The organism is Ciceribacter azotifigens (genome assembly GCF_048159625.1).
GTDB lineage: Bacteria > Pseudomonadota > Alphaproteobacteria > Rhizobiales > Rhizobiaceae > Allorhizobium > Allorhizobium azotifigens.
This window is the reverse complement of sequence record NZ_JBLQTA010000004.1, coordinates 1-111548: the sequence shown is the minus strand read 5'-3', so window position 1 is coordinate 111548 and position 111548 is coordinate 1. Positions and strand designations below refer to the sequence as shown.

General features: G+C 64.6%; 111 protein-coding genes and 1 tRNA gene (1 of these 112 running past the window's edge). 69 read left to right on the top strand and 43 right to left on the bottom strand.

Annotated features, from left to right (window positions below; all coding sequences use genetic code 11):
- The 9 genes from cbiE to ACM6UT_RS07845 form a co-directional block, all read left to right on the top strand.
- Positions 1-385 carry the 3' portion of a precorrin-6y C5,15-methyltransferase (decarboxylating) subunit CbiE gene (gene cbiE / locus ACM6UT_RS07885; protein ID WP_416796801.1) on the top strand. 845 nt of this gene lie to the left of the window's left edge, so the window shows 385 of its 1230 coding nt (coding positions 846-1230); its start codon lies off the left edge, out of view; it ends in the stop codon at positions 383-385.
- Positions 382-1125 carry a precorrin-2 C(20)-methyltransferase gene (gene cobI / locus ACM6UT_RS07880; RefSeq protein ID WP_416796800.1) on the top strand — a complete coding sequence of 248 codons (744 nt, stop codon included), beginning with the start codon at positions 382-384 and terminating at the stop codon, positions 1123-1125. The genes cbiE and cobI overlap by 4 nt, the downstream gene beginning before the upstream one ends.
- Before the next feature lie 5 nt (positions 1126-1130).
- Entirely contained in the window at positions 1131-3074 is a 1944-nt protein-coding gene (gene cobJ, locus ACM6UT_RS07875) for a precorrin-3B C(17)-methyltransferase (protein WP_416797079.1), read from the top strand.
- A 247-nt stretch (positions 3075-3321) separates the two neighbouring features.
- Positions 3322-4104, top strand: coding sequence for a precorrin-4 C(11)-methyltransferase (gene cobM / locus ACM6UT_RS07870; RefSeq protein WP_148161247.1), 783 nt, complete (start codon positions 3322-3324; stop codon positions 4102-4104).
- A 3-nt stretch (positions 4105-4107) separates the two neighbouring features.
- Positions 4108-4416 carry a DUF1905 domain-containing protein gene (locus ACM6UT_RS07865; RefSeq protein ID WP_416796799.1) on the top strand — a complete coding sequence of 103 codons (309 nt, stop codon included), beginning with the start codon at positions 4108-4110 and terminating at the stop codon, positions 4414-4416.
- Complete coding sequence (locus ACM6UT_RS07860; RefSeq protein ID WP_416796797.1) at positions 4413-4544, top strand: hypothetical protein; 132 nt, start codon at positions 4413-4415, stop codon at positions 4542-4544. Before ACM6UT_RS07865 ends, ACM6UT_RS07860 begins: the two co-directional genes overlap by 4 nt.
- A gap of 76 nt (positions 4545-4620) precedes the next feature.
- A complete protein-coding gene (locus ACM6UT_RS07855; protein ID WP_416796796.1) occupies positions 4621-5580 on the top strand; it encodes a nucleoside hydrolase in 960 nt (319 codons plus the stop codon).
- Between the two features lie 183 nt (positions 5581-5763).
- Positions 5764-6105, top strand: coding sequence for an ArsR/SmtB family transcription factor (locus ACM6UT_RS07850; RefSeq protein ID WP_148159906.1), 342 nt, complete (start codon positions 5764-5766; stop codon positions 6103-6105).
- Entirely contained in the window at positions 6092-6520 is a 429-nt protein-coding gene (locus ACM6UT_RS07845) for an SRPBCC family protein (protein WP_416796794.1), read from the top strand. Before ACM6UT_RS07850 ends, ACM6UT_RS07845 begins: the two co-directional genes overlap by 14 nt.
- Positions 6521-6544: 24 nt before the next feature.
- Here ACM6UT_RS07845 and ACM6UT_RS07840 read toward each other — a convergent pair whose 3' ends face one another.
- Both ACM6UT_RS07840 and ACM6UT_RS07835 read right to left on the bottom strand, forming a co-directional pair.
- Positions 6545-7237: a cobalt-precorrin-6A reductase gene (locus ACM6UT_RS07840; RefSeq protein ID WP_416796793.1), complete on the bottom strand. Its 693-nt coding sequence runs from the start codon at positions 7235-7237 to the stop codon at positions 6545-6547.
- Complete coding sequence (locus ACM6UT_RS07835) at positions 7221-8357, bottom strand: cobalt-precorrin-5B (C(1))-methyltransferase (RefSeq protein ID WP_416796792.1); 1137 nt, start codon at positions 8355-8357, stop codon at positions 7221-7223. Before ACM6UT_RS07835 ends, ACM6UT_RS07840 begins: the two co-directional genes overlap by 17 nt.
- A gap of 94 nt (positions 8358-8451) precedes the next feature.
- Here ACM6UT_RS07835 and cobA point away from each other — a divergent pair, with 94 nt between their 5' ends.
- From cobA to ACM6UT_RS07800, 7 genes are all read left to right on the top strand, one after another.
- Entirely contained in the window at positions 8452-9294 is an 843-nt protein-coding gene (gene cobA / locus ACM6UT_RS07830; RefSeq protein WP_416796791.1) for a uroporphyrinogen-III C-methyltransferase, read from the top strand.
- Positions 9291-10595 carry a cobyrinate a,c-diamide synthase gene (locus tag ACM6UT_RS07825; RefSeq protein ID WP_416796790.1) on the top strand — a complete coding sequence of 435 codons (1305 nt, stop codon included), beginning with the start codon at positions 9291-9293 and terminating at the stop codon, positions 10593-10595. Before cobA ends, ACM6UT_RS07825 begins: the two co-directional genes overlap by 4 nt.
- The gene (gene cobD, locus ACM6UT_RS07820; RefSeq protein WP_416796789.1) at positions 10592-11596 is read left to right on the top strand and encodes a threonine-phosphate decarboxylase CobD; all 1005 of its coding nucleotides are present in this window, start codon (positions 10592-10594) and stop codon (positions 11594-11596) included. Before ACM6UT_RS07825 ends, cobD begins: the two co-directional genes overlap by 4 nt.
- A complete protein-coding gene (gene cbiB / locus ACM6UT_RS07815) occupies positions 11593-12576 on the top strand; it encodes an adenosylcobinamide-phosphate synthase CbiB (protein ID WP_416796788.1) in 984 nt (327 codons plus the stop codon). Before cobD ends, cbiB begins: the two co-directional genes overlap by 4 nt.
- Positions 12577-12659: 83 nt before the next feature.
- Positions 12660-13088 (top strand): L,D-transpeptidase, encoded by a 429-nt coding sequence (locus ACM6UT_RS07810; RefSeq protein WP_416796787.1) that lies wholly within the window; start codon positions 12660-12662, stop codon positions 13086-13088.
- Between the two features lie 120 nt (positions 13089-13208).
- A complete protein-coding gene (locus tag ACM6UT_RS07805; protein ID WP_416796786.1) occupies positions 13209-14615 on the top strand; it encodes a cytochrome B6 in 1407 nt (468 codons plus the stop codon).
- Positions 14616-14632: 17 nt separating this feature from the next.
- The gene (locus ACM6UT_RS07800; RefSeq protein ID WP_416796785.1) at positions 14633-15256 is read left to right on the top strand and encodes a DUF4142 domain-containing protein; all 624 of its coding nucleotides are present in this window, start codon (positions 14633-14635) and stop codon (positions 15254-15256) included.
- A 43-nt stretch (positions 15257-15299) separates the two neighbouring features.
- Here ACM6UT_RS07800 and ACM6UT_RS07795 read toward each other — a convergent pair whose 3' ends face one another.
- Positions 15300-16025, bottom strand: coding sequence for a Crp/Fnr family transcriptional regulator (locus ACM6UT_RS07795; RefSeq protein ID WP_416797078.1), 726 nt, complete (start codon positions 16023-16025; stop codon positions 15300-15302).
- 206 nt (positions 16026-16231) lie between these two features.
- Here ACM6UT_RS07795 and hemN point away from each other — a divergent pair, with 206 nt between their 5' ends.
- From hemN to ACM6UT_RS07755, 8 genes are all read left to right on the top strand, one after another.
- Entirely contained in the window at positions 16232-17581 is a 1350-nt protein-coding gene (gene hemN / locus ACM6UT_RS07790; RefSeq protein WP_416796784.1) for an oxygen-independent coproporphyrinogen III oxidase, read from the top strand.
- Positions 17582-17686: 105 nt separating this feature from the next.
- Positions 17687-17965: an acyl carrier protein gene (locus ACM6UT_RS07785; RefSeq protein WP_112831921.1), complete on the top strand. Its 279-nt coding sequence runs from the start codon at positions 17687-17689 to the stop codon at positions 17963-17965.
- Between the two features lie 22 nt (positions 17966-17987).
- Positions 17988-18467, top strand: coding sequence for a 3-hydroxyacyl-ACP dehydratase FabZ family protein (locus ACM6UT_RS07780; RefSeq protein ID WP_416796783.1), 480 nt, complete (start codon positions 17988-17990; stop codon positions 18465-18467).
- Between the two features lie 135 nt (positions 18468-18602).
- Positions 18603-19805 (top strand): beta-ketoacyl-ACP synthase, encoded by a 1203-nt coding sequence (locus ACM6UT_RS07775; protein WP_416796782.1) that lies wholly within the window; start codon positions 18603-18605, stop codon positions 19803-19805.
- Between the two features lie 14 nt (positions 19806-19819).
- The gene (locus tag ACM6UT_RS07770; RefSeq protein WP_416796781.1) at positions 19820-21106 is read left to right on the top strand and encodes a beta-ketoacyl-ACP synthase; all 1287 of its coding nucleotides are present in this window, start codon (positions 19820-19822) and stop codon (positions 21104-21106) included.
- Between the two features lie 56 nt (positions 21107-21162).
- Positions 21163-22191, top strand: coding sequence for a zinc-binding dehydrogenase (locus ACM6UT_RS07765; RefSeq protein ID WP_416796780.1), 1029 nt, complete (start codon positions 21163-21165; stop codon positions 22189-22191).
- Between the two features lie 4 nt (positions 22192-22195).
- On the top strand, positions 22196-23134 hold the full coding sequence (locus ACM6UT_RS07760) for a lipid A biosynthesis lauroyl acyltransferase (RefSeq protein ID WP_416796779.1): 939 nt from the start codon (positions 22196-22198) through the stop codon (positions 23132-23134).
- 207 nt (positions 23135-23341) lie between these two features.
- Positions 23342-24070, top strand: coding sequence for a PAS domain-containing protein (locus tag ACM6UT_RS07755; RefSeq protein ID WP_416796778.1), 729 nt, complete (start codon positions 23342-23344; stop codon positions 24068-24070).
- Positions 24071-24112: 42 nt separating this feature from the next.
- Here ACM6UT_RS07755 and ACM6UT_RS07750 read toward each other — a convergent pair whose 3' ends face one another.
- On the bottom strand, positions 24113-24631 hold the full coding sequence (locus tag ACM6UT_RS07750) for a hemerythrin domain-containing protein (protein ID WP_416796777.1): 519 nt from the start codon (positions 24629-24631) through the stop codon (positions 24113-24115).
- Positions 24632-24921: 290 nt separating this feature from the next.
- Between ACM6UT_RS07750 and ccoN the strand changes: the two genes are divergently transcribed.
- The 9 genes from ccoN (at position 24922) to gndA (ending at position 34734) form a co-directional block, all read left to right on the top strand.
- On the top strand, positions 24922-26550 hold the full coding sequence (ccoN, locus tag ACM6UT_RS07745; protein WP_416796776.1) for a cytochrome-c oxidase, cbb3-type subunit I: 1629 nt from the start codon (positions 24922-24924) through the stop codon (positions 26548-26550).
- 14 nt (positions 26551-26564) lie between these two features.
- Entirely contained in the window at positions 26565-27296 is a 732-nt protein-coding gene (gene ccoO, locus ACM6UT_RS07740; RefSeq protein WP_416796775.1) for a cytochrome-c oxidase, cbb3-type subunit II, read from the top strand.
- Between the two features lie 10 nt (positions 27297-27306).
- Positions 27307-27459, top strand: a complete 153-nt coding sequence (locus tag ACM6UT_RS07735; protein ID WP_416796774.1) for a cbb3-type cytochrome c oxidase subunit 3 — start codon at positions 27307-27309, stop codon at positions 27457-27459.
- Between the two features lie 3 nt (positions 27460-27462).
- Complete coding sequence (gene ccoP / locus ACM6UT_RS07730; RefSeq protein ID WP_416796773.1) at positions 27463-28326, top strand: cytochrome-c oxidase, cbb3-type subunit III; 864 nt, start codon at positions 27463-27465, stop codon at positions 28324-28326.
- Between the two features lie 281 nt (positions 28327-28607).
- Positions 28608-30197 carry a cytochrome c oxidase accessory protein CcoG gene (gene ccoG, locus ACM6UT_RS07725; RefSeq protein WP_416796772.1) on the top strand — a complete coding sequence of 530 codons (1590 nt, stop codon included), beginning with the start codon at positions 28608-28610 and terminating at the stop codon, positions 30195-30197.
- Positions 30194-30739: a FixH family protein gene (locus tag ACM6UT_RS07720; protein ID WP_416796771.1), complete on the top strand. Its 546-nt coding sequence runs from the start codon at positions 30194-30196 to the stop codon at positions 30737-30739. Before ccoG ends, ACM6UT_RS07720 begins: the two co-directional genes overlap by 4 nt.
- Positions 30736-33036 carry a cation-translocating P-type ATPase gene (locus tag ACM6UT_RS07715; RefSeq protein ID WP_416796770.1) on the top strand — a complete coding sequence of 767 codons (2301 nt, stop codon included), beginning with the start codon at positions 30736-30738 and terminating at the stop codon, positions 33034-33036. The genes ACM6UT_RS07720 and ACM6UT_RS07715 overlap by 4 nt, the downstream gene beginning before the upstream one ends.
- On the top strand, positions 33033-33188 hold the full coding sequence (gene ccoS, locus ACM6UT_RS07710) for a cbb3-type cytochrome oxidase assembly protein CcoS (RefSeq protein ID WP_416796769.1): 156 nt from the start codon (positions 33033-33035) through the stop codon (positions 33186-33188). Before ACM6UT_RS07715 ends, ccoS begins: the two co-directional genes overlap by 4 nt.
- Before the next feature lie 124 nt (positions 33189-33312).
- Entirely contained in the window at positions 33313-34734 is a 1422-nt protein-coding gene (gndA, locus tag ACM6UT_RS07705; RefSeq protein WP_416796768.1) for an NADP-dependent phosphogluconate dehydrogenase, read from the top strand.
- A 34-nt stretch (positions 34735-34768) separates the two neighbouring features.
- Here gndA and ACM6UT_RS07700 read toward each other — a convergent pair whose 3' ends face one another.
- Positions 34769-35803, bottom strand: a complete 1035-nt coding sequence (locus ACM6UT_RS07700; RefSeq protein WP_416796767.1) for a LacI family transcriptional regulator — start codon at positions 35801-35803, stop codon at positions 34769-34771.
- 448 nt (positions 35804-36251) lie between these two features.
- On the opposite strand from ACM6UT_RS07700, the gene ACM6UT_RS07695 reads away from it, so the two are divergent.
- From ACM6UT_RS07695 to ACM6UT_RS07655, 9 genes are all read left to right on the top strand, one after another.
- A complete protein-coding gene (locus tag ACM6UT_RS07695) occupies positions 36252-37487 on the top strand; it encodes an ABC transporter substrate-binding protein (RefSeq protein ID WP_416796766.1) in 1236 nt (411 codons plus the stop codon).
- A 139-nt stretch (positions 37488-37626) separates the two neighbouring features.
- Positions 37627-38529, top strand: a complete 903-nt coding sequence (locus ACM6UT_RS07690; RefSeq protein ID WP_416796765.1) for a carbohydrate ABC transporter permease — start codon at positions 37627-37629, stop codon at positions 38527-38529.
- A complete protein-coding gene (locus ACM6UT_RS07685) occupies positions 38522-39463 on the top strand; it encodes a carbohydrate ABC transporter permease (protein WP_416796764.1) in 942 nt (313 codons plus the stop codon). Before ACM6UT_RS07690 ends, ACM6UT_RS07685 begins: the two co-directional genes overlap by 8 nt.
- 5 nt (positions 39464-39468) lie before the next feature.
- Complete coding sequence (locus tag ACM6UT_RS07680) at positions 39469-40560, top strand: ABC transporter ATP-binding protein (protein WP_416796763.1); 1092 nt, start codon at positions 39469-39471, stop codon at positions 40558-40560.
- 37 nt (positions 40561-40597) lie between these two features.
- Positions 40598-43054, top strand: a complete 2457-nt coding sequence (locus tag ACM6UT_RS07675) for a beta-mannosidase (protein ID WP_416796762.1) — start codon at positions 40598-40600, stop codon at positions 43052-43054.
- Between the two features lie 64 nt (positions 43055-43118).
- The gene (locus ACM6UT_RS07670; RefSeq protein WP_416796761.1) at positions 43119-43880 is read left to right on the top strand and encodes a sugar phosphate isomerase/epimerase family protein; all 762 of its coding nucleotides are present in this window, start codon (positions 43119-43121) and stop codon (positions 43878-43880) included.
- 28 nt (positions 43881-43908) lie between these two features.
- Positions 43909-45042 carry a Gfo/Idh/MocA family protein gene (locus ACM6UT_RS07665; protein ID WP_416796760.1) on the top strand — a complete coding sequence of 378 codons (1134 nt, stop codon included), beginning with the start codon at positions 43909-43911 and terminating at the stop codon, positions 45040-45042.
- 177 nt (positions 45043-45219) lie between these two features.
- Positions 45220-46272 carry an L-glyceraldehyde 3-phosphate reductase gene (gene mgrA / locus ACM6UT_RS07660; RefSeq protein WP_416796759.1) on the top strand — a complete coding sequence of 351 codons (1053 nt, stop codon included), beginning with the start codon at positions 45220-45222 and terminating at the stop codon, positions 46270-46272.
- Between the two features lie 224 nt (positions 46273-46496).
- Positions 46497-48110 (top strand): glycoside hydrolase family 43 protein, encoded by a 1614-nt coding sequence (locus ACM6UT_RS07655; protein ID WP_416796758.1) that lies wholly within the window; start codon positions 46497-46499, stop codon positions 48108-48110.
- Here the strand turns inward: ACM6UT_RS07655 and fghA are convergent.
- The 10 genes from fghA to lipB all read right to left on the bottom strand — a co-directional run bounded on the left by fghA (position 48107) and on the right by lipB (position 55098).
- On the bottom strand, positions 48107-48940 hold the full coding sequence (gene fghA, locus ACM6UT_RS07650; RefSeq protein ID WP_416796757.1) for an S-formylglutathione hydrolase: 834 nt from the start codon (positions 48938-48940) through the stop codon (positions 48107-48109). The two genes, ACM6UT_RS07655 and fghA, sit on opposite strands and share 4 nt — an antisense overlap.
- A gap of 23 nt (positions 48941-48963) precedes the next feature.
- Positions 48964-49626, bottom strand: a complete 663-nt coding sequence (locus ACM6UT_RS07645; protein WP_416796756.1) for a DUF1345 domain-containing protein — start codon at positions 49624-49626, stop codon at positions 48964-48966.
- 97 nt (positions 49627-49723) lie between these two features.
- A complete protein-coding gene (locus tag ACM6UT_RS07640; protein WP_416796755.1) occupies positions 49724-50170 on the bottom strand; it encodes a YaiI/YqxD family protein in 447 nt (148 codons plus the stop codon).
- 94 nt (positions 50171-50264) lie between these two features.
- Positions 50265-50471 (bottom strand): type II toxin-antitoxin system RelE/ParE family toxin, encoded by a 207-nt coding sequence (locus ACM6UT_RS07635; RefSeq protein WP_416796754.1) that lies wholly within the window; start codon positions 50469-50471, stop codon positions 50265-50267.
- A gap of 6 nt (positions 50472-50477) precedes the next feature.
- Positions 50478-50729 carry a ribbon-helix-helix domain-containing protein gene (locus tag ACM6UT_RS07630; protein ID WP_416796753.1) on the bottom strand — a complete coding sequence of 84 codons (252 nt, stop codon included), beginning with the start codon at positions 50727-50729 and terminating at the stop codon, positions 50478-50480.
- A gap of 76 nt (positions 50730-50805) precedes the next feature.
- Positions 50806-51264 carry a GNAT family N-acetyltransferase gene (locus ACM6UT_RS07625; protein ID WP_416796752.1) on the bottom strand — a complete coding sequence of 153 codons (459 nt, stop codon included), beginning with the start codon at positions 51262-51264 and terminating at the stop codon, positions 50806-50808.
- Entirely contained in the window at positions 51261-52388 is a 1128-nt protein-coding gene (locus ACM6UT_RS07620; RefSeq protein ID WP_416796751.1) for an S-(hydroxymethyl)glutathione dehydrogenase/class III alcohol dehydrogenase, read from the bottom strand. Before ACM6UT_RS07620 ends, ACM6UT_RS07625 begins: the two co-directional genes overlap by 4 nt.
- A 129-nt stretch (positions 52389-52517) precedes the next feature.
- Positions 52518-53234, bottom strand: coding sequence for a hypothetical protein (locus ACM6UT_RS07615; RefSeq protein WP_416796750.1), 717 nt, complete (start codon positions 53232-53234; stop codon positions 52518-52520).
- A gap of 97 nt (positions 53235-53331) precedes the next feature.
- Entirely contained in the window at positions 53332-54261 is a 930-nt protein-coding gene (locus ACM6UT_RS07610; RefSeq protein ID WP_416796749.1) for a DMT family transporter, read from the bottom strand.
- 78 nt (positions 54262-54339) lie between these two features.
- On the bottom strand, positions 54340-55098 hold the full coding sequence (gene lipB, locus ACM6UT_RS07605) for a lipoyl(octanoyl) transferase LipB (protein ID WP_416796748.1): 759 nt from the start codon (positions 55096-55098) through the stop codon (positions 54340-54342).
- 192 nt (positions 55099-55290) lie between these two features.
- On the opposite strand from lipB, the gene ACM6UT_RS07600 reads away from it, so the two are divergent.
- Positions 55291-55375, top strand: a tRNA-Leu gene (locus ACM6UT_RS07600).
- A 134-nt stretch (positions 55376-55509) separates the two neighbouring features.
- Here the strand turns inward: ACM6UT_RS07600 and ACM6UT_RS07595 are convergent.
- Positions 55510-56571, bottom strand: a complete 1062-nt coding sequence (locus ACM6UT_RS07595) for a DMT family transporter (RefSeq protein WP_416796747.1) — start codon at positions 56569-56571, stop codon at positions 55510-55512.
- Positions 56572-56653: 82 nt separating this feature from the next.
- Entirely contained in the window at positions 56654-57148 is a 495-nt protein-coding gene (locus tag ACM6UT_RS07590; RefSeq protein WP_416796746.1) for a peptide deformylase, read from the bottom strand.
- Between the two features lie 179 nt (positions 57149-57327).
- Between ACM6UT_RS07590 and mgtE the strand changes: the two genes are divergently transcribed.
- The gene (gene mgtE, locus ACM6UT_RS07585) at positions 57328-58746 is read left to right on the top strand and encodes a magnesium transporter (protein ID WP_416796745.1); all 1419 of its coding nucleotides are present in this window, start codon (positions 57328-57330) and stop codon (positions 58744-58746) included.
- Between the two features lie 66 nt (positions 58747-58812).
- Entirely contained in the window at positions 58813-59199 is a 387-nt protein-coding gene (locus tag ACM6UT_RS07580) for a MerR family transcriptional regulator (protein ID WP_416796744.1), read from the top strand.
- Positions 59200-59205: 6 nt separating this feature from the next.
- Here the strand turns inward: ACM6UT_RS07580 and ACM6UT_RS07575 are convergent, their stop codons facing one another.
- From ACM6UT_RS07575 to ACM6UT_RS07565, 3 genes are all read right to left on the bottom strand, one after another.
- Entirely contained in the window at positions 59206-59682 is a 477-nt protein-coding gene (locus ACM6UT_RS07575; protein ID WP_416796743.1) for a methyltransferase family protein, read from the bottom strand.
- A gap of 12 nt (positions 59683-59694) precedes the next feature.
- On the bottom strand, positions 59695-60663 hold the full coding sequence (locus ACM6UT_RS07570; RefSeq protein ID WP_416796742.1) for a heparan-alpha-glucosaminide N-acetyltransferase: 969 nt from the start codon (positions 60661-60663) through the stop codon (positions 59695-59697).
- An 80-nt stretch (positions 60664-60743) separates the two neighbouring features.
- Positions 60744-61436 (bottom strand): DUF599 domain-containing protein, encoded by a 693-nt coding sequence (locus ACM6UT_RS07565; RefSeq protein WP_416796741.1) that lies wholly within the window; start codon positions 61434-61436, stop codon positions 60744-60746.
- A gap of 582 nt (positions 61437-62018) precedes the next feature.
- Here ACM6UT_RS07565 and ACM6UT_RS07560 point away from each other — a divergent pair.
- The 5 genes from ACM6UT_RS07560 to dusA all read left to right on the top strand — a co-directional run bounded on the left by ACM6UT_RS07560 (position 62019) and on the right by dusA (position 66901).
- Entirely contained in the window at positions 62019-63419 is a 1401-nt protein-coding gene (locus ACM6UT_RS07560; RefSeq protein ID WP_416796740.1) for an L-serine ammonia-lyase, read from the top strand.
- A gap of 58 nt (positions 63420-63477) precedes the next feature.
- Positions 63478-63915 carry a DUF1489 family protein gene (locus tag ACM6UT_RS07555; RefSeq protein WP_416796739.1) on the top strand — a complete coding sequence of 146 codons (438 nt, stop codon included), beginning with the start codon at positions 63478-63480 and terminating at the stop codon, positions 63913-63915.
- Positions 63916-64026: 111 nt separating this feature from the next.
- Complete coding sequence (locus ACM6UT_RS07550) at positions 64027-65142, top strand: thioesterase domain-containing protein (protein ID WP_416796738.1); 1116 nt, start codon at positions 64027-64029, stop codon at positions 65140-65142.
- 137 nt (positions 65143-65279) lie between these two features.
- Entirely contained in the window at positions 65280-65675 is a 396-nt protein-coding gene (locus ACM6UT_RS07545; protein WP_416796737.1) for a (R)-mandelonitrile lyase, read from the top strand.
- Positions 65676-65872: 197 nt separating this feature from the next.
- Positions 65873-66901, top strand: coding sequence for a tRNA dihydrouridine(20/20a) synthase DusA (gene dusA / locus ACM6UT_RS07540; protein ID WP_416796736.1), 1029 nt, complete (start codon positions 65873-65875; stop codon positions 66899-66901).
- A 103-nt stretch (positions 66902-67004) separates the two neighbouring features.
- On the opposite strand, the gene ACM6UT_RS07535 is transcribed toward dusA, so the two are convergent.
- Entirely contained in the window at positions 67005-67217 is a 213-nt protein-coding gene (locus tag ACM6UT_RS07535; RefSeq protein WP_114361730.1) for a cold-shock protein, read from the bottom strand.
- Positions 67218-67677: 460 nt separating this feature from the next.
- Between ACM6UT_RS07535 and ACM6UT_RS07530 the strand changes: the two genes are divergently transcribed.
- A complete protein-coding gene (locus ACM6UT_RS07530) occupies positions 67678-68379 on the top strand; it encodes a J domain-containing protein (RefSeq protein WP_416796735.1) in 702 nt (233 codons plus the stop codon).
- Positions 68380-68410: 31 nt separating this feature from the next.
- On the opposite strand, the gene ACM6UT_RS07525 is transcribed toward ACM6UT_RS07530, so the two are convergent.
- Positions 68411-68914, bottom strand: a complete 504-nt coding sequence (locus ACM6UT_RS07525) for a hypothetical protein (protein WP_416796734.1) — start codon at positions 68912-68914, stop codon at positions 68411-68413.
- Positions 68915-70084: 1170 nt separating this feature from the next.
- Between ACM6UT_RS07525 and ACM6UT_RS07520 the strand changes: the two genes are divergently transcribed.
- Positions 70085-71716: an AIPR family protein gene (locus ACM6UT_RS07520; RefSeq protein WP_416796733.1), complete on the top strand. Its 1632-nt coding sequence runs from the start codon at positions 70085-70087 to the stop codon at positions 71714-71716.
- A gap of 412 nt (positions 71717-72128) precedes the next feature.
- On the opposite strand, the gene uvrB is transcribed toward ACM6UT_RS07520, so the two are convergent.
- A complete protein-coding gene (gene uvrB / locus ACM6UT_RS07515) occupies positions 72129-75377 on the bottom strand; it encodes an excinuclease ABC subunit UvrB (protein WP_416796732.1) in 3249 nt (1082 codons plus the stop codon).
- A 131-nt stretch (positions 75378-75508) separates the two neighbouring features.
- Entirely contained in the window at positions 75509-77506 is a 1998-nt protein-coding gene (locus tag ACM6UT_RS07510; RefSeq protein ID WP_416796731.1) for a putative bifunctional diguanylate cyclase/phosphodiesterase, read from the bottom strand.
- A 1211-nt stretch (positions 77507-78717) separates the two neighbouring features.
- Between ACM6UT_RS07510 and ACM6UT_RS07505 the strand changes: the two genes are divergently transcribed.
- Entirely contained in the window at positions 78718-79071 is a 354-nt protein-coding gene (locus ACM6UT_RS07505; protein WP_416796730.1) for a DMT family protein, read from the top strand.
- A 160-nt stretch (positions 79072-79231) separates the two neighbouring features.
- On the opposite strand, the gene ACM6UT_RS07500 is transcribed toward ACM6UT_RS07505, so the two are convergent.
- The gene (locus ACM6UT_RS07500; protein ID WP_416796729.1) at positions 79232-79618 is read right to left on the bottom strand and encodes an acyl-CoA thioesterase; all 387 of its coding nucleotides are present in this window, start codon (positions 79616-79618) and stop codon (positions 79232-79234) included.
- Between the two features lie 300 nt (positions 79619-79918).
- On the opposite strand from ACM6UT_RS07500, the gene ACM6UT_RS07495 reads away from it, so the two are divergent.
- Positions 79919-80515 carry a hypothetical protein gene (locus tag ACM6UT_RS07495; RefSeq protein WP_416796728.1) on the top strand — a complete coding sequence of 199 codons (597 nt, stop codon included), beginning with the start codon at positions 79919-79921 and terminating at the stop codon, positions 80513-80515.
- A 493-nt stretch (positions 80516-81008) separates the two neighbouring features.
- Positions 81009-81830, top strand: coding sequence for a sulfite exporter TauE/SafE family protein (locus tag ACM6UT_RS07490; RefSeq protein ID WP_416796727.1), 822 nt, complete (start codon positions 81009-81011; stop codon positions 81828-81830).
- A gap of 25 nt (positions 81831-81855) precedes the next feature.
- On the opposite strand, the gene ACM6UT_RS07485 is transcribed toward ACM6UT_RS07490, so the two are convergent.
- From ACM6UT_RS07485 to ACM6UT_RS07475, 3 genes are all read right to left on the bottom strand, one after another.
- Complete coding sequence (locus ACM6UT_RS07485; protein ID WP_416796726.1) at positions 81856-82887, bottom strand: GlxA family transcriptional regulator; 1032 nt, start codon at positions 82885-82887, stop codon at positions 81856-81858.
- A gap of 288 nt (positions 82888-83175) precedes the next feature.
- Positions 83176-83412 carry a hypothetical protein gene (locus ACM6UT_RS07480; RefSeq protein ID WP_416796725.1) on the bottom strand — a complete coding sequence of 79 codons (237 nt, stop codon included), beginning with the start codon at positions 83410-83412 and terminating at the stop codon, positions 83176-83178.
- A 96-nt stretch (positions 83413-83508) separates the two neighbouring features.
- Entirely contained in the window at positions 83509-83709 is a 201-nt protein-coding gene (locus ACM6UT_RS07475; protein WP_416796724.1) for a hypothetical protein, read from the bottom strand.
- A 121-nt stretch (positions 83710-83830) separates the two neighbouring features.
- On the opposite strand from ACM6UT_RS07475, the gene ACM6UT_RS07470 reads away from it, so the two are divergent.
- Positions 83831-84727 carry a LysR family transcriptional regulator gene (locus ACM6UT_RS07470; RefSeq protein ID WP_416796723.1) on the top strand — a complete coding sequence of 299 codons (897 nt, stop codon included), beginning with the start codon at positions 83831-83833 and terminating at the stop codon, positions 84725-84727.
- 4 nt (positions 84728-84731) lie between these two features.
- On the opposite strand, the gene ACM6UT_RS07465 is transcribed toward ACM6UT_RS07470, so the two are convergent.
- Entirely contained in the window at positions 84732-85466 is a 735-nt protein-coding gene (locus tag ACM6UT_RS07465; protein WP_416796722.1) for a pyridoxamine 5'-phosphate oxidase family protein, read from the bottom strand.
- A gap of 78 nt (positions 85467-85544) precedes the next feature.
- Here ACM6UT_RS07465 and pdxR point away from each other — a divergent pair, with 78 nt between their 5' ends.
- Together pdxR and ACM6UT_RS07455 are read left to right on the top strand one after the other, a co-directional pair.
- Positions 85545-86954, top strand: a complete 1410-nt coding sequence (gene pdxR / locus ACM6UT_RS07460) for a MocR-like pyridoxine biosynthesis transcription factor PdxR (RefSeq protein WP_416796721.1) — start codon at positions 85545-85547, stop codon at positions 86952-86954.
- A gap of 13 nt (positions 86955-86967) precedes the next feature.
- The gene (locus ACM6UT_RS07455; protein ID WP_416796720.1) at positions 86968-87339 is read left to right on the top strand and encodes an NAD(P)H-dependent oxidoreductase; all 372 of its coding nucleotides are present in this window, start codon (positions 86968-86970) and stop codon (positions 87337-87339) included.
- Between the two features lie 41 nt (positions 87340-87380).
- On the opposite strand, the gene ACM6UT_RS07450 is transcribed toward ACM6UT_RS07455, so the two are convergent.
- A complete protein-coding gene (locus tag ACM6UT_RS07450) occupies positions 87381-88367 on the bottom strand; it encodes an AraC family transcriptional regulator (RefSeq protein WP_416796719.1) in 987 nt (328 codons plus the stop codon).
- A 101-nt stretch (positions 88368-88468) separates the two neighbouring features.
- On the opposite strand from ACM6UT_RS07450, the gene ACM6UT_RS07445 reads away from it, so the two are divergent.
- Both ACM6UT_RS07445 and ACM6UT_RS07440 read left to right on the top strand, forming a co-directional pair.
- Positions 88469-89491, top strand: a complete 1023-nt coding sequence (locus ACM6UT_RS07445) for a zinc-dependent alcohol dehydrogenase family protein (protein ID WP_416796718.1) — start codon at positions 88469-88471, stop codon at positions 89489-89491.
- Between the two features lie 14 nt (positions 89492-89505).
- On the top strand, positions 89506-89877 hold the full coding sequence (locus ACM6UT_RS07440) for a hypothetical protein (RefSeq protein WP_416796717.1): 372 nt from the start codon (positions 89506-89508) through the stop codon (positions 89875-89877).
- A gap of 17 nt (positions 89878-89894) precedes the next feature.
- On the opposite strand, the gene ACM6UT_RS07435 is transcribed toward ACM6UT_RS07440, so the two are convergent.
- The 6 genes from ACM6UT_RS07435 to ACM6UT_RS07410 all read right to left on the bottom strand — a co-directional run bounded on the left by ACM6UT_RS07435 (position 89895) and on the right by ACM6UT_RS07410 (position 96250).
- Positions 89895-91934: an ASKHA domain-containing protein gene (locus ACM6UT_RS07435; protein WP_416796716.1), complete on the bottom strand. Its 2040-nt coding sequence runs from the start codon at positions 91932-91934 to the stop codon at positions 89895-89897.
- A 357-nt stretch (positions 91935-92291) separates the two neighbouring features.
- Positions 92292-93257: a methyltetrahydrofolate cobalamin methyltransferase gene (locus tag ACM6UT_RS07430; protein WP_416796715.1), complete on the bottom strand. Its 966-nt coding sequence runs from the start codon at positions 93255-93257 to the stop codon at positions 92292-92294.
- A 101-nt stretch (positions 93258-93358) separates the two neighbouring features.
- The gene (locus ACM6UT_RS07425) at positions 93359-94450 is read right to left on the bottom strand and encodes a methylenetetrahydrofolate reductase (RefSeq protein WP_416796714.1); all 1092 of its coding nucleotides are present in this window, start codon (positions 94448-94450) and stop codon (positions 93359-93361) included.
- Positions 94447-95031: a methylenetetrahydrofolate reductase C-terminal domain-containing protein gene (locus ACM6UT_RS07420; protein ID WP_416796713.1), complete on the bottom strand. Its 585-nt coding sequence runs from the start codon at positions 95029-95031 to the stop codon at positions 94447-94449. The genes ACM6UT_RS07425 and ACM6UT_RS07420 overlap by 4 nt, the downstream gene beginning before the upstream one ends.
- Positions 95024-95326, bottom strand: coding sequence for a virulence factor (locus tag ACM6UT_RS07415; RefSeq protein WP_416796712.1), 303 nt, complete (start codon positions 95324-95326; stop codon positions 95024-95026). The genes ACM6UT_RS07420 and ACM6UT_RS07415 overlap by 8 nt, the downstream gene beginning before the upstream one ends.
- A gap of 132 nt (positions 95327-95458) precedes the next feature.
- Positions 95459-96250, bottom strand: coding sequence for a formyl transferase (locus tag ACM6UT_RS07410; protein ID WP_416796711.1), 792 nt, complete (start codon positions 96248-96250; stop codon positions 95459-95461).
- A gap of 425 nt (positions 96251-96675) precedes the next feature.
- On the opposite strand from ACM6UT_RS07410, the gene ACM6UT_RS07405 reads away from it, so the two are divergent.
- The gene (locus tag ACM6UT_RS07405; RefSeq protein ID WP_416796710.1) at positions 96676-98046 is read left to right on the top strand and encodes a TIGR03808 family TAT-translocated repetitive protein; all 1371 of its coding nucleotides are present in this window, start codon (positions 96676-96678) and stop codon (positions 98044-98046) included.
- 174 nt (positions 98047-98220) lie between these two features.
- Entirely contained in the window at positions 98221-98364 is a 144-nt protein-coding gene (locus ACM6UT_RS07400) for an entericidin domain-containing protein (protein WP_449250279.1), read from the top strand.
- 32 nt (positions 98365-98396) lie between these two features.
- On the opposite strand, the gene ACM6UT_RS07395 is transcribed toward ACM6UT_RS07400, so the two are convergent.
- Entirely contained in the window at positions 98397-99065 is a 669-nt protein-coding gene (locus ACM6UT_RS07395) for a DUF1638 domain-containing protein (protein WP_416796709.1), read from the bottom strand.
- Between ACM6UT_RS07395 and ACM6UT_RS07390 the strand changes: the two genes are divergently transcribed.
- Positions 99064-99222: an entericidin domain-containing protein gene (locus tag ACM6UT_RS07390; protein WP_416796708.1), complete on the top strand. Its 159-nt coding sequence runs from the start codon at positions 99064-99066 to the stop codon at positions 99220-99222. The two genes, ACM6UT_RS07395 and ACM6UT_RS07390, sit on opposite strands and share 2 nt — an antisense overlap.
- A 220-nt stretch (positions 99223-99442) precedes the next feature.
- Here ACM6UT_RS07390 and ACM6UT_RS07385 read toward each other — a convergent pair whose 3' ends face one another.
- Positions 99443-100144, bottom strand: coding sequence for a corrinoid protein (locus ACM6UT_RS07385; protein ID WP_129330632.1), 702 nt, complete (start codon positions 100142-100144; stop codon positions 99443-99445).
- Between the two features lie 285 nt (positions 100145-100429).
- Here ACM6UT_RS07385 and ACM6UT_RS07380 point away from each other — a divergent pair, with 285 nt between their 5' ends.
- The 3 genes from ACM6UT_RS07380 (at position 100430) to ACM6UT_RS07370 (ending at position 103656) form a co-directional block, all read left to right on the top strand.
- Positions 100430-102001 (top strand): trimethylamine methyltransferase family protein, encoded by a 1572-nt coding sequence (locus ACM6UT_RS07380; protein ID WP_416796707.1) that lies wholly within the window; start codon positions 100430-100432, stop codon positions 101999-102001.
- Positions 102002-102150: 149 nt separating this feature from the next.
- On the top strand, positions 102151-102792 hold the full coding sequence (locus tag ACM6UT_RS07375; protein WP_416797077.1) for a ferredoxin: 642 nt from the start codon (positions 102151-102153) through the stop codon (positions 102790-102792).
- Positions 102793-102876: 84 nt separating this feature from the next.
- The gene (locus tag ACM6UT_RS07370; RefSeq protein ID WP_416796706.1) at positions 102877-103656 is read left to right on the top strand and encodes a phosphodiester glycosidase family protein; all 780 of its coding nucleotides are present in this window, start codon (positions 102877-102879) and stop codon (positions 103654-103656) included.
- Positions 103657-103681: 25 nt separating this feature from the next.
- Here the strand turns inward: ACM6UT_RS07370 and ACM6UT_RS07365 are convergent, their stop codons facing one another.
- From ACM6UT_RS07365 to ACM6UT_RS07345, 5 genes are all read right to left on the bottom strand, one after another.
- Positions 103682-104035, bottom strand: coding sequence for a hypothetical protein (locus ACM6UT_RS07365; RefSeq protein WP_416796705.1), 354 nt, complete (start codon positions 104033-104035; stop codon positions 103682-103684).
- 115 nt (positions 104036-104150) lie between these two features.
- Positions 104151-105170, bottom strand: a complete 1020-nt coding sequence (gene bmt, locus ACM6UT_RS07360; protein ID WP_416796704.1) for a betaine--homocysteine S-methyltransferase — start codon at positions 105168-105170, stop codon at positions 104151-104153.
- A 90-nt stretch (positions 105171-105260) separates the two neighbouring features.
- Positions 105261-106304, bottom strand: a complete 1044-nt coding sequence (locus ACM6UT_RS07355; RefSeq protein ID WP_416796703.1) for a quaternary amine ABC transporter ATP-binding protein — start codon at positions 106302-106304, stop codon at positions 105261-105263.
- A complete protein-coding gene (locus tag ACM6UT_RS07350; RefSeq protein WP_416796702.1) occupies positions 106297-107211 on the bottom strand; it encodes an ABC transporter permease in 915 nt (304 codons plus the stop codon). Before ACM6UT_RS07350 ends, ACM6UT_RS07355 begins: the two co-directional genes overlap by 8 nt.
- Before the next feature lie 105 nt (positions 107212-107316).
- Entirely contained in the window at positions 107317-108315 is a 999-nt protein-coding gene (locus ACM6UT_RS07345) for an ABC transporter substrate-binding protein (protein WP_416796701.1), read from the bottom strand.
- Positions 108316-108985: 670 nt separating this feature from the next.
- On the opposite strand from ACM6UT_RS07345, the gene ACM6UT_RS07340 reads away from it, so the two are divergent.
- The 3 genes from ACM6UT_RS07340 to ACM6UT_RS07330 form a co-directional block, all read left to right on the top strand.
- A complete protein-coding gene (locus ACM6UT_RS07340; protein WP_416796700.1) occupies positions 108986-110440 on the top strand; it encodes a cobyric acid synthase in 1455 nt (484 codons plus the stop codon).
- An 84-nt stretch (positions 110441-110524) separates the two neighbouring features.
- On the top strand, positions 110525-110794 hold the full coding sequence (locus ACM6UT_RS07335) for a DUF982 domain-containing protein (RefSeq protein WP_416796699.1): 270 nt from the start codon (positions 110525-110527) through the stop codon (positions 110792-110794).
- A 322-nt stretch (positions 110795-111116) separates the two neighbouring features.
- Positions 111117-111548 (top strand): hypothetical protein (locus ACM6UT_RS07330; RefSeq protein WP_416796698.1); only part of this gene is annotated, 432 nt, incomplete at its 3' end.

The window sequence follows — 111548 nt, the reverse complement described above, 5'->3', positions numbered from 1 at the left end:
GGCGATCGAGGCGCGGGCGGAGCGGGTGACGATGATCCGTACCAACGCTGATGCGCTCGGTGTCCCGGATCTGCAGGTGGTCGAGGCGCCGGCGCCGGAAGGTCTCGAAGGGCTCGAAGCGCCGGACCGCGTCTTCATCGGCGGCGGCCTGACGCACGACGGGATCTTCGACGATTGCTGGGCGGCGCTGAAACCAGGCGGCCGGCTGGTCGCCAATGCGGTGACGATCGAAGGCGAGGCGAGGCTTGCGGACCTCAGGGGCCTTCACGGCGGCGAACTCACCCGCATTTCGGTCTCGCGCGGCGCGCCGGTCGGGCGCTATTGCGGCTGGAAGCCGCTGATGCCGGTGACCATCTGGTCGGTGACGAAGGGGGATACTGCATGACCGGCAAGCTCTACGGCCTCGGCCTCGGCCCCGGCGATCCCGAACTGCTGACGCTGAAGGCGCACCGTATCCTGACCTCGGTTCCGGTGATCGCCTATCCGGCGCCGGATACCGGGCCGAGCTTCGCCCGCCAGATCGCCGCACCGCACCTTCCGGGAACGCAGGTGGAAATTCCGATCGTCGTGCCGATGCGCGTCGAGCGCTTCCCGGCGCAGGAGATTTACGACGAGGCGGCGGAAGCGATTGCCGGCCGTCTCGAGGCCGGACAGGACGTCGCGGTGCTGTGCGAGGGCGATCCCTTCTTTTTCGGTTCCTTCATGTATCTCTTCGAACGGCTCTCCGGCCGCTTCGCGACGGAGATCGTGCCGGGCGTTTCCTCGATGATGGCGGCGGCGGCAGCCCTTGGCCGACCACTTGCCGCCCGCAACGACGTACTGAGCGTCGTGCCGGGGCCACTCGACGACGATGCCATGCGCGCCCGCATCGAAGCGGCGGGTGCCGTGGCGATCATCAAGGTCGGCCGGCACTTTTCCCGCATCCGGGCCCTGATCCGCACCATGGGGCTCGAAGCTGCCGCCGGCTATGTCGAGCGCGTGAGCCTTGCCGAACAGCGCGTCCTGCCGCTCGCCGAAGTCGGCGGGGACGTGGCTCCATACTTTTCGATGATCCTGATCTACAAGGGCGGGGAGAGCTGGAATGCCGGCCTCTCGCCGCGCACCGCAAACGGAATGCCCTCATGAGCGAAATGAACAAACCGGCCGTCGTCATCCTGTCGGACAAGGCCCTCGATCTCGGCCGGCGCATCGCGCCGGCGATCCGGGGCGAGCTGCACGGCGCCCGTGCGCGCGTCTCGTCCGCCGACCACCTGTTCGACGATGTGAAGGCGCATCTGGCGGGGCTCTTCGCCGAGGGCCGGCCGATTGTCGCGGTCATGGCCTCCGGCGCCGTCATCCGTCTGCTTGCGCCGCTTCTCTCCGACAAGCAGGTCGAACCGCCGGTGCTCTCTGTCTCCGAGGATGGTGCTTCGGTCGTGCCCCTCCTCGGCGGCCACCACGGCGCCAACGCTCTGGCGCGGACGATAGCCGCCGCGCTCGATGCCCATGCGGCCGTGACCACTGCCGGCGACCTCCGGTTCGGAATCGCACTCGACGAACCGCCGGCCGGCTACGTGCTCGCCAATCCGGCGAACGCCAAGGCGGTGATGGCCGAACTGGTGGCAGGGGCAAAGGCGAGGCTCGCTGTCTCCTCTCCCCAGCGGGGAGAGGGTGGCGCGATAGCGCCGGGTGAGGGGGCGGCTCCCGACAAGTCCAGCCTTTCTGCCCCCTCATCCGGTCCTTCGGACCACCTTCTCCCCGTCGGGGAGAAGGGAACGTCGCCGCTCGCCGGCTGGCTTACCACTTCGCGCATCCCCTTCGCCGACGACGGGGCAGTGATGTTGACCGTCACCGACCGCCCGAAGGACGCCGGCCCGCTGGAACTCGTCTACCATCCGAAGACGCTGGTGCTCGGCGTCGGCTGCGAGCGGCATGCCTCCACCGACGAGGCGATCGCACTTGCCGAAAGGGCCCTTGCAGCGGGTGGGCTGGCGCGGGAGAGCCTCGCGGCGGTCGCCTCGATCGACGTCAAGGCGGACGAGGCGGCGGTGCATGCCGTCGCGGCGCATTTCGGCGTGCCGGCCCGTTTCTTCGACGCCGCCACGCTGGAGGCGGAAACGCCCCGGCTGAAGAACCCGTCCGATATCGTCTTCGCCGAGGTCGGCTGCCACGGTGTCGCCGAGGGTGCTGCGCTTGCGGCCGTCGGACCGGACGGGCAGCTCGTCGTCGAAAAGATCAAGTCGAAGGGCGCGACCGCGGCGATCGCCCGCGCGTCAGGGATCGTCGACCCCGCAACCACCGGCCGGGCGCGCGGAAAACTCTTCGTCGTCGGCATCGGTCCCGGTGCGGACCAGTGGCGCTCGCCCGAGGTCTCGGCAATGGTTTCCGCTTCGACCGATCTCGTCGGCTACTCGCTCTATCTCGACCTGCTCGGTCCGCTCGCGGACGGCAAGGCACGCCACGATTTCGATCTCGGCAAGGAAGAGGCGCGCGTCGTCCGGGCCATGGAGCTTGCCGGCGAGGGGCGGACGGTGGCGCTGGTCTGCTCCGGCGACGCCGGTATCTACGCCATGGCCACGCTGGTCTTCGAACTCTTCGACAAGGGCGGCATTTCGGACGCCGCACGGCGCATCGAAGTGCAGGTGTCGCCCGGCATTTCGGCGTTGCAGGCGGCTGCCGCGCGCATCGGGGCGCCGCTCGGCCACGATTTCTGCACCATCTCGCTCTCGGATCTGCTGACGCCGTGGGAGCATATCCAGCGGCGCGTAAGGGCGGCGGGCGAGGGTGATTTCGTCATCGCCTTCTACAATCCGGTGTCGATGAAGCGCCGCACCCAGCTTGCCTGGGCGCGCGAAAAACTGCTCGAATACCGTCCGGCTACCACGCCGGTGATCCTCGCCACCAATCTGGGGCGCCCTGGCGAACACGTCCGCACGGTCCCGCTCGGCGCACTGAACGTCGACGATGTCGACATGCTGACGGTCGTCGTCGTCGGTTCGTCGGAAAGCCGCACGGTCACGACCGGCGACGGCAGGACCTGGGTCTATACGCCGCGCGGCTATTCGGGGAAGGCGGACACGGGGATGGCGTCGTGAACTGGATGGCCGTGGCGCGTGCCATAGCCCCCTCTGGCCTGCCGGCCATCTCCCCCACGAGGGGGGAGATTGGACTGCGGTCAGCCGACATGTCCACGGCCACCTCCGAAATTGCTCCCGACTGCCTTCTCGGTCTGCGGCATGAGAAAGCGCCGAGCGGCTTCCGGGTTGTGATCTCCCCCCTTGTGGGGGAGATGGCCGGCAGGCCAGAGGGGGATGAACAGCAAGCACTGACGAGGAAAACAGCATGACCGTCTATTTCATCGGCGCCGGCCCGGGGGCTCCCGACCTCATCACCGTCCGGGGCCTCAGACTGATCGAGCGCTGCCCGGTCTGCCTCTATGCCGGCTCGCTGGTGCCGGAGGAAATCGTCAAGGCCGCGCCCGAAGGCGCGATCGTCAAGGATACCGCGCCCATGCATCTCGACGCGATCGTCGCCGAGATGGAGGCTGCGCATGCCCGCGGCGAGGATGTCGCGCGCGTCCATTCCGGCGATCCGTCGATCTACGGCGCCATCGCCGAGCAGATGCGCCGGCTCGATGCACTCGGCATCCCCTATGACGTCGTGCCCGGTGTACCGGCCTTTGCCGCGACCGCCGCCCGGCTCAAGACGGAACTCACGCTGCCGGAGATTGCCCAGACGATCATCATCACCCGTACCGAAATGAAGGCATCGTCGATGCCGGAATTCGAGACGCTGGAAATCCTCGGGAAGTCGCGGGCGACGCTCGCAATCCACCTGTCGATCCGCAACCTGCCGCATATTCGTGAGGTTCTCACGCCCTATTACGGCGAGGATTGCCCGGTGGTGGTCGCCTATCGCTCGACCTGGCCGGACGAGCAGTTCATCCGCACGACGCTGAAGGACATGCAGGCGGCGGTGCGCGAGGCGAAGATCACCCGCACGGCCCTCATCATGGTCGGCAAGGTCTTCGGCTCGGTCGAGTTCCGCGACAGCGATCTTTACAATTCGCAGTTCAGCCATGTGCTGCGGAACGTCGGCAAGAAGAAGAAGCAGGCGGCCGGCTGAGCCATGGAACGGGCGGAGGACGGTTGGGACTTCGAGGCCGAGCTCTGGGAGTACAAGGGCAAGGGTGCCTGGCACTTCGTCACCCTTCCGCCCGATGTCGGTTTCGCGATCCGCTGCGCCACGGAAGGCCGTCGCCCCAGCTGGGGCATGGTGGCGGTGACGGTGGAGATCGGCGACGTCGCCTTCCAGACCTCGGTCTTTCCCGACAAGGCGTCGGAAAGCTATCTCCTCCCGGTCAAGGCCGCGGTCCGCAAGGCGGCACGGGTGAAGGCCGGTGACATGCTGAAGGTCCGGATCGTTCTCCAGCAGTGAGAGTCGCACGATCGTGCGTTGGCAAGCTGTTGCGCTTCCAGACGCCGGCGAAGCACAGCTTCGAGAAATTCCCGCCGATGGAGGCCTTTGCCGGCCTGATCGCGGAATTCGCCGGTGCGGGCGCCTGACTGCTTGGCCTTCGCGTCCGAAATGCGATAAGACGGCTGCCTCATCTTTCGACAGCGACACACTCCCGGCGGTTTCATGCAAAAGGTCATCTTCGATACGGATCCGGGCGTCGACGACGCCATGGCGCTGCTCTTTCTCCATCATCATCCGGATGTCGACCTGCTCGGGGTCACGACGGTCTTCGGCAATGCCCGCATCGAGACGACCACGCGCAACGCACTCTTCCTGAAGCGTGAGTGGAAGATCGATGCACCGGTGGCGAGAGGCGCCGGCGAGACCTTCATACCTCACCGCATCAGCCACGAGCCGCCGACCTTCATCCATGGCGACGACGGTCTTGGCAATATCGGCGTGCCGGACGTCGTGGACGTGCCGCTCGATCCGCGTCCGGCCCATCGGTTCATCGTCGAGATTATCCGCGAGAACCCCGGTGAGGTGACGATCGTCGCCGTCGGACGCATGACCAACCTTGCCAATGCGCTGAAGGAAGATCCGGAGATCGTCGATCTCGTGAAGGAAATCGTCGTCATGGGCGGTGCCTTCGAGGTCAACGGCAACGTAACGCCGGCGGCCGAGGCCAATATCCACGGCGATCCGGAAGCCGCCGACATCGTTTTCACGGCCGAATGGCCGGTGGTGATCGTCGGGCTCGACGTTACGCTACAGACCGTGATGACACGGAAGGCGCTCGCCGACATCCGCGACGCCGCCGGCACCCGCGCCAAACTCCTCTTCGATCTCTCGCAGTTCTACATCAAGTTCTACGAGGGGCGGGTTCCGGACGGCATGGTGGTGCACGACAGCTGCGCCTGCGCATACGTCGTGGCACCGCAGCTCTTCGAGACCCGTGCCGGCACGGTCCGCGTCGTCTGCGGCGGCATCGCCGACGGCATGACGATCCAGAAGCCGGATGGCCGCACCTTCGGCCCGAGCGACTGGGACGGGCTTCCCTCGCAGCGCATCTGCACCGGGATCGACGCGCCGGCCGTGCTGCAGCTCATCCACGACACCATCGTGTCGGTTCGGGAAGATTGAGAAGAGGGCGGCTGTCGCTCACCGCGTCGTTCGCGCGTCCACGCTCGCTATCATTCAGATTTGGTCAGTTCGCCCGGATGCCGAGCGGTTTTCGGGGAAGAGCGGAATTTTCGCTTTCGAAATATTCACCCATATGGTTGACTATTGGGTGGATCTCCTATATTCAACCATATGGGTGAACAAATGGACGAAGATGCTCTGTCGCGCATTCTGAAAGCCGCCGGTGACACCACACGGCGGCAGATCTTGACGCTCCTCGTTCAGGAAGGGGCGTTGAGAGTGACCGCGCTCGCCGCCCATTTCGACATGTCGCTGAATTCCGTCTCGAAGCATATCAAGGTGCTGGAGGAGGCGGGACTGGTCACCCGCCGGACGATGGGCCGCGAGCATTTCATCGCGGCCGAGCTCGAACCGCTCAAGCTCACCGAGAGCTGGTTCGCGCAACTGAAGTCCATCTGGGAGTTGCGCCTGACGGCGCTGGAAAATGCACTCGTTTCAGAGGAACACGACCATGAGCGAACTTGAACTGACGGTAAGCCGCACGATCGCCGCCTCGCGCGACAAGGTCTTCAATGCCTGGCTGTCGCCGGCCATACTCTCGAAAGTCATGCGCCCGCCGGGCACTGCAAGCGAGGCGGCGAAGGTGACGAACGATCCGGTCAAGGGCGGCCGCTTCTCGATAGTCATGAAGACGCCGGAGAAGGAAATCCCGCACGCCGGCACCTATCTCGAAATCGATCCTTACTCGCGCCTCTCCTTCACTTGGGAGTCGCCATTCTCGCAGGACGACAGTGTCGTCACGATCGACTTTTCCGAGCCGGAGCCCGGCATGACGGACATCACCCTCAAACAGGTGAAGTTCCGCAGCGAAGAGGCGCGCCTCGGTCACATCCAGGGCTGGACCGCGATCCTGGGTGGTCTTGCTGAGACGCTCGCCTGATACGGAGGCTCCGACGGGCGGCATTCAGGCCGCCCGGCCCACAATGACGACCGGCAGCTGGAGCTTCCTTGCCGCAGCGATCTTTCCGTAGCCGGCTTCACCGCCCGAATTGCGGCAGACGAGGTGGGTGATCCGGTGCGCACGGAAGAGGTCTGCCTCCTCCTCGGGATCGGCCGAGGGCTTTCCCAAAATCAGGTCGTAGCCGGCGAAGCCGAGAGGCTTCTCCGGCGGATCGACCATGCGAACCACGAAATGGCAATCCGGCCGCGATTCGAAAGCGGCAAGATGCTGCCGGCCGAGCGCCAGAAAGACGCGGGCACCTGAGGGCAGGACGGCTGCGGCCTCGTCGAGGCTCTCTACTTCGATCCAGTGGTCGCCGGGCTGCCTCTCCCAGACGGGCCGTTCCGGCCGTTCCAGCGGTATCCCTGCCACCGCACAGGCCAGCCGGGCATTCTGCGATATCCGGTTCGCGAAGGGATGGGTCGCGTCGATCACTTTTGTGATGCCGTTTTCGGCGATGTAGCGGGCGAGACCTTCCGCTCCGCCGAAGCCGCCGATGCGGGTGCGGCCGGGAAGGGGCGCGGGATTGCTCGTGCGCCCGGCGAGCGAGGTGACGACATCCGCGCCGGCATCGACCAGCCGGCGGGCGATCGCCGCCGCTTCCGCGGTTCCGCCGAGGATCAGGATCGTCTCCCGTCGGTCAGCCGGCGCGGCCAAGGATATTGCCTTCCCTGTCGGTGACAATGACGTCGACCTCGACCGGCGCGCCGCGCAGCACGTCGAGAGCTGCCTTTCGGGCGTCGGCGGCGACGACGGCCGCGATGTCGATACCCTCGTTCCGGAGGATCTCGCGGACCTCGAGAGCCGTGTTGGAGTCTTCTATTTTCTTCCTGACAGATGGATTCAGGTTTTCCGCGCAAGGCAGTGAAAGAAAATAGCTATTGTCGATCTGGCTGCGGGACGAATGGAGGTCGAGCGCGCCTTGTGCGAGCTTGGCCATCTTGGCGAAACCGCCGGCAATCGTCAGCCGCGGCACCGGGTGGACGCGGAGATATTTGAGGAGGCCGCCGGCGAAATCGCCCATGTCGAGCAATGCCCCTTCAGGCAGGCCGTAGAGCTCCTGTGCCGTCTTCTCAGATGTCGAGCCGGTGGCGCCGAGCACGTGGGTGATGCCTTCGGCGCGCGCGACATCGATGCCGCGATGGATCGAATGGATCCAGGCGGCGCAGGAAAACGGATGCACGATGCCGGTCGTTCCCAGGACGGAAAGCCCGCCGAGAATGCCGAGGCGCGGGTTCCAGGTCTGTTTCGCGATCTCCTCGCCGCCGGGGATGGAGACGGTGATCTCGACATCGGCAGGCAGGCCGTATTCGGCGCAGAGCGTCTCCACTTCGCGGGTCATCATCTGCCGCGGGACCGGGTTGATCGCCGCCTCGCCGACGCCGAGAGGCAGGCCGGGCTTGGTGACGGTCCCGACGCCGTCGCCGGCGACAAAGCGGATACCGCTTCCGGGCGGCAACGGCCGCACGGTCGCGATTACGGTGGCGCCATGGGTGACATCGGGATCGTCGCCAGCATCCTTCACGATGCCGGCCGTGGCATAACCTTCTCCGAGACTTTCGAAGGCGAGCGCGAAGGCCGGCTCCTCGCCGCGCGGCAGGCGGATGCTGACGGGGTCCGGGAAATCGCCGGTGATGAGCGCGGTCAGCGCCGCCTTCGTCGACGCGGTGGCGCAGGCACCGGTCGTCCAGCCCGGGCGCAGCGGTCCCTTGGGCTTCTCCCGGCTTTCGCTGGGGCTTCCCGCGGTCGTCTTCGCTGCTTCGGTCGTCTCGTTCATGGCTCTCTTATAGGCCAGCGTTTCGGCCTTCGAAAGCACGCAGATGGTGTGTCACGTGATTGCAATTTTGGGACTGCGGGCATAGAGCAAGACCATGACTGAATTTCCGTTTTCCGATCTTCCGGCGATCGAGCCCGGTCATGTCTGGCTGGCGGGCGCTGGCCCCGGTGATCCGGGGCTTCTGACGCTGCTTGCGGCCAAGGCGCTCGGCGAGGCCGACGTGATCGTCCACGACGCGCTGGTCAACGAGGAGTGCCTAAAGCTCGCACGTCCCGGCGCCGCCCTCGAATATGCCGGCAAGCGCGGCGGAAAGCCCTCCTCCAAACAGCGCGACATCTCGCTGCGGCTGGTGGAGCTTGCGAAATCGGGCCTCAAGGTCCTGCGCCTGAAGGGCGGCGATCCCTTCGTCTTCGGCCGCGGCGGGGAGGAGGCGCTGACGCTGATCGAAAACGGCGTTCCGTTCCGCATCGTGCCCGGCATCACCGCCGGGATCGGCGGGCTTGCCTATGCCGGCATTCCGGTCACGCACCGGGAGATCAATCACGCCGTCACTTTCCTGACGGGCCATGATTCCTCCGGCCTCGTTCCGGACCGGATCGACTGGGAGTCGATCGCCAGGGGCTCCCCGGTGATCGTGATGTACATGGCGATGAAGCACATCGGCCGCATCTCCGAACAGCTGATCGCCGGTGGCCGCAGCGCGTCTGAGCCCGTCGCCTTCGTCTGCGACGCCGCGACGGCCTCGCAGAAGGTGCTGGAAACGACGCTCGGCGAGGCGGAGCAGGCGGTCGCTGCCTCCGGTTTCGAGCCGCCGGCGATCGTCGTCGTCGGCGAGGTCGTGCGCCTGAGACCGTCGCTCGACTGGCTCGGGGCGCTCGCCGGCCGCAAGCTCGTCGGTGATCCTTTTGCCGGCGATAATCGGAAGGATACGGCATGAGCGGGTTGATGATCGCCGCGCCGGCGACCGGATCGGGAAAGACCACCGTTACGCTCGGCCTCCTGCGTGCGCTGAAGCGCCTCGGCCACCCCGTCGCGCCGGGCAAGGCAGGACCGGACTATATCGACCCGGCGTTCCATGCTGCTGCCAGCGGTGAGGTCTGTCTCAACTTCGATCCCTGGGCAATGCGGCGCGAGCTGCTGCTTGCCAATGCCGCCCTTCACAGGTCCGGCGGCAAGGACCTCGTCGTCGAGGCGATGATGGGGCTATTCGACGGAGCCGCCGACGGCCGGGGTTCTGCCGCCGATCTCGCGGCGATCCTCGGGCTTTCCGTGCTGCTGGTCGTCGATTGCGCGCGCTCCTCCCATTCGACCGCCGCACTCGTCAGCGGTTTTGCCAACTACCGGATCGACACCCGCATCGTCGGCGTGATCCTGAACCGCGTCAGCGGCGACCGCCACGAGGCGATGCTGCGCGATGCCATGGCTGCCATCCGCATGCCGGTGTTCGGGGTCATTCGCACGAACAAGTCGCTGGAACTGCCGGCACGCCATCTCGGACTGGTGCAGGCCGGCGAGCACGGCGAACTCGAAACCTTCATCGACCGCGCGGCCGACCTCGTCGCCTCGTCCTGCGACGTCAAGGCGCTGATCCGCACCGCGCGGCACATCCCCGACCGCACGTCCGATGCCAACATCGCCCGGCTGATGCCGTTCGGCCAGAAGATCGCGGTGGCGCGGGACAACGCCTTCGCCTTTTCCTACGAGCATATGCTGATGGGCTGGCGTCGCCGCGGCGCGGAAATTTCCTTCTTCTCGCCGCTCGCCGACGAGGGACCGGGGGACGATTGCGATGCGGTCTACCTGCCGGGCGGCTATCCAGAGCTTTCGGCCGGTCAGATCGCGGCAGCCGGAACCTTCCGTGCCGGTGTCGTGGCCGCGCAGGCGCGCGGCGCCCGCATCTTCGGCGAATGCGGCGGTTACATGGTCCTCGGCGAGGCGCTGATCGACGAAGCGGGCGAGAGCCACCGGATGCTCGGCTTGTTGCCGCTGGTGACGAGTTTCGCCAAGCGCAAGCGCCAGCTCGGCTATCGCCGCTTGCGGCCGCTTGCCGGGTCCTTTTTCACGACGGAGATGACGGCGCACGAATTCCACTACGCGACGATCGTTTCGGAAGGCGAGGGCGAGCGGCTCTTCGCCGCCGAGGACGCGCTCGGCACGTCGCTCGGCGAGGTCGGCCTCAGGCGCGGTTCGGTCGCCGGTTCCTTCATGCATCTCATCGATATCTGCGAGACCCGATGAGCGGTGTCATCGTGCATGGCGGCGGTATCGGTGCGGCGGCGGCGCTCTATGGCGGACACGCCGAGGACTGGCTCGATCTTTCGACCGGCCTCAACCCGTGCCCGCCCGCCGTTCCGGATGTCACCGCTTCGGCCTGGCAGCGCCTGCCGGACCAGCATCGTCTTGACGCGGTGACGGCCGCGGCGCGTGATTTCTATCGCTCCGGCGAGATTTTGCCGCTTGCCGTTCCGGGAACCCAGGCGGCGATCCAGATGCTGCCGCGCCTCGTTCCCGCCGGCGCGCGGGTTGCGATCCTCTCGCCGACCTATGGCGAATACGCGCGGGTTTTCGCGCTCGCCGGAATTGCGGTCGATGCCATCGCCGGCCCGGACGATGTGCGTGCCGACCATGCCGTCGTGGTCGCCGTCAATCCCAACAACCCAGATGGTCGCTTGTTGTCACGTGACGTCCTGAAGGGTCTCGCCGCCGATCTTGCGAGCCGCGGCGGTTATCTCGTCGTCGATGAGGCCTTCGCTGATTGCACGCCGGAGACGAGCGTCGTCGACTTTGTGCCCAGTACCCCGAACCTCATCGTCTTCCGCTCCTTCGGAAAGTTCTTCGGCATGGCCGGCATTCGGCTCGGATTCGTGATCGCCGTGCCGGCGATTCGGGAGCGGATGGCGACATGGCTCGGGCCGTGGGCCGTCTCTGGGCCGGCGCTTTCGGTCGCGGCTGCGCTCTTCCGCGGCGATGTGGAGGCGATCCGCCGGCAGCTCGCCGAGCGGCGACAGGCGCTGCAGCGGGTGCTCGCCGCGGCGAGCCTTCACGTCTCCGGCGGCACGGCGCTCTTCGCCCTCGTCGAGGACCCGCGCGCGGAGCAACTCCATACCCATCTTTGCCGGGCGCACATCCTGACCCGCAAGTTCGACTACGCGCCGACATGGCTGCGCGTCGGCCTTGCGCCGGACGAGGAGGCGGATGCGCGTCTCGCCGCAGCCCTTTCGATCTGGAGCGGCCGATGAGCGCCGCGACGCTTGCGATTCTCTTCCTGGCGCTGGTGCTCGACCGTGTCGTCGGCGATCCCGCATGGCTCTGGCAGCGCGTCCGCCATCCGGTGGTGGTCTTCGGCGCGGCGATCGATGCGCTCGACAGGCGGATGAACCGCGAGTCGTTGACCGGCGCGGTTCGCCGCCGTAACGGGGTTGTGGCAATCGTGCTGCTTCTCACCGGCGCCGCGCTCGCCGGCTGCCTGCTGCATGGCCTCTTCGCCGCGCTCGGCCTTGTCGGTTTTCTGCTGGAGGTCGCGGTCGTCGCGATCCTCTTGGCACAGAAGAGCCTGAAGGACCATGTCGTCGCGGTCGCCGACGGACTGCGCCGAGAAGGACTGGCCGGCGGGCGCCGTGCCGTTTCGATGATCGTCGGGCGTGATCCTGAGACGCTCGACGGGGCAGGCGTCGTGCGTGCCGCCATCGAAAGCCTTGCCGAAAACTTCGCCGACGGCACGGTCGCGCCGGCCTTCTGGTACGCGGTCGCGGGTCTACCGGGAATCTTCGCCTACAAGATGCTGAACACGGCCGATTCGATGATCGGCCACAAGAGCCCGAAATATCTCGACTTCGGCTGGGCGTCGGCCCGCCTCGACGATCTCGCCAACTGGCCGGCGGCGCGGCTTTCAAGTCTGCTGATCGCTGCCGGTGCGGCGATACGGCAGGGGGTCGCCGCCGCCCGTCGTTCGCTCTCCGTCGCCTTTCGCGACAGCGGCCTTCATCGTTCTCCCAATTCCGGCTGGCCGGAGGCGGCGATGGCGGGAGCGCTCGACATCCGTCTTGCCGGTCCGCGCATCTACGGTGGCCGGCTGGTCAGCGAGCCGATGATCAACGGCGCCGGCCGGGCCACGGCCGAGGCTGGTGACATCGGCGCGGCTATCGGCATCTTCGACGCAGCCTGCTCGTCGCTCGCCGTGCTGGCGCTCAGCCTGATGGTGTTCGCCATCCTGCTCTGACGGGCATACCGGCTATTGATGCTTGTTTACGCTTTTTGCGCTAATATCAGCCGGTTCTCACGCTCAACGGGAGTGTTTGAGGGATGCGCCGGCTTTTCATCCTGTTCCTGATCGCCGTCTTCTCGGCTGCCGGTCCTGCCGCGGCCCTCGCCGATACCGTTATTGCCCGGATCAGCCTCTCGGCGCAGACGATGCGCGTCTCGGTGAACGGCGATCCCAAATACACCTGGAAAGTCTCGACCGCACGCCCCGGTTACCGGACGCCGACAGGTATCTTCACGGCCCGCTGGGCATCGCGCTATCATCGGTCGCGCAAGTACGACAACGCGCCGATGCCCTATTCGATCTTCTTCAAGGGCGGCTATGCCATCCATGGCACATACGAAGTGAGGAGTCTCGGACGGCCGGTCTCGCACGGCTGTGTCCGGCTCCATCCGGACAACGCGGCGGTCTTCTTCAAGCTCGCAACCAGTAACGGCCTCACCAACACCAAGATCATCGTCTCACGCTAGGCGCTTTCCGCGCCTCGGCGGACAACGGGTGTTATTTCGCGCTCCCTCACAATTTGCGGGAACTCTTCTCCCGTTCGTCCGTTCGGGCGGCTGACGCATCGGTGAGCCGAGGAGAGGGATATGCGGAGACAGTCTGCGTTGCTTGCGTTTTGCGGGTCGGCTTTTGCCGGCGCGACTGTGCTCGGGTTCGGAGCTCTCTCCGATCCGCTTCCTCCGGACGTGACATATCGGCCGCTGCCGACGATGCCCTTCTCGGAGGTCCGCAAGATCGACGAGGCGCAGAAGGACGCGGTCATGCGGCGGCAGCGCTCGCTCCTCGAGCGCCGGTACGATCTCTCCGACAAGCCCATGGACAATGTCATGATGTCCGGTGGCATGAAGCCCGTGCAGGACGGCGTCCGCGTCAAGCTTCCGGAAGGAACCACGTGGGAGGATCTCGCGGCCATGACGCCGGCCGAGATCAAGGACCGCAATCTGTTGCCGGAGGGTTTTCTGCCGCTGCCGCACGTCAAGCAGGCGACTGGCGGGCAGGTCTTTCCGGCTCATCAGATCGATGAAATCCACGCCCGCGAGGCGCGCGATCTCCGCCGTTTCGACGTCGACTTCGACCTTCCCGACAACCTGACGCCGGAATTTCCCCCGCCGATCTTCCTGACGACCCATCCGGAGCTCGGCGACGTCTCGCGCGGACAGTTGCTGACGATCAAGAATTTCTACGAGCTGATGAATGGCATCATCACGCCCGTCCAGATGGAGGGGCTGCGGCTGCTGCTCACGCCATTCCCGCAGGAGGAATTCAACCAGACGGAGGACCGCAAGGTCGCCGACCAGAGCACGGGCGTCGCCTGCCTCGACTGTCATGCGAACTTCCACACCAACGCGGCCTTCCACCTGACGCCGGACGTCCGGCCGCAGGCCGACCGCTTCCGCCTCGACACCACCAGTCTCAGGGGCCTGTTCAACCAGCAGATCCACGGCTCGAAACGGTCCTTGCGCTCGGTCGAGGATTTCACCGAGTTCGAGCAGCGCACCGCCTATTTCAACGGCGACCATGTCAGCGCCACCCGCAAGGGCGTCAACCTTCCCGACCGGCCGAACCAGGTGGCGATGATGGCGCAGATGCAGAACATCATCGACTTTCCGCCGGCCCCGAAGCTCGATCCGTTCGGCAGGCTCGATCCGGCGCGCGCCACGCCGCAGGAACTCGCCGGAGAGAAGGTTTTCATGGGCAAGGGGCGCTGTGCCGAATGTCACGTTCCGCAGACCGAATTCATGGACAACAACATGCACGACCTGAAGCTCGAGCGCTTCTACAGGATTGGTCAGGTCTTCAACGACTTCGCCGCGATGCCCGACGGGCCGATCAAGACGTTCACGCTGCGCGGGATCAAGGATTCTCCGCCGTACATGCATGACGGTCGCCTGATGACGCTCGCCGACACCGTCGAGTTCTTCAACCTCGTGCTCGGCGTCAAGCTGACCGGGCAGGAGAAGAAGGATCTCGTCTCCTATCTGCTGACCCTGTGAGAAGGAAGGAACGGATCATGTCTCGCTTCCCAATCGCCTTTACGGCCGGACTCCTGCTCCTCGGCGGCACCGCTGCGGCGCAGATCGGCAATCCCGCCGGCATGGGCGTCGACACGAAGATGTCGGAGCCGGGCGTTCCGGCGCCGCATCAGACCAACAATCAGGACCGGCTTTTTGCGCAACTCGTGGCCGCGGGCGGACTGGCCGAAGTGGAACTCGGCAGGATGGCGGACGGCAAGGCGAAGGCCGATTCGGTCAAGGACTTCGCTGCGACGCTGGTTCGCGACCATTCCGATGCCGACGACAAGCTGAGAGAGCTTGCGGACGCGGCGAAGATACCGCTGCCGAAGGAGCTGCACCCGGACCACCAGGTGGTCCGAGACCGGCTGGAAAAGCTCGATGGCGAGGCCTTCGATGTCGCCTACATCAAGGCGCAGATCGTCGATCACCAGAAGACGGCGCAGCTGTTGGCGTGGGAGATAGACGCCGGCGAGGACGCAGACATGCAGAGGTTCGCCGCCTCCACCCTGCCGGTCGTTCTCGATCACCTGCGCAAGGCGCAGGAAATTCATGCGGCGTTGACCGGGGCGGCAGTGCGAATCCTGGCGGAAGAAATGGCGGAGACCAAGAGGAAACCTTAGGGCTGGCGCGGCGGATGCGCCCCCCCGCCGCAGCGGCGTATAATCAGTCGTTGCCGGCGATGCAGCGCAGCCGTTCGAGGCTCGGCACCGTGACGTGGCGGTTGTTCTCGATGACGATGATGCCTTCCTTGCGCAGCTTCGTCATCTGCCGGCTCACGGTCTCGATCGTCAGCCCGAGGAAGTCGGCGATGTCGGCACGCGAGAGCGGCAGGTCGAAAGTGCGCGGGCGAGCATTCTCCGGATCGATGTGAGTCGCGATCAGGTAGAGGAAGCTCGCGACCTTCTCCTGCGCGGTCTTGCGACCGAGGGTCAGCATCCAGTCGCGCGCCTCGTCGAGTTCCTTCAGCGACTGTTCGTAAAGCATGCGCTCGAAATCCGGAGCCTCATTGACGATCCGGTCAATGAGCGCCCGCGGGAAGGTGCAGATTTCGGTATCGGTCGCTGCTTCAGCGGTGACGGTGCTCTCTTGCTGGTGCGGTCGTCCGAGAAAGTCCGGCGCAAACTGCAAGCCGACGATCTGCTGGCGGCCGTCTGCCATCATCTTGGAGAGCTTTACCACGCCGTTCAGGATGTTGCTGTAGGTCGAGACGGACTCACCCTGGCCGATCACCTCGTTGCCCGCTTCCACCTTGCGGCGGGAGGAGTGCTTGTTGAGTTCCACCAGCTGCGGAACGCTGAGGCTCGCGCAGACACCACCATGACGTGCTTCGCAGGCCTTGCACACTGCAGGGCCTTCACACTCCAGGACGTTTCTCTTGAGGGCATCCATAATGTCGATCGGTCTCATCTGCCCGCCCATCCTTTACGCTATCGCGCTTACAAGGAACGCCCTGTTTCGACCGCGAAAGGTGCCGCGCACCCTCCGGTTTTCCTATGCTGCAATTTTAACAGCAAATTGATCGAAGTCAAAGGCTGCGGGCCCTTCTACGGTTAATAATTAAGCAATTGCTTATTCCGACAATTGCGGTGAAGTTCATGCGAGAAGGCCTTCTGGGCAAGTATTCCGGCGCGGTGCCACGTTACACGAGTTATCCGACCGCGCCACATTTTCACGATGGCGTCGGCTGCGACATATATGCGCAATGGCTACAGAATCTTGGAAAAGGGCAAGACATCTCGCTCTATATCCACATTCCTTATTGCGATCGGCTGTGCTGGTTCTGTGCCTGTCATACGAAGCACACGCTGAAATATGATCCGATTACGGCCTATCTGGAGGCGCTTCATAGCGAGATCGTCCATGTCGGCCGCCTGGTCGATCGTGCCGCAAAGGTAAGTGCCGTGCATTTCGGCGGCGGCTCGCCGACCATGCTGAAGCCGGAAGACATGGTCGCCCTGATGGGTGCGCTGCGCGCGCACTTCTCTTTCCGCGACGACGCCGAGATCAGCGTCGAAATGGACCCGAACGATCTCGATGACGCTCGCTACGACGCCTTGGCGGCGATTGGCATGACACGCGCGAGCCTCGGCGTTCAGGATTTCAACCCGAACGTGCAGAAGGCTATCAATCGGATCCAGACCTTCGAACACACGAAAGGCGTCGTCGAGGCGGTCAGGGCGCGCGGCGTGCACTCGGTCAACTGCGACATCCTCTATGGTCTGCCGTACCAGACGCTCGAGACGCTGGAAGCAACGGTCAGTGACATCCTCTCGCTGGCGCCGGACCGCATCGCGCTCTTCGGCTATGCTCATGTGCCGTGGATGAAGAAGCATCAGACGATGATTCCGGAAGAGGCTCTTCCCGGTGTCGAGATGCGCTTCAGTCAGATGAACCGCGCGGCCGAGATGCTAGTGGAGGCGGGTTACGAAGCGGTCGGCATCGACCACTTCGCCCGGCCCGGCGACAAGCTGGCGATCGCGAGCCGCGAGGGGCGGCTCCACCGCAACTTCCAGGGCTATACCGACGATGCGGCCGATGCGCTGATCGGCCTCGGTGCCTCGTCTATCGGCCAATTGCCGGAAGGCTATGTCCAGAACATGCCGGCGACCGGTGAGTACCAGAAGATGGCGCTGGGGCAGGGGCTGACGGTCGTGCGCGGCATCGAGCTCGCCGACGACGACCGGATGCGCGCCAAGGTTATCGAGGACCTGATGTGCCGCTTCGCCTTCTCCTTCGACGAGTTGCGGAACCGGTTCCCCGAGATTGCCGAGGCGGTCATCGCCGAAGCACGACAGTATGTCGCAAGCAATGGCGACGGCGTCTGCGAGATCGCAAACGACCAGTTCCGCATCACCGAGACCGGCAAGCCCTTCACCCGCAGCATCGCTGCGGTCTTCGACAGTTACCTCTCGACCGGCAAGGGACGCCACTCGATTGCTGTTTGAGCAACACTGCAACGGCAAATTTTCCGGCCGGTGAAACAGGGCATTGGCTTTTAGGCGAGTTTTCCCTATGTGGAACTCGAACTTAGGACATATGAGGATATTGGCGTGAGCGCTACATTCGACAAAGTTGCCGACATCATCGCTGAAACCAGCGAGATCGACCGCGAAACCATTACGCCCGAAAGCCATACGATCGACGATCTCGGCATCGACAGCCTGGATTTCCTCGACATCGTCTTTGCGATCGACAAGGAATTCGGCATCAAGATCCCGCTCGAGCAGTGGACGCAGGAAGTCAACGAGGGCAAGGTTTCCACCGAGGAATACTTCGTTCTCAAGAATCTCTGCGCGAAGATCGACGAACTGCGCGCCGCCAAGGGCTGATCGGCCCGGCGGACGAAGCACGATGCTGCTCGAATACTTCCAGATGATCGACAGGGTGGAGGCTGTGAGCCTCCGCGACGGCACGCTCCGGGCACGCTCGGTCGTGCCGGAGAAGAGCCCTGTCTTCGAAGGTCACTTCCCCGGAATGCCGCTCGTCCCCGGCGTGCTGCTGATCGAGACGATGGCGCAGGCCTCGGGCTTCCTCGTGCTCGCCGTCAGCGGCTTCTCGGCGATGCCCTTCCTGATGTCTGTCGACGGCGCCAAGATGCGCAGTTTCGTCGAGCCGGGCGCCGTGCTCGACATCGAAGCCCATCTCGAACACGACGGTTCGGGTTTTGCCGTCACCAAGGCGAAGATTGCATCGGGCGGCAAGAAGATTTGCGACGCCCAGCTCAAGCTTCGCACCATGCCGTTCAGCGAGGTGCCCCTCGCGGAGATCGTGCGCAACCGGGCGGTCGAGGTCGGGCTGATGGCTGCCCTCGAGGCGGACGGCGCCGCCTGAGCGACGGGGCCGCATCCTGCGGATTTTTCGATAAGCCCTGTCGTGAAGCGAAAGCTATTGCCAGTGCCGCCGCGCAGGGCGTAGGGATGCGCCGGATGGAACGCCGGTCGAAGGATTCCGGCTGAAGGATAGAGAATGAGCAAGAAGCCGAACGACGTGGTGATCACCGGTATTGGCATCGTCACGTGCCATGGAACCGGCAAGGAGCCGCACATCGCCCTGCTGTCCGCTCCGGCCGCGCCCGTGCCGGCGGTGGAGACGGACAAGTTCAAGCCGTACCCGGTCCACCGCCTTCCGGAGATCGACTGGTCGACACAGATCCCCAAGCGCGGCGACCAGCGCCAGATGGAGAACTGGCAGCGGCTCGGCGTCTATGCGGCCGGGCTTGCTCTCGACGATGCCGGGCTGAAGGACAATGCCGAACTCTGCGGCACGATGGACCTGATCGTCGCGGCCGGCGGCGGCGAGCGCGACGTCAACGTCGACACGCTCATCGTCAACGAGGCGCTGCGCCGCAATGATCGCGACAGGCTGCTCGTCGAGAAGCTGACGACCGAGCTTCGCCCGACGCTGTTCCTGGCGCAGCTTTCCAATCTCATGGCTGGCAATATTTCGATCGTGCACAAGGTCACTGGTTCCTCCCGCACCTTCATGGGCGAGGAATCGGCCGGCATTTCCGCGATCGAAACGGCCTTCGCGCGCCTGCGTTGCGGCCAGTCCACCCACACCCTCGTCGGCGGCGCCTTCATCGGCGAACGTCCCGACATCCTGCTGCTCGTTGAAGGCATCCGGGCCCATGCGACCGGCGAATGGCGGCCCCTGTGGTCGCGCTCCGAGGATGCCGGTGGCGGCATGATGCTCGGTTCGGTCGGTGCCTTCCTCGTCCTCGAACGCCGGGAACATGCCGAGGCGCGGGGCGCCCATGTCTACGCCGTTCTCGACGCCGTCGAAGGTGATCGCGGCAACCGCGACGGCGACCGGTTCGAAACCCGCATCGAGCGGTTGCTCTCCGGTCTGGGCGACGCAGCATCCGACACGGTCGTCTTTTCCGGTTCGAGCGGCCTGCACGATCTGGCACGCCGCGAAAAGGCCGTGCTCGACCGCCACTTTCCGGCGGCACCGGTTCGCGGTTACGGCGGCAGCACGGGGCACGGCATGGAAGCGCAGTTCCCGCTCGGGCTTGCGCTCGCCGCTCTTGCTCTCGACAGCCATGCGAAAGTGCCGCCCTTCGATCCGGCCCATGAGGCGGCGATGGCCGCACCCGCCCGCCATGCCGTCGTGACGACGGTCGGCTATGTCCACGGCGAGGGCGTCGCCCTCGTTTCGTCCGACGCGTGAGAAGGAACGGATCCATGACCGACAACCGCTTCAAGGATCATCTCGGGCGCCCGATCGTCGTCGTAACCGGCATGGGCGTGATCACCTCGCTCGGCCAGGGGATCGAGGACAACTGGAACGCGCTGACCGCCGGCAAGTCCGGCATCCATGCGATCAAGCGCTTCCCGACCGAGGGCATGCCGACGCGGATCGGCGGCACCGTCGATTTCATCGAAATACCCGCGGGCAACGCGGTCGAGAGGTCCTACGCGCTCGCCCGTGAGACCACCATCGAGGCGCTGACCCAGGCTCGCCTCTCGGGCGACTTCAACGGTCCGCTCTTCCTCGCAGCCCCGCCCGTCGAGCCGGAGTGGTCGGACCGTTTCGCGCTCGCCGAGCGTGCTCCGCCGCCGGATCACGACGGCGACGTCTACGAGCGGTTCCTCGCCGCGATGCGCGCGAAGCCCGATCCGGTCTTCCTCGAGGCGGTTCAGTTCGGCTCGATCTCGGAGCGGCTGGCCGACCGCTTCGGCACGCGCGGACTGCCGGTCACGCTCTCGACCGCCTGCGCGTCGGGCGCGACCGCGATCCAGCTCGGCGTCGAGGCGATCCGCCAGGGCCGCACGGAGCGCGCGCTGACGGTTGCGACCGATGGCTCGATCAGCGTCGAGGCGGTGATCCGCTTCTCGCTGCTGTCTGCGCTCTCCACCCAGAACGATGCGCCCGAAAAGGCGTCCAAGCCGTTCAGCAAGGATCGCGACGGTTTCGTTATCGCCGAAGGCGCCGCGACCCTCGTCCTCGAATCGATGGAATCGGCCGTTGCCCGCGGCGCGAAGATCCTCGGCGTGATGAAGGGATGCGGCGAGAAGGCCGACCATTTCCACCGCACGCGGTCCTCTCCGGACGGCGGCCCGGCGATCGCCACGATGCGTGCGGCGCTCGCCGATGCGGGGATCGGTGAAGCGGACATCGACTATGTCAACGCCCACGGCACCTCGACGCCGGAAAACGACAAGATGGAATACGGCGCGATGCTCGCTGTCTTCGGCGAGCGGCTGAAGCAGATCCCGGTGTCGTCGAACAAGTCGATGATCGGCCATACGCTGACGGCGGCGGGCGCGGTCGAGGCCGTCTTTTCGTTCCAGACCATGCTGACGGGCACGATTCCGCCGACCATCAACTACGTCAATCCCGATCCGGCGATGGAGCTCGACGTGGTTCCCAACGTCAAGCGCACGGCCGACGTTTCCGCGGTGCTGTCGAATTCGTTCGGCTTCGGCGGCCAGAACGCCAGCCTTGTCATGACGCGTGAACCGGCTTAATCGGAACGCCACGAAAAAGAGTGTATCGGAACGCCGAAGGGCGAAGGACGGGATTCATGCGCGCATTGCAGCTGGTCGATGACCGCAAGCTCGAAATTGTCGATCTGCCGGAGCCGGATGCACCGGGTCCGGGCGAGGTGACGCTTCGGGTCAAGGCCGTAGCGCTCAACCATATCGATGTCTGGGGCTGGCGCGGTATGGCGTTTGCCAAGCGCAAGATGCCGCTGACGATCGGTGCGGAGGCTTCCGGGGTTGTCGAGGCGATTGGACCGGGCGTCGGCAACATCCTGCCGGGCCAGCTCGCCGCGGTTTACGGCGCGCGCACCTGCGGCCTCTGCAAGCCCTGCCGCGAGGGCCGCGACAATCTCTGCGAACATGTTGGCGGCGTACACGGCTTCCATCTCGACGGCTTCGCCCAGGAGAAGATCAACCTGCCGGCCCGTCTGTTGGTTCCGGCACCGCCCGGCATCGATGCTGTCGGTGCGGCGCTTGCCCCGGTGACCTTCGGCACCGTCGAGCACATGCTGTTCGACAACGCGAAACTCGAGCCGGGCGAGACGATCCTCGTCCATGCCGGCGGCTCAGGCATCGGCACGGCGGCGATCCAGCTCGCCAAGAAGATCGGCTGCACCGTGATCACGACTGTCGGCTGGGACGACAAGATCGAGCCGGCAAAGGCGCTCGGCGCCGACCACGTTATCAACTACCGTACCGACCGCTTCGAAGGCGTGGTGCGGAAACTGACAAAGAAGAAAGGCGTCGACGTCGTCTTCGAACATGTCGGCAAAGACACTTGGGCCGGCTCCATGCTGTGCCTGAAGCGTGGCGGACGGCTGGTCACCTGCGGCTCGACCTCCGGTGTCTCGACCGACATGAACCTGATGATGCTCTTCCAGCAGCAGCTGAAGCTTCTCGGCTCCTTCGGTTGCCGGATGGAGAACATGGCGAACGCCATGCAGAAGATGGCCCGCGGCATCGTTCATCCGGTCATCGACACAGAAGTGCGGCTCGAGGACATCGACATGGCGCTGACGCGTATGGAGACCCGGCAGGTGTTCGGCAAGATCATCCTCAGGATGGACTGACGCGTTGAAGCTCTTCGTCACCCGGATCGTGCTCGCATTGCGCCACTTCCAGCAATGGCTGGTGGCGCAGCTTGCTTTCGGATTCCTGACGATGCTCAAGATTCTTCCGGCCGATCCGGCGATCAACTTTGCTGACTGGTTGATGCGCAAGGTGGGGCCGCGGACCCGTCGTCACGGGCTGATGCTCACCAACCTGCGCAATGCCTTCCCGGAAAAGTCCGAGGCCGAGCGGGAAGAAATCGCCGTCGCGAGCTGGGGGCACATGGGCCGGCTCGCTGCCGAATATGTCTTCCTCGACCAGCTTTTCGACTTCGATCCCGAAAGACAAGGCGAGGGGAGGATCGAGGTGAGCGGCATTCCGCTCTTCCTGGAACTGCGCGACAATCCGCGCCCCTTCATCGTCTTCACCGCGCATACGGCGAATTTCGAGCTGCTGCCGGTCGCAGGCGCCGCCTTCGGCCTCTATGTGAGCGTGCTCTTCCGGCCACCGAACAACCCGTATATTGCCCAGAAGGTCTTCGACTTCCGCAGGAAGCGCATGGGCAAGCTGGTGCCGTCCCATGCCGGCTCGTCCTTTGCGCTCGCCCGCCAGCTCGAGGCCGGAGGAGGGGTTGGCGTGCTCGTCGACCAGAAGTTCAAGAAGGGCGTCACCACGTCCTTCTTCGGCCGGCCGGTGAAGACCAATCCGCTGCTCGCCAAGCTTGCACGGCAGTTCGATTGCGACGTCTATCCGGCACGCTGCGTTCGGCTTCCGGGCAACCGGTTCCGTCTCGAAATCGAACCGAAGATCGAACTGCCACGCACGGCGGCAGGCCAGCTCGACGTGAACGCGACGGCTCAGCTCCTCAACGACAAGGTCGAATCATGGGTACGGGAATACCCTGAGCAGTGGCTTTGGTATCACGACCGCTGGGATATCAAGCGAAGCATCGATCTCGGGTGACGGGTGGTCCTAGTGCGCCATCCGACTCTCGCCGGAATGGAACGTTCCTTGCCTGTGCAGAGTGGCATTTACCCCTAAACTTGATGTGTTGAGCCAGTTGGCCATTCATGTTACCCGACTCTTGATCGCATGATGGGAAATCTGTTCCGAATGCGACACCGTCGCGCGGTCCCACCCGCCGATGCCGGCCCAGTGTGGAGTGCCCCGATGCCCGAAACGACACGGAAAGACAATCTGGACGCGCTGTTCGAGGCCGTTGCCTTGAAGGACACGCAGCTTCGGCAAGCGATCCGAGTCGGCGACGACCGACTGGTCCGTTTGCTGGACAGGGAACTCGACCGCCTGATCGCGGCGGCGATGGACTATCGTGCCTCCTGCACCCACGAAATATACCAGCAGTTACGTTTCGTCAGTGGCCTTATCCGCGAGGACGCGGACGATCGCTCGTGCGTCACGCGCCATTCCGCTGTCCTGTCGTCGCTTCTCGACCGGTATTTCGGCGACGAGGGGGAGCGATCGACGACGGGATGCATCAGGCTGTCGACAACGACGGCGCTGGACCGTGACGATGACCTCTTCAACGAATCGATTCTCAACACGCTGTCGGAGCAGGTTGCAGTCGTGACCGCCGACTATCGCTATCTCTACGCCAACCCTGCCCACGCCTCGATCTTGAAGTGCCGGCAGATCGATGTCGTCGGCCGTCATGTCGCGGAGTTCCTGCCCGGCAGCCATTTCGAGGATTTTACCCGCGCGAGGCTCGACCGCTGCTTTGCCGGGGAGACGCTGAGCTTCAACTTCTCCTATCGCCCATGGGGGCGCGACGAGTGGGCCTGCTGCACGATGACGCCGTTTGCGGGCAATGACGGCCGGGTGGTCGGCGCGGTGGTTCTCATTCGCCTAAAGCAGGATACCTGTCGCAAGATCGCTGCGTAGGCAGGAGACCGGAGGCGGCGCGGGGCGTCGCCGCCCGCAGGCTCAGTGCTGGCCTTCCGGAGCAGAATCCGGCGGCAGATGCGTCAGCAGGCAATCGCGTTCGAAGGCGATGTGCCGGCGCATCCCTTCGAAGAAACCGCGCAACATGTATCCCACGGCCTCCATGTTGACGACATCGCCCGTGCCGAGCTTCAGCAGGACATCCGTGAGTTCCTCGGCGAAGCATTCGTCCTCGCAGTGCTCGAACTTCAATCGTTCGATGGTCTCACGAAGCTGCGGGCCTCGTTGCGATTCGATCCAGGGAAACAGCACCGTCTCCTCGTATTCGTGGACGTTCTGGACGAGGGGGCCGAGCATCTTTGCGGCGTAGAGGCACTTCTGGCGGTCGACATTGGAGGGAAGGGAGTCGGCGACCTCCTCAAGTTCGTTGCAGAGGGCGAGTTGCTCGTCATGAGCCCGGCGCAGCCACGCAATCGTCCGCTGATTGTCGTTGAGTGCTGCGGACGGAATCGGCGCGCCTGCTGTGGCATCGCAGCCCGCTCCGGTGGTTTTTGCTTTCATTACCGTCATCTCCGGTACCTCGACCGCGTCATCGGTTCGCAAACATGCCCGTCGTCCTCCGCGCCCGCGAGGACGATCTGGCTCTCCCACCGCTCCGAGGCTCCCTGCGGCACCATTTCAGGCTGGCTGCGACAATATTCACTTTTCCCTTAAGCACTGTTTTCCTGCATTGATTTAAATCAAGGTGCCTTGAGGCACTCGATGTCAATTCTGCACACAGCGCAGGAGGATTCTTTGCCCTATCAAGGGTCGTCCTGTGGTTGATCAGCAAGCCGTTGGGGGTTCCAACAATGAATTACACACTAGAAACTATGGTGATGGCGGTCCTCGCCTTTGCCGCGCTGCTCGGGGTGGCCTTCGCCCAGGACAGCCTGTTCGCTGTCCACATGACGATCGCCTTCATCGTGCTGCTCGGCGGTACGGTCGTCATGCTGCGCCAGATGAAGTTCGCACCCGCGAACGCAAAGTCCGCCGCACAGATAAAATCCGAATATTTCGACGAGGTCATAAAATACGGCGTCATCGCGACCGTCTTTTGGGGAGTCGTCGGCTTTCTGGTCGGCGTGGTCGTCGCCTTGCAGCTCGCATTTCCGGACCTGAACATTGAACCCTGGTTCAATTTCGGCCGCATGCGTCCGCTGCATACGTCTGCCGTCATCTTCGCCTTCGGCGGCAACGCTCTGATCGCAAGCTCCTTCTATGTCGTCCAGCGCACCTCGCGCCAGCGTCTTTTCGGCGGCTCGCTCGGCTGGTTCGTCTTCTGGGGCTACCAGCTCTTCATCGTGATGGCCGCGACGGGCTACCTGCTCGGCATCACCGAGGGCCGCGAATATGCGGAACCTGAATGGTATGTTGACCTCTGGCTCACCGTCGTCTGGGTCGCCTACCTGCTGGCCTTCCTCGGCACGGTCATGACCCGCAAGGAATCGCACATCTATGTGGCGAACTGGTTCTACCTGTCGTTCATCATCACGATTGCGATGCTGCACATCGTCAACAACCTTGCAGTCCCGGTCTCTTTCCTCGGCGTCAAGAGCTACTCTGCCTTCTCGGGTGTGCAGGATGCCCTGACCCAGTGGTGGTACGGCCACAACGCCGTCGGCTTCTTCCTGACCGCAGGCTTCCTCGGCATGATGTACTACTTCGTTCCGAAGCAGGCCGGTCGCCCGGTCTACTCGTACCGCCTGTCGATCATCCACTTCTGGGCCCTGATCTTCCTCTACATCTGGGCCGGCCCGCACCACCTGCACTACACGGCTCTGCCGGATTGGGCACAGACGCTCGGCATGGTGTTCTCGATCATGCTGTGGATGCCCTCGTGGGGTGGCATGATCAACGGTCTGATGACGCTCTCGGGCGCATGGGACAAGATCCGCACCGATCCGATCATCCGCATGATGGTTATCGCCATTGCCTTCTACGGCATGTCGACCTTCGAAGGCCCGATGATGTCGATCAAGGCGGTCAACTCGCTCAGCCACTACACCGACTGGACCATCGGTCACGTTCACTCGGGCGCTCTCGGCTGGGTCGGCATGATCTCCTTCGGCATGGTCTACTACCTGACGCCGAAGCTGTGGAACCGCAACCGCCTCTACTCGCTGCGGCTCGTCAACTGGCACTTCTGGCTGGCCACGCTCGGCATCGTTCTCTACGCCGCCGTCATGTGGGTTGCCGGTATCCAGCAGGGCCTGATGTGGCGCGAATACGATGCACAGGGCTTCCTGGTCTACTCGTTCGCCGAGTCGGTCGCCGCCATGTTCCCCTACTACGTACTGCGTGCCGTCGGCGGCGCGATGTACCTCACCGGAGGCATCATCATGGCCTACAACGTCGTGATGACCATCCTCGGCTACGAACGGCAGGAAGCACCGATCCCCGGTTCGGTCGTCCCCGCCGCTGTCCAGCCGGCTGAATAAGAAGGAAGGCTCTCATGTCCATTCTTGATAAACACCAAATCCTCGAGAAGAACGCGAGCCTTCTCTTTGTCGGGTCGCTGCTGGTCGTGACCGTCGGGGGTATCGTTGAAATCGTTCCGCTCTTCTACCTCGAGAATACCATCGAGAAGGTAGAGGGAATGCGGCCGTACTCGCCGCTCGAACTGGCCGGCCGCGACATCTACATCCGCGAAGGCTGCTATGTCTGTCACAGCCAGATGATCCGTCCGTTCCGCGACGAAGTGGAACGCTACGGTCACTACTCGCTGGCCGCGGAATCGATGTACGACCATCCGTTCCAGTGGGGATCGAAGCGCACCGGGCCCGACCTGGCGCGCGTCGGCGACCGCTATTCCAACGAATGGCACGTTCAGCACCTGACCGAACCCCGGGACGTCGTTCCGGAGTCGGTGATGCCGAGCTACTCGTTCCTGAAGACGACGCCGCTCAAGGTCGCGAACATCACCGCGAATCTTGAGACCAGCAAGGTCGTGGGCGTCCCCTATACGGACGACATGATTGCGAATGCGGATGCGGATCTCGCCGCCCAGGCCGATCCGAATGCAGACACCTCGGGACTGCTGGCGCGCTATCCCAAGGCCAAGGTGGGTGATTTCGACGGCGATCCGGCCAAGCTGACGGAGATGGATGCACTCGTTGCCTATCTCCAGATGCTCGGCACGCTGGTGGACTTCACCACCTATGACGACGCGACCGGATATCGTTGAGGAGGGGCACATGGAAACCTATACGGCCATGCGCCATTTCGCCGACAGCTGGGGCCTGCTTGGCATGACCCTGTTCTTCGTCGGTGTGATCCTCTTCACCTTCCGGCCCGGCGGCAAGAAACTTGCCGACGAGATCGCGCGCATCCCTCTCAAGGAGGACTAAGAGATGTCTGAGAAACATATTGACGAAATCAGTGGCGTCGAAACCACTGGCCATGAGTGGGACGGCATTCGTGAACTCAACAACCCGCTGCCGCGCTGGTGGGTCTGGTTCTTCTACGCGACCATCGTATGGGCGATCGGCTACACCATCGCCTATCCGGCCTGGCCGCTGCTGAAAGAGAACACCAAGGGCATGCTGAACTACACCAACCGCGCGGCGCTGACCGAAGAAATGACGGCGGCGAAGGCGGCACAGGCGGTCTATCTCGACAAGATCGCCGCCTTGCCACTCGACCAGATTGTCGCCGACAAGGAACTGGCGCAGTTCGCCATGTCCGGCGGTGCGGCGGCCTTCAAGGTCAACTGCGCGCCTTGCCACGGCTCGGGTGCCGCGGGTTCGCCGGGCTATCCGAACCTCAACGACAACGACTGGCTGTGGGGTGGCGATTTGCAGACGATCCAGACGACGCTCACCCACGGCATCCGCTATGATGCCGATGCGGATACCCGCGTGTCGCAGATGCCGGCCTTCGTTGACATCCTGCAGCCGGAGCAGATCCAGCAGGTTGCCGCCTATGTGTGGAGCCTGACCAATACGCCGTCGGATCCGGCGCTTGTCGAGCCGGGCAAGCAGGTCTTTACCGACAACTGCGCATCGTGCCATGGCCCCGACGCCAAGGGCATGCGGGAGTTCGGGGCGCCGAACCTGACCGACGCGATCTGGCTGCGCGTGCAGGGTGAGCAGGGTATCGCCCAGCAGGTCGCCCAGCCGAAGCACGGTGTGATGCCGGCCTGGGGCGTTCGCCTCGGCGACACCACCATCAAGGAACTTGCCGTCTACGTCCATTCGCTGGGCGGCGGCGAGTAAGCAGTGCCTGCCGGCGGCCGGAAACGGCCGCCGGACCACGTGAATGCAATCAGGTCCACTTTTCAGACCACGCCTGGGCGTGGTCTCTTTTTTGAAACGAATAGGCGTCTCACGTCGCCTGCCGGCAGGCCCTCGGGCTCGAGAGTTCCGGGCGCGTGACCTTATGCCGCTGGCGGCGGTGTTCACCTTTCGTTGCGGCGCTTCGCCGCCCCTTGATATAAGTCAAGGCGGCCATCCCGACGAAGTGGGAAAAGAATGGCCAGAATACGAGGTCCGAAGTCATGAATCTTCACGTCGACAAGAACAATCCGGCCAGCTCCGACGAGGTCGAGCGCCTTGAGGCGGAGCCGGTGATGTCCGCCAAACGGCGGGAACCCCTCTACAAGGCGCGGAAGAAGATTTTCCCGAAGCGAGCCGAGGGGCGATTCCGGCAGTTCAAGTGGCTGGTGATGCTCGTGACGCTCGGCATCTACTACCTGACGCCGTGGCTCAGATGGGATCGCGGCGAGTTCGCGCCTGACCAGGCCGTGCTCATCGATCTCGCCCATCGCCGCTTCTACTTCTTCTTTATCGAGATCTGGCCGCAGGAATTCTTCTTCGTCGCGGGTCTTCTCGTCATGGCGGGCTTCGGCCTGTTCCTGCTGACCTCCGCGGTCGGCCGCGCCTGGTGCGGCTATACCTGTCCGCAGACGGTGTGGGTCGACCTCTTCCTCGTCGTCGAGCGGGCGATCGAGGGTGATCGAAACGCGCGCATGAAGCTCGAAACGGCGCCCTGGACCTTTGAGAAGATCTGGAAGCGGGTGACCAAGCACACGATCTGGCTGGCGATCGCGGTCGCCACCGGCGGCGCCTGGATCTTCTACTTCGCCGATGCACCGATGCTCGCGATGGATTTCATCGAGGGGCAGGCGGCTCCTGTCGCCTACATGACTGTCGCCGTGCTGACCGCCACCACCTACCTCTTCGGCGGCCTGATGCGCGAACAGGTCTGCATCTACATGTGTCCCTGGCCGCGCATCCAGGCGGCGATGCTCGACGAGAGCTCGCTGGTCGTCACCTATAATGACTGGCGCGGCGAACCGCGCACCCGTGGCACGAAGAAGGCCGCGGCCGAGGGCAAGGTCGCCGGCGACTGCGTCGATTGTAACGCTTGCGTCGCCGTCTGTCCCATGGGGATCGACATCCGCGACGGGCAGCAGCTCGAATGCATCACCTGCGCGCTCTGCATCGACGCCTGCGATGCGGTCATGGACAAGATCGGCAGGCCTCGCGGCTTGATCGCCTATGCGACGCTCGACGAATACCAGTCCAACATGGCGCTTGCGACCGACAACGGCACCACTGAGATCCAGCCGAACCGTGTACGCAACGCCGACGGCAGCTTCAGCGACAAGGTCCGCCACTTCAACTGGCGCATCATCTTCCGCCCGCGGACGCTTCTCTATATGGGTGTCTGGACGGCCGTTGGTATCGGGCTCCTCGTCGCGCTGCTCGGCCGTGACCGGCTGGAGATCAACGTATTGCATGACCGCAATCCGCAATATGTGCTCGAATCTGACGGGTCGATCCGCAACGGCTACACCGTTCGCCTCTTGAACATGGTGCCGCAACCGCGCAACATGGAAGTGACACTGGACGGCCTGTCGGGCGCGACCATGCGGGTGAACGGCATGTCGGAAGTGGATGTCCGGTCCTTCACGGTCAATGTCGAGCCCGACGAGGCGACGACGTTGAAGGTCTTCGTCACCGTGCCGGCGGACCAGATCGAATCCAAGGTCGAGAACTTCCGGTTCAACGTCAGGGACGTCGATAGCAAGGAAGCCGACAGCTACAAGGCAGTGTTCAACGCACCCGGAGAGAAACACAAATGAGCGTGCGTGGCGAAAAGGCCGGCTTCGTCTTTACCGGCAGGCATATGGTGGGCGTCTTGGTGCTGTTCTTCGGAACGATCATCTCGGTCAACCTCGTGATGGCCTATTATGCCTCTTCCACGTGGAGCGGCCTGGTGGTCCAGAACACCTATGTCGCAAGCCAGCAGTTCAACGCCAAGGCGTCGGCGATCCGCGAGATGATGGCCACCGGCATCAAGGGCGAACTGGATGTTTCCGGCGAGGCGATCCGCTACCGGCTGACCCTTCCCGAGAACCAGCCCGTCCTGGCCGACAAGGTGACTGCCCACTTCAAGCGACCGGTCGGCGAGCATCAGGACTTCGTCGCCGAGCTTTCGACGCTCGGCGGCGGTCTCTATGGCGTAAGCCATGAGGTTCTGCCGGGCGAGTGGATCGTCGAGATGATCGCGGTCAAGGACGGCAAGACGATCATGCACGAGGCGCCGCGCATCGCGCTTGCCGACGGCAGGATGACGCTGCTCGACGAGCGGCACGAGCACCCCGGCGAGGGAGGCAGGAAATGAGCTGCTGTGCGGCCGGAACCGAAGGGGCACTCGACATCGAGCGGGCGGGCCATGCGCTGCCGACGGCCGAGGAGCTGCGGCTCGCGAGCCGCGATCTTGGAGACGGTTTGCGGCAGGTCGACCTCGCGGTGCCCGCCGTTCATTGCGGCGCCTGCATCACCACCATCGAGACAGCCCTGCGGAAGCTTCCCGAGGTCGAGCGTGCCCGCGTCAACCTGACGTCGAAGCGGGTATCGATCGTCTGGCGGGAAGAGCAGGGCGGCTGTCAGACCGACCCGTCTGTGCTGCCGCGGGCGATTGCCGCGACCGGCTACGAAGCCCATCTCTCCACAACGGCGGCGGAAGCGTCCGACGAGGTGCGCAACAAGTTGATCCGGGCCGTTGCACTTTCCGGCTTCGCGGCGAGCAACATCATGCTGCTGTCGGTCTCGATCTGGTCGGGCGCGGACGCCGCGACGCGCGATCTCTTCCACTGGATCTCGGCGATGATCGCCGCGCCCGCGCTGATTATCGCCGGCCGGTTCTTCTATCAGTCCGCCTGGAACGCCTTGAAGCACGGGCGTACCAACATGGACGTGCCGATCGCGCTTGCGATCACGCTCTCCTATGTCGTCTCCCTGTGGGAGACCCTCCATCACGGTGAACATGCCTGGTTCGACGCCACAGTCTCGCTGCTCTTCTTCCTCCTGATCGGCCGCACGCTCGACCACGTCATGCGTGACCGGGCGCGTTCGGCGATTACCGGGCTTGCGCGGCTCAGCCCCCGCGGTGCCATGGTGCTCGGCGAGAACGGCGCTCGCGACTACCGGCCCGTCGAGGAGATCCGCGTCGGAGACCGTATCGCGATCGCCGCCGGCGACCGCGTGCCGGTGGACGGCGAGATCGTCGCCGGTTCGAGCGACATGGACGTGTCGATCGTCAACGGCGAGAGCGCACCGCTTGCGGTGACCGCCGGCGACAGCGTGCAGGCGGGAACGCTGAGCCTCACCGGTTCGCTGGTCATCCGGGCGACTGCGACGGCACGCGATTCCTTCCTTGCCGAAATCATCGGCCTGATGGAAGCCGCCGAGGGGGGCAGGGCGCGCTACCGGCGCATCGCCGATCGTGCCGCGCAGATCTATGCGCCGGCGGTTCACCTTCTCGCGCTTCTCACTTTCCTTGGCTGGGGCGTTTTCGGCGGCGACTGGAAGCAGGCGATGCTGATCGCGATCTCCGTCCTGATCATCACCTGCCCCTGCGCGCTCGGCCTTGCCGTTCCGGTGGTGCAGGTCGTCGCTGCCGGTCGGCTCTTCCGCAACGGCATCATGGTGAAGGATGGTTCCGCCATGGAGCGGCTCGCGGAGATCGATACGATCGCCTTCGACAAGACGGGCACGCTGACGCTCGGACGCCCGCGCTTCGTCAACCGCTCGGAGGTTGATCCGAAGCATCTCGCGCTTGCCGCGGGCCTCGCGGCCCATTCGCGCCACCCGTTGTCGAGCGCGCTCCATGCGGCGGGCGACAGCCCTTCGACGGAGCTCGACACGGTCCGCGAAATTCCGGGCGCCGGCATCGAGGCGGTGACGCCTGAAGGCACCTATCGGCTCGGCAGCCGCAAGTTTGCCTGCCAGGCCGCCGACGGCGGTGCGAACGAGAGCGACGCGACATCCGAAGTCGTGCTGTCGTTCGACGGTCGTGCGCTGGAACGCTTCCGCTTCGAGGATGCGGTGCGTCCGGGTGCGGAAGGTGCGATCGACAGGTTGAAGTCGCAGGGCTACGCCGTGGGCATCCTCTCGGGAGACCGTCAAGGCGTGGTCGCCTCGCTTGCGTCCCGCCTTGGCATCGAGAACTGGCGTGCCGGCCTTTCTCCGCGCGAGAAGGCGGAACTGTGCGCGGCTGCTGGGGCCAAGGGACAAAAGCTGCTGATGGTCGGGGACGGCATCAACGACGCGCCGGCGCTTGCCGCGGCCCATGTCTCGATCGCGCCGGCGACCGCCGCCGACGTCGGTCGTCAGGCTGCCGATTTCGTCTTCATGCGCGAGAGCCTCGACGCGGTTCCGTTCGCCATCGAGGCGTCCCGCCGTGCTGGCCGGCTGATCCGCGAGAACTTTGCGCTCGCGATCGGCTATAACGCTCTGGCGGTTCCGATCGCGATCCTCGGCTATGCGACGCCGTTGATCGCGGCAATCGCCATGTCCTCCTCGTCGATCATCGTGGTCCTCAATGCGTTGCGGCTCAACCGGCTCCAAATGGCTGATCAGCCTGCCGCCGACGCGAAGCCGTCTTTTGCCGATCCGGAGGCTTCGTTCGCGTCATGAACATGCTGATCTTCCTGATCCCGATCGCGCTCTTCCTCGGCGGCCTCGGCCTCTTCGCCTTCCTCTGGTCGCTGAAGAGCGGCCAGTACGACGATCTCGAAGGCGCTTCCTGGCGCGTCCTCGACGACGGCGACGACCGCCCGGCGCGCTGAACGACAAGAGCAGCTCGAGCCGCCATATGCCGGCGGGACCTGATGGTGCGCGGCAGATGACGGCTTGCCGCCCATCACGATGAGTGCCACATATGCCTCCACTCGAAACGAAGGAGGCTTGCGCATGCAGACGGCTGAAATCGGCTTGATCGGTCTCGGGGTGATGGGGTCCAACCTCGCCCTCAATATCGCGGAGAAAGGCAACCGGATCGCGGTGTTCAACCGTACGGCTGCGCGCACCGGCGAGTTCCTTGAGGAAGCGGGCGACCTCGGCGCCAACATCGTCGGTTGCCGCACCATCGAGGAATTCGTTGCCGCCATCCGTCCTCCGCGCCCCATCATCATCATGATCAAGGCCGGCGACGCCGTCGATGCGCAGATAGACGCGCTGATGCCGTATCTCGCAAACGGCGACATCATGATCGACGCAGGCAACGCCAATTTCCGCGACACGATGGCCCGTTTCGACCGTTTGAAAGACACCGGCTTCACCTTCATCGGCATGGGCGTCTCGGGCGGTGAGGAGGGCGCGCGGCACGGTCCGTCGATCATGGTCGGCGGTACGCCGGACTCCTACGCCCGCGTCGAGAACGTCCTGACCTCCATCGCCGCAAAATACGACGGCGATCCCTGCTGCGCCTGGCTCGGGCCGAACGGTGCGGGCCACTTCGTCAAGACGATTCACAACGGCATCGAATATGCTGACATGCAGATGATTGCCGAGATCTACGGCATCCTGCGCGACGGTCTCGGAAGGCAGGCCCCCGAGATCGCCGAAGTCTTCGGCGCCTGGAACCGCGGCCGGCTCAATTCGTACCTGATCGAGATCACCGAGAAGGTGCTGCAGGCGAAGGACACGGTGACGGGCGCTGCGATCGTCGACATGATCCTCGATCGTGCCGGCCAGAAGGGGACCGGCAAATGGTCGGTCATCGAGGCGCAGCAGATGGGCGTGCCGGCAACCGCGATCGAGGCGGCGGTCGCCGCCCGCAGCCTCTCGGCGATGAAGGACGAGCGCGTCGCGGCGGAGGTCGTCTTCCCCGGCGGGCGTTCGCGCTTCGAACTGCCGGCGGGCCGCGCGCTCGAAACCGAGCTCGAACTGGCGCTCTTCGCCGCCAAGATCGCCGCCTATGCGCAGGGGTTCGCCGTGCTTTCCTCCGCCAGCCGCGAATATGACTGGTCGCTGCCAATGCCGACCATCGCGCGGATCTGGCGGGCCGGCTGCATCATCCGCTCGCAGTTCCTCGACGAGATCACCCGCGCCTTCACCGCCAACCCGGAAGCGGCTAACCTCATCGTCACGCCGGCCTTCTCCGCGATGGTGCGCGAGAGCCTGCCGTCGTTGCGCCGGGTCGTCGCAGCCGCCGTCACGGCGGGACTTCCGGTTCCGGCGCTCGCCTCGGCACTCTCGTACTTCGATTCCTACCGGCAGGCGCGCGGAACCGCGAACCTCATCCAGGCGCAGCGTGACTTCTTCGGCGCACACGGTTTCGAGCGCACTGACGGGCTCGACTGGCCACATGGTCCCTGGGGCGGCGGCGCCTGACGAGCCATCGAAGCGCTGGCGAAGCCCGTCGCGGTCAGTCGGACCAGACGGGCTCGCTCATGCTCTGGAGGTGTTCCGGGGCGATGCCGTCGATGCGGGCGATCACGGATTTCGCGAGTTCGCGACCGGCGTGGCGCACGTCTTCGAAGGCAGTGATGATTTCCGGGCGGATCCATTTGAGGATCGGCGCCGATTCCTTCGAAACGAGGTCGATGTCGCGGCCGACGCGCTTTCCCGCCGCCTCGATGCCGGCATTGACGGCGATGGTGGCGCTGCCAGACGAGGAGACGATGCCGTCCGGCGCGTCGTCGGAACGCATCAGGGCCTCGATCGCATCGCGGATGTCCTGCAGCGGCGCGTCGATGTTGAGGCCGAGCGGGACTTCCTTCGCGCCGTGCTCGCGCAGCCCCTTCACGAAGCCGGCCCGGGTGTGCGTGTAATAGGAGAGCTTGCTCGGCGGCTGTAGCAGCGCGATGCGCCTGCGTCCGCGACGGACGAGCCGCGCGACCGCTTGGTGGGCGAAGGCCTCGTTGTCGAAGTCGTGATAGGGGTGGACGAGCCCGGCATCCGTGCGCCCGTGGGTGGCGAACGGCATGCTCTGCTCGGAAAGAAGCCGCACGCGCGCGTCGTCCGGTTCGATCCGCGAGATGATGACGCCGTCTGCCGAGCCGGTGTCGAGAATGTAGCGCACCGGCAGCATCGGGTCCTTGCTGTGGGAATGCGGCGTCACCACGATGTGGTAGGGCGTTCCCGTCAGCACCTCGGAAATGCCGAAGACCATCTGGCTCGAGAAGCCCATGATCTCCTCGTCTATGCTGAGCACCAGCGCAATGACGTTGGTCTTGCCGGTGCGCAGGCGCACACCGGCGCGGTTCGGCTGATAGCCGAGCTGCCGGGCGACCATACGCACCCGTTCCTTCGTATCGGCGCCGATATCCGGAGCATCCTTCAATGCCCTGGAAATCGTGGTGATGCCCAAGCCCGTCATATAGGCGATGGTCTTGAGTGTCGGCCGTTCGGCTGTCGTGCCAGCCGGCCTGCGGACTTCGATCGCCTTACCCTTTTTCATATGTTCCCCGCCGCTTACGATGATCCGCATTATAGACACCGTCGAAGACGTCGCAATCAATCCGGACCGGTCATTCAGAACAAGCGTAAGGTGATCAATCTGAAACGTTGCAGTGAATTTGTCGAGTGCCCAGGTGATAAAATTTTGACGGGAACAACCATCAGTATTTATCCACTGTGAATGTGGTCCATTTTGCGCCTGCGAGAGAGCGGCGTGGTGCTGTGGGCGCGAACATGCCCGGAAATTGTGCTAAATTTCTGGTCAAAATACAGAAAATCGCCGTCGCCGCGTGCAGCGGCGGGGCAGAACTTGGGAGGAAATCGTGCCGATTGATTTCTCGTGTAGATTGAAAATAATGTTAAGAAAAGATTGTCGCCTCTTCCCGGTTGCGCGCGCCAACTGTTTCGCATAGATTTTTACGGCAACGTTTCAGTGAGGGAGGACACTCATGAATTTTCGTCGTATTGCAATTTTGCTCGCCGCCGGCGTAGCCCTGCCGTTCGGAGCGGCCCAGGCGACCGATCTTGAAGTAACGCATTGGTGGACGTCGGGAGGCGAGGCGGCGGCGGTCGCCGAACTCGCCAAGGCTTTCGACGCGACCGGCAACAAATGGGTCGACGGCGCAATCGCCGGCGCCGGCAGCACTGCCCGCCCGATCATGATCAGCCGCATCACCGGCGGCGATCCGATGGGTGCGACCCAGTTCAACCATGGACGTCAGGCGCAGGAACTGGTCGAGGCCGGTCTGATGCGCGATATGACCGCGGTCGCCGAAGCCGGCAAGTGGAAGGAGGTCATCAAGCCTTCGTCCCTGCTCGACAGCTGCACCATCGACGGTAAGATCTACTGTGCGCCGATCAACATCCATTCCTGGCAGTGGCTGTGGCTGTCCAACGCCGCCTTCGAGAAGGCCGGCGTGCCGGTGCCGAAGGACTGGAACGAATTCGTGGCCGCAGCGCCGAAGCTGCGCGAGGCCGGTCTCCAGCCGCTCGCCCTCGGCGGCCAGGCCTGGCAGTCGGGCGGCCTGTTCGACACGCTCGTGCTCAGCCTCGGCGGCAAGGATCTCTTCGAGGCGGTCTATGTGAAGAAGGATGCCGAGGCTGCGGCCGGTCCGGAGATGGCCAAGGTCTTCCAGGCTGCCGCCCAGGCCCGAGAAATGGCGGCCGGCAGCAATGTCCAGGACTGGAACCAGGCAACCAATCTCGTGATCACCGGCAAGGCCGGCGGCCAGGTCATGGGCGACTGGGCACAGGGCGAATTCCAGATCGCCGGGCAGGTTGCCGGCAAGGACTACAGCTGCCTGCCGGGGCTTGGCCTCAGCCCCTACATCACCACCGGCGGTGACGCCTTCTACTTCCCCGTGCTGAAGGACGAAGAGAAGTCGAAGGCGCAGGACGTTCTGGCGCAGACCATGCTGGATCCGAAGACGCAGGTGGCGTTCAACCTCAAGAAGGGCTCGCTGCCGGTGCGCGGCGACGTCGACCTGTCGGCTGCCAACGACTGCATGAAGAAGGGGCTGGACATCGTCGCCAAGGGCAATGCGCTGACCAGCACCGACCAGGCGTTGTCGGCCGACAGCCAGAAGCAGAAGGAAGATCTGTTGATCGAGTTCTTCGCAGGCACGTCGATGAGTCCGGAAGACGCACAGAAGCGCTTCGTCGACATCATCTCCTCGGCTGACTGAGACAGTCGACCGCGTCCGGCCGGCACCGGTTTCCGGTGTCGGCCGGATGTTGCGATGTCCTGGCCCCGCAAGGTCCGCCGGCATCGGCGCAGAGCCTTTGCCTGTTTTCCTGCGATGATGCGCTCGAGGAGGAACCGAAATGACAGGTTACGCGCCTGCCAAACGCCCCAATCAGCTTTTCCGCAATCTGAACTCCAAGATTGCGTCCATCCCGATGATCCTGATCGCCGTCGGCATCTTCCTCGGAGGCTCGATCTGGACCGTCGTCTATTCCTTCACCAATTCCAAGCTCCTGCCGCGCCTGTCCTTTGTCGGGCTCGATCAGTATGAGCGGTTGTGGAACACGTCGCGCTGGATCATTTCGATCGAGAATCTGGCGATCTACGGCGTCCTGAATTTGATCTTCAGCCTGGTGGTCGGCTTTCTGCTGGCCGCGCTGATGGACCAGAAAATCCGGTTCGAAAACGTCTTTCGCACCATCTTTCTCTATCCGTTTGCGCTGTCCTTCATCGTTACCGGGCTTGTGTGGCAGTGGATCCTCAATCCGGAATTCGGCATTCAGGCCATCATCCGCTCGCTCGGCTGGGAGAGCTTCCACTTCGATCCGCTCTACAACCCCGACATCGTCATCTACGGCATCCTGATTGCTGGTCTCTGGCAGGGAACGGGTCTCGTGATGTGCCTCATGCTTGCCGGCCTGCGCGGCATCGACGATGACATCTGGAAGGCCGCGCGCGTCGACGGCATCCCGATGTGGCAGACCTATCTCTTCATCGTCATCCCGATGATGCGTCCGGTCTTCATCACGACCCTGGTCATCATCGCAAGCGGCATCGTCAAGGTCTACGACCTGGTGGTCGCCCAGACGAGCGGCGGCCCCGGCAATGCCTCGGAAGTGCCGGCGAAATATGTCTACGACTACATGTTCCAGGCCCAGAACCTCGGCCAGGGCTTCGCCGCCTCGACGATGATGCTGGTCACCGTCGCCATCATCATCATTCCGTGGGCCTATCTCGAATTCGGAGGGAAGAAGCGTGGCTAACGTCTCGACGCTCAATACCGTCGGTGCCGGCTTCGATGCCGTCGCGCCCGAAGTGTCCGGTCCGCGTGGCCGTCGTCCGCGGCGCGCTCTGTCCCGGCGCAACATCATCCTCTACGGCACGCTGTTCGTCGCCGCGCTCTACTATCTCCTGCCGCTCTACGTGATGGTGGTCACCTCGCTCAAGGGCATGCCGGAAGTGCGCATGGGCAATATCTTCTCGCCGCCGATGGAGATTACCTTCGAGCCCTGGGTCAAGGCCTGGTCGACCGCCTGCACGGGGCTCAACTGCGACGGGCTTTCGCGCGGCTTCTGGAACTCGGTGCGCATCCTCGTGCCCTCGGTGATCGTGTCGATCTTCGTCGCCTCGGTCAGCGGCTACTCCCTCGCCAACTGGCGGTTCAAGGGATCGGAGCTGTTCTTCTCGATCCTCATCATCGGCGCCTTCATTCCCTATCAGGTGATGATCTATCCGGTGGTCATCGCGCTGCGCGAACTCGGCGTCTACGGCACGCTGACGGGGCTCGTGATCGTCCACACCATCTTCGGCATGCCGATCCTCACGCTTCTGTTCCGCAACTATTTCTCCGCGCTTCCGGCAGAACTTTTCAAGGCGGCGCGCATCGACGGGGCCGGCTTCTGGCAGATCTATCTCCGGATCATGCTGCCGATGTCGCTGCCGATCTTCGTCGTCGCCATGATCATCCAGATCACCGGCATCTGGAACGACTTCCTGTTCGGCGTCGTCTTCACCCGGCCCGACACCTATCCGATGACGGTACAGCTCAACAACATCGTCAATTCCGTCCAGGGCGTGAAGGAATACAACGTCAACATGGCCGCGACGCTGCTGACCGGCGCGGTCCCGCTCATCGTCTACTTCATCTCCGGTCGCCTTTTCGTCCGGGGCATCGCCGCCGGCGCAGTCAAGGGTTAAGCAAGATGTCGCATTCTGTTTCCATCAAGGATCTGTCTTTGAGCTTCGGCGCCGTGAAGGTGCTCGAAAACCTCGATCTCGATATCCGTGACGGCGAGTTCCTCGTCCTGCTCGGCTCGTCCGGCTGCGGAAAGTCGACGCTCCTCAACTGCATTGCAGGCCTCCTGGAGCCGACGGACGGACAGATATTCATCAAGAACCGCAACGTCACCTGGGAGGAGCCGAAGGACCGCGGCATCGGCATGGTGTTCCAGTCCTACGCGCTCTATCCGCAGATGTCGGTGGAAAAGAACCTCTCCTTCGGGCTGCAGGTCGCCAAGGTGCCGAAGCCGGAGATCGAAAAGCGCGTGGCGCGGGCCGCTGAAATCCTGCAGATCGGGCCACTCCTGAAACGCAAGCCGGCCGAGCTTTCCGGCGGGCAGCGGCAGCGTGTGGCGATCGGCCGTGCGCTGGTACGGGATGTCGACGTCTTCCTCTTCGACGAGCCGCTCTCGAACCTCGATGCCAAGCTGCGCTCGGAACTGCGCGTCGAGATCAAGCGGCTGCACCAGTCGCTCAAGAACACGATGATCTACGTCACCCACGACCAGATCGAGGCGCTGACGCTCGCCGACCGTATCGCCATCATGAAGAGCGGCGTCATCCAGCAGCTCGATGACCCGATGACGATCTACAACCGCCCGCGCAATCTCTTCGTCGCCGGCTTCATAGGTTCGCCGTCGATGAACTTCATCCGCGGCGAAATCGCCGAACGCGGCGGGCGCCGGGTCTTCCACACCGATGGTGTCGACTTCTCGCTCGACGGCTATGACGCGAACGGCACGCTCGTCCCCGGTCGCAAAGTCGTACTCGGCGTGCGTCCCGAACATGTCCTCGTCGACGAGGATATCGTCGGTGCGAACGAAATCCATGAAGCGGTGGTGGACATCGAGGAGCCGATGGGCGCTGACAATCTCCTGTGGCTGAAGCACGCCGGCCATGTACTCGGCGTTCGCACCGCCGGCACCCGCCGCTACCGGCCGGGCACGAAGGTGCGTCTCGGCTTCGACATGTCCGTCGCCTCGCTCTTCGATGCCACGACGGAGGACCGGATTTGAACGCTGGCGTCGTGCCTCCGACACACGGACCAAGACCATGACATCACCCGCATCGTCGACCATCATCGATCTTTCCGGCGAGTGGCAGCTCTCCTCGCGCGACGGCGAGCACCGCTGCGCGATCGTGCTGCCGGGCGACGTGCACTCGGCCCTGCAGGTGGCCGGCGTCATTCCGGACCCATATGTCGGCCGCAACGAGGAGCGCGTGCAGTGGGTCGCCGAGCGCGACTGGGTGCTGGAAAAGACCTTCTTTCTCGATCATGCCGATGGCCTCTTCTATCTCGACCTCGACTATGTCGATACGGTCGCCGTCGTCTTCGTCAACGACATCCCGGTGCTTTCCTCGGACAACTGCTTCCGGCGCTACCGACCGGACGTGTCGGAGGCGCTGGAGCCGGGTGAAAACCGCATCCGGATCCTCCTGCATTCGTCGGTCGCGGCCGGCGCCGAGCGACAGGCTCGCCAGCCGTTCTATGTTCCCTATTCGACCACCAATTCGCCAATCCCGAACGGCAACATGCTGCGCAAGCCGCAATGCCATTTCGGCTGGGACTGGAATATCGCGCTGGCGCCCCTCGGCCTTTACGGCACGGTCGCGCTGAAGACCCTCGATCCGGCGCGCGTCGAGCACCTCGTCACCCGGCAAGTGCACAACGAGGACGGCAGCGTCGATCTCCACGTCGCGCTGACGCTCTATACCGCCGAGCCGGCCGTCGTGCCGGTACATTTCGATCTCGACGGGGAGCGGGTGCTGCTCGATTGCGGCATCGACGCCGGCGAAACGACGATCCCCTACATCTTCCATATCGAAGCGCCGCGGCTCTGGTGGCCGGCGGGCAGCGGCGAGCAGGCGCTCTACCGTCTGACCGTCGAAATCCCCGGCGAGACGGTCACACGGCAGATCGGCCTCAGGACCGTCGAGCTCGTGACCGATCCGGACGAGACGGGCAGTCGCTTCGCCTTCCGCGTGAACGGCCGGGAAATCTTCTGCCGCGGCGCCAACTGGATTCCGGCGGATGCGCTCTTTTCGCGGACCTCACGGGAGAAGACCGAGGACCTCTTGCGCTCGGCGGTCGAGGCCAACATGAACATGATCCGCATCTGGGGTGGCGGGTTCTACGAGCACGACTGGTTCTACGATCTCTGCGACCGGCTCGGCCTGATGGTCTGGCAGGACTTCATGTTCGCCTGCAATCTCTATCCCTGTACCGAGGATTTTCTCGCGAACGTCGCCGAGGAAGTCGACTACCAGGTCAAGCGTCTCTCCTCGCACGCCGCCATCGTGGCCTGGTGCGGCGACAACGAGCTCGTCGGCGCGCTTACCTGGTTCCCGGAATCGCGCGACAACCGCGACCGCTATCTCGTCGCCTACGACCGCCTTAATCGCACGATCGAGCAGGGGCTGAAGAAGGCGGCGCCGGAGGCGATCTGGTGGCCGTCGAGCCCGGCGTCCGGCTATCTCGACTACGGCGACGCCTGGCATGCCGACGGCTCGGGCGACATGCATTACTGGTCGGTCTGGCACGAAAACAAGAGTTTCGATAATTACCGAACCGTCAAACCGCGCTTCTGCTCGGAATTCGGCTTCCAGTCCTACACCTCGCTGCCGGTGATCCGCGGCTTCGCCGAGGCGAAGGACATGAACATCGCCTCGCCGGTGATCGAGCTGCACCAGAAGAACGCCGGCGGCAACGAGCGAATTGCCGGCACCATGTTCCGCTATTTCCGTTTCCCGAAGGATTTCGCCAACTTCGTCTATCTCTCGCAGATCCAGCAGGGGCTGGCGATCAGGACGGCGGTCGACTACTGGCGGTCGCTGAAGCCCCATTGCATGGGAACCCTCTACTGGCAGCTCAACGACACCTGGCCGGTCGCCTCCTGGGCGAGCCTCGATTACGGCGGTGGGTGGAAGGCGCTGCACTACATGGCGCGCCGCTTCTTCCAGCCGGTCACGGTCGCGGCAATCCCGTCCGGGGACGGCAAAGAGGTTCGTTTCTCGATGGTCAACGACACGCCGGAGCCGGCGGTGGTCGACATGAACCTCTTCGCGGTAACACTCGGTGGCGAGAAGATCCCCTTGCGGACGGCGAGCGGGACCTGCCGGCCCGACCGGGCCGAAACGCTGCTCGCCCTCGCGGCGGACGACATACCGCCCGGTTCTATCCTCGCCTGGAGCTTCATCGCCAACGGCACGAGCGGCGAGGGCCATTACGTCCACGGCACCTATAAGGCGCTCGATCTCGCACCGTCGGGGTTGACGCTGCAGGCGGCACCGGGGCAGGGCGGCACGGTCGATCTCACCGTCTCCGCGCGCGGTCTCGCGCTCTTAGTGATGATCGAGTGCGATGTCGCCGGCCGCTATTCCGACAACGCCTTCGACCTTGCCGCCGGCGAAAGCCGCACCGTGACCTTCACGCCGGCCGCGCCGCCTGCGCCGGGCAGCGTGCCGGCCTTCACCCATTACGACCTCTATTCCTGCCAGGCCGCGACCTGACCTTGACGCGGCCCGACGACCAGAGCCCCCGGGGCACCACCCGAACCCTACGAGGAGACCACAAATGACGAAACTCGGCTTCCAGCTCTACAGCGCCCGCAATTTCCAACCTTTCTCCGAGGTTTTTCCGAAGCTCTCCGCCGCCGGCTACACGGAGGTCGAGGGCTATGGCGCCATGTATGCCTCGCTCGACGATGCCGGCGTTGCGGCGCTGCGGGCGGATCTCGACCGCAACGGGCTCGCCATGCCGACCGCCCATTTTGGCCTCGACATGCTGGAGGAAGACCCGAAGCGCGCTCTGAAGATCGCCGAGACGCTCGGCATCGAGGCGATCTATTGCCCATACCTCATGCCGGACAAGCGCCCGAGCGATGCCCGCGGCTGGTTCGCCTTCGGCCAGCGGCTGCAGGAGGCCGGCAAGCCGGTCCGCGATGCGGGCCTGGTCTTCGGTTGGCACAACCACGACTTCGAGTTCGTCACCCTCGATGACGGCTCGACACCGCAGGAGCAGATTTTCGCCGGTGGCCCGGACCTCTCCTGGGAAGCCGATATCGCCTGGGTGATCCGCGGCGGCGCCGACCCGCTGGCCTGGATCGAAAGCTACGGCAAGCGCATCAGCGCCGTCCACGTCAAGGACATAGCGCCGGCGGGACAGAATGCCGACGAGGACGGTTGGGCAGATGTCGGTCACGGTACCGTCGACTGGAAGGGCATCGTCGACGCCCTGAAGGCGCATCCGGTCCGCCATTACATTGTCGAGCACGACAATCCCAACGATCTCGGCCGGCTGATTACCCGATCGATCGCCTCCTTCAACAGCTACTGATCGTCACAGAAACATTCGGAACGTCCCCATGACACGTGAACTCGGCGTCGGCATCATCGGATGCGGCAATATCTCCACGACCTACTTTTCCCTTGCCCCGCTCTTCAAGGGGCTGAAGGTGCTCGCCTGCACCGACCTCAACATGAACGCCGCCGAGCTTCGGGCGGAGGAATACGGCGTCAGGGCACAGACGGTCGATGAACTGCTCGCCAATGACGAGCTCGACATCATCGTCAACCTCACCATTCCGGATGCGCATTACGCCGTCTCGAAGCGCATTCTCGAGGCCGGCAAGCACGTTTACTCGGAAAAGCCGCTGGTGCTGAGCCTCGAAGCCGGCGAGGACCTCCGCCGGATCGCGAAGGAAAAGAAGCTCAGCGTCGGCTGCGCTCCGGACACCTTCCTTGGCGGTGCGCACCAGCTTGCCCGCAAATATATCGACGAGGGCGGGATCGGCCGCATCACCTCCGGCACTTGCCACGTGATGAGCCCGGGCATGGAGATGTGGCACCCCAATCCGGACTTCTTCTTCCTGCCGGGCGGCGGGCCGGTGCTCGATCTCGGGCCGTACTATATCGCCAACCTCATCAACCTCATCGGCCCGGTGAAGCGGGTGGCCGCGCTCACCTCCATGGCGTCGGAGACGCGCACCATCACCAGCCAGCCGCGCGCCGGCGAGGTGATCCCGGTCCGGACGCCGACCAACATCCACGCGCTCCTCGAATTCGAGAACGGTGCGACGGTTACGCTGTCGGCGAGCTGGGATGTCTGGTCGCATCGCCACGGCAACATGGAGCTCTACGGAACCGACGGCTCGCTCTTCGTACCCGATCCGAATTTCTTCGGCGGCATGGTGGAGGCGAGCGGCCGCAACAAGGAGATCAAGCCGCTCGAAGGCTGGGATCATCCATTCGGGATCGACAACCAGGAACATGCGAATGGCCCGCGCGCCAATTACCGCACGGCCGGCCTCGCTGACATGGCAGTCGCGATCCTCGACGGCCGCGACGCCCGCTGCTCGCTCGACCGCGCGCTCCACGGCGTCGACGTCATGACCTCCATCCTGCAATCAGGGGCGGAGGGCCGCTTCGTCGATCTCTCCACAACCTGCACGCAGCCTCAGGCGCTCGGCATCGATGAGGCGCTGGCGCTGCTGAGGTGACGGAAGGCGATGGGCAAGCGAAGGGCCGGTCAGGTGGCGCGGAGCGCCGGATGAGGGGGCTTCCGGGGGCATCGCCCCCTCATCGCCTCGCTTCGCCCGGCATCGAAGCCGGTGGTCGATTGCGGGCTGTGTTGCTATGACAGCTGTCATAGCCCGAGACTCTAGTTGGAGACTTTCATGACCTGGCAACCATCCGAGAGCCGCTACGAGCGGATGACCTACAATCGCTGCGGACGAAGCGGCCTGAAGCTGCCGGCGATCTCGCTCGGCCTCTGGCACAATTTCGGCAACGACACGCCGCACGCGACGAAGCAGGCGATCTGCCGCACCGCCTTCGATCTCGGCATCACCCATTTCGACCTCGCCAACAATTACGGTCCGCCGCCCGGTTCGGCGGAGCTGGCGTTCGGCGAGATCCTGCGGACCGATTTCGCCGGTTACCGCGACGAGCTCATCATCTCGTCCAAGGCGGGCTACGGCATGTGGGCCGGTCCCTACGGCGAGTGGGGCAGCCGCAAATACGTGATCGCGTCGTGCGACCAGAGCCTGAAGCGGCTCGGTCTCGATTATGTCGACATCTTCTATTCGCACCGCTTCGATCCGGATACGCCGCTCGAAGAAACCTGCGGAGCACTCGACCACATCGTCCGGTCGGGCAGGGCGCTCTATGTCGGGATTTCCTCCTACAATTCGAAGCGCACCCGCGAGGCGGTGGCGATCCTGAAGGAACTCGGCACGCCCGTCCTCATCCATCAGCCGAGCTATTCGATGATCAACCGCTGGATCGAAGAGGACGGCCTCGTCGATACGCTGGAAGAACTCGGTATCGGCTCGATCGTCTTCTCGCCGCTGGCGCAGGGCATGCTGACGTCGAAATACCTGAACGGCATTCCGGCCGGCAGCCGCGCCTCGCAGGACAAGTCGCTCGATCCGGGCTTCCTCAACGAGAAGAACCTTGAGAACATCCGCGCGCTCGGCCGGATTGCCGAGCGGCGCGGCCAGACGCTCGCGCAGATGGCGCTCGCCTGGGTGCTGCGCGGCGGGCGGATCACCTCGGCGCTCATTGGCGCGAGCCGTCCCGAGCAGGTCGAGGACTGTGTGAAGGCGCTGGAGAAGCCCGATTTCACGGCGGAGGAACTCGCCGAGATCGACACCTATGCCAGGGAAGCCGACATCAATCTCTGGGCGGCATCGGCCGAGCGGAAGGGGCCGCCACGGAAGAAGAAGTAAGGTTTGAGATCGAAATACCCCCTCTGGCCTGCCGGCCATCTCCCCCACAAGGGGGGAGAGCGGATTCGGCAGCCCGCCCGATTGCCGTTGGCCGGGAGTCCTGCGTCTCAGACGCCGGGCCCGGGAGGGCGCGACGGTAGCGGCTCGTCTCCCCCCTTGTGGGGGAGATGTCGGCGTAGCCGACAGAGGGGGTGTTTTCCGAGAAAAAGGAGGAGAAACGCGACATGATCATCAATCCCATCCTGCCGGGCTTCAATCCGGATCCGTCGATCTGCCGGGTCGGCGAGGACTATTTTATCGCGACCTCCACCTTCGAATGGTATCCCGGCGTCCAGATCCACCACTCGCGGGATCTGGTCAACTGGCGCCTCGTCTGCCGGCCGCTCAATCGCGCAAGCCAGCTCGACATGCGCGGCAACCCGGACAGTTGCGGGATCTGGGCGCCCTGTCTCTCCTACAGCGACGGCCTGTTCTGGCTCGTCTATACCGACGTCAAGCGCTTCGACGGCAACTTCAAGGACGCGCACAACTACATCGTCACCACTCCCTCCGCCATGGGTGAGTGGTCCGACCCGGTCTATGTGAATTCCTCCGGCTTCGATCCCTCGCTCTTCCACGACGACGACGGGCGGAAATGGTTCGTCAACATGCAGTGGAACCACCGGACCGAGAGCTATGGCGGTGCGCCGAAGCATCCGGCCTTCGACGGCATCCTGCTGCAGGAATGGGATGCGGAGAAGAAGCGGCTCGTCGGACCGGTGAAGAACATCTTTCCCGGCAGCTCGCTCGGCCTCGTCGAGGGACCGCATCTCTTCAAGCGCAACGGCTGGTACTACCTGACGACCGCCGAGGGCGGCACCGGCTACGACCATGCCGTGACCATGGCCCGGGCGCGGACCATCGACGGCCCTTACGAGTTCCATCCGGACACCCATCTCATCACCTCCAAGGATCACCCAGAGGCGGTGTTGCAGCGCGCCGGCCACGGGCAATATGTCGAGACGCCCGACGGCACGCCCTACCATACCCATCTCTGCGGCCGGCCGTTGCCGCCCAAGCGCCGCTGTACGCTGGGCCGCGAGACGGCGATCCAGAAATGCGTCTGGCGCGACGACGGCTGGCTCTATCTCGAAGATGGCGGCCCGGTGCCCTCGGTCGAAGTGCCGGCGCCGGGCGGCGATGTCGCCCGCGTGGAAGCTCCGGCCATCATTGCACATGATTTCAACGGACCGGAACTGCCGCTCGAATTCCAGTGGCTGCGCTCGCCGATGCCGGAGCGGCTGTTCAGCCTCTCCGCTCGGCCGGGGTTCCTGCGCCTCTTCGGGCGGGAAAGCATCGGTTCATGGTTCGAGCAGTCGCTGGTCGCGCGGAGGCAGGAGCATCATCGCTTCCGCGCCGAGACATCGCTCGAGTTTTCACCGGACACCTACCAGCAGGTCGCGGGCCTCACCCACTACTACAACCGCTACAAGTTTCACGCCCTCGGGGTTACGCTGCACGAGCAGCGCGGGCGGGTGATCACGATCCTGAGCTGCGCAGGCGATTATCCGAACGGCCGCCTGAGTTTTCCGCTCGACAGCGGAATTGCCGTTCCCGAAGGCCGGCTCGACCTCGCGATGGAAATCCGCGACAACGACCTGCAGTTCTTCTGGCGGCCGGCCGGTGCCGTCGACTGGAAGCCGGTCGGCCCGGTGCTCGATGCCGGCGTCGTCTCCGACGAGGGCGGCCGCGGCGAGCACGGTTCCTTCACCGGAGCCTTCGCCGGCATGTTCGCCTTCGACACCAGCGGGCGGGCGGAGCCCGCCGATTTCAGCCGGTTCGTTTACGAGCGGCTCTAGCCGAGCCGCTCTGCGTGCCAGCGCAGGTGGTCGTCCATGAAGGTCGAGATGAAGTAGTAGGAGTGGTCGTAGCGCTCGTGCATGCGCAGCCGGAGCCCGATCTCGGTGTCCTTGATCGCGTCCTCGAAGAGCCACGGGCGCAGACCGTTTTCCAGGAAGCTGTCGGCGCTGCCCTGGTCGATCAGGAATTCCGGGAAGCGGGCACCGTCGGCGACCAGCGCGCACGCGTCGTACTCGCGCCACTTCGCCTTGTCGGGGCCCAGGTATTTCTCGAAGGCATCGACCGTCCAGTCGGCCGTCGACGGCTCAACGATCGGCGCGAAGGCGGAGCAGCTCTTGAAGCGTTCAGGGTTCTTCAGCGCGATCGTCATCGCACCGTGGCCGCCCATCGAATGGCCGAAGATGCCCTGCCGGTCCATGTCGACGCGGAAATGCTGGGCGACGAGTGCCGGGAGTTCCTCGGTGATGTAGGTATACATCCGGTAGTTCTCGGCCCACGGTGCTTCCGTGGCGTCGAGATACATGCCCGCACCCTTGCCCATCTTCCAGTTGGTGAGTTCGTCCGGCACGTCGTTGCCGCGCGGGCTCGTGTCGGGGCAGACGATGATCAGCCCGAGCTCGGCGGCCATGCGGCGATACTCGCCCTTTTCCATCACGTTCTGGTGGGTGCAGGTGAGCCCGGAAAGATACCAGAGGACCGGCCGGCGCTCGAGCACGGCCTGCGGCGGCACGAAGACCGCAAACGTCATCTCGCATTTGCAGGCGTCCGAATCGTGGGCGAACACGCCCTGCATCCCGCCGAAGGCGGTGTTTTGCGACAGGATCTTCATCGTATCGTTGTTCCTTTTGCTGTTCAGCCGGCGAGCGAGACCGCGGCGTTCACCGCGGCGGCCAGCAGGACCGTATTGAAGAAATAGGAGACGACGGCATGCAGCAGGTTCAGCTTGCGCATGGCGGTCGTGGTCACGGCGGTATCCGAGGTCTGGGCGGTCATCCCGATGACGAAGGAGAAATAGAGAAAGTCATAGCCGCCGGGATCGGTGGTGCCGGGAAAGTCGAGGCCCCCCCTGTGGAGGCCGCTTTCGTGGGGCAAGACCGTCTGGGGTCGCCAGTAGGCGTGGGCATAGTGTATCGCGGCCATGGTGTGGATGGTGAACCAGCCGGAGACGACGGCGCCGAAGGCGAGGACGAGCTTCAGCGCGCGGCCTTCCGCGCCGTTCAGCACGAAGAAGAGCGAAACGACCGAGATGACGACCGCGGCGAGTGTGACCGTCAGGATCACCCAGGCCGGTTCGTCGGCCGTTTCGGCGTGCCGCCTGAGAAAGGCGGCCGTCAGCCGCGGCAGCCGCAGCCACGTCAGCAGCAGGTAGCCGGCGAAGAAGGCGATCGGTATGAGCTCCAGCGCAAGCTGCGGAGCGAACGCCGTCGCGGCCGGCGTCACCACGAGCGCGAAGACGAGCGCGCCCAGAAAGGGACCGTGTCGATGCCCGATCAGGCGTTCGGAGAATTGCGGCATGCTGGTCTCGTTCCGTCTTTCGTCTGCCTGCGGCAAGGCTGCGACCGCGTGGATGCGGCGCCTGTTGCTGCAGGTTGCAGGTCTCCGTGCCCGGCCGTTACTTTTTCACGCGACGGCAAAGCCTGTCAAAGGTTTCGAGAAATTGCGACCGGTCGCGCGGTGTGAAGGCGGCATTGTAGCCCTTGCTCTCGCCGGTCTCCCTGAGGTGTGCGCCGAGATTGCGCATCGCCGTCGCCATGCCGATGTTGGTGGTATCGAAGACCCGCCCTGTCGGCCCGGTCACCAGGGCTCCGGCGGCAACGCAGCGCCCCGCGAGCGGCACGTCCGCCGTCACCACGACGTCGCCGGGTCCGGCGCGTTCGGCGATCCAGTCGTCGGCGGCATCGAAGGCACCGGAGACGATGACGTTCTTCACCATCGCATCGCGGGACGGGCGCAGGCCCGAATTGGCGACGAAGGTCACCGGCAGCGCATGACGCTCCGCGACCTTCAGAATTTCCGCCTTCACGGGACAGGCATCGGCATCGACGTAGATTTCGGGCATGATCAGTCGTCAAAAAATCTCTTATAGTCTCTTGCCGCGTGCAGGAGACGGATGAGTTCTATCCCATCGCCCTCGGAGAGAGGCTGGTAGATGATCAGATAGCGGCGGAACGAAAAAGCCTCGTGTTTGGATGGTTTGGAAAGCGCCTTGTGCCGAGCAGCGGGTTTGATGCAAGCATCGTGTAGCGCTGTTCGAGCGCCCTTACAAACTTGTCTGCCTCTTCAAGGCTGTCTGCCGCTATGAAGGTCCAGACGGAGCGAACGTCGTCGACGAAGAGCGGGCGGCGCAGGATCCTGCCCAAGGCGACTTACCTTTGCCGCCGAAACGTGGCCAGCATCGCCTCGGCGCTCTCCATGGCTTCAGGCGGTCCGCTCGCCAGTCCGGCGTCGACTTCCCGTTCGAGCTCGGAGATGAATGCGTCCGCCTGCGCTTCGCGCTCCGCGAGCAGTTCGAGACCGCGCGTGACAACGTCGTTGGGTCCGGTGAAACGGCCTGACCGGATCAGGCGCTCGATCAACGCGTGCTGCTTCTCGCTCAGTGAAATCCGTGATGGCTGCATGAAAATACTCCACAGGTCCTCGGTGAACCTACCAGATCGGCGGCGGCGGGACCAGAAAACCTTGTCGGTACCGCAGCTAGACTCTTCGCACCATGTCGACATGCGGGATGCCGTCTTCGAGATATTCCTCGGAAATCGGAACGAAGCCGAAGCCCGCGTAGAATCTTTGTAGATGGCTCTGCGCCGATATCTCGATGGCCTCGCCGGGATAGGCCTTTTCGCAGGCGGTGATCGCCTCGTGCATCAGGGCTTCGCCGAGGCGCTTGCCGCGGTGGGCGGGTGACACCGCGACGCGACCGATGCGCGGCAGGTGGTTCGGCGTCGGTTGCCAGAGGCGCGCGCAGGCGATGAGGCCGGTGCCGTCCGTGAGCCGCAGATGCAGGCAATCGGCGTCGTTGCCGTCGAGTTCCGGGTAGGCACAGGCCTGCTCGACGACGAAGACATCGACGCGCAGTTTCAGCAGTTCATAGAGTTCGACGGCGGAGAGCTCGGCGAGCCTCCGCACGTCCACGTCATAGGCGCGTTGAGCGCTCAATAGAGCACCACGCTGCGGATCGATTCACCCTTGTGCATCAGCTCGAAGCCCTTGTTGATGTCCTCGAGCGGCATGGTGTGGGTGATCATCGAGTCGATTTCGATCTTGCCGTCCATGTACCAGTCGACGATCTTCGGCACGTCGGTGCGCCCGCGTGCGCCGCCGAAGGCCGTACCCATCCAGGTGCGGCCGGTGACGAGCTGGAACGGACGGGTGGAGATTTCCTGACCCGCGCCGGCGACACCGATGACGACCGACTTGCCCCAGCCTCGGTGCGAGGCTTCGAGCGCCTGGCGCATCACCTTCGTGTTGCCCGTGCAGTCGAAGGTGTAGTCGGCCCCGCCGATCTGGTCGGCGCCGCGCTTGGTCATGTTGACGAGATAGGGCACGATGTCGTCACCGACTTCCTTCGGGTTGACAAAGTGTGTCATTCCAAAGCGTTCGCCCCATTCCTTCTTGTCGTTGTTCAAGTCGACGCCGATGATCATGTCGGCACCGGCGAGCCGCAGGCCCTGGATGACGTTGAGGCCGATGCCGCCGAGCCCGAAGACGATCGCCGTCGAACCGAGCTCGACCTTGGCCGTGTTGATGACGGCGCCGATGCCGGTCGTGACACCGCAGCCGATATAGCAGATCTTGTCGAAGGGCGCGTCCGGGTTGACCTTGGCGACCGCGATCTCCGGCAGAACGGTGTAGTTCGCGAACGTCGAGCAGCCCATGTAGTGGTGGATCTTGTCCTTGCCGATCGAGAAGCGCGAGGTGCCGTCCGGCATCACGCCCTGGCCCTGTGTCGAGCGGATCGCAGTGCAGAGATTGGTCTTGCGCGACAGGCAGGAGGGGCATTCCCGGCATTCCGGCGTGTAGAGCGGGATGACGTGATCGCCCTTCTTGACGCTCGTGACGCCCGGGCCGACGTCGACGACGATGCCCGCGCCCTCGTGGCCGAGGATCGCCGGGAACAGACCTTCCGGGTCGGCGCCGGAGAGCGTGAAGTCGTCGGTGTGGCAAATCCCGGTCGCCTTGATCTCGACCAGCACCTCACCGGCCTTGGGCCCCTCGAGCTGGACGGTCATGACTTCGAGCGGCTTTCCGGCCTGGATTGCGACGGCGGCGCGTACGTCCATGTGCGTTCTCCCTGACAATGTGAATCGGGTGTGAGCTTGGCACGGGAGCCCTGTCCGGCTCAAGGCCGACGAGCGTCAGAAGCTGCTCCGTTCGGCCTCCCGTTGCCGCCGTCGGTGCCGCGAAAGAGTTCAGGCGACGAGCTGGTCGTCGAGGAAGAAGGAGTCCGGAACCTGCAGCCAGCGTGCCGGGGCGGCGGGTTCCTCCGGCGACGGGCTTTTAGCCGCGATCCCCGCCTCCTTGAGGATGTCGAGCCACGCCGGCACGCGGGTGCCCTTCACCGAACCGTCTATCCGCAGCAGCGCCTCTCTCTCCCGTTCTTCGAGGGCGAGGCGCCCGTTGTCGCAGGCATGTTTCAGCACCCGCCGGACATAGGCGATGTCGGACGGCGAAAGGTGTGCATGTTCGGCCGCCCGGCCTGTCTGCATGGGACCGCGCCCGTCCGCGCGTGCGATGGCAAGCTGGTCGAGGGCGAGGGCGGTCAGGGTTGCCGGCGCCGGCGGTGCGAGGTCGATCAGGTGGAGCAGAAGGTCGAGTTCGTGTCGCGAACGCACAATGCCGTCCTCGGCGAAGACCTGCTCGAACCAGACGGCGTTCATCGTGTCGAGCGAGCCCGCCGGAGGGCAGCGGTTGACGATGTAGTCGGCCAGCGATTCGACGAAGTAGTCGTGCCACTCGGCACACTTTTCCGGACAGAGCATATCGAGCGCCAGCATGACGACGACATCGTCCGGGGAACGGATGCCGTCCGGAAAGCTATACTTGCGCAGCAGCAGGAGGTCGTCGGCCGTAAGGCTGTTCTTCCCGGCGATGACACATGCCGGAAAAGAGAGACGAAATTCGCTCATCTTTTTTCCCGTTTCATCATGAAACTGGAGGCGAGCCTATGCGCGCCGGGTTTCCAGATGGTGAACGGACGCGGTTAGGCGGTGATGAACGTCATCGTTAAATTGCCGCGCTTTTTGCGCGCTTCTGCTCGCGCCAGAGGATGAACAGGCCCGAGCCGACGATGATGGCGACGCCGGCCCATTTGGAGGCGTCGGGGAATTCGCCGAAGAGCGCGTAGCCGAGCACGGTCGCGGCGATGATCTCGAAATACTGGAAGGGCGCGAGCACCGAGAGCGGCGCGAGCCGGAAGGCGCGCACGATCAGCAGGTGGATATAGCCGGAGATCGAGCCGAGCAGGACGAGCAGACCGAGGCCGAGCCAGGAGGAGGGGAGCGACGGGGCGAGATCGCTTTCGCCCATGCCGGTGCCGGCAAGCAGCGCGGCCCCCATGATGAGCGTGCCGCCGATCCCCGACATCGTCTGCATAGTCATCGGCGAGTCAGCCTCGCCGATCGCGCGATTGAGGAACATGTAGAGCGCGAAGAGAAAGGCGCAGGCGACCGGCAGCAGCGCCGTCAGCCCGAAGATCGCGTAGCTCGGCTGGATGACGATCATGGCGCCGCCGAAGCCGACGACGATCGCAAGCCAGCGCCGCCAGCCCACCCGCTCTCCGAGAAAGAGTGCCGAAAGGGCTGTGAGAATGAAGGGTTCGACGAAGTAGATGGCGAAGACGTCGGCGAGCGGCATATACTTGACCGCAGCGAAGAACATCAGGCTCGCGGCTCCGTGCAGGCAACCGCGCAGGAGGTTCATGTAGGGGCGTTTGGCCGCAAGCGCGTCACGCCCGCGCAGGAGAAAAAGCACCGGCAGCGTGCAGGCCAGCTGAAAGAAGAAGCGGTAGAAGGTCACCTGGCCCGGAGACATGCCCTCGACGGTCGCCATGTACTTGGCAATCGCATCCATCACCGGCAGCACGAGCATGCAGGCCGCCATCAGGGCCATGCCTTCGACGGGGTTCTGTCGGGTGAGGGACGTCGGGACTGTCATCGACTCGTGCTCTTCGGGGGCGGGCGTCCATGAAGCACGCGCCTTGGCACGAGATCAAGCGCCGAGGAGCCCGTTCCGTCAGGCGCCGGCGACGGCAGCCTTTCCTTCGCCCGACGGCAGAGATGTCTCCGCGACTGTCGGGCCGAAGACTTCCTCGAAGGCCGTGCGCAGCCGGATGTCGACATCCGGCATCATCACCGGCAGGCCGAGATCGACGAGGCTCGTCACGCCATAGGCGGTGATTCCGCAGGGCACGATGCCGCTGAAGTGGGACAGGTCCGGATCGACGTTGAGCGAGAAGCCGTGGAAGCTGACCCAGCGGCGCAGCCGGATGCCGAGCGCCGCGACCTTGTCCTCCGCCATCGAGCCGTCAGCAAGCCGCGGCCTTTCCGGTCGGCGGACCCAGACGCCGACGCGGTCTTCGCGGCGTTCGCCGCGCACGTTCATTTGTTCGAGCGTGCGGATGATGACTTCTTCCAGCGCGGCCACGTAGGCGCGGACGTCCTGGCGCCGCCGCTTCAGGTCGAGCATGACGTAGCCGACCCGCTGGCCGGGGCCGTGATAGGTGTATTCGCCGCCCCGTCCCGTCGCATGCACCGGGAAACGGTCGGGCTCCTTGAGGTCGGCAGGGTCGGCGCTGGTCCCTGCGGTATAGAGCGGCGGATGCTCCAGCAGCCAGACGAGTTCGTCGGCGCGGCCGTCTGCGATCGCGGCGACTTCCGCCTCCATGGTGGCCAGCGCTTCCTCGTAGGGAACGAGGCCGTCGGAGATTCGCCAGCGCACCGGCGGCGAGCCCGGCAGGGGAAACATTTTCGCTTCGATTTCTGTACGTTGCATGGGAGCGTCCGTCCTTTTCCCCTACTTGGCAAGAAAGCGCACCGACTTCAAGAGCCCGGAATTCCGGGCCTTGCCGAGGGCCTCCACAGGGCCCCCGGAGGAATTATCAAAAAACTGTCACAGCGCCCTTGTGCACCCCGAATGCTTTTGCTACATGCAGCCCCGCCGGAGCAATTCGGCACCTACCACGATGCGGTCGTGGCGGAATTGGTAGACGCGCAGCGTTGAGGTCGCTGTGGGGCAACCCGTGGAAGTTCGAGTCTTCTCGACCGCACCAAAAACCCGGCTTCGGCCGGGTTTTTTGTTATTTTATCGAGGTTTGCGCAGGACAGCGCCCGTCCCGAAACGCAGGCTATTTCTCCGAATGGCTTTTGAGATGTGACGCGATCCGGTGAGGGCGCGCCCGGCCCCTCAGTCATGCGTATGCCGGTGGTGAAGGTCCGGATAATGTGGATGCTTGTGGGTCAGCGGCTCGTGCCGGTGCCGGTGTGAATGGGGCTCGGTGGCGGGGCCATCGTGATGGTGCTGGTGGTGCGCGTCGTGAACATGGGCGTGTTCGTGTTCGAAGGCTTCGTGAACATGAAGATGCTCATGGCGCTCCGTCAGGTGCAGCCAAAGTCCTGTGCCCATCAGCAGGCCGGCAAACGCGATCTGCAACGTGAGTGGCTCCCTAAGGAGAATGATGCTGAGCGTCGCCCCGATGAAGGGTGCCAGGGAGAAATAGGCCCCGGTCCTGGCCGTCCCGAGATGCCGTAAAGCGAGCATGAACAGAACCAAGCTGACGCCGACGCTGAGAAAGCCGAGGATTGCGCCGGCTCCGATCGCGGCGGCCGAAGGAACAGGTGTTCCCAGCCCGAGCGCGAGTATCAGGTTCGTCGCCCCGGCGACCAGCCCCTTGATCATCGCGATCTGCACCGGGTCGGCCGAGGACAGCTTGCGCGTCAGGTTGTTGTCGATGCCCCATGCGAGGCAGGCAAGGGCGACCAGAAGGCTGCCGTTGTCGAGTGCGATGCCCTGTCCGGTCCAGGACAGAAGTGTGGCACCGGCCAATATCGCCATCGCGCCGAGCAGCAAGCGACGGTCGACGTTCTCGCGGAAGACGATCCAGGCGATCGCCATGGTCGCGAGGCCTTCGAGGTTGAGCAGCAGCGACCCCGAGGCGGCCGTCGTCAGGGAGAGGCCGAACATCAGGAGCAGCGGTCCAATAAGACCGCCGAAGACCACTACCGCAAGCAGCCATGGAAGATCGGAGATCCGAATCGGCGCCTCGACACCTTCGAGCCCGATCCATCGTCGCCCGAGGTGAACAAGCACGAGCCCGACTCCGGCCCCGAGATAAAGGATGCCGGCCAGCAGCCAGGGATCGATGCTGTCCATCAGAAGCTTCGACAACGGCGGCGATGCTCCGAACAGCAGGGCTGAGCCGAGTGCGAGCGGAATACCGGGAAACTGGTGTGTGCGGGCGACGGACATGGTGGCAGGCTATCATTCAACGGCCGGCCGACCAATGGCCTGTCTCGTCGAGAGTCGCTTGGCGCGACGGGCGGCGGTGCGCTCAGCCTCGCCCTTTCTCCCATTTCTTCGTCAGCCGGTCGCGCTTCAGCTTCGACAGCTGCTGCAGCCAGAAGATGCCGTCGAGCTGGTCGACTTCGTGCTGCATGCAGATTGCCGGGAAGCCGTCGAGTTCCTCCTCGTAAACCGTCCCGTCGAGATCCTGATAACGGAGCTTGACGGCGCGGGGGCGGGTCACGGTCTCCGTCGCGCCGGGCATCGAGACGCTGCCTTCGGTATGGCTCATCTGTTCGCCGGAGGACCAGAGGATTTCCGGATTGACGTAGGTGCGCCGCCCGCCGATCTCCGGCAGGTCGAGCACCACGAGCCTCTGCATGACCCCGACATGGGCGGCAGTGATTCCGACGCCGGGCGCCGCCTTCATCGTGTCGTAGAGGTCGTTCGCCAGGGTAGCGAGATCGGGGCCGAAATCGGTGACGGGAGCGCAGACGGCCTTTAGCGCCGGGTGCGGATAGGTGACCAGGGGGAGGACCGCCACGATATGCCTTTCTGTGCTGCGACTGCGTCGGATCAACAGGTTAGCAGGCCTACTTCGCATTTGCACATGGCGGTGCCGGGATATCCTCACTCACGGTTGACAATGCGGTTTTTACCGCCATTCTCCAAGGCTGCCGGGATACGCAATGACGAGTTGATGACAAGGGCGAGGGCGCAGGCATGACGGATACCGGCGACGAATTCCTTGTTCGGCCCCCGCAGGACGATATTCCCGACGACATCTATTCCGAGGACGGGTCCGTCCGGTCCGATTTCCTCGCTCTGGTCGGCGCGGCGATTGCCGACCGCGACACGCTCTTCCTGCGCCAGCGCGTCGCCCGGCTGCACGAATCGGAACTCGGCGACCTCATTGAGGCGATCCAGCCGGAACAGCGGCTCGCCCTCGTGCGCCTCCTCGGCGACGACTTCGACCTGACCGCACTCACCGAGGTCGACGAGGCCATCCGCCTGCAGATCGTCGACCAGATGTCGAACGAGCAGATCGCCGCCGCGATCGGCGATCTCGACTCCGACGACGCCGTCTACATTCTCGAAGACCTCGATCACGAGGACCGCGAGGAAATCCTCGCCAAGCTTCCGTTTACCGAGCGGGTGCGCCTGCGCCGGGCGCTCGATTATCCGGAAAGCTCGGCCGGCCGGCGCATGCAGACCGAGTTCGTCGCCGTGCCGCCCTTCTGGACGGTCGGCCAGACGATCGACTACATGCGAGACGAGGACGACCTGCCGGAGAGCTTTACGCAGATCTTCGTCATCGATCCGACCTTCAAGCTGCTCGGCACCGTCGACCTCGATCGCATCCTGCGCACCAAGCGCCAGATGAAGATCGAGACGATCATGCGTGAGACCAGCCACGCGGTGCCGGCCGAGATGGACCAGGAAGAGGCGGCGCAGGTCTTCGAGCAATACGACCTTCTCTCGGCCGCCGTCGTCGACGAGAACGACCGGCTGGTGGGCGTCCTCACCATCGACGACGTCGTCGACGTCATCCAGGAAGAGGCTGAAGAGGATCTGCTGCGCCTCGGCGGCGTCGGCGACGAAGAACTCTCGGACAGCGTCGTCGAAACCTCGCGCTCGCGCGTGCCGTGGCTCGCCGTCAATCTCGTCACCGCCTTCATCTCGGCCTCGGTGATCTCGCTATTCGAGGGGACGATCGAGCAGGTGGTGGCGCTGGCGATCCTGATGCCGATCGTCGCCGGCATGGGCGGCAATGCCGGCTCGCAGACGATGACCGTCACCGTGCGGGCGCTCGCGACCCGCAACCTCGACATCCACAATGCATGGCGGGTCGCGCGCCGCGAGGCCGGCGTCGGTCTCATCAACGGTGCGCTCTTCGGAACGCTCGTCGGTGTCGTTGCCGCCATCTGGTTCCGCGACGTCTCGATCGGCGGCATCATCACGACCGCCATGCTGATCAACATGTTCGCGGCCGCGATGGCGGGCATTACCATCCCGCTGCTGCTTCACCGCTCGGGCACGGACCCGGCGGTTTCCTCCGCGGTTTTCGTGACCGCGATCACCGATACGACCGGCTTCCTGAGCTTTCTCGGGCTTGCGACCTGGTGGTTCATGTCCGCATGAAGGAGAAAATTGACTTGCACGTAAAAGTCAATAATATGACTGTTTCCAGATGAATCGGAACAGGCAGTGAAAAAGTATTACAGCATAACGGAACTGACGCGAGAATTCGGCGTCTCGACCCGGACCTTGAGGTTCTACGAAGACGAAGGCCTGTTGCATCCCGAGCGTCGCGGCCGAACGCGTCTCTATCGCGCAGCCGACCGCCGGCTGCTGCAGGAGATTCTGCGTGGCCGGCGCATCGGGTTCACCGTAGCCGAGATCCGGGAAATCGTCCAGGTTTACAAGGCGCCGCCGGGAGAGATCGGTCAGCTCAAGCTGATGATGAAGAAGATCGACGAGAAGCGCGAAGAACTGCGCCAGAAGCGCAAGGATATCGACGAAACGCTCGCCGAACTCGACAACGCCGAGGAGGCCTGCCTCACGCGGCTCGTCGAGATCGGCGTCGGGACCTGACGCTTCTCAGATCCAGCGGCGGGTCCGCTGGCAGTATCGCTCGAATTCGATGCCGAAGCGGGCCAGCAGATGCATTTCCTCAGAGCGGATCGCGACCAGCGTCGTGACCACGGCCGCGGTGACGGCGGCGACGAAGAACCAGCTATTGCCCGTCAACAGCCCGAAGGCGATCGTCATCAGCGTATAGCCGAGATAGATCGGATTGCGGGTGAAGCGGAACGGACCGTTCGTCACCAGGCGCTGTGCACAGCGGTTCGGAAGCACCGCCGTGTGGCATTCGAGGAGCGTCTTCACCGCCCATATGTCGAGGGTGAGCGCGATCAGCGCGAGCACCCCTCCGAACGTCCAGAGAAGATAGCCCTCACGCGGTAGGGGCGGCAGAAGGCCGACATAGCGATCGAGCAGCAGCGCCGCGACGATCGCGACGCCGTAGAGCACGGGTGGCCAAGGATATTTCAGCGGTTTCAGGCGGTAGGCGTTCATGATCATGTCCTGTCATTGGCTGACTGCGGTACATTCACGGGCTAGCTGCAACACACGTTCATCCTGATCCGGCTGGATTGCGCCAGACTGGAGAGGTTCGAAGAGGGACTGTTGCATCAGTTTGTCCAGCGTGCATGCGCAGAAGCGGCTGCACACCTCCGCCTGGCTGCCTTCGGTTCGGCAGCTGGTTTCGCAGCTGCGCAGATAGGACTGCATAGGATCAGGTTTCTGCGGCGGGATGATGATCGAGATCAAGTAGACGGTCGCGATCAACAGGGGCTGATGCAAAAGGTAGACGATGAGGCTGTGGCGGCCGGCGAAGCGCAGCGCCGCCGGGCCTTGCGGCGCGTCGGCCAGCGTGTCGAGCCAGCCGCCGGCACGCGCGAAGCGGGCTGTGGCGATCCCCATCAGGAAGGCGCCGATCCATGGGAGCAGCGGCACGTAATCGTTCGAATGCGGCAGATGCTCGGAGAGGCCGATCCAGAGCAGGTAAGGCGCATCGAAAGCCTCCGAGCGGAGATAGGCCGGCGCGGCGAGGGCGGCAAGCGCGGCAACGACCGTGAGTACGGGCGGCAGCCGGAGAAACAGCAGTCCGATCACGCTCGCCGCGGCGATATGGTGCAGGATGCCGAAGAAGATCATGCCGTCCGGCATGGCGATCGCCGTCGCGACGGTGATCGCGATTGCAGCACCGGCCACCATCGCGAGCCGCTTCAGGAACGATTGCGGCTTCAGTGTCGGGTAGTGGGCGAGCACCAGGCTGACGCCCGCCATGAAGATGAAGCTCGAGGCGATGGCGCGGGCATAGAGTTTCCACAGGCCGTGTGTGGCCGTGCCGGGTTCGAGGTAGCCGAAGAATTCCAGATCCCAGGTGAAGTGGTAGGAGGCCATCGCGACGAGCGCGATCCCCCTTGCAGCATCGAGCAGGCCGATCCGCCTCGAGATTGCTGGGCGATTGTCAGTGTCTGGGACTGCGGCCACGATCGATCCTTCGCATGCGAGAATTCTGCCCCGCGCACCGGCGCGGAGGGGTCATGCCACAGCGTCCAATCTGGTCGTTTTCAAGGCGCCGTGTCGGTCATCAACGCAAGACGCGCATCGGAGAAAAACTGTCGGCGTACCAGTACGAAGAAGATGATAAGCGATGTTCCCACGAAGACGTAAGGGCTGACGAACCACCCTAGGTAGCCTATCGACAGAAAAATCGCGCGAAGGCCGGCATTGAACTGCTTTGCAGCGATGATGTTCATGCGGATGACCCGCTCCGCCATGCGTTCGGTCTCCTGCGGGTTCTTCTTGGCGTTCTCCGTCATCGGCAGCGTGCCGAAGAGAATCGTGCAGTAGTTGAAGAGGCGGTAGGACCAGCCGAACTTGAAGAAGGCGTAGCCGAAGATCGTGGTGAGTCCGATGACCTTGAACTCGAAACCGGAACGGCCGCCATAGCTGATGAAGGGAAGGTCGCGGAACACGGTGTCGACTTGTTCGGTCGCGCCCAGCAGCGCGAAGCACCCGCCGATTGCGAAAATCGACGTCGAGGCGAAGAAGGCCGTGCCATTCTGCAGGCCCGCGAGGATCTGCGTGTCTATCATTCTCAGCTCGCGGGTGAGCGAATTGTGAATCCATTCCCGCCGCCGCTCGGCCATCGCCTGGGTCAGGCTCGGGCGATCGAGGATCTTCGCCCCGCCCGTCAGCCAGGAGAAGACGAGCCAGAGCACCAGGAAAAGCGCGAGGGCGAAAAAGTCGATGAATGTCATGGCGATTCCCGTGGTTGCTCGCGGCGAGATTATGCCGTCGGCCGGGCACCGGACAAGTATCCACAGCTTTGTAAGACTTTGGCAGGGATTGTGGCTCGCGCCGGCCATATAAGAACTATGCAAAATTTTATCTAACCGTTTGAAATTGCATAGATCCATGCGTTTTTGGAATAGCTACCCTACGGAACGTGCCACTGTTTTGCCATTTTTGCAGTTGCGAGAGCCCGTGAATTTGAATAGACCGGTGCCGGAAAGGCGGTCGGGGGACGGCTTTTCGCCATAGGCGAACAATCGGAGTGATAATGGAAGATAGCATCCAGAAGTCTTGCTGGGGCGTTACCCTGCGGGCGTTGACGGGATTTGCAGGCGTTTTGTTCCTGGCCTATCTTTTCGGAACCATCTGAAGCTCGTTTTTGACGAGAATTCCGCAGCGCGGTCCGAAAGGGCCGCGCTGTTGTCGTTTGTGGCGCCCTCTCGATGTCGCGCCGATTAAAGCGGATGTCGGTTGCCCGCCGCGCCGGCTTCTGGTCATAGTCTAGCCTCACGATTCAAGTTTTCGGATGTCCTGAGGCGCGCCCGCACATGTTTCTTTCTGTTTTCGACGTATTCAAGATCGGGATCGGCCCGTCGAGCTCCCACACGATGGGTCCGATGACGGCCGCCAAGCGTTTTCTCGACCTCATCCTCTCAGATGACTGGCCACGGCCGAGCGGTGCGGCCGTCGCCGCGCTGAAGGTCAGCCTGCACGGATCACTCGCCTATACCGGTATCGGTCACGGCACCGGCCGTGCGGTCATCATCGGCCTGACGGGCGAGGAACCGGACCGCGTCGATCCGGACCGGATGGACGACATCATCGCCGGCGTCGAGCGGGAAGGGCAGGTGGCGCCGCCCGGCCATCCCGCCTACCGCTTCGTGCCGAAGGACGATCTGGTCTACGACAAGAAGGTGCCCTTGCCTGGGCACGCGAACGGCATGCGCTTTACCGCCCTTGACCGCGACGGTCGTGTGCTGCTCACCACCGTCTACTATTCGATCGGCGGCGGCTTCGTCGTCACCGACACAGAGCTTGCCGCCATGCAGAAGCAGAAGAAGCAGGCTGCAACCCAGAAGGTGCCCTATCCCTTCGCCACGGCGAAGGAAATGCTCGAGATGGCGCGGCGTTCCGGTCTCACCGTCGCCCAGATGAAGCGGGCGAACGAGGAGGCGGTGATGGATCGCGCCGCGCTCGACGCCGGCCTCGACCGCATCTGGGAGGCCATGAGCGGCTGCATCGATCGCGGGCTCAAGCAGGAGGGCCGTCTGCCGGGCGGGCTCAACGTCAAGCGCCGGGCGCGGGCGATCCATGACAAGCTCGAGGAGGAGTGGCGGTCGAACCGTCAGAACCCGCTGCTCGCCAATGACTGGCTCTCGGTTTACGCGATGGCGGTCAACGAGGAGAATGCCGCCGGCGGACGGGTCGTCACCGCACCGACCAACGGAGCGGCCGGCGTCGTGCCGGCGACGATCCGCTACTACCTGCATTTCCATCCGGATGCCGACCAGGAAGGCATCCGCGACTACCTGCTGACGGCGGCTGCGATCGGCGGCATCATCAAGCACAATGCCTCGATTTCGGGTGCCGAAGTCGGCTGCCAGGGCGAGGTGGGGTCCGCCTCGGCGATGGCGGCGGCAGGCCTCGCGGCCGTCATGGGCGGTTCGCCCGAGCAGATCGAGAACGCCGCCGAAATCGCGCTGGAGCATCATCTCGGCATGACCTGCGACCCCGTCGCGGGCCTCGTGCAGGTACCGTGCATCGAGCGCAATGCTCTCGGCGCGGTCAAGGCGGTGACGGCGGCCTCGCTTGCGCTCAAGGGGACGGGCGAGCATTTCGTGCCGCTCGACGCCTGCGTCGAAACCATGCGCCAGACCGGCCACGACATGAGCGAGAAATACAAGGAAACCTCGCTCGGCGGGCTTGCGGTCAACGTCGTCGAGTGCTGACGGCTCCGTCTGTCCGGCGGGGCTTGACCGTCCCGCCTAAAGGCGTATCACCGTCCCCATGACACTGCATCTGATCAAGCTCTGCGTCGGCGCGGAGTCGCTCGAGGATCTAAGGCAATGGGTCGCCGAGCGCTCGCTGACGGCCATTGCTGCGGGCCTCGAACCGCATAGCTCCCACGTGACCCGCATGGTGCCCAAGCGTGCGGAAGAACTGCTCGACGGCGGCTCGCTCTACTGGATCATCAAGGGGCAGGTCGCCGCGCGCCAGCGGCTTCTCGACATAAAGACCTTCACCGGCGGCGACGGTATCACCCGTTGCGAGCTGATCCTCGGACCGGAGGTCATAGAGGTGGCGCCAGCGCCGCGCCGTCCCTTCCAGGGCTGGCGCTATCTGGAGGCGGATGCCGCGCCGAGGGACCTCAACGCCTCCGGCGCCGATATCGAGGACATGCCGGACGACCTGCGCCGGGAACTCGCCGAGCTCGGCCTGCTTTAGTACGGAAACGTCCGGGCGCGTCGCTTTAACGGAAGCGAAACGTCCTTCCCCGATCCTACCCCGCAACACATGTGACGGGGGCGTAGGACGGTCGGCGACGAGGTAGCAAAGATGGAGGGGCATCGTGCCACGCGGGTGATGCGGAATGACGCGGCTGCGTTTGAACGCCTTCTCGTGGAGGTCGCCCGCATCGTGCAGCGTCGGGAGGTTTCCGTCGATGCAAGGCTCGTCGACGTCTTCAACATCAACCGCTCGCTGAAATTCATCGACGCCGTCTGGCAGGCGAGCGGCATCGAGCTCGACGTCAACAGCTTCTACCTGTGGCCGACGCTTCGCGAACTCGCGCGTGCCATGGCCGACGGCTCCTGCCGGAACGTGCCGAAACGGATCCGGATTCGCGAGGGCACCTCGCCGGAGGTGCTCATCGTCTTCGCCGGGGGCGCGAGCTGCTTTCTCGAGATGAAGGATTTCGTCAACGCGCTCGCCTTCGACGGGACCGTTTACGGCATGGCGCTCACGCCGTTCGGCCGCCCTGCCGCAACGCCCGCGGTGATCGCCGACGAGGTCGCTGCCTCCCTCGCCGAGCTCGACGCATCGGGCATAGCACCGCCCTACCGTTTCGTCGGCTATTCCTTCGGTGGCCTCGTCGCGCTCGAACTCTCCCGCGCGCTCACCGCCCGCGGTATCGCGGTGGATTTCTTGGGCCTCATCGACAGCCCGCAGAGCGAGCATGCCTGGCCGTTGCGCACATGGCTCGCCTTCGCCGCCGGGCGTCTTCTGTCGGAACGGGGCCGAACCCCGCCCGCGGTCGCCGACGAGGCGTCCGGGGAGGCGTCACCGGCGCGCCGCGGCGGCAGGCTCGCAAAGTGTCGGCGTACGCTGCAGCGTTTCGCCTTTCGCTTCCTTAGCCCCAGAGCTGAATCCTACCCTACCTTCGTGCCGCAATGGCAGGGCGGCTATCCGCCGGCCTATGATGTCGCGGCCCGACAGCTCCTGCGGATGAAGGGGCTCTTCCGCCCATCGCGCTACGAAGGGTCTCTGGTCTTCTACCGGACGGAGGGCGGCTCGCCGGTCGACTGCGATCCCAGGCTCATCTGGGAGGGCCACCTGCCGGCGGCGGAATGGGTCGACGTCTCCGGCAACCACCAGACCATCATGATCGGGCGGCACGCCCGCGCGCTTGCCGCCGACGTCAGCCGCCGGCTCGCCGCGACACTGCAAGCATAGGCCAGGCCGCCGTCATTCGAGGCTCTCGTCCTTGCCGAACCGAGGCCATGTGGAAAAGCGAGCTTTCGGTGAAGCGGCATCTGTGAGAACCTGACCTCCCTGAAGGCGTCCTGACACACGAACCGGGAGCGACAAGCGTGGAAATTCACAGAGCAGGCAGCAGGCCGTCCGCCAGAGGCCCGTCCGAATGGTTTACCGGTACCGTGAGGATCGATCCTCTCTTTGCGGCGAAGGATCCCGCGAGGGCCGCCGGTAACACGGTCACCTTCGAGGCCGGTGCACGAACCGCCTGGCACACCCATCCCCTGGGGCAGGTCATCATCGTGACCTCCGGGGTGGGCCGGGTCCAGCGCTTCGGCGGGCCGGTCGAAGAAATCCGGCCGGGCGACGTCGTATGGTTCGAACCGGGAGAGAAGCACTGGCACGGTGCAGGGCCGACCACGGCGATGACGCACATCGCCATCCAGGAGGCCCTCGGCGGCAGGGCCGTGGACTGGCTTGAGCACGTAACCGACGAAGAATACGGCGCCTGAGCCGTCACCGGTCAGGTTTGCCGGTCGCCACCGACGCGGCCTGCTGCTCGACGGCGGCGCGTTCAACGCGACGTTCCGACCACCCCTCTTTGACGGCCCGTGAAGTTTGTTCTCGCATAGTTGATCCGCCGGCATTACATAGGCGCACGGGCGGATGTTGCTCCGGAACAAGCCTGAACGAAACGGGAAAGAAAGCGTTGCAAGAGCCTGTAAAGAAGGAAAGAACGAGATATTTCAAGGCTCCCGTCTTTGCCGTTGCGCCGATGATCGACTGGACGGATACCCATTGCCGCGTCTTCCACCGGCAGCTCACCCGGCGCGCGCTGCTCTATACCGAGATGATCGTGGCGGACGCGGTGATCCACGGCGATCGCGACCGGCTGCTCGGATACAATCCCGAAGAACATCCGCTCGCGCTGCAGCTCGGCGGCTCGGACCCGGGCAAACTCGCCGAGGCGGTGAGGATCGCCGCCGACTACGGCTATGACGAGATCAACCTCAATGTCGGCTGCCCGTCTGACCGGGTGCAGTCAGGCACCTTCGGCGCCTGCCTGATGCGCACGCCGGAGACGGTGGAACGCTGCGTCGCGGCGATGAAGGCGGCGTCTCCGGTGCCGGTGACGGTGAAGTGCCGGATCGGCGTCGACGATCAGGACCCGCAGGCGGTGCTGCCGGATTTTCTCGCGCGCATGGCGGCGGCGGGGGCGGATGCCATCTGGGTCCACGCCCGCAAGGCGTGGCTGCAGGGATTGTCGCCGAAGGAGAACCGCGACATCCCGCCGCTCGATTATGAACTGGTGCACCGGCTCAAGCGGGAGAACCCCGATCTCTTCCTTGGCATAAACGGCGGCATCCAGACCATCGAGGCGGCGGTCGCTCATCTTCAAGTGATGGACGGGGTGATGCTCGGGCGCGCCGCCTACAACAATGCGACGCTGCTGACGGAGGTTGACGCGGCGATCTACGGCGAGGAAGAGCGGCGCCCGGACTGGCAGGCGGTCTGTGACGCGATGATGGAACACGCGGCCCGGCACATCGCGGGCGGCGGGCGGCTGATCCACGTCACCCGCCACATGGTCGGCCTGTTCCAGGGCTTTGCCGGCGCCAGGCGCTACCGGCAGATTCTCTCCGCCGAGGCGGCACGGCCGGGCGCGGGGCCGGAGGTGATCGCTGCCGCCTTTGCCGCGGTCGACACCGAAGCGGGGCCGAAGCGGGCGGCCGGCTGACGGCGAATCTTTCTCCCGAAACGGAAAACGGCGCCCCGTATGGAGCGCCGCGGTCCGGCCGATAAGGCCGGGAATCATTGCCGGAAACCGGCTGCCGGAGAAATCAGGCGAGCTGGATGTTGACCGCCTTCGGGCCCTTGCCCATGCGGTCGGGCTCCGTGTCGAACGTCACCTGCTGGCCATCCTGCAGGCCCTGCATGCCCGAAGCGTGCAGCGCGGTGATGTGGACGAACACGTCCTTGCTGCCGCCGTCCGGCGTGATGAAGCCGAAGCCCTTGTCCTGGTTGAAGAATTTTACGGTGCCCTTGGTGGCCATGGGATATTCCTTTTCCCTGGTTCGATGGTGTTTCCCGTCTCCGCTGCCGGAGCCGGGGCATTTCGGTCCTCCCGGGAAGGTGAGGACCCGTCGGAAGGCGCGATATCGGGAATGAACGTCTTTCGGCGGGAGAAGGCCCCCAAGGAAGCAACCACGCAGGCGGTCCAAAACGATCGGTTCAGTCTCCGGGATATGTAGCCCGAGCGGCGCACCCTACAGAGGACGCCGCCGAAGGCAAGTGAGAAAAAACTAAAACGGCATCAACACATTTGCAAGCCCCTGAATCCCTTGAGAATTCGGGGGAGGTAGTTACTTTTTTCCGCCTGTCTGCCGCAATCCGGCACCAAAGTGGCACCGGTGCGGCGTCCGCGAATCGTCCGGCGTGCTTGATGCCGCCCCAATCCGGCGGTAGGAAAGCGGGCACGAGAAAACCATCCCGCCACGAAGACAGGTGCCGCCCTTGATCGACCCTTACGCGACGCTCGGACTGGACCGCGACGCCGACGCGGCCGCCATCAAACGGGCCTATCGCCGGCTCGCCAAGACCGCCCATCCGGACGGCGGCGGCGACACTTCCGCCTTCGAGACGGTGACCGCCGCCTACGACCTCCTGCGCGACCCGGTGCGCCGCAAGGTCTACGACGACACCGGCTACGACCCGCAGATGGCCGACGCCCTCGACCTCAAGGGCCTGATGGTGCTCGAAACGCTGGTCAACGACATCATCCTCGACGAGCGCGAGCCCGGCAGCTTCGATCCGGTTGCCGCACTGCGCCGCAAGCTCACCGACGACATCCTGAAGAACCGCTTCCACATCCTCGAACTCGAACGCCACCGCAACCGGGTGCGCCAGCACATGGACCGGCTCGCCCGCCGCCCCGGCGCCGACGTGCTCGGCTCGATGCTGCGCGCCCGCAGCCAATCGATCGCCGAGGCGATCCGCAGCGCCGAGAAGCAGATCGAGGCGATCGAGCAGGCCTATGCGATGATCGAGGGCTATGCCTACGAGCTGGAGCCGCTCGCGCCGCGCCCGACGACAGAGCCGGAGCCGGAGATCGCGGAGACAGAAGCGGCGGACGAAGTTGCAGCCGCCGCCCCGGCGGAAATGCTCGAAACGGCGGGCGTGGCCGAACCGGCCGAGGCGCCGCGCGCCGCCGAATAGGTTCCGCCCCCTCGAATCGCACACCACGGGATCAGCCCGCTCCGTCCTGCGGTAGGGCCTTGAAGAGCCACGGACGGTATCGGCGCTGCTCGGGATCGCAGGCGATCCAGGCGAGGATCCGTGCGCCGTAGAGAGGATGATCGCAGCCAAAGGCCGTCTCAAGCAGAGAGATGGCGCGGCGGCGCTCGTCGATCTCTGCCTCGTGCCCTTCTTCCGGCTCCGGCCAGGGATCGGGCGCGCGGCCGAGCCGGGCGAACTTTGCCGCGAAATCGTCGGGCACCCAGGCGCGGGTCTCCTCGGTGAGGTGGCCGGTGCAGCGTGGCCATGGCAGCGGCGCGAGCGTCCCCATGCAGCGGCCGTGCCGGCGGCAGCGGCGGGTCCGGCAGGTCTTCGTGAGACCCATCATCGCGACGGCGGTGCGCAGCAGAAGCTCCATCGGCGTCTCGGGCAGGGGAAACGGCCCGTCGGTCCGGTCCTCCGGGGCGGGGGCGTCGCTGCCGGGATTTTTCGGGGCAGGGGTGTCGCGGTCGGTCATGGCGTCTCCTCTCTTTGCTGGCTTCGCGGCCGTCCCCCGTCCGGCGGGAGGTGCGTGGGAAAAATGAAAATGCTCCGCCGCCGGTCGGGATGTCTCCCTCCGGGTCGGTCACCTCAGTCTCGGACGCGGCGCCGCGAGGGGCCTGTCAGAGTATGAATATGTGGCTCCTTGCGGCGCCCCGTTCGGCGTTCTTTCCCGCTGCATGCGTCTCTCTGGCAAGGCGGCGCCTTTGCCGGAACTTTGAAGTCTCGACATCGGCCGGCGCGGATCGGCGTCAAGCGCGCATCCGGGTGACGGACCTTCGCTGACGCCTGGCCGGTGACCCCGGGAGGTTCCCGCCGGATGGTACCGTCCGGCCTGACCCTCGCCGGCAGATGGAGGAGCGGCATTTGCGCCGGCTCGTTCCACCCCACCGTCTTTTCGCCAGGGGGCTTTTTCAAGCTCCCGGGCGCCTGTCTGTGTGCCTCCGAGGCACGCCCGCATTCACGGCGGTGAGGGCGAGCCGGTCCGGACCTTCCCGCCTTCCGCCTCCCGCGGGGGGAGACCGTTGCAGCGGCCGGGGCTTTCGACCTGCGACAGTCGTCGACCCCGGCGCCGATCCCGCCTCGCCGGACTTCGCATGGTCCGGTGTATCCGATGGCGGAACGAGGTGATTCTACGACAGGTCGGAAGGGGGGTGAATGAAGATGGGGGGATGGGGATTGATTTTGTTGGGGAATTTTTGTTGAGACCCCGCAGTGGGGCGGTTTTTCCTCTTCTCCCCAGCGGGGAGAAGTGCCGAGCGCAGCGAGGCGATGAGGGGGCGGGATGGCACGGCGCACATTGTCTGGCGAGGGTGAGCGATGTTCCCCCTCATCCGGCCTTCGGCCCGAGGGGAGAAGAGGGAGCACGCGGCGGTGAAGCCAACGACGGCTCCGTTACGCCGTAAAGAGATGGAGGGCGCCGCACGAGGGTTCGGCGTCCTCATGTTCGCGAGCCCGCAGCCCGAGGTGTCAGGCCTTGCCCGCGCGGCCCGCATGTTCTCCCAGTCCCCCGACTTGCCCCCGCGTTTGCGGAGGCTTTTTTGTGGCGGGGGTGTGGTGGCGGGTGGGGTTGTGTTGAGCTCAAAATCGACTTCTAATGGTTCTTCGTAGATGATTTGGCTGCTTTGTCGCGTGAGGTGAGGGACAGATGTACATAGAGAATATCAATCTCCGGCGCTTTTTTACAAAGTTACAGAAGGACGTCGTCCCCTCGTTAGAACGTCCGGTACTGACTGAGGAAAAGCAAGCGTCGCTGGGATTAACTGCGTTGTTCTTGATTTCGTATGCCGGGATGCCAGCCTCAGAAGCAAAGATATTCGTTGTCGACGATGGAGAAGATTTCGGTATCGACGGATTTTTCTTCAATAACTTCACTCAAACATTATATATAGTTCAGTCTAAATTTCGTATAAATCAGACGAAGACCATCTCTCAAGGAGAAATATTGAAATTTAAAAGCGGAGTTGAGAAATTTCTCCAAGGAAAGATTGAAGGTGCTAACGCGAGATTCAAGTTTGCGTACGAGCACATTTCAACGGCTTTAAATGATATAAACACACGCATACATCTGTGCGTTATATGCACATCAACAAAGGAAATGGAAAGCAATGTATTCGGCATAATTGAAGAATATTGTGCGTCACAGAATGTTGTTGATTCGATTTTTAGCTTCGGGTACTTTAAATTCGATCAACTATATCAGATGGCGCGTTTTTTCACTTCCGATAACGCAAATAATGTTGAGGTAAAACTGTACTCATACGGCTCTGTAACCGAACCTTATAAGGCGTATTACGGGTATGTTGATGGGGTGGAAGTCGCATCTTGGGTGAAAAAATACGGCGCATCCCTTTTTGAGCAGAATGTTCGCTTCACCTTGCAAGGTACCGACGTTAACGAGGGTATCTTAGATACTATCCAGCACGAACCGGAGAAGTTTTGGTACTTCAACAACGGAATAACTGCGATAGCGGCCGAAGCGGTAGCGGTCCCGAGCGACACCAATCCGAAGACCATAAAAACTAAATCAATGAGCATCGTTAACGGAGCCCAGACCGCAGGAATGCTCTCGCGTGCGGCTGACGAAAGTTTAGACCTCTCCAAGGTTAAGGTTCAATTTCGTGTAATATCCCTTTCTGATGCAGGGCCCGGCTTCGATGAAAATGTAACGCGGGCTAACAACACGCAAAACGAATTGAATCCCCTAGATTTCGTTTCGCTTGATCCTCGACAGGATCTCTTAAGAAATGAATTGGCTGGTTTAGGATACGACTATGTATTCAAGAGGGGTTACGAATCTTCCGGAGATAAGCCGGTGATTGAGGTAAAAGATGCCGCTGTTGCTCTGGCTTGTGCCGATTCAGATATCTCAATATCTGTACAGGCAAAGCGATATGTTTCGGGTTTGTGGAGTAACATAAAGGGGCCGCCTTACACGAAAGTGTTCCGCGAAGGTTTGTCGGGTCAGAGGCTTCTTGCTGTATGGACAGTATACAAAACGTGCGATCGCGTTATCAAGCAGGTCAAGCAGGGGCTTGCTCGAGAAGAGGCGCTCATACTAACTCACGGGGACAAATTCATAACGCATTGCGTATTTAAAATAATCGATAGAGATTCGCTTGATTTAAACGACGAAGAGAAAATATCGAAAATCTGTGGCGTAGTATCTGAGCTTCTTCCGAAAGTATTTTCGTCCGAATCTACGTCTTATCCTGCGACAGCTTTCAAAAATCAACGCGTTCAGGAGATTTTTCTAAGGTCCATTCTGGCGACTATATGAACCAACCCGGCACCTGTTTGGGACCTCCACACGGTTCCTCGCAGGAGCGGGCGCCGGGGCGGGCGCGGATGATGGGTCCTCGGGTCGAGCCCGAGGAGGGGTCGTCGGACCCCTCCCCAAATCTCGCCGCAGGAGGGAGGGACTCCCCCTCATCCGCCCTTCGGGCACCTTCTCCCCGCGGGGGAGAAGGGACTCGCGGCACCGCCGTCGACCGTTCCTCTCCCCCCTGAGGGAGAGGTTACAAAATCAACAGCTTAGCCGAAGGCTAAGTGTTAGATTTTGTTGGTGAGGGGGTATTCATTGACCCGAGTTCCAGTCCTGCCCCCCTCACTTGGAATTTCTAACACTTAGCCTACGGCTAAGATGTTGAAATTCCATTCTCCCCCGCCAAGGGGGGAGAAGGGACTCGCGGTCACCGTCCCGGCCGGCCGGTCTTGCCCTTGGTGCGGCCCTTCTTTTTCTGGTCCGCCGGGTCCTCGTAGGAGCCGGCGCCGGGGCGGGCGCGGATGATCGGGCGCGGGTCGTCGGAGGCATTTGACCCCCTCACCAAGTTCGCCTCGCCAATCGGCTTCGCCTCTTGGGGCGAACTATCCTCTCCCTCAAGGGGAGAGGAGGGTGCGCGCGGCTTCTCGGGGACCTTGCCGGTCACCGGTTTTTCGGTGCGGCCGACGGTCATTTCGTCGAGGGTGTTCTTGCGGAACAGGGACTTGCCGGCCGGGACGGCGCCGTCGGCGCCCATCTCGTCCAGTGAGGGTTTGGCGAAGTAGCTGCCCTTGCCCTCCGGGCGGCCGGTTTTCGAGCGCGAGGAGAGGGAGATGCGGGGTTCACCGGAAGACCCCTCCCCAACCCTCCCCACAGGGGGGAGGGAGTTCGTCGCGCCTGCCGCGGCCTCCCGGTCTCCCCCCTTGTGGGGGAGATGGCCCGAAGGGCCAGAGGGGGTCTGTTCCGCACTCGCCGCCAGACTTGATTGCTTCCCTCTCGTGCCTTCGGCACTCGCCGCCTCCTGCCTTGCCATCGGGTCGTCCATGGCGGCGAGTTCGACGGCCTTGAGGCGCTTGATTTCGTCGCGGAGCCGCGCGGCGGTCTCGAAGTCGAGGTCGGCGGCGGCGTCGCGCATCTGCTTTTCGAGCGCGTTGAGGTGGGCCTGGAGGTTGGCGCCGACGAGGTGGCCGCCATCGGCGAAACCCTTGCCGCCGACGCCGGAAATGTCGGCGCGGACGTGGTCGCGCTCGTAGACGGAATCGAGGATGTCCGAGATGCGGGCCTTGACCGATTCCGGCGTGATGCCGTGCTCGATGTTGTAGGCCATCTGCTTTTCGCGGCGGCGCGACGTCTCGTCCATCGCTCGCTGCATGGAGCCGGTGATCTGGTCGGCATAGAGGATGACCTTGCCGTCGACGTTTCGCGCGGCGCGGCCGATGGTCTGGATCAGCGAGGTTTCGGAGCGCAGGAAGCCTTCCTTGTCGGCGTCGAGGATGGCGACGAAGCCGCATTCGGGGATGTCGAGGCCCTCGCGCAAGAGGTTGATGCCGACCAGTACGTCGAAGGCGCCGAGGCGCAGGTCGCGGATGATCTCGATGCGCTCCAGCGTGTCGATGTCGGAATGCATGTAGCGGACGCGCACGCCCTGCTCGTGCAGGTATTCGGTCAGGTCCTCGGCCATGCGCTTGGTGAGCACGGTGACCAGCGTGCGGTAACCCCTGAGCGCCGTGTCGCGGATCTCGCCGAGCACGTCGTCGACCTGGGTCTTGGCCGCGCGGACCTCGACCGGCGGGTCGATGAGGCCGGTCGGGCGGATCACCTGCTCGGCGAAGACTCCGCCGGACTGGTCGAGCTCCCAGCCGCCGGGGGTGGCGGAGACGGCGACCGTCTGCGGGCGCATGGCGTCCCATTCCTCGAAGCGGAGCGGGCGGTTGTCCATGCAGGACGGCAGGCGGAAGCCGTATTCGGCCAGCGTCGCCTTGCGGCGGAAGTCGCCGCGATACATGCCGCCGATCTGCGGGATGGTGACGTGGGACTCGTCGATGAAGATCAGCGCGTCGTCGGGGATGTATTCGAAGAGGGTCGGCGGCGGCTCGCCGGGCTTGCGGCCGGTGAGATACCGCGAATAGTTCTCGATGCCGGCGCAGGAGCCGGTGGCCTCCAGCATCTCGACGTCGTAGCGGGTGCGCTGTTCCAGCCGCTGGGCTTCGAGCAGGCGGCCGGCGGCCTCGAGCTCGGCGAGCCGGCCCTTCAGCTCGTCCTTGATCGCCTTGATGGCGGCGTTCAGCGTCGGCCGCGGCGTGACATAGTGCGAGTTGGCGTAGATCTTCACCGTCTGCATGTCGCCGGTCTTCTGGCCGGTCAGCGGGTCGAACTCGGTGATCGCCTCGATCTCGTCGCCCCACATGGTGATGCGCCAGGCGGCATCCTCGAGGTGGGCGGGGAAGATCTCGATGGTATCGCCGCGGACGCGGAAGGAGCCGCGGGTGAAGTTGATGTCCTGGCGCTTGTACTGCTGGGCGACGAGGTCGGCCAGAAGCTGGCGCTGGTCGAGGCGGTCGCCGACATTCATCTGGAAGGTCATCGCCGTATAGGTCTCGACCGAACCGATACCGTAGATGCAGGAGACGGAGGCGACGATGATGCAGTCGTCGCGTTCGAGGATGGCGCGGGTGGCGGCGTGGCGCATCCGGTCGATCTGCTCGTTGATCGACGATTCCTTCTCAATATAGGTGTCGGAGCGCGGGACGTAGGCCTCCGGCTGGTAGTAGTCGTAATAGGAGACGAAATACTCGACCGCGTTGTCGGGGAAGAAGTTCTTGAACTCCGAATAGAGCTGGGCGGCGAGCGTCTTGTTGGGCGCGAGGATGACCGCCGGGCGCTGGGTCGCCTCGATCACCTTGGCCATGGTGAAGGTCTTGCCGGAGCCGGTGACGCCGAGCAGGACCTGGGTGCGGTCGCCGGAATTCAGCCCCTCGACGAGGTCCTTGATGGCGGTCGGCTGGTCGCCGGCCGGCTGGTAGTCGGACTGCATGCGGATGGCGATGCCGCCCTCCGACTTCTCCGGCCGGGCGGGGCGGTGCGGCACCCAGATCTCGCCGTTCTTGAACAGCGGATTGCCGCTCTCGATGAGTTTCGACAGCGCGTCGACGGTGGCGGTGACGCCGCCCTTGGCGAGCGCGCCCGCCTCCTCCAGCGAGACGTCGAGCCCGGCGACCGGATTGAGGCCGGCGGCGGCACGGGTCTTCGGGTCGGACGAGGCGCCGATCGACACGCCGCGGGAGGTTTTGGAGGCGGTCGCTTTCGTGCTCACGGCGGCGGCCGTCTGGCCGCTGCGCTTCGCTCTGGCTGCAGCTTCCACCTGTTCGGTGTGCTTGCGTGCCTCGTTCTCGACCTTCTTGCGATGCTTGCCGGCCTTCGAGGCGATGTCGCGCTGGCTCTCGACCGTGGAGGCTTCCGCCTCCGCCTCGAGCTGCTTCACCCAGTCGGCGACGGAACCGGCGAGCGGCGCGCCCTCGAACGCAGCCTGCGGCGCCTCTTCAAATCCATTCCCTGCATTCACGGCCGCATCGCCCGTCGGGCGGGCCTCCATGCGGGGCGCGGAATCGTCCGCGACGGGCACTTGCCCTTGCCGGGCTTCGCCCGGGCGGGCGGCGGGATTCTTCGGTGTCTTGGCCATGCGCCGAATATGGAGAAACGGCCGGCGGATGGAAAGGGGCGGCGGCGAAAAAACGAGTACAAAAAGGAAACACGGTGCAGGCTGCTGACAGGAACTGTCAGGACGGAGATCGCCGTTCGCTGGCGAACGTGTCAGGCGACCGCGCGGTTGTCCTCCGTCGCGGCGGGGCGGTCCGCGCCGAGCCAGCCGAAGAGGGCGGCGGGCGGCATCGGACGGGCGAAATGGTAGCCCTGGGCGACGCGGCATCCGAGCAGCGCCAGCACCTCGGCATCCTCGGCGGTCTCCACACCCTCGACGACGATGTCGAGCGCCAACGCATGGCCGAGGCCGACGAGGGCGGCGATGAGGCTCTGGTTGGTGCGCGAGCCGGCGACGCCCTTGACGAAGCTGCGGTCGATCTTCAGCCGGTCGACCTTGAGGTCGATCAGGTAGGCGAGGGAGGAATGGCCCATGCCGAAATCATCGACGGCGAGCTTGTAGCCGGCGTTCTCCAGCCGCTTCAGCTGCTCGCCGGCGCCTTCGGTATCGAGCGTCGCCTCTTCGGTGATCTCGATCTCGAGCAGGGCGGGATTGATGCCGCGGGGCCCGGCGACCTGGGCGAGCATGTCGGCGACGCAGTAGAGCGAGAATTCCCGCGGGGAGATGTTGAGGGCGACGGTCGCCTCCGGCAGGCCGAGCGACGGCAGGCGGCTCAGCAGGTCGCAAACGGCGGTGGCGACGTGCCCGGTCAGGGCTTCGGCAAGATGCTGCGAATGGGCGGCCTGGACGACCTCCGGCGGCGAGATCGGGCCGAGACGCGGATGGGTCCAGCGCAGCAGAGCCTCGAAGCCGGTCACCGCGCCGGTGTCGAGCCGCACCTGCGGCTGGAACCACGCCTCGACCGAGCCGTCGCGGATCGCCTCGGCGAGGTCCTGTTCGACCGCGTGCTGCCGCTCGATGCGGGCCTTCAGCGCCGGATCGAATTCGCGGATGCGGCGGCGGCCGCGATCCTTGGCCTCGTAGAGCGCCATGTCGGCGAAGGCCATGAGTTCCTCCGCGCTCGACGCCTGCGCCGGGAAGCAGGCGAGGCCGGCGCTGAGGCCGATCACGGCGGAGGTTCCGCCGACCGGCACCGGCTCCCGGCTGGCATCCTGCAACTGCTTGGCATACGAAAGTGCGCGCCGGCGGGCATCGCCGCCGGTGAGGATGATGCCGAATTCATCGCCGCCGAGGCGGGCGACGAGACCGTCCTCGCCGATGACGCGGCGCAGGCGTCGGCCGACTTCCGTCAGCACGGCGTCGCCGGCGCTATGGCCGAAGGAATCGTTGATCGACTTGAAACGGTCGAGATCGAGAAGTAGCAGGGCGACCGGCTCGTCGACGGCGACCGCGCGGGCGACGTCGCCGCCGAGGCGGCTGTTGAAATGGGTACGGTTCGCAAGCCCGGTGATCGGGTCGCAATTGGCGAGCACTTCCAGGCGTCCGTTCTTGCGCAGGATGTCGCCGTGGGCGTCGGAAAGAGAATGGGCGAGATCGGTCGCCTGCAGCTTGGCGAGCTCGTTGCTGGCGAACACCTGCTCGGCGGACATGCTGTGGCGGTAGAGGACCGTCATCAGGGCAACGACATCGACCGCCAGCACGAGCGAGGCGGAGTTGCCGGAAAGCACAAGCGAGACGAGCATCGAGAGCATGAGCGGCGTCGCGAAGGCCACGGCGAGCTGGCTGTAGCCGATGCCCTTGATGATCGCGCCGGAGACCGTGCCGACCATGATGAGGAAGAGGGCGGCGTCGCGGCCGGAGCCTTCGAAGCCATCGACGGAAAAAGGCAGGGCGCTCCAGGCGAGACCGGAAACGAAGGCGCCGAACGACAGCAGCGTGAGAGCATCCCCGGGCCGGCGCGCCATCATGCCGCTGCGGATGCAGCCTGCGGCCGCGATATAGCGGAAGGCGAGCGTCAGCAGCACGATGGCCGCCCAGACGCTGACGCCGAGCGAAAGTCCGTGATTGATGATCGCGATGCCGGCCGTCGAAAGGGTGACGAAGCCGTTGAAGAGCAGTGTCGAGGTGTGGCTGGACATCATCAGCTCGGCCTGGAAACGGACCAACTCGGCCTGATGCTGTTCCTTACGGGAACCGATGCTCGTATCCACTCTTCCCCCCGCCCGTCCGTTTCTTGGTGTCTTGTCCGGGACAACGTCTTCGATGCAAGCATGAGGCGCGTGTAATAAAATTCGCTTAACGGTGGTGACGGATTGCCGCAGGGGAGCCGATCGCGCAAAGTACCGTCAAAATGGCTAAACCTCAGATTTCGCAAGAGAGGGCTCAGTCCGGATCGTGCCACGACAACCGAGCCCCTCACCTGAAAAATCTGAGGTTTAGGCGGCTTGCGCGGACCTCAAGCCCTCGATTCTTCTTCCTCTCCCGCAGGGGGAGAGGTGGGGAGATAGACGCGGCGGGGTTCACCCTCCCCTTGAGGCGGGGTTCGAAGAACGGGTTGAGACACGCGGCTCAACCCGGAGGACCGCAGGTCCGGGGTGGGGTGATCCGTGATGTCGTCACCCCCACCCGCGCGTTCTGCGCGACCTCCCCCCTCAAGGGGGAGGTGGGTGCTCGTCGCGGGGACACCCCCTCTGCCCCGCCGGGCGCTCGTCGCTGCGATCGATCCACTGGATCGGTTGCCCGGCTGCCGGTCGCTTCTCACCCCCAAAGGGGAGATCGGTGGGGGAGGCGTTGCAGTCAGGCGTGAGTGCGAAGGTAAGGGACGCAACGAGCGTCTTTGGATCCTCGGGTCAAGCCCGAGGATGACGGGAGTGTGCGGGAATCGTGGTGCCCAAAGAAGCCTTGCGATGCCCTGACGCGATCGGGAAGGCTGAGGTGGTACCCGAGATTGATGCCAAGAACGTGCGCAGACCTCTCGGTGGGGCACCTCTTGCAATACGCGAAAGGTTGTCATCCTCGGGCTTGACCCGAGGATCCACGCCGTATTGCTGGTCGCGCGAGGGCCTTTTCGGTGGTGCGGAGGAGAGTACTTTCGGCTCGAGGACTCCGGCTTCGGGCCGGAGTGAAGGTGGAAGAGTTGGGCGGCGCGATACCGAGCCCCTCACCTGAAAAATCTGAGGTTTAGGCGGCTTGCGCACGCCTAAGCCCTCGATTTTTCTTCCTCCCCCGCAAGGGGGGAGGTGGGATCGTACCGGCGCCGTCCCGCAAGAGGCGGAGCAGTTCCCGGCTCCGGGGAAGGGGCAGGCGATCCGGACGGAAAAGTGCTTGGTATTTTACCGCCCTTCGGACAGTTTGTTTGCCGTTCCGGCGATTCGCGGCAGCGGTCGCGGGGCTTGCTCCCACTCAGTCATTCCGGTGTTTCATGCCCACTCTTCTCAATCCGGCGGCGATCTGGCCGATCGTTCTGCTGTCCCTTTCCAACGTGTTCATGACGTTTGCCTGGTACGGCCACCTGAAGTTCCGCCACAGCGCGATCTTCGCCGCGATCCTCGTCAGCTGGGGGATCGCCTTCTTCGAATACTGCCTCGCGGTGCCGGCAAACCGCATCGGCGCGCAGGTCTATTCCGCTGCCCAGCTGAAAACCATCCAGGAGGTGATCACCCTGCTGGTCTTCTCCGGCTTCTCGGTCTTCTGGCTGAAGGAATCTCTGACCTGGGGCCATGCCGCGGGCTTCGCGCTGATCGCGCTCGGCGCTGCGCTGATCTTCCGGGCGTGAGGGGCCTGAGGGAGTCCGTGGATCCTCGGGTCAAGCCCGAGGATGACGACCTTTCATGTGCCGCCGGGTGCCTCGGACATATCTCTGTACTGGAAGGCCTCCGCTTTGGACACCAAGGGAGAGGCGACTCGGCGCACCCGCCAAGGGGGGAAGCCTCTCGTCAGGCTGCCGGAACCGGGGTCGGGTTGCCGGCGGCGTCGAGCGCCACCATGACGAAGGTGGCGGCGGTGACCTTTTCCATCGAGTGGGTGAGGTAGCGCTGCGCCCAGACCTCGACGGAGAGCGTGATCGAGGTGCGGCCAACCCTGGCGATATCCGTATAGACGCAGAGCGTATCGCCGATCTTGACCGGCATGTCGAAGGCCATCTCCTTGACCGCCGCAGTAACGACGCGGCCGCGGGCGCGCTCGGCGGCGCGGATACCGCAGGCGAGGTCCATCTGCGCCATGACCCAGCCGCCGAAGATGTCGCCGGCGGCGTTGGCGTCGCCGGGCATGGCAAGGGTGCGCAGGGTGAGTTCGCCACAGGGCCTGGCGGTGTCGGTCATGATGTCGATTCCTTCGTTTCGTGGCATGTGCCGGCGGGCCGGAGATTGCCGCGGCCGCGCTCGCATGGGCCGGACTCCGGTACTGCAGAACCGCAGGACAATGCTGCCGGACCTGATTAGGCAAAATCGCCCGTCTCCGCAATTGCGACCCTCGAAGGGGAGACTTGTCTCCGGCGCAAGGGTGCAGCGGCCGCGATCCGCCCGGCCTGCGCGAGAGGGACAACGAAACGTTTACGGCTTGTCCGTAAGCTTTTTGCGAGAACTTGCCGGATGGCCGGCGGCGGCAGAGTGGGTCCTGGTATGGCGTTCGTTTCCTTTCTGCAGCGTTCGATGCTGGTGCTGGCGTCCGGAACGGCGCTGGCCGGATGCATGTCCGACGAACTGATCCCGCCGGCGGAGATCGGCGACACCTCCGATTCGGCCATGCTCGAAGGGCCGGTCGGGGCGGAGACTTCCGGCCGCCGGCTGATCGGCCGGGTGGGGCGTGTCGACCGCGAGGAGGTGGAGGAGAGCGCCTATTCCGCGAACCCTGTCCGCAACAACGGTGCGCAGGCGATCGACTATCTCGACACACCCAATCTCGCAGGGACCAACAGCGGTCAGGCGGCGGCCATGCCGGTCGCGAGCGCGCCGCTCGACGATGCCCCCGATCAGGCGTCGGCCGGAAACGGCGGCGATGCCTATGCCGTTCCCGAGGAGGGGATCAACATCGACGCCGGGCTCGGCGTGGCGGGCGGCGATGCGGCTGCGGCGGAAGAGACGGCCGAGCCGGTGCCGACCGGGCCGATGACGATCGTCGAAAGCAATACCGAGCAGCCGGTGGTCGACGGGATCGGCACCGACAACCCGGTCATCGTGCAGCCCGGAGCGCCGCAGACGGCGGACGGCGAGCTGTAGCCGATCGGGCGGCGGGCGTACCGCCAGCGCCCCGCGCGGCCTTGCGGCGGCGCGCAGATGGATTAAGCCCATAATACCAAGTCTCGATGATATGAACCGATTGCGCCGGATGATTTTGGTTTCCGGCTAGGAGAAAACCGCAATCGGACCTCGTGGTCCGGTGAGGATTTTCGACGACGACCGGGGAGCAAAGTCGTCCGGTCCTCCGGATGGGCCGGATTTCGCCCGCCGGCTTTGTCGCAATCCTCGCGCGATGCTTCGGCATCGCTCTGCGGTATGCTTCGCGCCGGACGGACGTCTCCGGTCCCACGCAATCGGTTCATATCATCGAGACTTGGTATGACCTCGACGGCCTGCGTGCGGCGGATCGGCTCCGGCCGCGCCCGCGGGCCGAAATCCGATACCTGACCCGTGACGGCCGGGAGAGGGCGCACGGGCGTGCCGGCGGTGCCTCGTCTCCCGCGCGGCCGACGCGGGCGCCGAAGGAAAGCTCATGTCGACCTTGCCCGATCTCGTCTTTTTCGCCGTGCTGCTGGTCTTCGCCGGGGCGCTTGCCGGACTGCTGGCCGGCCTGCTCGGCATCGGCGGCGGCGCCGTGCTGGTGCCGGTCTTTTACCAGGTCTTCGGCTATGTGGGCATCGATCCGGCCGTCATCATGCATCTGGCGGTCGGGACGTCGACGGCGATCATCGTGCCGACCTCGATCCGCTCCTTCACCGCGCACCGCAAGCGCGGCGTGGTCGACATGGAACTGCTGAAGGGCTGGATCGTCGCGGTGCCGCTGGGCGCGGTGCTGGCGACCGTCGTCGTCTCGCATGCGTCGAGCGAAATGCTGCGGCTGATCTTCGCCGTGATCGCGCTGATGCTCGCCGCCCGCATGATCTTCCTGACCAACCGTCTGCACCTCGGCGACGACCTGCCCGGCGAGCCGGCACGCTTCGCCGTCGGCACGGCTTTCGGTGTGATCTCCGGGCTGATGGGGATCGGCGGCGGCGTGCTCAACAATACCTTCATGACGCTCTACCGGCGGCCGATCCACCAGGCGGTGGCGACGTCTTCCGGCGTCGGCGTGCTGATCTCGATCCCGGCGCTGATCGGCTATATCGCGGCCGGCTGGGGCGAGGCGGGGCTGCCGCCGCTCTCCACCGGCTTCGTCAACTGGATCGCGTTCGCGCTGATCATACCGGTGGCGATGGTGGTGACGCCGATCGGGGCACGGCTGGCGCATGCGATGAGCAAACGGCAGCTGGAATTCGGTTTCGCCGCCTTCCTGATCGTCGTTTCGCTGCGCTTCTTCTGGAGCCTCTACGGCTGAGGCGGCTTACGCCGCCACAAGCGGTTTATGCCGCCACCGCCGTGGTCGTCGGCCCGGCGGTGCGCGCCGACATCAGCTTGCGCTCGGCCCGCTCCTGCTGCGGAGAGCGGTTGTAGACCTCGCGATAGCACTTGGAGAAGTGCGAGGCGGAGACGAAGCCGCAGGCGACCGCCACCTCGACGACCGGCATCGATGACTGCACCAGCAGATGGCGGGCGCGGTCGAGGCGGATTTCGAGATAGTAGCGGGCGGGCGAGCGACCCATTTCCTGGCGGAAGAGGCGCTCGATCTGGCGGCGGGAAAGACCGGCGTGATCGGCGATCTCCAGAAGCGACAGCGGCTCGGAGAGATTGCTCTCCATGAGTTCGATGATCGAGAGGACCTTGCCGTTCTGGACGCCGAGGCGGGCGCGAAGCGGCAGGCGCTGGCGGTCGTTGGCGCTGCGCACGCGGTCGGTCAGGTGCTGCTCGCAGACGCGGTTGACGAGGCCTTCGCCGAAATCCTGGCCGATGAGGTTCAGCATCATGTCGAGCGAGGCGGTGCCGCCAGCGCAGGTATAGAGATTGCCGTCGACCTCGTAGAGATCGGCATAGACCTCGGCCTGCGGGAAGCTCTCGGAGAAGCCCGGCAGGTTCTCCCAGTGGATGGCGCAGCGCTTGCCGTTGAGGAGGCCTGCCTGGGCCAGCACATGGGCGCCGGTACAGAGGCTGCCGACGGCGGCGCCGCGGTTATAGGCCTCGCGCAGCCAGGCATTGACCGACTTGTTGGAGAAGGTCTCGACGTCGATGCCCGAACAGACGAGCACCATGCTCGGCCTGTTCTCGCCCGAGAGGAAGCGGCGCTCGTCGGCAAGCGCGGTGTTGACCTCGATGCCGATGCCGCTCGAGGAGAGCACCCGCTGGCCGTCGGCCGAGGCGATGCGCCATTCGTAGGCGTCATAGCCGAGCATGCGGTTGGCGATGCGCAGCGTCTCGACGGCGCCGGCAAACGGCAGCAGCGTGAACTGCGGCACGAGGAAGAAGACGAGGGAACGTTTCTTGAGTGGGCTTTTGCTCATGGCGGCAATCCGGATCAGGCGGCGATGCCTATTCCTCGCTGGGAAACGGTCACCTCGATATCCTTAAAGCGACATGATCGTAAAGGAAAGCGACATCCACACTCCGGGAGGCGCGAAATAGCGACATTTCCTGATGCAGGACGGCCGTCCCTATATCCCGTTCCCGCCGCAAACCGGCCGGCGGGCGGATATCCCGGGAATTGCAAGGCGTTGCACACACATCTGGCGGATGCGTGCGTGCGCCTTCCGCCGGGAGACGGCGGCGGGCGGGCCGCCGCCATGTCGCAATCAGGCGCGTGAGCGTGCGGATCGTGCCGGACGCTGCTGCGGAATGGCGGAAGGCCAGCCGATGTCCTTGCGCAGGTCGAGCGGCATGCCCTCCAGCGCGCGTTCCGTGCGGCGGCGGTCGTGCCAACGGCGCAGCTGCGTCGCGGCGGAGGCGAGAGGGGCCGTGAGTGCGGCCAGAGAGAGAGGCCGCCGGAATGTCCGGCTGCCGGCGGTGGTGCCGAAGCTTGCCAGTGTCATGGTGATCTCCTCGTTTCTGCAACGCCTGCGCCGCAGACGTTGCCGGTATGCCCTCCGTGCATTCATCAATCAAACGAATGTTTCTGATGCCTGAAATCACATCCAGTGATGCGTTTCCCGGTGATAGGCCTCCGTCCGGCGGACGATCTCGGGCCAGCCGACATCCCTTTGCACGGAGCGCGGCAGGGCTTCCATCAGCCGGATGCTGCGCCGGCGCGCGTTGCGGGCGGCGATCTTCCTCAGCGCGCGGGTGACGCCGAGATCCGGGATTTTCTGCGAGAGCGATGTGAACCGCATGGCTTCCTCCTTCAGCGATGACTGTATGAGGGAAGGATGAACCGCGATTGACATTCAAGCAAACGAAATGATATGTTGGTTACATTCAAATTAATTGATTTAGCCACCGACGGAGCCCACGATGACTCTGACAATGCGCCAACCCCTGCCGCTGCTCGACAACGATGTGCTGAGAACGTTCGTCGCGATCGCCGAGACCGGCAGCTTCACCACCGCGGCCGATACCGTCTTCCGGACGCCGTCGGCGGTTTCCATGCAGATCAAGAAGCTCGAGGAACAGCTCGACACGACGCTCTTCCTGCGCGACGCCCGTTCGGTGACGCTGACGGAGAGCGGCGAGACGCTGTTGCCCTATGCCCGGCGGATGCTGGCGCTCTCCAACGAGGCGGTCGGCCGCTTCCGCATGCCCGAGATGAAGGGCGTGGTTCGGCTCGGCGCGCCGGACGACATCGGTGAACGGTTCATGCCGACGATCCTCAAGCGCTTCGCCGAGGTCTATCCGCTGATCATGGTCGACCTGACCGTCGACAGCAGCGGGGCGCTGCGCCGGCGGCTCGCCGAACAACGGCTCGACCTGACGCTCATCAATACCGCGCCCGGAACGACCTCGATCGAGGGCGAGGTGGTGCACAAGGAGCAGCTGGTCTGGGCCGCCGCCAAATGCGGCACAGCGCATCTGCGCGATCCGCTGCCGGTGTCGATCTGGGAGGACGGCTGCTGCTGGCGGGCGGACGCGCTGTCGAGGCTTGACCGCGACAAGCGGCCCTACCGGATCGCCTATCTCTCCGCCCACAGCATGGCGCAGCGCGCCGCGGTGATCGCCGACCTCGCCGTCGCGCCGCTGCCGCGCAGCTACCTGACCGCCGACATGGTGGCGCTCGGCTCCAAGCACGGACTTCCCGATCTCGGCAGCTTCGAGGTCCGCCTGCTCAAGGGGCAGGAAACCTCGGAGACGATCGACGCGGTGGCCGACAGCATCCGCTACGCCTATTCCGAGATGATCGGGATGGCCGCCTGACACATCAGCCTTCGTCCGCCGTGCGCTCATAGAGCGACTGGCTTTCGGTGAGCACGTCGTCGAGCCTGCGGCCCTCGCGAAAATGCGCAAGGTGGGCGGGGAAGGCGACGCCCGGCGGAACGTGCGGCGAAATTTCCGGGGCGCCGATCACCGTCTGGACCGGAATGACGCCGGCCCAGGCGGGATGGCCGTAATCCGCCTCGTCGTCGCCCACACCCTTGGCGCGCGCCTTCGCCGAGGCTTCCTCGATCTCCATGCCGATGACCATGGTCGCCTTCAGCTCCTGCGCGTCGTCGGGGCGGAGTTCGGCGGTGCGGCCGGGATAGAAGCGGTCGACAATCGCCTTCAGGGCGTGCGCCTTCTCTTCCGGTTCCTCGACGATGTGCGCCGTGCCGAAGCACATGGCGGAGCGGTAATTGGCGGAATGGTTGAAGCCGGAGCGGGCGAGCACCAGGCCGTCGAGATGACTGACGGTGAGGCAGACAGGCGTGCCTTTCTTCAACTGCCGCAGCATGCGGCTTGCCGACGAGCCGTGCCAGTAGAGCCGGTCGCCCTCGCGCCAGTGGATGGTCGGCGTACAGAAGGGCTGTCCGTCGATCACGTAGGCGACGTGGCAGAGGAAGGCGGCGTCGAGGATCGGATAGATCACCGCCCGATCGTAGCTGCCGCGCTCGTGCAGGCGCCTGATGCGGTTTTTCGGGCTGACGGGGAAGGCGGTTTGTCTCGGCTGCTCGTTCATTGCGGATTCTCGCTTGCGTCCTTGGCTGTTTCGAGCCACAGCTAACGGACGACATTGGTCCGAAACAGGTCCACTTTCATGGATAATTTGCAAACCAATCTGCCGGACTGGTCGATCCTCATGCCGGTGCTGCCGGAGGAGGGCGCGCGGCCGCAGGCGCTCTACGCGGAAATCCGCCGGCTGATCGAGGAGGGCGGTCTGCCGCCCGGCGCCAAGCTGCCGACGACGCGCGACCTCGCCGCGCGGTTCCGGCTTTCGCGGGGCGCGGCGGTGGCGGCTTATGAGATGCTGATCGCCGACGGCTTCGCCGAGGCGCGTGTGGGGGCCGGAACCTATGTGGCCCGCGCCGTGCCGAACACCGCCGGCCGGCCGGTCCGCGCGCGGACACGCCCGCCAGAACCGCAAGGGCCGCTTCCCGGCGCACTCGGTTGCTCGACCGCCGACGAGATGACGATCCGCACCTTCCGCACGCTCCTCAACCGGCACCTGACACAACCTTCCGCCCGGCACTATCACTACGGCGACCCGGCGGGCGGCGAGGATTTGAGGGTCGAGATTGCCGCCTATCTACGTGCGGCGCGCGGGGTGCGCTGCGAGCCCGACCAGGTGATCATGACCTCCGGGAGCCAGCAGGCGCTGGACCTCATGATCCGCTCGTTGCTGCGGCCGGGCGATCCGGTCTGGGTCGAGGACCCGTGCTATCCGATGGCGAAGGCGGCACTTGCCGCTGCCGGTCTCGCCCTGACCGCGGTGCCGGTCGACGCCGAGGGCATGGACGTGGCGGCCGGCGAGGCGCTGCAACCGCGGGCGCGTGCGGCCTATGTGACGCCTTCGCACCAGTATCCGCTCGGCGTGACGCTCACCATGGCCCGGCGGCTCAAGCTGATCGACTGGGCGCGGCACAACGACGCCTTCGTCATCGAGGACGACTACGACAGCGAGTTCCGCTTTTCCGGGCCGCCGCTCACCTCGCTGCAGGGCATCGACGGCGAGGGGCGGGTGATCTATGTCGGCACGTTTTCGAAGACGCTGATGCCGGGCTTCCGGATCGGCTACATGGTGGTGCCGCGATCGCTCGTCGGGCGTATCCTCGAGGTGCGCCGGCTGACGGACCGGTTTCCCTCGACGCTCTTCGAAAGCGCGCTCGCCGAATTCCTGCGCGAGGGCCATTTCGCCGCGCATGTGAAACGCGCCCGGCGGCGGGTGCGGGCGGCGCGCGATGCGCTGACCGGCGTGCTTGAGGATGCCGGCATGGCGGTGACAACGCCGGAACAAGGCCTGCACATGGTGGTGGAGGCGCCGCCCGGCCGCAGCGATGCCGAACATGTGCTCTTCGCCGCTGCGCACGGCTTCGGCTTGCGTGCGCTTTCGCCGATGTATGACGGAGGCGCAGGCCGGCAGGGCCTCGTCATCGGCTTCTCCGGCTTTCCCGCGGAGGTGCTCGCCGCCGCGGCCGCGCGGTGGGTGGCGAATCTGGCGAGGCTTTGATCGACCGGGAGAGGTGGCGCCGGCGATCCAGATCGTGATGAACTGGCGGAGCATCCTGCCGGCCGGCGGCGCGGCACCGGCGCGGCTGACGGGACTGATCGACCGCGTGTTCCTGCCCTGCGTGACGTTCCAGTACATCGAGGGCAAGGCGCCTCCCAAGCCGCTGACGAAAGGGCGGAAGGCGAGCGTGGTGATCGCCTCGGACACGCCGACCGTCTTCCTGAAATGGATCTACGGCAATGGCTGGGTGAAGGTGCTCAAGCGGCAGATCCTGGCGTTCCGCGGCCTTTCCGACCTCAAGGTCGCCTATCACGCGTCGGTGCGCGGGGAAAAGCTCGAGGCGCTGCCGAAGATGGTCGAGGCGGCGCCGGGGATTTTGGGCTGAGGGGAGTGTCGGAGGTGATTGTGGTTTGTCCGACGGCAACATCACTGCAGCAAGTCGACGCCCGGGATATCTTCGTCAGAAGCCTTCAAGACCCTAGAAGCGTTGGGAGGTTGTGCCACCATCCTGGCCTCACGGTGTGCGGCCCTATATGCAGCGGGGGATAAGCTCATGCGCTTGGCAAAGGCCCGAATGAAGGACGGTTCCGATTCGTAGCCGACGGCATGTGCCACCACAGACACCGATTCCCTCGTTTCCCTCAGTAAAGTGGCCGCCCGATGCATGCGCCATTCGGTCAGGTAATCGATTGGCGTGGATCCAACCTTTTCGCGGAATGCGGCGGCGAAAGCCGAGCGGGACATACCACAGATCTTTGCAAGCGTTGACACATCCCAGTCCCGCTGGACGTCGCGATGCAAAGCGTCAAGCGCAGCGCCAATCTTGCGATCAAACATCGCGCCGATCCAGCCCGTCTGTCGAGCATTCGCGGCATGGAAGCGCAACGCCTGAATAAGGATGATGTCGACCAACCGACTAACGACCAGCCTGCTGCCGAGGCTGGGGCTTTGCGTCTCTACATTGAGCAAGTCGAGCACCGCCGGCAGGGTGCGAGCCCGTTCGACGTCGAGCCTGCAGACGAGATGTTGCGGCAAGATGTCGAGTAAAGGCTTGCCGCTGGCTGGCTCGAAGCGAAACCATCCGGCGACGATCGATGCGCGTGCGCCATCGCCGCCTAGTCGGACACTTTCGCCAATGTGATCACGCACCGTTTCAGCGCATGACTTCATTGCAGAGCCATCTTGGTCTTGAAGGTGAAAACCGTCTCCGTGTGGGACGACAAAGCATTCACCTGCGCCGAGGCGGAATGTCTGACCGGCAATCGAAAAGAGGCACTCGCCTTCAATTACCAGCCCAAAACGTGCGGTCTCTCCCGCAGCGAAGGCCACGCCCCAGGGCGCACCGACATCCAGTCTGGCATACAGCGCCGTTTCGACGCGGGTCGCGGCAAGCAGATTTGCGATTGGATCCACCCAGAACTCCTGTACGATTGGATATATATATTGGACTTTCAGGCATCAAAAGTCCACCGCAAGCGTGATACCTCAACTCCAAGGGAAACGAGGTAACAGTGATGCGAAATTTTCGTCTGGTCCGTTTTGGCAGCCCGGAGGGCATTGAGAGACATGATGAAGCAATACCGGCAGGTGGTGCATATGACGTGACGATTCGGGTGCGAGCAGCCGCGCTCAACTATCGCGACGTGATGATCATGAACGGGGTCTATCCGATACCGGTGAAAGCGGCGGTCGTTCCTCTTTCGGACGGTGCGGGCGAGGTTGTCGAGGTTGGAGCGAATGTCAGCCGCTTCGTGGTCGGTGATCGGGTCTGCAGCACCTACTTCATGCGCTGGTTCGGTGGGCGGTTGACGCGCGAGTCCGCGGTTCACCAATTCGGTGCCACGCATGATGGCTGGTTGACAACATACCATGTGGCAGACGAGAGCGGGCTGGTCAAAATTCCCGAGCATCTGTCTTTTGAAGAGGCCGCTTGCTACCCCTGCGCAGGGCTAACAGCCTGGTCCGCAATCATGAAGGGCCGCCCACTGCTGCCCGGCGAGCAATGTCTGGTCGTGGGCGGCGGAGGCGTCGCACTGTTCGCTATCCAGTTTGCGCGACTGGCCGGCGCCCGTGTCATCTCGGTTACGACCAATCCGGCCAAAGCTGCGCTGATGCGCAGGCTCGGCGCTGATCATGTTGTCGTTGCCGCTGCGGCGGATGACTGGAGTGCTAGTGTCCTGCAGTTGACCGCCGGGCGTGGCGTTGATCATGTGGTTGACGCGGTCGGGCCACCGACATTGATGCGGTCGATTATGGCGTGCGGACTTGACGCTGAAATCGCGCTAGCAGGTGCGTTTCCACTTGGCGATGCGGCATTCGATCCAGGCGTTTTGATGGGGCGTTTGGTGACCATCCGCAGACTGGCCGTTGGCAGTCGGGAAGATGCAGAAGACATGATGCGGGCCGTGGCGGACCACCGACATCGCCCGACAATCAGTCGAGTCTTTCCTTTTGACGACGCAAGCGCAGCATATGGTTACCTCATCGCGGGCGGAGCCACAGGCAAACTTGTGATCGAAGGCAACACTTCGGAATGAGAGGAGCTTCATCCATGACCGAGGACGTAATGCAGCACGCCATAGCCGTTCACTATGTCAGTCTGTGGAACGAACCCGACGCGCAGGCTCGACGGTCGGCGATCGAACACCTTTTTGCGCCGGATGCGGTCCACCACACCCCCTCAATGAGCGTGAAGGGCTACGACGAGCTTGAACGGCGGATAGCCGATGCTCATGCGAAATGGGTGCGCGCGGCGGGATACGGTTTCTTTCTAACCGACGTGACCAGGGGACATCATGGAGGATTCTTGCTCGATTGGCATATGGCGACAAGCGAGGGGAGCGAACCGGTTTCGTCGGGAACGGACTTCATGATGCTGAACGAGCACTGCAGGGTCGTGTTGGATTACCAGTTTGTCAGATAGCACAACACGGTACGCCCTTACTCCCTGACCCGTCGTCTCCTGCGTCCGCCGCCTTCGGCGTCGCCGTCCGCGAGGAGCTTGCGTTCGGGGAGCGTGACGGCGGTGGCGAGTTTCGGGAAGGGATCGACCTTGTTCGGCAGCGCCATGGCGTCGATGAAGAGCTGCTGGAAGTGGGGTTCGAGCGCGGTCTCGATCTTCTCGATGCGCCTGACCGTCTCCTCGATTTCGCGGCGGTGGTCGCGGTTGAGGAGTGCCATCAGCGCGCCGGTCCCGGCGGCATTGCCGACCGCCTTGACCTCGGAGAGGTCGCAATCGGGGATGAGGCCGAGGACCATTGCGTATTTCGGATCGATGAAGGAGCCGAAGGCACCGGCGAAGCGGATGGTGTCGACGGTCTCGACGCCCTGCTTTTCCATCAGCAGCTTGATGCCGGCATAGAGTGCCGCCTTGGCAAGCTGGATGGCGCGGACGTCGTTCTGGGTGACGGTGATCTTCTGGGCGCCCTCATGCAGCAGGTAGGAGAAGGTCCGGCCGTTTTCGAGGATGCGCGGGCTTTTCGCTGTCAGCGAGCCGTCGACGACGCCGTCGGCGGAGATGACGCCGGAGAGATACATTTCGGCGACGACCTCGATGATCGCCGAGCCACAGATGCCTGTGATGCCGGTCTTTTCCGCGGCCTCTGCAAAGCCGTCCTCGTCCGACCATTGTTCGACGCCGATCACCTTGAAGCGCGGTTCGAGCGTTTCCGGATCGATGCGCACGCGCTCGATCGCGCCGGGTGCGGCGCGCTGGCCGCAGGAGATTTCCGCGCCCTCGAAGGCCGGGCCGGTGGGCGAGGAGGCGGCGACCGTGCGCTGGCGGTTACCGAGCACGATCTCGGCATTGGTGCCGACGTCGACCAGCAGCATCATGCGGTCCTGCCGGTGCGGGCCTTCCGACAGCGTGGCGCCGGCGGCGTCCGCCCCGACATGGCCGGCGATGCAGGGCAGCAGATAGGTGCGGGCGCCGGGGTTCAGCGCGAGCCCGATGTCCTTCGCCTGGCAGGTGACCGCGCCGGAGACGGCGAGCGCGAACGGCGCCTGGCCGAGTTCGGTCGGGTCGATGCCGAGGAACAGGTGGTGCATGATCGGATTGGCGACGAAGACCGAATCGAGGATGTCCGAGCGCGAGACGCCGCCCTCCGCGCAGACCTTGTCGACGAGTTCCGATACCGCTTCGCGCACGGCTTTCGTCATCGCCTCGCGGCCGTCCGGGTTCATCATCACGTAGGAGACGCGGCTCATCAGGTCTTCGCCGAAGCGGATCTGCGGGTTGGAGGCGCCGGAAGAGGCGACGACGCGGCCCGACAGCAGCGAGACGAGGTGCATGGCGATGGTGGTCGAGCCGATGTCGCAGGCAAGGCCGTAGGCCTCGTTGTGCAGACCGGGCCAGAGGGCGACGATCGTCGGGCGCGAGGTCGGGCTGTCGCGGTGGATGGCCGCGGTCACGGACCAGTTGCCCTTGCGGAGGATCTTCTGGACCTCAGAAAGAAGGTTAGGTTCCACCTGCAGGTCGCTGTAGTTCCAGTCCTTTTCAAGAACAATCTTCATCCGGTCGAGATCGCCGAGCGGCTTGTGCATGTCGGGTTCGTCGAGTTCGACATAGCAGAGGTGGACGGCCGGATTGCGCTCGATGACGCGGTCGCTCGCCGCCTTGCGCACCACCTGGGCATTGACCACGGCATCCTGCGGCACGTCGATGACGAGATCGCCCTCGATCGTCGCGGAGCAGGAGAGGCGGCGGCCTTCGGGGAGCGTGCGCACCTCGGCGTAGCGCTTCTCCTTCGGGCCGACGGGAGAGATGTGGTCGTTGGAGGAGACGATACCGTGCTTGGCGAAATTGCCCTCCTGCACCTCCACCTGACAGCGTCCGCAGGTGGCGCGGCCGCCGCAGACGCTCTCGACGTAGACGCCGAGCTGGCGTGCTGCCTCCAGCACCGGCGTGCCGACAGGGAAGCGGCCGCGCTTGCCGGACGGCATGAAGAGGATGAGAGGATCCCTGGACTGGCTTTCGCTCATGTCGAACTCGTCTTTCCTGTGCGAACGTCATTGCCGACGCGGGGCCGGCCGTTCTCGATAGACTGCACTGGTCCGGCGGCTGACGTCCGTCAATTTCCGACATGGAGATGCGTCCGCCGGACTTTTGCCCGCGGAAGCGCCGACACGCAAGCGCCGAAATGTCAGGGTCGATCGGTGGTGGTGATCCGGGCGTCGATGCTGATCGTGCTCGTCAGGATGTCGATGTAGAGCAAGAAAAGGCCTGACGAAAAACGGTTCGCCGCATGTTGCTGCGGCGAACCGTTCCGTCAAGAGGTCTGTCCCCGGTGGTCTTCCTCGTCTCTCGGGCGGGGAGAAGAGGGTGTCACGCGTGCCGGATCACTCGGTGGCGGCACCTGCGCCGACGCGGGCGGCACGGCCGCCGCGGCGTCCGCCGCCGGCGGAGGCAGCAGCCGGGGCCGGGGCGGCAGCGCCGCCTTCGGCGGGCTTGTAGTCGCGGTAAGTCTTGATCCAGTTGTAGCAGTTCTCGTCGGTGCCGTTCAGCACGTTGGCGGCGCGCACGGCCTCCATTTCCTGCGGACGGCAGGGGTTCATGATCGCCGACGTCATGCCGGCGCCGATGACCATCGGGATGAAGCCGGCATTGATGCCGTGGCGGTGCGGCAGGCCGAAGGAGATGTTGGAGAGGCCGCAGGTGGTGTTGACCTTCAGTTCCTCGCGCAGGCGCCGGACGAGGGCGAAGACCTGCAGGCCGGCCGAGCCGACGGCGCCGATCGGCATGACGAGCGGGTCGACGACGATGTCGCAGGGCTTGATGCCGTAGTCGGCGGCGCGCTCGACGATCTTCTTGGCGACGGCGAAGCGGACGTCGGGGTCCTGCGAAATGCCGCTCTCGTCGTTGGAGATCGCAACGACCGGCACGTTGTACTTGGCGCAGAGGGGCAGGATGGCTTCGAGCTTCTCTTCCTCGCCGGTCACGGAATTGATGAGCGGACGGCCCTTGGCGACCTTGAGTGCGGCCTCGATGGCAGCGGTCACGGAGCTGTCGATGGAGAGCGGCACATCGACGAGGCCCTGGACGATCTCCATGGTCTTGACGAGGAGGCCGGGCTCCGTCTCGTTCGGATTGACCGAGGTGACGCCGGCATTGACGTCGAGCATGGTGGCGCCGGCGGCGACCTGTTCCAGCGCGTCCTTGATGACGGTGTCGAAGTTGCCTTCCATCATCTCGGCGGCGAGCTTCTTGCGGCCGGTGGGGTTGATGCGTTCGCCGATGACGCAGAACGGCTGGTCGAAGCCGATGACGATTTCGCGGGTGGCGGACGCGACGATGGTGCGGGTCATTTCATTCCTCCGGTCGGATGCGCGGGAGAGCAGTCTAACGCGCGGGCAATGGGTTCAAAAGACGGTTGCCGGCGCGAGCGTCGCGCCGGCTTTCGATCTGGTCAATGGGGATGCTGGGCGGCGATGCCGGCGAGCTGCTGCTGGTCCTCGACCTTTTCCTCGCGGATCGCTTCCAGCCGTTCGGCGACAAGCGCGTCGACCGGGTTCGGCTCGCGCTTCCAGGGCCTGCGGCCCTTCAGCACGCCGGATTCGTGAACGATTTCGGCGACATATTCCTCCTGGCGGTAGGCCATCACGTGGATGCCGGAGATGCCTGCAATCTCCTTCACCTCGTTGATGATGTCGATGCAGAGCTGCTTGCCTTCCTTCTTCTGGTCCTGGGCCCCTTCGAGACGGGCGATGACGTGGTCCGGGATGTGGACGCCCGGCACGTTGGAGCGGATCCACTTGGCGGTCTTGGCGGACGCCAGCGGGCCGACGCCGACGAGGATGAAGCATTTCTCGTCGAGGCCGAGATCGCGGACCTTCTGCATGTAGTCCCTCAGCATCGGCACGTCGTAGCAATACTGGCTCTGCACGAACTGGGCGCCGGCGGCGATCTTCTTGGCCAGCCGATACGGGCGGAAGTCGTAAGGCGGCGCGAACGGATTGATCGCGGCGCCGAGGAAGACCTGCGGCGGCGTCGTGAGCTTGCGGCCGGAGAGGAATTTTGCCTCGTCGCGCATGGTGCGCACGGTTTCAAGCAGCGACATGGAATCGAGATCGAAGACGGGCTTGGCGCCCGGCTGGTCGCCGGCCTGCACGCCGTCGCCGGTGAGGCAGAGGATGTTCTGCACGCCCATGGCGGAGGCGCCGAGCACGTCGCCCTGGATGGCGATGCGGTTCTTGTCGCGGCAGGCGATCTGCATGATCGGCGCATAGCCCATGCGGGTCAGAAGCGCGCAGATGCCGACCGAGGACATGTGGCAGTTGGCGCCCGACGCATCGACGGCGTTGATGCCGTCGACCCAGCCGTCGAAGATCGCCGCACGTTCGTAGACGTCGTGCGGATTGGCGCTGTCGGGCGGATTGAGTTCGGCGGTGACGGCGAATTCGCCGCGCCGCAGGACGCGTTCGAGGCGGCCGCGGGAGGAGTGGCCGGGCAGCGGGTCGAGCGGCAGGCCGGGATCGACGGGATTGATGTCGGGGCTCATGCGTTCTCCCCCTTCTTGGCGTTTTCGCGGGCAGCGGCGGCTTCGGCGGTCACGCGCAGCCAGGACGAGGTTTCGCGCAGCGACTGGTTCACCGGCTTCTGGACCTTGAGGATCGCATCGCCGTTGACCATGTTGCGGGAGCCGGCCCAGGCCTGCACCCAGACGCAGGGCATGTCGGGCTCGACCTCGCAATGGCCGTTGGCGCGGACGCCGCCGCAGGGGCCGTTCCGGAGCTGCTTCGGGCAGTTCATAGGGCAGGACATGCCGGTCGAGGACAGCACGCACTGGCCGCACATGCGACAGTCGAACAGCAGGCCCTTGACGTTGCGCTCGACGAAGGTCACCGGCCGCTCGACGCGGCCGTAGCCGATGCGGTTCCAGAGCGGATGCAGCCACAGGAAGGCGTCAGCGAAACGACCGTAGAACCATTCGAGGAAGCGCGAGTGGCGCACCGACCAGAGACGGATGGTGTAGGAACGGCGGGCGCGGCGGTTCGGCGACACCGCGGCCGGCGTATAGGCTCCCGTCGCCGCCTTCCTGGCCGGCGCCGCATTGCCGGGGCCGGGTTTGCCGTCAACCATTCTCGCGTCCTCCCTTCTGGACGAGCGCGACGAGCCGCGCCTTGTCATATGCCTCTTCGATCGCGGCCGCAGCCTTGTCGGCTTCGGTTTCGAGATCGTCGGAGACCGGCACGTGGTCGCCCTTGCGCCATTCGGCGAGATAGTCGTCGGTTTCGGCGGCGCCGGTGCGCATCGCGCACATGTCGATCGCCTCGGTGAAACGCAACGACAGTTCGCGTTTTGCCGTCTTCCTGCCCTGCTTGACGATCACCTGGGCGGGGATGTCGCGCCAATAAACGATGATGCGGTCTGCCATGGCTTTTCGGTCTCCTTTTCCGCCACATTGCACAGGCCCCGTGCGGCGGACTGCGCTTGCGACGACGTCGCATAGAGCAAAAAGCGACGTCGCAGAGAATTCCTGCATTTGTGCTCCCGGTCGAGCGGGAACCTACCAGATGCCGCGGGTGAGGCCGTAGCGCAGCCAGGTCCAGAGGGGTGGCGGAAAGCGCAAATGCGACGGCCCTTCGGCGGGCTTCGGCCGCAGCCGGCCGTGAACGGCGTCCTCGACCGCCTGCTCGACGATTCCGAGCGAGGCGATGGTCAGCGTCAGCGGATAGGTGGCGATGAAATCGCCGGGTTCGGGACGGGTGTGGACCTCGTAGAGCGTGCCGCCGGTGTCGGTGCCGGCATCGACCAGGTGCACGGTGGCGCCGAAATTGCCGGCGTCGTTGAGCGCCAGCGACCAGTATCCACCCATCTGGCCACGGTAGGCGGGGTTGATGCCCGCATGGAGGTTGAGGACCGGGCAGGGAAGGTTCTCGATGGTCGTCCGCGCCATCAGCCGGGTGCTGACGAGCAGGATCACGGCGGGTCGAAGCTCCCGGATGAGCTCGGCGCATCGGGGATCGTTGATGGAGGCGACCCGGCTGACCGGGACACGTTCCGGCATCACCGGATCGGCGTTGCGGTTGCGACAGATCTCGGCGGTGCGGCGGGCGGCGAGCGGGCGGAGAAGACGACCGGCCATCATCGTCGCAAGCTGGCCGAGTGCGTTCAGCCAGCCGAAGCGGCGCGCACGGCGACGAGTGATGTCGAGCTTCGATTCCGGGTCTTCGAGGATGACGTGGAGGTTCGGCCAGCGCGCGGCAAGGGCATTGATGACGACGGCGGGATTGGGGCCTCCGGCGGTCATCACCACGACGCGGGCGTCTTCGGTCATCTCCGGCGGATTTAGCGTCATTCGGGACTCGCAGAACGGGGCCGCAGGGGCTGGCTCAGAAGACGAGGGCGAGTATGGCACCCGCCGTGCGGCGTCTGCGCCAGACGCTCCAGCAGCAGCGAAAGATGCTCGCCTGAGGCGCCTTCTCCGTTCCGGTCGAAAGCTGCCGTCACCGGCTCCGCTCCGTCTGCCATCATCTTCGTTTCAATCTCCATAAGAACCATCGTGCCCGGAAAATGTTGCGGCTGAATTAAGGCGGCCGTGGTGGCGACGCGCGGGCAGCGCCGCGTTTTCCGGCATTTCGTTCAACCTATTGGCGATCATTCCGGTCACAGAAACAACCAGAATCGAGATTAGGATTATATTCCTCTGATGTCGAATGCTGCGTCAGGGGTGCTGAAAATAGGTCCGTCCGAGAAGGCGGGAACGACAGAAGGAGACGTCAAATGCCCTATTACAAGCGTGAAAGCGAAGTCCTGGTTCTCAGTGCCGCGACGACTTCCCCCGGCACCGGCTGGGTGTCGACGACCGTGCAGAATGCGATGAACTATGCCCGCACGAACGGGCTGACACTGGTGCTGCTGAGCGGCATCTTCTCAACGGGTGCGCTGACCGTCGACACGGCCACCGGCGGCGGGCAGAAGCTCACGATGCGGGCGGCCGTCGCGGGGGCGGCGACGCTGCGCTTCACCAGCGGCAGCCATCTGCTGCAGGTGAACGGCATCAACGACGTTCTGCTGGCAGGGGTCGTGTTCGACGGACAGAACGCCGCGATCAGCGACGGCTCGAACCAGGCGGGCCTGGTGCGCTTCCAGAACTGCACGGGCTTTCAGCTCACGGGCTGCAGGGTGACCCGTAGCGCCAAGGCCGGAGTCGTGGCGCTCACCGGTGCGCAGGGCACGATCGTCGACTGTGCGATCGACAACTGCTCGGTCGGCGTGCTTGTCTACAACAGCCGCGTGACGGTGGCGCGCAACCGCATCACCACCTGCTCGAACAACGGCGTCTATGTCTGGCGCGAGCCGGCCGGCGGCGGCGTCGAGTATGACGGGTCGACGATCATCGACAACATCATCGACGGCATCGCCACGGCCGGCGGCGGCACCGGCCAGAACGGCAACGGCATCGTGGTCTACAGGGCGGTCGGCGTGAAGGCGTCGGGCAACACGATCTCGAACGTGCAGTATTCCTGCATCCGCTTCAACGCTTCCGGCGCGGCCCAGATTACCGGCAACCACTGCATCTCGGCGCGGGAATGCTCGGTCTTCGTCGAAGCGACCGCTCCGGGCCTGACCCTCGACGGCGCGGTGGTCGCCGACAACATCATCGAGCAGGCGGGCGACGGAATCAAGGTCGTCAATCTCGGGCTCTACAGCGACGGCATAGCCCGGCGGATCGCGATCTCCTCGAACCACATCCGCCACATTACCAAGAACACGATCAACGATCCGGGCTATTCGCCGACCGTCTCCAATGCCTGCGGCATCCAGGTGGAGGGGCTCTGCGTGCTGACCGGCAACATGATCGAGGATGCCGCCGGATTCGGGATCGTGCTCGGCACCAACGAGGCGACCTACGACCTGCTGGCGACCGGCAACCTCGTCCAAGCCTCCGTCACCGGCATCGGCTATTCGAACAACGGTTCGGCCGGCCGGATCTCGATCGTCGGCAATGTGGTGAGCGGTTCCACGAACGGTTCCATCGTTCCGGTGGCGTTCAACGGCGTCAACTTCTACCGTGTCGGGTCGACAGATGTCGCCAATACCGCCGACAGCCAGACCGGCAACGTCTATGTCGGCAACAACCGCGGCTATTGAGCCGGCATGACCTGCCGCCGGGGGTGGGGAAACCCGCCTCCGGATGGCAGTCCGGGCCAATGATTTTCGAAACCGCGCTTCGCCTTGCTTTTACCCAAAGCCGGTGCGATGGACGCTCTCGCAGATTCGCTTTGGAACAAGAGAGGAGAGGTTAACCCCGTGTCCTTTACCCGCATCTCCGCGGCCGCCCTGATCGGCCTTGCACTTCTTTCGCTTGCCGGCTGCGGCAATACGATCCGCGGCATCGGCCGCGACGTCGGCAATGCCGTCGACGCCACCCAGGATGCCGGCCGCAGCGTCGCCCATTCGGTCGACTGATCTCTTCTTTGTGGCAAAACCGGTGAACGGCCTCAGCCGTCCGTCTTCGGGGCGGCGAGCGCCTTCAGCTCGTGTTGCAGGTCGCCGTAGCCGGTGAACCGGTATTCGTAAGCGAGTCCGAGGCGGGCTGCGGCTTCGCGCGCCTTGACCTGCAGTTCGGGATCTTCCTGCTGCGAGAGATAAACGAGCTTCTCGTAATTGCCGAAGTAGAGGTCGCGGAGTTCCGGGTGGCGGTCGAGGCCGAGCGGCTCGATGACGAAGGCCTCGAACTGGCGGGCGAGAAAATCGGTGAGGAAGAAGGTGGTGACGTCGTCCTCGCGGGCGGCGAAGGCGTCGTTGCCGGAAAAGAACGAGTAGCAGTGGGGGCCGGAGAGGCGCTCGATGCCCTCGCGGGCGAGCACCGTGTCGAGAAGCCCGCCGGTGCCGCAATCGGCATAGGCGACGAAGACGCGGGCGGCACCCGCGGCGCGCGCCTCGGCGATCGCCTGTTCGACGCCCGGCGCAATCTTTTCCGGTGTCGCATGCCAGATCGCCGGGAGGCAGGTGAGCTCGATATGGTCGAGCCCGTTCATGCGGGCGACGGCGAGGATCTCGCGGGCGAGGGCGCCGCAGGCGATGACGTGAACTTTTTGCCGCCCGCCGCGTTGGAGGGAGGCAGAGCCGACAACGTCATCACCATCGTTTACGGAGTTCTCGATCATGATTTTCAGGCAACTCGCAATCGCTACGGTTCTTCTCGCGTCGGGCGTCGCTCTTGCCGGCTGCGGCAACACCATTCGGGGGATGGGCAAGGACACGGCCAATGCCGTCGATGCAACCCAGGCCGCCGGACGGGATGTCGACAACGCCGCGAAGTAGGCCGGCGGAGGCGTTCCCATATCGCCGCAGTCCCTCGCGCGGTTGAGCGCCTATTATATGGTTGCCGCCCTGGTGGCGGCAAGCCTGTCATCGGTCTGGCCCAAGCCCGGCCGGCAGACGGAGCCGGCGGCCTTCACGGTTGTCGCCGGAGAATGGGAGGCCGGCCGCTGAGGCGGCCGGCGCAGCAGTATTTGAACGGAACCGCAGATCGCGGCCGCGATCAGGCGCGGGCGCCGAGGCTGTTGTGGCGGCGGGCGACGAATTCCTTGGCGGTTTCCACGGCCACGGCCGCGTCGCGACAATAGGCGTCCGCACCGACGGCCTTGCCGAATTCCTCGTTGAGCGGCGCGCCGCCGACGAGCACGACGTAATCGTCGCGGATGCCCTTTTCCTTCATCGTGTCGATGACGACCTTCATGTAGGGCATGGTCGTGGTCAGAAGCGCCGACATGCCGAGGATATCGGGCTTTTCGCGTTCCAGCGCTTCGAGATAGTTCTCGACCGGGTTGTTGATGCCGAGGTCGATCACGTCGAAGCCCGCACCTTCCATCATCATACCGACGAGGTTCTTGCCGATGTCGTGGATGTCGCCCTTGACGGTGCCGATGACCATCTTGCCCTGCTTCGGCGCGCCGGTGGCGGCGAGCAGCGGGCGAAGAATGGTCATGCCGGCCTTCATGGCGTTCGCAGAGAGCAGCACTTCCGGCACGAAGAGGATGCCGTCGCGGAAGTCGACGCCGACGATGCGCATGCCTTCGACGAGTGCCTTGGTCAGGACATCGTAGGGAGCCCAGCCGCGATCGAGCAGGATGCGGGTGGCTTCCTCGATCTCCTCCTTGAGGCCGTCATAAAGGTCGTCGTGCATCTGCTGCACGAGCTCGTCGTCGGACAGATCTTCAAGAATGATTTCGTCATCTGACATTGTATTGGTTCCCGCTTGCCTGAAACGCGATTCCGATTGCAGTTCGAGACTGCCTGTGATGCAGTTAAACCGCAATATAGCAGAAACCCCCTTTCGAATGCGACGTTGCGTGCCGCGAAAAGCGACGGCGGCGACAGCGTCGATGTCGGTCCGGTGCCCGTCTCGCGCCGCGCGATGTCTGTCTCATGCAAGTGGTTGGCGCATTAAGAAAGGTTTCACGCCTCAAAACGAATAGCATAGCCGCGATAACGAGCGCCGCTCGGGCGCGAGAGCGAGGAAAAGACCATGGACGAGACGACACAGCAGACGGGCGCCGCCGCAGGCCGGCGTTCGCGGGGCGAGGGCCGCGGGGCGGCGGCACGCCGGGCATCGCGCGGAGGAGCTGGCGCGGGCCCGCAGATGCCCTACATCACCCGCAAGATCGCGGTCTACGAAGTGCTGGACGAGGAAGGTCTCTCGATCATCGAGCGCAATGCCGACACCGTGCTCGAGGAAATCGGCATCGAATTCCGTGACGACGCCGAGGCGCTCGACATGTGGAGGAAGGCCGGCGCCGACGTGAAGGGCGAGCGCGTGCATTTCCCCAAGGGGCTCTGCCGCGAACTCCTGAAGACTGCCCCCTCGGAATTCACCTGGCACGCGCGCAACCCGGAACGCAGCGTCCAGATCGGCGGCAATGCGACCGTGTTCGCGCCCGTCTACGGTTCGCCCTTCGTGCGCGACCTCGACGGCAACCGCCGCTATGCGACGCTCGAGGACTTCCGCAATTTCGTCAAGCTCGCCTACATGGCGCCGTCGATCCACTCGTCGGGCGGCACTGTCTGCGAGCCGGTCGACATCCCGGTGAACAAGCGTCACCTCGACATGGTCTACAGCCACATCAAATATTCCGACAAGCCGTTCATGGGCTCGGTGACCGCGCCGGAGCGCGCGGAAGATTCCGTCGCCATGGCGAAGCTGGTCTTCGGCGACGAGTTCGTCGAGAACAATTGCGTGATGCTGAACCTCATCAACGCCAACTCGCCGATGGTGTTCGACGAGACCATGCTGGGCGCGGCCAAGGTCTATGCCCGCCACAACCAGGCCTGCGTGCTGTCGCCGTTCATCCTCTCCGGCGCGATGAGCCCGGTCACGGTCGCCGGCACGCTGACGCAGATTCTCGCGGAAGTGCTCGCCGGCGCCTCCTTCACCCAGCTCGTGCGTCCCGGCGCGACGGTGCTCTTCGGCACGTTCGCGGCCTCGATCTCGATGCAGTCGGGTGCGCCGACCTTCGGCACGCCGGAACCGGCGCTCGTTTCCTATGGTGCCGCCCAGCTCGCCCGTCGTCTCGGACTGCCGTTCCGTACCGGCGGTTCGCTCTGTGCCTCCAAGGTGCCGGACGCCCAGGCCGCGCATGAAAGCGCCAACACGCTCAACATGACGCTGCTCGCCGGCACGAACTTCGTGCTGCACGCCGCCGGCTGGCTCGAAGGCGGGCTTGCCGCCTGCTACGAGAAGTTCATGATCGACCAGGACCAGTGCGGCATGATGCAGAAGATGGCCGCCGGCGTCGATCTCTCCGAAAGCGGCCAGGCGATGGACGCGATCCGCGAAGTCGGCCCCGGTGCCCACTATCTCGGCTGCGCCCACACCCAGGCGAACTTCCAGACGGCCTTCTATCGCTCCGCGCTCGCCGACAACAATTCGTTCGAGCAGTGGGAGATCGAGGGCAAGAAGCGGATCGAGGACCGCGCCAACGCGCTCTGCCGTTCGTGGCTCGACTCCTACGAGGCGCCGGCGCTCGACGAGACGATCGACGAGGCGCTGCTTGCCTATATCGCCAAGCGCAAGGACGAGATGCCCGACGCCTTCTCTTGAAGGCATCCCGAAGCCAGGGAGCAAGGCGGAGCGGTGGCGGTGGCCGACATGATCCAGGAGGAGGTCTGGCGCCCGCATTACAAGTTCGAGGGGCCGCGGTGAGCGGCCCTGAGAGACTGCTGCGCGCGGCGCTCCGGCCGCACGGGCTCATGCCGCGCGGCAGCGTGCATTTCGCAGACGGGGAGGGCGGACCGCGTCTTCCCGGCGGCACTACGGCCCGCACCGTCGTGCTCGTCGGCCATGCCGGCGGCGCGATGTGGCGGGCCTTCTGCGACTGGCGGGCGACGATGCCCGCCGAGCTTGCCGACCCGCTCGACACCTGGTCGAAGGCGGTGATCGGCCCGATCGCCGCGGCCTTCGGCGCCTCTCCCTACTATCCCTCCGATCCGCCTTACCAGCCCTTCCAGCGTTGGGCGATCGCCGCCGAAGGGCTTGCTGTCTCGCCGCTCGGCATCCTTGCCCATCCCCGCTACGGCCTCTGGCACGGCTATCGCGGCGCACTCGGCTTTGCGGAGGTTTTCACGGACATCAAGACGGAAGAGGGGACGGGGACGCCGGTCTGCGAAAGCTGCCGCGAGAAACCGTGCCTGACAGCGTGTCCCGCGGGCGCGGTGACTGTGGCGGGTTTCGATGTCGCCGCCTGCCGGCGCCACCTCGCCTCTGAGGAGGGGCGGACCTGTCTCGAACAGGGGTGTCTCGCCCGCGCGGCCTGCCCGGTTGGCCGCGACCACACCTATCCGGCGGACCAGATCCGTTTCCACATGGCGGCACTTTCGCTGCCCGCCGGCTGAGCGGCTTCCAACGCGCGAGCAACTGCGGCATAAGTCTCGACACCGGCGCGTGCAGGTCGGGCGGCTTCAGCAGACAGGAAATCGATGAGAATTCAGCGGGTTTTCGCAAGGCGCCTGGTTGCCGCAATCGTTCTGATGGCCGCGTCGGCGTGTCTTTCAGGGCCGGCGATTGCCGCGTGCCGCGACCTCGTCGTCGAAAACACCGCTTACACGGCCTGCGACTTCGATCCGAAGACGGAAGAAATCCGCATCTACCACAGCGATCCCGCGGGCAGGCCGTTTTCCGGCTTCGACGCGCTGGTGCGGCAGCTCTGGGAGGAGCGGCACTATCTCGTCTTCGCGACGAACGGCGGCATGTACCACGACGATCTCTCGCCGGTGGGGCTCTTCGTCGAATACGGGATCGAGCGCCGGCCGATCAGCATGAAGGCGGGATGGGGAAATTTCCACCTGCTGCCGAACGGGGTGTTTTCGGTGAAGGACGGCAAGGCGACGATCACCGAAAGCCGGCGCTATGCCCTTGGCCACACCGCAGCCGACTATGCGACCCAGTCGGGGCCGATGCTGGTGATCGACGGGGCGCTGCACCCGAAATTCCTACCGGACAGCGACAGTTTCAAGATCCGCAACGGCGTCGGGGTGGATCGGGACGGCAAGGTCCATTTCGTCATCGCGAACACGCCGGTGCGCTTCTACGATTTCGCCCGCCTCTTCCGCGACACGCTCGGCTGCCCGAACGCGCTCTATCTCGACGGGACGATCTCCAGCGCTTACATCCCCGAACGCGGGCGGCGCGACCGCCTCTTTCCGCTCGGACCCATCATCGCGGTGATCGGCGCCGTGCCGCAATTGAGCGGGCGGTGAGGCGGTGCGCTAGAGTTTGCCTTCCTCAGACGGACGCCTTCGGATAGGCGCGCTCGAGGCCGCCGGAGCGGTCGAGGCCGGTGCGGAATGAGCGGTAGGCGGGGTGCTGGCCGGATTTCGCCGCTTCCGAAAGGCGGATCTGCAGCCGGGCGGGCGCGGTGTCGCCGAGCCATTCGCCGCAGCGTTCGAGTTTCAGGGAATTGAGGAAGGGCGCAGCCGCCGCGCGGTCGAGATAGAGGTGCAGGCCTTCGAACAGGCTTTCGTCCTGCGCCGGGTTCTCGAAGAGGAGTTTGAGGAAAGCCTGGTCGGCATCGGCAAGCGTGCCGAGCTTGTCGGCGACGGTTTCGCGGTCGGGGAAGGGGAGCGATTGCGCGGACATGACGTGTTCCCTCGTCTTTTCGATTCGGCTGTCTTTTCATCCGGATAGGACAGCCGGGCCGGCGACGCAAGCGCGGGAGACGGCTGCCCGGCGAATGACCGGGCAGCCGATGCGATCAGCCGCGGCGGCGACCGCGACGTTCGCGGCCGGCATCGCCCGAGGATTCCTCGGCGGTCTTGTTGCGCAAAGGGCCGATGTGCTCGACGATGGTCTCGATCGTCGGGCGGGGGCCCGGCGTATAGTTGTCGAGCGCCTGCCGCATGGCGGCGAGGTGGCCGCAGGAGGTGCCGCAGCAGCCGCCGATGATCTTCGCGCCGGCGTCGCGGGCGAGCTTGGCATATTCGGCCATCAGTGGCGGCGTGCCGGAATAGTGGATCTCGGCGCCGCGATATTCGGGAATGCCGCAATTGCCCTTGACGATGACCGTGGCGGCCGGATCGGCGGAGGTCATGTCGAGCAGGCTCGCCAGGATGTCGGAGGCGCCGACGCCGCAATTGGCGCCGACGGCGACCGGGCCGTCGCCGATGTCCTTCGCAACGCCGTGGATGTCCTTCGGCGCAAGGCCCATCATCGTCTTGCCGGCGGTGTCGAAGGAGCCGGTGTAGGTGTAGGGCAGGCCGACCTTGACGGCGGCTTCGGCGGCGGCGCGAATTTCCTCCGGCGAGGACATGGTCTCGATCCAGGCGATGTCGACGCCCCCGGCCTTCAAGCCTTCCATCTGCTCGACGAAGGCGGCGACGGCATCCTCGTAGGTGAGCGCGCCGAGCGGCTGCAGGAGCTCACCCGTCGGGCCGACGGAGCCGGCGACGATGACCTTGCGCGGCGCCTTGTCGGCGACGGAGCGGGCGATCTCGGCGGCCTTCCGGTTGAGATCGAAGACGCGATCGTCCGCCTTGTGGAGCTTCAGCCGGTGACGGGTGCCGCCGAACGAATTGGTGAGGATGATGTCGGCGCCGGCATCGACGAAGTCCTGGTGGAGTTTCACGATCCGCTCCGGGTGGCTCTCGTTCCAGAGCTCCGGCGCCTCGCCGGCTTCGAGCCCCATGGCGAACAGGTTCGTGCCGGTCGCGCCATCGGCGAGCAGGACGCCCTTTTCGGCAAGCAGTCTGGAAAGCGGATCGGAAGCGGTGGCCATGGGTCGTCCCCTCTAAGAAATCAATCGGTCAACCCATAGAGAATGCCGGCCTGCGCCGCAACGGGATTTGCCGCCAGCGTCTCCTGCGGCTCAATCCGCGGCGGGCGATGCATCGGCCGGTGTCACGATGGCGGCGAGGATGGCCGCGAGATCAACGGTTCCGACGAGTGCGCCATCCGCATCGACGACTGCTGCGATGGACCGGCCGGCGCCGGTCATCGTGCGCGCGGCATCATCGAGGAGGGTCGAGGCGGGCAGGGCGAGGTCGCTTGCGGTGCCGTCCACGGGCCGCGTGACGGAGCCGAGCTCGATTACCCGGCCGCGGTTCACCTGCCGTACGAAGGCGGCGACGTGGTCGTCCGCGGGGGCAAGCACGATCTCCTGGCCGCTTCCCTGCTGGACGATCTCGCCGTCGCGGAGGATGACGATACGGTCGCCGAGGGCCAGCGCCTCGTCGAGATCGTGGGTGATGAAGACGACGGTCTTCTTCAGCTCCGCCTGCAGGTCGAGGAGCATCGAGCGCATGTCGACGCGGATCAGCGGATCGAGGGCGGAGAAGGCCTCGTCCATCAGCAGGATGTCGGCATCGGTGGCGAGCGCGCGGGCGATGCCGACGCGCTGCTGCATGCCGCCGGAGAGCTGGTTCGGATAGTGCTTCTCGTATCCGGAAAGACCAACACGGGCGATCCAGCGGGCGGCGCGTGGTATGCCGTCCCGACGGGGAACGCCCTGGACCTTCAGCCCGTAGAACGCGTTTTCGAGGACGGTGCGATGGGGCAGGAGGGCGAAATTCTGGAAGACCATCGCGGTGCGGTGCCGGCGAAATTCGCCAAGCTCGGCAGCGTTCATGCGGCAAATGTCGATGCCGTCGCAGAAGACCTCCCCGGCGGTCGGCTCGATCAGCCGGTTGATGTGGCGGATGAGCGTCGACTTGCCGGAGCCGGAAAGCCCCATGATGACGGTCACCTTGCCGGCTGGAATGGTCATGTCGATGTTCTTGAGGCCGAGGACATGGCCGTGGCGGCTGTTGAGTTCGGCCTTTGAGAGGCCGGCTTTCACCGCGTCGACATAGCGCTCGCCGTGCGGACCGAAGATCTTGTAAAGGCCGCGGATCTCGATCCGCCCCTCAGCCATGGACGACCTCCAGATGCCGCTGCAGGCGCTTGCCGTAGGACTGGCTCGCCCGGTCGAAGACGACCGCGATCGCGACCAGCGCGAAGCCGTTCAGGAAGCCGATGGTGAAGAACTGGTTGGTGATTGCCTGCAGCACGTTGCGGCCGAGCCCGCCCACGCCGATCATCGAGGCGACGACGACCATGGCGAGCGCCATCATGATCGTCTGGTTGACGCCGGCCATGATGGTGGGAAGCGCAAGCGGCAACTCGACGTCGAAGAGCCGGTGGCGGGCGGAAGAACCGAAGGCGTCGGCCGCCTCGACGACCTCACGGTCGACGAGACGGATGCCGAGATTGGTGAGGCGGATCATCGGCGGCACGGCATAGACGACGACGGCGATGAGGCCCGGCACCTTGCCGATGCCGAAGATCATCACCACGGGGATGAGATAGACGAAGCTCGGCAGCGTCTGCATGACGTCGAGGACGGGGATCACCGCCGCCTGCAGCCGGTCGGAGCGGGACAGCGCAATGCCGAGCGGGATGCCGACGGCGACCGAGACGGCCGTGCAGACGGTGACCATGGCGAGCGTCACCATGGTGTCCTCCCAGAGCCCGAGGAGACCGATCGCGACGAGCGCGGCAATCGCGCCGAGCGTGATGCGGAGATCGCGGCCGACCGCCTGCACGACGCCCGCGACGACGAGCAGCACGAGCGGCCAGGGCGCATCGACGAAGAGCTTTTCGAGACCGTTCAGAAGCCATTGCAGCGGTTCCGTCGCACGGTCGATCGCGTCGCCATAGGTGCGCACGAAGGTCTTGAAGGCGGCGTCGACCGATTTGCGAAGATCCCGCAGCAGGCCCTCGTCGAGGGCGGGAAAACGGCAGGCGAGTTCGGGCAGGAAGGCGCAGATGCCAGAGGCCATATCTCGAGGTCCTTTCGGGATGCCGGCGAGAGAGGTCAGCACCGGGGGCGAACGGAGGCCGGCAGGAGGCGGCCGCACACGGGAGGCGCGGCCGTGAGGGTTGGCTCAGAGCGATTCCTTGACCTTCGCCGCGACGTCGGCGGGGACCCAGGTCGTCCAGAGATCGGGATATTCCTTGAGGAAATGTTCCGCCGCCTCTTCGTTGTCCGCCTGGTTCGCGTCCATCCAGGCAAGCACGGCGCCGACCGTCTGGTTGTCCCACTTGCGGGTCTTCACATAGTCCATCGCGACGCTCGCCTTTTCGGCGAAGGCCTTGGTGACGACGGTGAACACGCCGGCGACCGGATAAGAATTGACTTTCGGGTCCGGGCAGTCGGCGATGCCGGTGCAGCGGTCCCATTCGGCCTTGTCGTGTTCGACGCCGAAGCTCAGCTTCACCATCTCGTACTTGCCGAGGATCGCCGTCGGGGCCCAGTAGTAGCCGAGCCAGCCGGCCTTCTTCTCGAAGGCGTTGGCGATCGAGCCGTCGAGGCCGGCGGCCGACCCGGTGTCGACCAGCACGAAACCCTTGTCCGCGGCACCGACCGCCTTGAAGAGGTTGGCGGTCGAAATCTGGCAGGTCCAGCCGGACGGACAGTTATAGACCGCGCCTTTTGACGGGTCTTCCGGCGCGGGGAAGAGTTCCGGATGCGCCAGCGCCGCCTCGACCGTCCTGATGTCGGGATGGGCGTCGGCGAGGTATTTGGGGATCCACCAGCCTTCGACGCCGCCGTCGCTGAGGATCGGCGCGGCCCGGATCAGCCGGCCTTCCTTGACGGCCGCGTCCATCAGATCGCGCACCGAGTTGACCCAGAGCTCCGGCGCCATGTCCGGTTCGCCCTTCTCGTCCATCGAGGCGAAGGTCGGTACGGTGTCGCCGGTGACGAGCGTGACGCTGCAGCCGTAACCTTTCTCCAGGATGATCCCGTCGACATGGGCGGCGACGCCGGCCGAGGCCCAGTTCATTTCGGCAATCGAGACATCGCCGCATTCGGCGGCTCCGGCGGTTCCCGCGACGGACTGGAGCCCGGCGGCGAGAACGGCGGCGGCGAGAAATTTCATCATGTCTTCGGACCTCCTGGTCTTGATGGTTCCCTTGTCTTCTCTTTCTTCGACGGCTTGCGTCGCCTGCAGTGCTGCTCCGTGCTGTCGCCCATACGACAGATTTGCCGCGCCATTGTGACGGCACGCCCGACGACGGACCGCGCGGTGTCAGGAGACGCCCGGTCCCGGCACGGATGCCTCACGTCTCTATGGGGCACCTTGTCAAAGCGTATCCTGTCCGGCGGATAAATCAACCTTCCGTCCGTCTTTTCGCGTTAACAAACGATTTCATCCGGCTGGAAATAAATGTTTTTCTCTATGTTCTAAATTTCCGGAGCGAGATCAATGAGCGGCGCGAAAATGCGAACAAGCCGACGCAAGTAAACCAAGTGGAAAGAATGTCCGTCTATGGTCGGCGGTGCGGTCTTTCGCCGTCAGCGTCTCCGGCTCATTTGTTTTGCGTACCGGAGACGCTGAAAGACCCGGCCCTCGCTGGCCGACGCTCGGGGGCCATCCGGGCCGGATGCACCGATCGTGCCGCCGTCAAGGCGGCTATTCTTTTTCCAACGAATGCGAAGACGAACGTCCCGAGGCGAGAGCCCTTGCGGCGCGGACGAGATTTGGGCAGGAGAGAAGGGGCGAGCGGCCCCCGAGGCCGAGGCGCGGCTGCGAGGTCCGGGAGAACGGCGGAATGGCGAAAGCGGTGATGTTGCAGGGGACCGGCTCAGACGTCGGCAAGACCGTGCTGGTCGCAGGCCTCTGCCGGCTCGCCGCCAATCGCGGGCTGAAGGTACGCCCCTTCAAGCCGCAGAACATGTCGAACAACGCGGCGGTCGCCGACGACGGCGGCGAGATCGGCCGGGCGCAATGGCTGCAGGCGCTTGCCGCGCGCACGCCGTCTTCGGTGCACATGAACCCGGTGCTGCTGAAACCGCAATCCGACACCGGCAGCCAGATCATCCTGCAGGGGCGGGTGTTCGGGCAGGCCAAGGGCAGGGATTACCAGCGGCTGAAGCCGCAACTGCTTTCCGCCGTGCTCGAAAGCTACGAGACGGTGCGCGACGGTGCTGACCTCGTGATCGTCGAAGGCGCCGGGTCGCCGGCGGAGATCAACCTGCGCGCCGGCGACATCGCCAACATGGGCTTCGCGTCCCGTGCGAAGGTCCCCGTCGTGCTCGTCGGCGACATCGACCGCGGCGGGGTCATCGCTTCGCTGGTCGGCACGCACACCATCCTGCCGCCCGAGGACCGGGCGATGATTACCGGTTACATCATCAACAAGTTCCGCGGCGACGTCTCGCTCTTTGCCGACGGGATCACCGCCGTCGAAGGCTTTACCGGCTGGCCGTGCTTCGGCGTGGTACCTTTCCTCAAGGCCGCGTCCCGGTTGCCGGCAGAGGATTCCGTCGTGCTGGAACGGCTTGCCGGCGGCAGTCGTGCCGCACTCAAGGTGGCGGTGCCGATGCTCTCGCGGATCGCCAATTTCGACGACCTCGACCCGCTTGCCGCGGAGCCGCAGGTGGAACTGGTCTTCGTGCGTCCAGGCGAACGCATTCCTGCTGATGCCGGCCTCGTCGTGCTGCCGGGATCGAAATCGACGATCGGCGACCTCGAGGACCTGAAGCACCAGGGCTGGGACGACGACATCGCCGCGCATGTGCGTCGTGGCGGGAGGGTGATCGGCATCTGCGGCGGCTACCAGATGCTGGGGACCAGCGTCGCCGATCCGCTGCGGATCGAAGGCGAGCGCGAGCGGGTGGCGGGGCTCGGACTGCTCGACGTCGAGACCGTGATGGCGCCGGAAAAGACGGTTCGCAACAGTTCCGCACATTCGGTGGACTACGGCGTGCCGCTGTCGGGCTACGAAATCCACATGGGCTGCACCGAAGGGCCGGACTGCGCCCGCCCGCCGGTGATGATCGACGGACGCGCCGACGGGGCGAGTTCGCCGGACGGTCGTGTCATCGGCACCTACCTGCACGGGCTCTTCGGCAGCGACGCCTATCGCAGGCGGCTGCTCGCGAGCTTCGGGATCGAGGGCGGCGGAGAGAGCTACCGCGCCGGCGTCGAGGCGGCACTCGACGAGGTTGCCGCCGAGCTGGAGAGGGTGCTGTCGCGGGACTGGCTCGAACGCCTGCTCGGGTAATAACGGGGCAGCGTCACAATTTCTGCGCCTTCGTCGGGAACTTCCTTCCTCCGCGGACGTTTGTCGCCCGCCATGGAGGACCACATGAACGAACTGCATATCACCTGGTGCAAGCCCGTCATCATCCGCCTTCCCTCGGGACTGACCCGCCGATTCGACGGCCCCTACGAGGCGAAGGACTTCCTTGAAAACGAATGGCCCCTTCGTCGCGGCAGGCACCGCGACAATGCATCGCGGCAGTGCGAGGCAGCCCTGAAGCGCATCTGCAGCGCCGAGATCGCCCGGGAGGCCTTCATTGCGGCGGCCATCGAGGCGGACTGCTACGATACCGGCGAAATCGCCGCCGCCGCCTGATTTTCTTCAGCTTTCGGCAGTGCGGACCGGTGCGGAAATCGCGCCGGTCCAGCCGGTTGTCCGCCGATAGGAACGGTCGCACGCCGCAGCAATACCCAAAATTTCGTATGCCTAAAATTTGAAGTACGAACACAATGAAGGCGTAATCGAAAGTATCCATGCTGGGCGATGCAGGTCTCCTGCTGATTCTCAGGGTGGAACTAATATGCGGCTGACATCTCCCTCATTCTCGTCAAAGCTGTTCTCGGGAATCGCTCTCGCGGCGTTTCTTGGGGGCGCAAGTATATCTCTAAACAGTGCCTCGGCGCAGGAAGCTCCGCACTTGACGAAAGTCAAGGCGGCGGCCGTCGAGCGCAAGACTGTCCAGTTGACTGCCTACATCACCGGCTACAGCTACTGGGACAACACACCGCCGGGCTCGGCGGAAATCGCGCGCCCCGTCGTCCATCGCCTCGCCGGCGGCAGCGGCAGTTACAACGACCCGATCACGCTGGCTGTCGGCCACTCGATCGCCAACGGCCGCCAGACGCTCGACGTGCCCGCCGGGACACGTATCTACCTCAAGCGGCTGAAGAAGTACGCAATCGTCGAAGATGTCTGCGGCGACGGTCCGCGTCCGCAGACCGGGCCCTGTCATACCGGCCACCGCGGCCATCCGTGGTTCGACATCTATGTCGGCGGTGCCGGCAGCACGGCCGGAAGGGCGCAGGCCTGCATGAACCGGATCACGGCCCTACAGACGGTCGTCATCCAT

Excerpts from the sequence above, each read along its gene's own strand:
- cobI (WP_416796800.1), top strand. The coding sequence starts at position 382 with ATGACCGGCAAGCTCTACGGCCTCGGCCTCGGCCCCGGCGATCCCGAA.
- cobJ (WP_416797079.1), top strand. The coding sequence starts at position 1,131 with ATGAACAAACCGGCCGTCGTCATCCTGTCGGACAAGGCCCTCGATCTC.
- cobM (WP_148161247.1), top strand. The coding sequence starts at position 3,322 with ATGACCGTCTATTTCATCGGCGCCGGCCCGGGGGCTCCCGACCTCATC.
- ACM6UT_RS07865 (WP_416796799.1), top strand. The coding sequence starts at position 4,108 with ATGGAACGGGCGGAGGACGGTTGGGACTTCGAGGCCGAGCTCTGGGAG.
- ACM6UT_RS07855 (WP_416796796.1), top strand. The coding sequence starts at position 4,621 with ATGCAAAAGGTCATCTTCGATACGGATCCGGGCGTCGACGACGCCATG.
- ACM6UT_RS07850 (WP_148159906.1), top strand. The coding sequence starts at position 5,764 with ATGGACGAAGATGCTCTGTCGCGCATTCTGAAAGCCGCCGGTGACACC.
- ACM6UT_RS07845 (WP_416796794.1), top strand. The coding sequence starts at position 6,092 with ATGAGCGAACTTGAACTGACGGTAAGCCGCACGATCGCCGCCTCGCGC.
- ACM6UT_RS07835 (WP_416796792.1), bottom strand. The coding sequence starts at position 8,357 with ATGAACGAGACGACCGAAGCAGCGAAGACGACCGCGGGAAGCCCCAGC.
- cobA (WP_416796791.1), top strand. The coding sequence starts at position 8,452 with ATGACTGAATTTCCGTTTTCCGATCTTCCGGCGATCGAGCCCGGTCAT.
- ACM6UT_RS07825 (WP_416796790.1), top strand. The coding sequence starts at position 9,291 with ATGAGCGGGTTGATGATCGCCGCGCCGGCGACCGGATCGGGAAAGACC.
- cobD (WP_416796789.1), top strand. The coding sequence starts at position 10,592 with ATGAGCGGTGTCATCGTGCATGGCGGCGGTATCGGTGCGGCGGCGGCG.
- cbiB (WP_416796788.1), top strand. The coding sequence starts at position 11,593 with ATGAGCGCCGCGACGCTTGCGATTCTCTTCCTGGCGCTGGTGCTCGAC.
- ACM6UT_RS07810 (WP_416796787.1), top strand. The coding sequence starts at position 12,660 with ATGCGCCGGCTTTTCATCCTGTTCCTGATCGCCGTCTTCTCGGCTGCC.
- ACM6UT_RS07805 (WP_416796786.1), top strand. The coding sequence starts at position 13,209 with ATGCGGAGACAGTCTGCGTTGCTTGCGTTTTGCGGGTCGGCTTTTGCC.
- ACM6UT_RS07800 (WP_416796785.1), top strand. The coding sequence starts at position 14,633 with ATGTCTCGCTTCCCAATCGCCTTTACGGCCGGACTCCTGCTCCTCGGC.
- ACM6UT_RS07795 (WP_416797078.1), bottom strand. The coding sequence starts at position 16,025 with ATGGATGCCCTCAAGAGAAACGTCCTGGAGTGTGAAGGCCCTGCAGTG.
- hemN (WP_416796784.1), top strand. The coding sequence starts at position 16,232 with ATGCGAGAAGGCCTTCTGGGCAAGTATTCCGGCGCGGTGCCACGTTAC.
- ACM6UT_RS07780 (WP_416796783.1), top strand. The coding sequence starts at position 17,988 with ATGCTGCTCGAATACTTCCAGATGATCGACAGGGTGGAGGCTGTGAGC.
- ACM6UT_RS07775 (WP_416796782.1), top strand. The coding sequence starts at position 18,603 with ATGAGCAAGAAGCCGAACGACGTGGTGATCACCGGTATTGGCATCGTC.
- ACM6UT_RS07770 (WP_416796781.1), top strand. The coding sequence starts at position 19,820 with ATGACCGACAACCGCTTCAAGGATCATCTCGGGCGCCCGATCGTCGTC.
- ACM6UT_RS07765 (WP_416796780.1), top strand. The coding sequence starts at position 21,163 with ATGCGCGCATTGCAGCTGGTCGATGACCGCAAGCTCGAAATTGTCGAT.
- ACM6UT_RS07755 (WP_416796778.1), top strand. The coding sequence starts at position 23,342 with ATGCCCGAAACGACACGGAAAGACAATCTGGACGCGCTGTTCGAGGCC.
- ACM6UT_RS07750 (WP_416796777.1), bottom strand. The coding sequence starts at position 24,631 with ATGAAAGCAAAAACCACCGGAGCGGGCTGCGATGCCACAGCAGGCGCG.
- ccoN (WP_416796776.1), top strand. The coding sequence starts at position 24,922 with ATGAATTACACACTAGAAACTATGGTGATGGCGGTCCTCGCCTTTGCC.
- ccoO (WP_416796775.1), top strand. The coding sequence starts at position 26,565 with ATGTCCATTCTTGATAAACACCAAATCCTCGAGAAGAACGCGAGCCTT.
- ACM6UT_RS07735 (WP_416796774.1), top strand. The coding sequence starts at position 27,307 with ATGGAAACCTATACGGCCATGCGCCATTTCGCCGACAGCTGGGGCCTG.
- ccoP (WP_416796773.1), top strand. The coding sequence starts at position 27,463 with ATGTCTGAGAAACATATTGACGAAATCAGTGGCGTCGAAACCACTGGC.
- ccoG (WP_416796772.1), top strand. The coding sequence starts at position 28,608 with ATGAATCTTCACGTCGACAAGAACAATCCGGCCAGCTCCGACGAGGTC.
- ACM6UT_RS07720 (WP_416796771.1), top strand. The coding sequence starts at position 30,194 with ATGAGCGTGCGTGGCGAAAAGGCCGGCTTCGTCTTTACCGGCAGGCAT.
- ACM6UT_RS07715 (WP_416796770.1), top strand. The coding sequence starts at position 30,736 with ATGAGCTGCTGTGCGGCCGGAACCGAAGGGGCACTCGACATCGAGCGG.
- ccoS (WP_416796769.1), top strand. The coding sequence starts at position 33,033 with ATGAACATGCTGATCTTCCTGATCCCGATCGCGCTCTTCCTCGGCGGC.
- gndA (WP_416796768.1), top strand. The coding sequence starts at position 33,313 with ATGCAGACGGCTGAAATCGGCTTGATCGGTCTCGGGGTGATGGGGTCC.
- ACM6UT_RS07700 (WP_416796767.1), bottom strand. The coding sequence starts at position 35,803 with ATGAAAAAGGGTAAGGCGATCGAAGTCCGCAGGCCGGCTGGCACGACA.
- ACM6UT_RS07695 (WP_416796766.1), top strand. The coding sequence starts at position 36,252 with ATGAATTTTCGTCGTATTGCAATTTTGCTCGCCGCCGGCGTAGCCCTG.
- ACM6UT_RS07690 (WP_416796765.1), top strand. The coding sequence starts at position 37,627 with ATGACAGGTTACGCGCCTGCCAAACGCCCCAATCAGCTTTTCCGCAAT.
- ACM6UT_RS07680 (WP_416796763.1), top strand. The coding sequence starts at position 39,469 with ATGTCGCATTCTGTTTCCATCAAGGATCTGTCTTTGAGCTTCGGCGCC.
- ACM6UT_RS07675 (WP_416796762.1), top strand. The coding sequence starts at position 40,598 with ATGACATCACCCGCATCGTCGACCATCATCGATCTTTCCGGCGAGTGG.
- ACM6UT_RS07670 (WP_416796761.1), top strand. The coding sequence starts at position 43,119 with ATGACGAAACTCGGCTTCCAGCTCTACAGCGCCCGCAATTTCCAACCT.
- ACM6UT_RS07665 (WP_416796760.1), top strand. The coding sequence starts at position 43,909 with ATGACACGTGAACTCGGCGTCGGCATCATCGGATGCGGCAATATCTCC.
- mgrA (WP_416796759.1), top strand. The coding sequence starts at position 45,220 with ATGACCTGGCAACCATCCGAGAGCCGCTACGAGCGGATGACCTACAAT.
- ACM6UT_RS07655 (WP_416796758.1), top strand. The coding sequence starts at position 46,497 with ATGATCATCAATCCCATCCTGCCGGGCTTCAATCCGGATCCGTCGATC.
- fghA (WP_416796757.1), bottom strand. The coding sequence starts at position 48,940 with ATGAAGATCCTGTCGCAAAACACCGCCTTCGGCGGGATGCAGGGCGTG.
- ACM6UT_RS07645 (WP_416796756.1), bottom strand. The coding sequence starts at position 49,626 with ATGCCGCAATTCTCCGAACGCCTGATCGGGCATCGACACGGTCCCTTT.
- ACM6UT_RS07640 (WP_416796755.1), bottom strand. The coding sequence starts at position 50,170 with ATGCCCGAAATCTACGTCGATGCCGATGCCTGTCCCGTGAAGGCGGAA.
- ACM6UT_RS07630 (WP_416796753.1), bottom strand. The coding sequence starts at position 50,729 with ATGCAGCCATCACGGATTTCACTGAGCGAGAAGCAGCACGCGTTGATC.
- ACM6UT_RS07620 (WP_416796751.1), bottom strand. The coding sequence starts at position 52,388 with ATGGACGTACGCGCCGCCGTCGCAATCCAGGCCGGAAAGCCGCTCGAA.
- ACM6UT_RS07615 (WP_416796750.1), bottom strand. The coding sequence starts at position 53,234 with ATGAGCGAATTTCGTCTCTCTTTTCCGGCATGTGTCATCGCCGGGAAG.
- ACM6UT_RS07610 (WP_416796749.1), bottom strand. The coding sequence starts at position 54,261 with ATGACAGTCCCGACGTCCCTCACCCGACAGAACCCCGTCGAAGGCATG.
- lipB (WP_416796748.1), bottom strand. The coding sequence starts at position 55,098 with ATGCAACGTACAGAAATCGAAGCGAAAATGTTTCCCCTGCCGGGCTCG.
- ACM6UT_RS07595 (WP_416796747.1), bottom strand. The coding sequence starts at position 56,571 with ATGTCCGTCGCCCGCACACACCAGTTTCCCGGTATTCCGCTCGCACTC.
- mgtE (WP_416796745.1), top strand. The coding sequence starts at position 57,328 with ATGACGGATACCGGCGACGAATTCCTTGTTCGGCCCCCGCAGGACGAT.
- ACM6UT_RS07575 (WP_416796743.1), bottom strand. The coding sequence starts at position 59,682 with ATGAACGCCTACCGCCTGAAACCGCTGAAATATCCTTGGCCACCCGTG.
- ACM6UT_RS07565 (WP_416796741.1), bottom strand. The coding sequence starts at position 61,436 with ATGACATTCATCGACTTTTTCGCCCTCGCGCTTTTCCTGGTGCTCTGG.
- ACM6UT_RS07560 (WP_416796740.1), top strand. The coding sequence starts at position 62,019 with ATGTTTCTTTCTGTTTTCGACGTATTCAAGATCGGGATCGGCCCGTCG.
- ACM6UT_RS07555 (WP_416796739.1), top strand. The coding sequence starts at position 63,478 with ATGACACTGCATCTGATCAAGCTCTGCGTCGGCGCGGAGTCGCTCGAG.
- ACM6UT_RS07550 (WP_416796738.1), top strand. The coding sequence starts at position 64,027 with ATGGAGGGGCATCGTGCCACGCGGGTGATGCGGAATGACGCGGCTGCG.
- ACM6UT_RS07535 (WP_114361730.1), bottom strand. The coding sequence starts at position 67,217 with ATGGCCACCAAGGGCACCGTAAAATTCTTCAACCAGGACAAGGGCTTC.
- ACM6UT_RS07525 (WP_416796734.1), bottom strand. The coding sequence starts at position 68,914 with ATGACCGACCGCGACACCCCTGCCCCGAAAAATCCCGGCAGCGACGCC.
- ACM6UT_RS07520 (WP_416796733.1), top strand. The coding sequence starts at position 70,085 with ATGTACATAGAGAATATCAATCTCCGGCGCTTTTTTACAAAGTTACAG.
- uvrB (WP_416796732.1), bottom strand. The coding sequence starts at position 75,377 with ATGGCCAAGACACCGAAGAATCCCGCCGCCCGCCCGGGCGAAGCCCGG.
- ACM6UT_RS07505 (WP_416796730.1), top strand. The coding sequence starts at position 78,718 with ATGCCCACTCTTCTCAATCCGGCGGCGATCTGGCCGATCGTTCTGCTG.
- ACM6UT_RS07500 (WP_416796729.1), bottom strand. The coding sequence starts at position 79,618 with ATGACCGACACCGCCAGGCCCTGTGGCGAACTCACCCTGCGCACCCTT.
- ACM6UT_RS07495 (WP_416796728.1), top strand. The coding sequence starts at position 79,919 with ATGGCGTTCGTTTCCTTTCTGCAGCGTTCGATGCTGGTGCTGGCGTCC.
- ACM6UT_RS07490 (WP_416796727.1), top strand. The coding sequence starts at position 81,009 with ATGTCGACCTTGCCCGATCTCGTCTTTTTCGCCGTGCTGCTGGTCTTC.
- ACM6UT_RS07485 (WP_416796726.1), bottom strand. The coding sequence starts at position 82,887 with ATGAGCAAAAGCCCACTCAAGAAACGTTCCCTCGTCTTCTTCCTCGTG.
- ACM6UT_RS07480 (WP_416796725.1), bottom strand. The coding sequence starts at position 83,412 with ATGACACTGGCAAGCTTCGGCACCACCGCCGGCAGCCGGACATTCCGG.
- ACM6UT_RS07475 (WP_416796724.1), bottom strand. The coding sequence starts at position 83,709 with ATGCGGTTCACATCGCTCTCGCAGAAAATCCCGGATCTCGGCGTCACC.
- ACM6UT_RS07470 (WP_416796723.1), top strand. The coding sequence starts at position 83,831 with ATGACTCTGACAATGCGCCAACCCCTGCCGCTGCTCGACAACGATGTG.
- ACM6UT_RS07465 (WP_416796722.1), bottom strand. The coding sequence starts at position 85,466 with ATGAACGAGCAGCCGAGACAAACCGCCTTCCCCGTCAGCCCGAAAAAC.
- pdxR (WP_416796721.1), top strand. The coding sequence starts at position 85,545 with ATGGATAATTTGCAAACCAATCTGCCGGACTGGTCGATCCTCATGCCG.
- ACM6UT_RS07445 (WP_416796718.1), top strand. The coding sequence starts at position 88,469 with ATGCGAAATTTTCGTCTGGTCCGTTTTGGCAGCCCGGAGGGCATTGAG.
- ACM6UT_RS07440 (WP_416796717.1), top strand. The coding sequence starts at position 89,506 with ATGACCGAGGACGTAATGCAGCACGCCATAGCCGTTCACTATGTCAGT.
- ACM6UT_RS07435 (WP_416796716.1), bottom strand. The coding sequence starts at position 91,934 with ATGAGCGAAAGCCAGTCCAGGGATCCTCTCATCCTCTTCATGCCGTCC.
- ACM6UT_RS07430 (WP_416796715.1), bottom strand. The coding sequence starts at position 93,257 with ATGACCCGCACCATCGTCGCGTCCGCCACCCGCGAAATCGTCATCGGC.
- ACM6UT_RS07425 (WP_416796714.1), bottom strand. The coding sequence starts at position 94,450 with ATGAGCCCCGACATCAATCCCGTCGATCCCGGCCTGCCGCTCGACCCG.
- ACM6UT_RS07420 (WP_416796713.1), bottom strand. The coding sequence starts at position 95,031 with ATGGTTGACGGCAAACCCGGCCCCGGCAATGCGGCGCCGGCCAGGAAG.
- ACM6UT_RS07415 (WP_416796712.1), bottom strand. The coding sequence starts at position 95,326 with ATGGCAGACCGCATCATCGTTTATTGGCGCGACATCCCCGCCCAGGTG.
- ACM6UT_RS07410 (WP_416796711.1), bottom strand. The coding sequence starts at position 96,250 with ATGACGCTAAATCCGCCGGAGATGACCGAAGACGCCCGCGTCGTGGTG.
- ACM6UT_RS07405 (WP_416796710.1), top strand. The coding sequence starts at position 96,676 with ATGCCCTATTACAAGCGTGAAAGCGAAGTCCTGGTTCTCAGTGCCGCG.
- ACM6UT_RS07390 (WP_416796708.1), top strand. The coding sequence starts at position 99,064 with ATGATTTTCAGGCAACTCGCAATCGCTACGGTTCTTCTCGCGTCGGGC.
- ACM6UT_RS07395 (WP_416796709.1), bottom strand. The coding sequence starts at position 99,065 with ATGATCGAGAACTCCGTAAACGATGGTGATGACGTTGTCGGCTCTGCC.
- ACM6UT_RS07385 (WP_129330632.1), bottom strand. The coding sequence starts at position 100,144 with ATGTCAGATGACGAAATCATTCTTGAAGATCTGTCCGACGACGAGCTC.
- ACM6UT_RS07380 (WP_416796707.1), top strand. The coding sequence starts at position 100,430 with ATGGACGAGACGACACAGCAGACGGGCGCCGCCGCAGGCCGGCGTTCG.
- ACM6UT_RS07375 (WP_416797077.1), top strand. The coding sequence starts at position 102,151 with ATGCCGCGCGGCAGCGTGCATTTCGCAGACGGGGAGGGCGGACCGCGT.
- ACM6UT_RS07370 (WP_416796706.1), top strand. The coding sequence starts at position 102,877 with ATGAGAATTCAGCGGGTTTTCGCAAGGCGCCTGGTTGCCGCAATCGTT.
- ACM6UT_RS07365 (WP_416796705.1), bottom strand. The coding sequence starts at position 104,035 with ATGTCCGCGCAATCGCTCCCCTTCCCCGACCGCGAAACCGTCGCCGAC.
- bmt (WP_416796704.1), bottom strand. The coding sequence starts at position 105,170 with ATGGCCACCGCTTCCGATCCGCTTTCCAGACTGCTTGCCGAAAAGGGC.
- ACM6UT_RS07355 (WP_416796703.1), bottom strand. The coding sequence starts at position 106,304 with ATGGCTGAGGGGCGGATCGAGATCCGCGGCCTTTACAAGATCTTCGGT.
- ACM6UT_RS07350 (WP_416796702.1), bottom strand. The coding sequence starts at position 107,211 with ATGGCCTCTGGCATCTGCGCCTTCCTGCCCGAACTCGCCTGCCGTTTT.
- ACM6UT_RS07345 (WP_416796701.1), bottom strand. The coding sequence starts at position 108,315 with ATGATGAAATTTCTCGCCGCCGCCGTTCTCGCCGCCGGGCTCCAGTCC.
- ACM6UT_RS07340 (WP_416796700.1), top strand. The coding sequence starts at position 108,986 with ATGGCGAAAGCGGTGATGTTGCAGGGGACCGGCTCAGACGTCGGCAAG.
- ACM6UT_RS07335 (WP_416796699.1), top strand. The coding sequence starts at position 110,525 with ATGAACGAACTGCATATCACCTGGTGCAAGCCCGTCATCATCCGCCTT.